This window comes from Mesorhizobium sp. M0991, assembly GCF_040318915.1.
In the GTDB taxonomy this organism is placed as follows: domain Bacteria; phylum Pseudomonadota; class Alphaproteobacteria; order Rhizobiales; family Rhizobiaceae; genus Mesorhizobium.
Window position 1 is genome coordinate 1 of record NZ_JAMYNE010000021.1, and the last position, 110,072, is coordinate 110,072.

Annotated in this window: 84 protein-coding genes and 12 pseudogenes; 34 read left to right on the forward strand and 62 right to left on the reverse strand. The window is 59.5% G+C overall.

The window, feature by feature from the left end; genetic code table 11:
* Positions 1-78 precede the first annotated feature (78 nt).
* Positions 79-693 (reverse strand): DUF1236 domain-containing protein, encoded by a 615-nt coding sequence (locus NKH70_RS25225; RefSeq protein ID WP_353026304.1) that lies wholly within the window; start codon positions 691-693, stop codon positions 79-81.
* A 344-nt stretch (positions 694-1,037) separates the two neighbouring features.
* Between NKH70_RS25225 and NKH70_RS25230 the strand changes: the two genes are divergently transcribed.
* The gene (locus NKH70_RS25230; RefSeq protein WP_352686334.1) at positions 1,038-1,337 is read left to right on the forward strand and encodes a DUF1236 domain-containing protein; all 300 of its coding nucleotides are present in this window, start codon (positions 1,038-1,040) and stop codon (positions 1,335-1,337) included.
* Between the two features lie 398 nt (positions 1,338-1,735).
* On the opposite strand, the pseudogene NKH70_RS25235 reads toward NKH70_RS25230, so the two are convergent.
* Positions 1,736-2,304 (reverse strand): annotated as a pseudogene (locus NKH70_RS25235) (IS110 family transposase); the annotation flags it as partial.
* Positions 2,305-2,608: 304 nt separating this feature from the next.
* Entirely contained in the window at positions 2,609-2,989 is a 381-nt protein-coding gene (locus NKH70_RS25240; RefSeq protein WP_353026306.1) for a hypothetical protein, read from the reverse strand.
* 184 nt (positions 2,990-3,173) lie between these two features.
* On the opposite strand from NKH70_RS25240, the gene NKH70_RS25245 reads away from it, so the two are divergent.
* The 3 genes and pseudogenes from NKH70_RS25245 to NKH70_RS25255 all read left to right on the forward strand — a co-directional run bounded on the left by NKH70_RS25245 (position 3,174) and on the right by NKH70_RS25255 (position 6,478).
* Complete coding sequence (locus NKH70_RS25245; protein ID WP_353026308.1) at positions 3,174-4,616, forward strand: LuxR C-terminal-related transcriptional regulator; 1,443 nt, start codon at positions 3,174-3,176, stop codon at positions 4,614-4,616.
* Between the two features lie 57 nt (positions 4,617-4,673).
* Complete coding sequence (locus NKH70_RS25250) at positions 4,674-5,030, forward strand: hypothetical protein (RefSeq protein WP_353026310.1); 357 nt, start codon at positions 4,674-4,676, stop codon at positions 5,028-5,030.
* Positions 5,031-5,451: 421 nt separating this feature from the next.
* Positions 5,452-6,478: pseudogene (locus NKH70_RS25255) on the forward strand (IS110 family RNA-guided transposase).
* 481 nt (positions 6,479-6,959) lie between these two features.
* Here the strand turns inward: NKH70_RS25255 and NKH70_RS25260 are convergent.
* The 3 genes and pseudogenes from NKH70_RS25260 to NKH70_RS25270 all read right to left on the reverse strand — a co-directional run.
* A pseudogene (locus tag NKH70_RS25260) lies at positions 6,960-7,146 on the reverse strand (thiolase family protein); the annotation flags it as partial.
* Positions 7,143-7,396 (reverse strand): annotated as a pseudogene (locus tag NKH70_RS25265) (3-oxoacid CoA-transferase); the annotation flags it as partial. The pseudogenes NKH70_RS25260 and NKH70_RS25265, both read right to left, overlap by 4 nt.
* A gap of 725 nt (positions 7,397-8,121) precedes the next feature.
* Positions 8,122-9,036 (reverse strand): alpha/beta fold hydrolase, encoded by a 915-nt coding sequence (locus tag NKH70_RS25270; protein ID WP_353026314.1) that lies wholly within the window; start codon positions 9,034-9,036, stop codon positions 8,122-8,124.
* Between the two features lie 204 nt (positions 9,037-9,240).
* Here NKH70_RS25270 and NKH70_RS25275 point away from each other — a divergent pair.
* A pseudogene (locus NKH70_RS25275) lies at positions 9,241-9,604 on the forward strand (SOS response-associated peptidase family protein); the annotation flags it as partial.
* 88 nt (positions 9,605-9,692) lie between these two features.
* Here NKH70_RS25275 and NKH70_RS25280 read toward each other — a convergent pair.
* The 4 genes from NKH70_RS25280 to NKH70_RS25295 all read right to left on the reverse strand — a co-directional run bounded on the left by NKH70_RS25280 (position 9,693) and on the right by NKH70_RS25295 (position 16,102).
* Positions 9,693-10,190 carry an ATP dependent DNA ligase gene (locus NKH70_RS25280; RefSeq protein ID WP_353026315.1) on the reverse strand — a complete coding sequence of 166 codons (498 nt, stop codon included), beginning with the start codon at positions 10,188-10,190 and terminating at the stop codon, positions 9,693-9,695.
* A 280-nt stretch (positions 10,191-10,470) separates the two neighbouring features.
* On the reverse strand, positions 10,471-14,007 hold the full coding sequence (locus NKH70_RS25285) for a caspase family protein (RefSeq protein WP_353026317.1): 3,537 nt from the start codon (positions 14,005-14,007) through the stop codon (positions 10,471-10,473).
* The gene (locus NKH70_RS25290; protein WP_353026318.1) at positions 14,007-14,561 is read right to left on the reverse strand and encodes an OmpA family protein; all 555 of its coding nucleotides are present in this window, start codon (positions 14,559-14,561) and stop codon (positions 14,007-14,009) included. The genes NKH70_RS25285 and NKH70_RS25290 overlap by 1 nt, the downstream gene beginning before the upstream one ends.
* A gap of 14 nt (positions 14,562-14,575) precedes the next feature.
* On the reverse strand, positions 14,576-16,102 hold the full coding sequence (locus NKH70_RS25295; protein WP_353026320.1) for a C1 family peptidase: 1,527 nt from the start codon (positions 16,100-16,102) through the stop codon (positions 14,576-14,578).
* Between the two features lie 851 nt (positions 16,103-16,953).
* Here NKH70_RS25295 and NKH70_RS25300 point away from each other — a divergent pair.
* Positions 16,954-17,532, forward strand: coding sequence for a hypothetical protein (locus NKH70_RS25300; RefSeq protein WP_353026322.1), 579 nt, complete (start codon positions 16,954-16,956; stop codon positions 17,530-17,532).
* Positions 17,533-18,042: 510 nt separating this feature from the next.
* Here the strand turns inward: NKH70_RS25300 and NKH70_RS25305 are convergent.
* Both NKH70_RS25305 and NKH70_RS25310 read right to left on the reverse strand, forming a co-directional pair.
* On the reverse strand, positions 18,043-21,438 hold the full coding sequence (locus NKH70_RS25305; protein WP_353026323.1) for a caspase family protein: 3,396 nt from the start codon (positions 21,436-21,438) through the stop codon (positions 18,043-18,045).
* Positions 21,439-22,057: 619 nt separating this feature from the next.
* Positions 22,058-22,597, reverse strand: coding sequence for a DUF3624 family protein (locus NKH70_RS25310; RefSeq protein ID WP_353026324.1), 540 nt, complete (start codon positions 22,595-22,597; stop codon positions 22,058-22,060).
* Positions 22,598-23,438: 841 nt separating this feature from the next.
* Here NKH70_RS25310 and NKH70_RS25315 point away from each other — a divergent pair.
* From NKH70_RS25315 to tnpC, 4 genes and pseudogenes are all read left to right on the forward strand, one after another.
* Entirely contained in the window at positions 23,439-24,533 is a 1,095-nt protein-coding gene (locus NKH70_RS25315; RefSeq protein WP_353026326.1) for a helix-turn-helix transcriptional regulator, read from the forward strand.
* A 336-nt stretch (positions 24,534-24,869) separates the two neighbouring features.
* Positions 24,870-25,304, forward strand: coding sequence for an IS66-like element accessory protein TnpA (tnpA, locus tag NKH70_RS25320; RefSeq protein WP_352905057.1), 435 nt, complete (start codon positions 24,870-24,872; stop codon positions 25,302-25,304).
* Positions 25,301-25,657 carry an IS66 family insertion sequence element accessory protein TnpB gene (tnpB, locus tag NKH70_RS25325; protein ID WP_023709031.1) on the forward strand — a complete coding sequence of 119 codons (357 nt, stop codon included), beginning with the start codon at positions 25,301-25,303 and terminating at the stop codon, positions 25,655-25,657. Before tnpA ends, tnpB begins: the two co-directional genes overlap by 4 nt.
* Positions 25,658-25,726: 69 nt before the next feature.
* Positions 25,727-27,258 (forward strand): annotated as a pseudogene (tnpC, locus tag NKH70_RS25330) (IS66 family transposase).
* Positions 27,259-27,711: 453 nt separating this feature from the next.
* Here the strand turns inward: tnpC and NKH70_RS25335 are convergent.
* The 6 genes and pseudogenes from NKH70_RS25335 to NKH70_RS25360 all read right to left on the reverse strand — a co-directional run bounded on the left by NKH70_RS25335 (position 27,712) and on the right by NKH70_RS25360 (position 34,165).
* Positions 27,712-28,107 (reverse strand): hypothetical protein, encoded by a 396-nt coding sequence (locus NKH70_RS25335; RefSeq protein WP_353026328.1) that lies wholly within the window; start codon positions 28,105-28,107, stop codon positions 27,712-27,714.
* Positions 28,108-28,163: 56 nt separating this feature from the next.
* A pseudogene (locus NKH70_RS25340) lies at positions 28,164-28,366 on the reverse strand (IS630 family transposase); the annotation flags it as partial.
* Positions 28,367-28,375: 9 nt separating this feature from the next.
* Positions 28,376-28,710, reverse strand: a pseudogene (locus NKH70_RS25345) (Y-family DNA polymerase); the annotation flags it as partial.
* Positions 28,711-28,714: 4 nt separating this feature from the next.
* Positions 28,715-31,972 carry an error-prone DNA polymerase gene (locus NKH70_RS25350; RefSeq protein WP_502908398.1) on the reverse strand — a complete coding sequence of 1,086 codons (3,258 nt, stop codon included), beginning with the start codon at positions 31,970-31,972 and terminating at the stop codon, positions 28,715-28,717.
* The gene (locus tag NKH70_RS25355; RefSeq protein ID WP_353026331.1) at positions 31,972-33,495 is read right to left on the reverse strand and encodes a Y-family DNA polymerase; all 1,524 of its coding nucleotides are present in this window, start codon (positions 33,493-33,495) and stop codon (positions 31,972-31,974) included. Before NKH70_RS25355 ends, NKH70_RS25350 begins: the two co-directional genes overlap by 1 nt.
* A complete protein-coding gene (locus tag NKH70_RS25360; protein WP_353026333.1) occupies positions 33,410-34,165 on the reverse strand; it encodes an ImuA family protein in 756 nt (251 codons plus the stop codon). The genes NKH70_RS25355 and NKH70_RS25360 overlap by 86 nt, the downstream gene beginning before the upstream one ends.
* 261 nt (positions 34,166-34,426) lie before the next feature.
* Between NKH70_RS25360 and NKH70_RS25365 the strand changes: the two genes are divergently transcribed.
* The 5 genes from NKH70_RS25365 (at position 34,427) to NKH70_RS25385 (ending at position 39,093) form a co-directional block, all read left to right on the forward strand.
* Entirely contained in the window at positions 34,427-35,092 is a 666-nt protein-coding gene (locus NKH70_RS25365; protein WP_353026334.1) for a DUF6088 family protein, read from the forward strand.
* On the forward strand, positions 35,089-36,132 hold the full coding sequence (locus NKH70_RS25370; protein WP_353026335.1) for a nucleotidyl transferase AbiEii/AbiGii toxin family protein: 1,044 nt from the start codon (positions 35,089-35,091) through the stop codon (positions 36,130-36,132). The genes NKH70_RS25365 and NKH70_RS25370 overlap by 4 nt, the downstream gene beginning before the upstream one ends.
* Positions 36,133-36,443: 311 nt before the next feature.
* On the forward strand, positions 36,444-36,953 hold the full coding sequence (locus NKH70_RS25375) for a hypothetical protein (RefSeq protein WP_353026336.1): 510 nt from the start codon (positions 36,444-36,446) through the stop codon (positions 36,951-36,953).
* A 130-nt stretch (positions 36,954-37,083) separates the two neighbouring features.
* Complete coding sequence (locus tag NKH70_RS25380) at positions 37,084-38,403, forward strand: DUF2130 domain-containing protein (protein ID WP_353026337.1); 1,320 nt, start codon at positions 37,084-37,086, stop codon at positions 38,401-38,403.
* A 222-nt stretch (positions 38,404-38,625) separates the two neighbouring features.
* Positions 38,626-39,093, forward strand: coding sequence for a Ros/MucR family transcriptional regulator (locus NKH70_RS25385; protein WP_353026339.1), 468 nt, complete (start codon positions 38,626-38,628; stop codon positions 39,091-39,093).
* Positions 39,094-39,194: 101 nt separating this feature from the next.
* Here the strand turns inward: NKH70_RS25385 and NKH70_RS25390 are convergent, their stop codons facing one another.
* Positions 39,195-39,749 (reverse strand): DUF309 domain-containing protein, encoded by a 555-nt coding sequence (locus NKH70_RS25390; RefSeq protein ID WP_353026340.1) that lies wholly within the window; start codon positions 39,747-39,749, stop codon positions 39,195-39,197.
* 634 nt (positions 39,750-40,383) lie between these two features.
* On the opposite strand from NKH70_RS25390, the gene NKH70_RS25395 reads away from it, so the two are divergent.
* Both NKH70_RS25395 and NKH70_RS25400 read left to right on the forward strand, forming a co-directional pair.
* Positions 40,384-40,926, forward strand: a complete 543-nt coding sequence (locus NKH70_RS25395) for a hypothetical protein (protein WP_353026342.1) — start codon at positions 40,384-40,386, stop codon at positions 40,924-40,926.
* Positions 40,923-42,224, forward strand: a complete 1,302-nt coding sequence (locus tag NKH70_RS25400) for a hypothetical protein (protein WP_353026343.1) — start codon at positions 40,923-40,925, stop codon at positions 42,222-42,224. Before NKH70_RS25395 ends, NKH70_RS25400 begins: the two co-directional genes overlap by 4 nt.
* 122 nt (positions 42,225-42,346) lie before the next feature.
* On the opposite strand, the gene NKH70_RS25405 is transcribed toward NKH70_RS25400, so the two are convergent.
* The 5 genes from NKH70_RS25405 to NKH70_RS25425 all read right to left on the reverse strand — a co-directional run bounded on the left by NKH70_RS25405 (position 42,347) and on the right by NKH70_RS25425 (position 52,573).
* A complete protein-coding gene (locus NKH70_RS25405; RefSeq protein ID WP_353026345.1) occupies positions 42,347-47,542 on the reverse strand; it encodes an FtsK/SpoIIIE domain-containing protein in 5,196 nt (1,731 codons plus the stop codon).
* Positions 47,539-49,074 (reverse strand): methylation-associated defense system protein MAD7 family protein, encoded by a 1,536-nt coding sequence (locus NKH70_RS25410; RefSeq protein ID WP_353026347.1) that lies wholly within the window; start codon positions 49,072-49,074, stop codon positions 47,539-47,541. Before NKH70_RS25410 ends, NKH70_RS25405 begins: the two co-directional genes overlap by 4 nt.
* On the reverse strand, positions 49,067-50,845 hold the full coding sequence (locus tag NKH70_RS25415) for a hypothetical protein (protein ID WP_353026348.1): 1,779 nt from the start codon (positions 50,843-50,845) through the stop codon (positions 49,067-49,069). The genes NKH70_RS25410 and NKH70_RS25415 overlap by 8 nt, the downstream gene beginning before the upstream one ends.
* A gap of 279 nt (positions 50,846-51,124) precedes the next feature.
* Positions 51,125-51,937: a hypothetical protein gene (locus tag NKH70_RS25420; RefSeq protein WP_353026349.1), complete on the reverse strand. Its 813-nt coding sequence runs from the start codon at positions 51,935-51,937 to the stop codon at positions 51,125-51,127.
* A gap of 6 nt (positions 51,938-51,943) precedes the next feature.
* A complete protein-coding gene (locus NKH70_RS25425) occupies positions 51,944-52,573 on the reverse strand; it encodes a methyltransferase domain-containing protein (RefSeq protein WP_353026350.1) in 630 nt (209 codons plus the stop codon).
* Between the two features lie 152 nt (positions 52,574-52,725).
* Here NKH70_RS25425 and NKH70_RS25430 point away from each other — a divergent pair, with 152 nt between their 5' ends.
* The 7 genes from NKH70_RS25430 (at position 52,726) to NKH70_RS25460 (ending at position 63,962) form a co-directional block, all read left to right on the forward strand.
* Positions 52,726-53,028, forward strand: coding sequence for an XRE family transcriptional regulator (locus NKH70_RS25430; RefSeq protein WP_353026381.1), 303 nt, complete (start codon positions 52,726-52,728; stop codon positions 53,026-53,028).
* A gap of 46 nt (positions 53,029-53,074) precedes the next feature.
* Positions 53,075-54,220 carry a cysteine desulfurase family protein gene (locus tag NKH70_RS25435; RefSeq protein ID WP_353026352.1) on the forward strand — a complete coding sequence of 382 codons (1,146 nt, stop codon included), beginning with the start codon at positions 53,075-53,077 and terminating at the stop codon, positions 54,218-54,220.
* The gene (locus NKH70_RS25440) at positions 54,213-55,163 is read left to right on the forward strand and encodes a DUF4007 family protein (RefSeq protein ID WP_353026354.1); all 951 of its coding nucleotides are present in this window, start codon (positions 54,213-54,215) and stop codon (positions 55,161-55,163) included. The genes NKH70_RS25435 and NKH70_RS25440 overlap by 8 nt, the downstream gene beginning before the upstream one ends.
* Complete coding sequence (locus tag NKH70_RS25445; RefSeq protein WP_353026356.1) at positions 55,156-58,617, forward strand: ATP-binding protein; 3,462 nt, start codon at positions 55,156-55,158, stop codon at positions 58,615-58,617. The genes NKH70_RS25440 and NKH70_RS25445 overlap by 8 nt, the downstream gene beginning before the upstream one ends.
* Positions 58,614-59,465, forward strand: a complete 852-nt coding sequence (locus NKH70_RS25450; RefSeq protein ID WP_352809350.1) for a phosphoadenosine phosphosulfate reductase family protein — start codon at positions 58,614-58,616, stop codon at positions 59,463-59,465. Before NKH70_RS25445 ends, NKH70_RS25450 begins: the two co-directional genes overlap by 4 nt.
* Before the next feature lie 162 nt (positions 59,466-59,627).
* On the forward strand, positions 59,628-61,979 hold the full coding sequence (locus tag NKH70_RS25455; RefSeq protein ID WP_353026357.1) for a sensor histidine kinase: 2,352 nt from the start codon (positions 59,628-59,630) through the stop codon (positions 61,977-61,979).
* A gap of 9 nt (positions 61,980-61,988) precedes the next feature.
* Positions 61,989-63,962, forward strand: a complete 1,974-nt coding sequence (locus tag NKH70_RS25460; protein WP_353026358.1) for a hypothetical protein — start codon at positions 61,989-61,991, stop codon at positions 63,960-63,962.
* Positions 63,963-64,248: 286 nt separating this feature from the next.
* Here NKH70_RS25460 and NKH70_RS25465 read toward each other — a convergent pair.
* The 12 genes and pseudogenes from NKH70_RS25465 to NKH70_RS25520 all read right to left on the reverse strand — a co-directional run.
* Positions 64,249-64,480, reverse strand: a pseudogene (locus tag NKH70_RS25465) (hypothetical protein); the annotation flags it as partial.
* A gap of 22 nt (positions 64,481-64,502) precedes the next feature.
* Complete coding sequence (locus NKH70_RS25470) at positions 64,503-65,558, reverse strand: ferritin-like domain-containing protein (RefSeq protein WP_353026359.1); 1,056 nt, start codon at positions 65,556-65,558, stop codon at positions 64,503-64,505.
* Positions 65,494-67,161 (reverse strand): GMC oxidoreductase, encoded by a 1,668-nt coding sequence (locus NKH70_RS25475; protein ID WP_353026361.1) that lies wholly within the window; start codon positions 67,159-67,161, stop codon positions 65,494-65,496. The genes NKH70_RS25470 and NKH70_RS25475 overlap by 65 nt, the downstream gene beginning before the upstream one ends.
* Positions 67,162-67,163: 2 nt before the next feature.
* A complete protein-coding gene (locus tag NKH70_RS25480) occupies positions 67,164-67,634 on the reverse strand; it encodes a hypothetical protein (RefSeq protein ID WP_353026363.1) in 471 nt (156 codons plus the stop codon).
* Between the two features lie 49 nt (positions 67,635-67,683).
* Positions 67,684-68,997: a hypothetical protein gene (locus tag NKH70_RS25485; protein WP_353026364.1), complete on the reverse strand. Its 1,314-nt coding sequence runs from the start codon at positions 68,995-68,997 to the stop codon at positions 67,684-67,686.
* Between the two features lie 204 nt (positions 68,998-69,201).
* The gene (locus NKH70_RS25490; protein ID WP_353026366.1) at positions 69,202-70,698 is read right to left on the reverse strand and encodes an amidohydrolase family protein; all 1,497 of its coding nucleotides are present in this window, start codon (positions 70,696-70,698) and stop codon (positions 69,202-69,204) included.
* Between the two features lie 221 nt (positions 70,699-70,919).
* A pseudogene (locus tag NKH70_RS25495) lies at positions 70,920-71,015 on the reverse strand (IS481 family transposase); the annotation flags it as partial.
* 84 nt (positions 71,016-71,099) lie between these two features.
* Positions 71,100-71,396 (reverse strand): hypothetical protein, encoded by a 297-nt coding sequence (locus tag NKH70_RS25500; protein ID WP_353026367.1) that lies wholly within the window; start codon positions 71,394-71,396, stop codon positions 71,100-71,102.
* Positions 71,397-72,008: a GIY-YIG nuclease family protein gene (locus tag NKH70_RS25505; RefSeq protein ID WP_353026368.1), complete on the reverse strand. Its 612-nt coding sequence runs from the start codon at positions 72,006-72,008 to the stop codon at positions 71,397-71,399.
* 234 nt (positions 72,009-72,242) lie between these two features.
* Positions 72,243-72,974, reverse strand: a complete 732-nt coding sequence (gene scpB / locus NKH70_RS25510) for an SMC-Scp complex subunit ScpB (protein ID WP_353026370.1) — start codon at positions 72,972-72,974, stop codon at positions 72,243-72,245.
* A 5-nt stretch (positions 72,975-72,979) separates the two neighbouring features.
* On the reverse strand, positions 72,980-73,930 hold the full coding sequence (locus NKH70_RS25515; RefSeq protein WP_353026382.1) for a DUF1403 family protein: 951 nt from the start codon (positions 73,928-73,930) through the stop codon (positions 72,980-72,982).
* 227 nt (positions 73,931-74,157) lie between these two features.
* The gene (locus NKH70_RS25520) at positions 74,158-75,288 is read right to left on the reverse strand and encodes an RHE_PE00001 family protein (RefSeq protein WP_353026371.1); all 1,131 of its coding nucleotides are present in this window, start codon (positions 75,286-75,288) and stop codon (positions 74,158-74,160) included.
* Positions 75,289-75,572: 284 nt separating this feature from the next.
* Between NKH70_RS25520 and NKH70_RS25525 the strand changes: the two genes are divergently transcribed.
* The gene (locus NKH70_RS25525) at positions 75,573-76,505 is read left to right on the forward strand and encodes a recombinase family protein (RefSeq protein ID WP_352884019.1); all 933 of its coding nucleotides are present in this window, start codon (positions 75,573-75,575) and stop codon (positions 76,503-76,505) included.
* A 25-nt stretch (positions 76,506-76,530) separates the two neighbouring features.
* On the opposite strand, the gene NKH70_RS25530 is transcribed toward NKH70_RS25525, so the two are convergent.
* The 5 genes from NKH70_RS25530 to NKH70_RS25550 all read right to left on the reverse strand — a co-directional run bounded on the left by NKH70_RS25530 (position 76,531) and on the right by NKH70_RS25550 (position 82,641).
* Complete coding sequence (locus NKH70_RS25530; protein ID WP_352671160.1) at positions 76,531-76,716, reverse strand: hypothetical protein; 186 nt, start codon at positions 76,714-76,716, stop codon at positions 76,531-76,533.
* A gap of 77 nt (positions 76,717-76,793) precedes the next feature.
* The gene (repC, locus tag NKH70_RS25535) at positions 76,794-78,137 is read right to left on the reverse strand and encodes a plasmid replication protein RepC (protein ID WP_353026373.1); all 1,344 of its coding nucleotides are present in this window, start codon (positions 78,135-78,137) and stop codon (positions 76,794-76,796) included.
* 154 nt (positions 78,138-78,291) lie between these two features.
* Positions 78,292-79,326, reverse strand: coding sequence for a plasmid partitioning protein RepB (repB, locus tag NKH70_RS25540; protein WP_031195483.1), 1,035 nt, complete (start codon positions 79,324-79,326; stop codon positions 78,292-78,294).
* The gene (gene repA / locus NKH70_RS25545) at positions 79,323-80,504 is read right to left on the reverse strand and encodes a plasmid partitioning protein RepA (RefSeq protein ID WP_352508236.1); all 1,182 of its coding nucleotides are present in this window, start codon (positions 80,502-80,504) and stop codon (positions 79,323-79,325) included. Before repA ends, repB begins: the two co-directional genes overlap by 4 nt.
* 1,006 nt (positions 80,505-81,510) lie before the next feature.
* Positions 81,511-82,641 carry a site-specific integrase gene (locus NKH70_RS25550; RefSeq protein ID WP_352508235.1) on the reverse strand — a complete coding sequence of 377 codons (1,131 nt, stop codon included), beginning with the start codon at positions 82,639-82,641 and terminating at the stop codon, positions 81,511-81,513.
* Between the two features lie 210 nt (positions 82,642-82,851).
* Here NKH70_RS25550 and NKH70_RS25555 point away from each other — a divergent pair, with 210 nt between their 5' ends.
* From NKH70_RS25555 to scpB (NKH70_RS25570), 4 genes are all read left to right on the forward strand, one after another.
* Positions 82,852-83,148, forward strand: coding sequence for a hypothetical protein (locus NKH70_RS25555; protein ID WP_352508233.1), 297 nt, complete (start codon positions 82,852-82,854; stop codon positions 83,146-83,148).
* Positions 83,138-83,728: a type II toxin-antitoxin system VapC family toxin gene (locus NKH70_RS25560; protein WP_352508232.1), complete on the forward strand. Its 591-nt coding sequence runs from the start codon at positions 83,138-83,140 to the stop codon at positions 83,726-83,728. The genes NKH70_RS25555 and NKH70_RS25560 overlap by 11 nt, the downstream gene beginning before the upstream one ends.
* A 242-nt stretch (positions 83,729-83,970) precedes the next feature.
* Entirely contained in the window at positions 83,971-84,927 is a 957-nt protein-coding gene (locus NKH70_RS25565) for a DUF1403 family protein (RefSeq protein ID WP_352517314.1), read from the forward strand.
* Positions 84,928-84,929: 2 nt separating this feature from the next.
* Positions 84,930-85,637, forward strand: coding sequence for an SMC-Scp complex subunit ScpB (gene scpB, locus NKH70_RS25570; protein ID WP_352517315.1), 708 nt, complete (start codon positions 84,930-84,932; stop codon positions 85,635-85,637).
* Between the two features lie 43 nt (positions 85,638-85,680).
* Here the strand turns inward: scpB (NKH70_RS25570) and NKH70_RS25575 are convergent, their stop codons facing one another.
* The 14 genes and pseudogenes from NKH70_RS25575 to NKH70_RS25640 form a co-directional block, all read right to left on the reverse strand.
* On the reverse strand, positions 85,681-86,205 hold the full coding sequence (locus NKH70_RS25575) for an RES family NAD+ phosphorylase (protein WP_352517316.1): 525 nt from the start codon (positions 86,203-86,205) through the stop codon (positions 85,681-85,683).
* Positions 86,202-86,588, reverse strand: coding sequence for a hypothetical protein (locus NKH70_RS25580; protein ID WP_023680933.1), 387 nt, complete (start codon positions 86,586-86,588; stop codon positions 86,202-86,204). The genes NKH70_RS25575 and NKH70_RS25580 overlap by 4 nt, the downstream gene beginning before the upstream one ends.
* 435 nt (positions 86,589-87,023) lie before the next feature.
* Positions 87,024-89,252 (reverse strand): adenylate/guanylate cyclase domain-containing protein, encoded by a 2,229-nt coding sequence (locus tag NKH70_RS25585; protein ID WP_352508227.1) that lies wholly within the window; start codon positions 89,250-89,252, stop codon positions 87,024-87,026.
* A gap of 213 nt (positions 89,253-89,465) precedes the next feature.
* Complete coding sequence (locus NKH70_RS25590; RefSeq protein ID WP_352508226.1) at positions 89,466-89,885, reverse strand: hypothetical protein; 420 nt, start codon at positions 89,883-89,885, stop codon at positions 89,466-89,468.
* A 25-nt stretch (positions 89,886-89,910) separates the two neighbouring features.
* Positions 89,911-90,924 (reverse strand): ABC transporter substrate-binding protein, encoded by a 1,014-nt coding sequence (locus NKH70_RS25595; RefSeq protein ID WP_352508225.1) that lies wholly within the window; start codon positions 90,922-90,924, stop codon positions 89,911-89,913.
* A 683-nt stretch (positions 90,925-91,607) separates the two neighbouring features.
* Positions 91,608-92,735, reverse strand: coding sequence for an adenylate/guanylate cyclase domain-containing protein (locus tag NKH70_RS25600; protein ID WP_352508239.1), 1,128 nt, complete (start codon positions 92,733-92,735; stop codon positions 91,608-91,610).
* Between the two features lie 14 nt (positions 92,736-92,749).
* Positions 92,750-93,115: a response regulator gene (locus NKH70_RS25605; RefSeq protein WP_352508224.1), complete on the reverse strand. Its 366-nt coding sequence runs from the start codon at positions 93,113-93,115 to the stop codon at positions 92,750-92,752.
* Positions 93,112-95,766: a GAF domain-containing protein gene (locus NKH70_RS25610; protein WP_352508223.1), complete on the reverse strand. Its 2,655-nt coding sequence runs from the start codon at positions 95,764-95,766 to the stop codon at positions 93,112-93,114. Before NKH70_RS25610 ends, NKH70_RS25605 begins: the two co-directional genes overlap by 4 nt.
* The gene (locus NKH70_RS25615; protein ID WP_352508238.1) at positions 95,732-96,289 is read right to left on the reverse strand and encodes an SCO family protein; all 558 of its coding nucleotides are present in this window, start codon (positions 96,287-96,289) and stop codon (positions 95,732-95,734) included. Before NKH70_RS25615 ends, NKH70_RS25610 begins: the two co-directional genes overlap by 35 nt.
* A gap of 23 nt (positions 96,290-96,312) precedes the next feature.
* Positions 96,313-97,323, reverse strand: a complete 1,011-nt coding sequence (locus NKH70_RS25620; protein ID WP_352508221.1) for an ABC transporter substrate-binding protein — start codon at positions 97,321-97,323, stop codon at positions 96,313-96,315.
* A 32-nt stretch (positions 97,324-97,355) separates the two neighbouring features.
* On the reverse strand, positions 97,356-98,363 hold the full coding sequence (locus NKH70_RS25625; RefSeq protein ID WP_352508220.1) for an ABC transporter substrate-binding protein: 1,008 nt from the start codon (positions 98,361-98,363) through the stop codon (positions 97,356-97,358).
* Positions 98,364-98,408: 45 nt separating this feature from the next.
* Complete coding sequence (locus NKH70_RS25630; protein WP_352508219.1) at positions 98,409-99,416, reverse strand: ABC transporter substrate-binding protein; 1,008 nt, start codon at positions 99,414-99,416, stop codon at positions 98,409-98,411.
* A 30-nt stretch (positions 99,417-99,446) separates the two neighbouring features.
* On the reverse strand, positions 99,447-100,460 hold the full coding sequence (locus NKH70_RS25635; RefSeq protein ID WP_352508218.1) for an ABC transporter substrate-binding protein: 1,014 nt from the start codon (positions 100,458-100,460) through the stop codon (positions 99,447-99,449).
* A 506-nt stretch (positions 100,461-100,966) separates the two neighbouring features.
* A pseudogene (locus tag NKH70_RS25640) lies at positions 100,967-101,405 on the reverse strand (cupin domain-containing protein).
* Between the two features lie 125 nt (positions 101,406-101,530).
* On the opposite strand from NKH70_RS25640, the gene NKH70_RS25645 reads away from it, so the two are divergent.
* The 4 genes from NKH70_RS25645 (at position 101,531) to NKH70_RS25665 (ending at position 103,954) form a co-directional block, all read left to right on the forward strand.
* Positions 101,531-102,490 (forward strand): winged helix-turn-helix domain-containing protein, encoded by a 960-nt coding sequence (locus tag NKH70_RS25645; RefSeq protein ID WP_352508216.1) that lies wholly within the window; start codon positions 101,531-101,533, stop codon positions 102,488-102,490.
* Positions 102,491-102,961: 471 nt separating this feature from the next.
* Positions 102,962-103,084 (forward strand): hypothetical protein, encoded by a 123-nt coding sequence (locus NKH70_RS25655; protein WP_292654615.1) that lies wholly within the window; start codon positions 102,962-102,964, stop codon positions 103,082-103,084.
* Between the two features lie 138 nt (positions 103,085-103,222).
* The gene (locus NKH70_RS25660; protein WP_352508215.1) at positions 103,223-103,423 is read left to right on the forward strand and encodes a DUF2905 domain-containing protein; all 201 of its coding nucleotides are present in this window, start codon (positions 103,223-103,225) and stop codon (positions 103,421-103,423) included.
* A 405-nt stretch (positions 103,424-103,828) separates the two neighbouring features.
* Entirely contained in the window at positions 103,829-103,954 is a 126-nt protein-coding gene (locus NKH70_RS25665; protein WP_023722793.1) for a hypothetical protein, read from the forward strand.
* Between the two features lie 48 nt (positions 103,955-104,002).
* On the opposite strand, the gene NKH70_RS25670 is transcribed toward NKH70_RS25665, so the two are convergent.
* From NKH70_RS25670 to NKH70_RS25690, 5 genes and pseudogenes are all read right to left on the reverse strand, one after another.
* Positions 104,003-104,194, reverse strand: coding sequence for a hypothetical protein (locus NKH70_RS25670; protein WP_352508214.1), 192 nt, complete (start codon positions 104,192-104,194; stop codon positions 104,003-104,005).
* A gap of 175 nt (positions 104,195-104,369) precedes the next feature.
* A pseudogene (locus tag NKH70_RS25675) lies at positions 104,370-104,666 on the reverse strand (NADH dehydrogenase ubiquinone Fe-S protein 4); the annotation flags it as partial.
* Between the two features lie 72 nt (positions 104,667-104,738).
* The gene (locus NKH70_RS25680; protein ID WP_352517318.1) at positions 104,739-105,233 is read right to left on the reverse strand and encodes an Hsp20/alpha crystallin family protein; all 495 of its coding nucleotides are present in this window, start codon (positions 105,231-105,233) and stop codon (positions 104,739-104,741) included.
* Positions 105,234-105,308: 75 nt separating this feature from the next.
* Positions 105,309-105,779 (reverse strand): Hsp20 family protein, encoded by a 471-nt coding sequence (locus NKH70_RS25685; RefSeq protein WP_352508213.1) that lies wholly within the window; start codon positions 105,777-105,779, stop codon positions 105,309-105,311.
* A 261-nt stretch (positions 105,780-106,040) separates the two neighbouring features.
* Positions 106,041-106,403 carry a hypothetical protein gene (locus tag NKH70_RS25690; protein ID WP_352508211.1) on the reverse strand — a complete coding sequence of 121 codons (363 nt, stop codon included), beginning with the start codon at positions 106,401-106,403 and terminating at the stop codon, positions 106,041-106,043.
* A gap of 277 nt (positions 106,404-106,680) precedes the next feature.
* Between NKH70_RS25690 and NKH70_RS25695 the strand changes: the two genes are divergently transcribed.
* Positions 106,681-108,045: a Do family serine endopeptidase gene (locus NKH70_RS25695; protein WP_352508210.1), complete on the forward strand. Its 1,365-nt coding sequence runs from the start codon at positions 106,681-106,683 to the stop codon at positions 108,043-108,045.
* A gap of 89 nt (positions 108,046-108,134) precedes the next feature.
* Here the strand turns inward: NKH70_RS25695 and NKH70_RS25700 are convergent, their stop codons facing one another.
* Together NKH70_RS25700 and NKH70_RS25705 are read right to left on the reverse strand one after the other, a co-directional pair.
* Positions 108,135-108,485 carry a hypothetical protein gene (locus NKH70_RS25700; RefSeq protein WP_352508209.1) on the reverse strand — a complete coding sequence of 117 codons (351 nt, stop codon included), beginning with the start codon at positions 108,483-108,485 and terminating at the stop codon, positions 108,135-108,137.
* Between the two features lie 336 nt (positions 108,486-108,821).
* A complete protein-coding gene (locus tag NKH70_RS25705; RefSeq protein WP_352508208.1) occupies positions 108,822-109,556 on the reverse strand; it encodes a thermonuclease family protein in 735 nt (244 codons plus the stop codon).
* Positions 109,557-110,072 lie beyond the last annotated feature (516 nt).

The window sequence follows — 110,072 nt, forward strand, 5'->3', positions numbered from 1 at the left end:
CACAAGGTGTCCACCTATTTTGGTGGACACCTCATGCATCAGAGCACTCAACAGCAAAAGGTGCGGGGAAATTCGCGCTTACGGATCGACGATGACGATGCGGCCGTCGGCGAGCACGAAATACTCGTAATTTTCGTAGGCCGGAACGATCTTGACGATGCGCGCCGGCAGACGATGCAGTCGGACCTTCTTTCGCGGGACCTCGACACCGACAGAGATGTCGAAATCGACATTGGAAACCGGTTGGGCGTTCGTCTGCTTGATGACCTGCGTGATCTCTGTCTTCTGTTCAACGGTCACATTGCTGATGGAAGCCGTCGAACTCTGGTCCTGCTGAGTCGGCGTATTACCCTGAGCCTGGTTTGTGGTCGTGGTCCCAGCCTTACCCTGAGCCTGCTGGTCGGTCTGCATCTTGGAGCTGCCCTGAGCCTCCTCGGTGGTGGTGGTTCCAGCCTTGCCCTGGGCTTGCTCCTCGGTCTTCATCTTCGTGTTGCCCGTGGCCTGCTGCTCAGTGGTGGCGCCAGCCTTGCCTTGGGCCTGCTCTTCAGTCTTCATCTTCGTGTTGCCCGTGGCCTGCTGCTCAGTCGTGGCGCCAGCCTTGCCTTGGGCTTGCTCGTCGGTGTTCAGCTTCTTGTTGCCTTGCGCCTGTTGATCAGTTGCAGCGCCGGCCTTGCCCTGAGCCTGCTCGCCCATCTTGACGCCGTTCTGGCAATTGGCAGTGCCGGCTGCACAATTGGCGCCGGACTGGTCGTCGGTCGACTGCTGCGTCTGGGCAAGTGCAGCCCCTCAGCTGACGCTGATTGCTAGCATGCTGGTGATCAGAACGCCCTTCATGAGAGATCTCCTTGGAAAACGCGTCCCTTCACCGCTAAAACTGTGGCTAAAAAACTTTGTTCCAAACTAATGGAGGGAAACGGCAAGCGATCCGAGTGGCGGAACAAGCTCCACCTGATGACGTTACCGGCCTATAGCGACCCCGCTGCGAACAGCATGACGCGGCGCAGCGCAGAGGTGGCTCACGACGAAAGGAGACGATCATGAGAATGCATCTTTCCGCGGCCGCGGCCGGGTTTTTGCTGCTTGCGGGTATCGGCGCCGCTGCCGCTCAGGACGTGGTCATCGAACCGCAGCAGGAGACGATCGTACGCGAGTATGTGAAAAAGCAGCCTCTGGCGTCCGTCCAGCTCCCCGGCGTGGAGCTCAATGTCGGCTCGACCCTGCCCGATACCGTCGAGCTTCATGAAGTCCCCAACGTCAAATACCGCTACGTCGTCGTCGACAACCAGACCGTCCTGGTCGATCCAGGCACACGCAGGATCGTGAAGGTCATCCAGTGAGCAAGCGCGTCGCTTTGAAGGGACATGCGGCGCGTCTAGCATTGTCGACATCCCACACTGCTGCCCGTGTTGGGCATTCGGACGCAGAAAGGCCCGCCGTTTCGAAGCACGGCGGGCCTCATAGCGGAGACGACGTCCGGACACTGGTGGAACGAGAATATCTCTCGATAGTTGTGGGAATGGGTTGCGGAATATGAAATGATAGGTTGCTCCGAAGAGCTACCCTGAAGCTGAAACACGATACCGGCATCTTTATGCCTGTAGTCTGGCTGCTTGGGGTTTACGTGCTGGCCGCAATCGTGCTGTTTTCTCTGCGGTTGATCAACGTGTCTAGGATTCGCCCGCAGGGAACTTGGGCCCTACCTCAACGAGACCGATTGCGAACTGGTGGAGATGATGAGCGCTGGCGGCAGTGGACGCCATCTCCGGTAATGAGCGCGTCGAGGCATTTGCGTCGATCGCCTTTCAACGGTTCGTATCCGGACACACCTTGGCTGAACAAAAGGCCCTTTATCCTGTTGACGTGCCTGATCCGCTCGTTCGTCAGCGCCTTCCGCTCCCGCACCAACCGGCGACGGTCTTCCTCCTCCGGCGTTGGCACTCGCAACATCGCGCAAACCCGAGGCTCGCCGCGGTTGTAGGCCAACAACGCTCCCAGTGCTTCCCCATCAATCCTGTCGGTCTTGGCCCGCCGGCGGCGACGCGATGTGGCAATGGATGCCGGGTCCACGACATAACTCTCGATGCCTTCGCGTTCGAGGACCCGATGTATCCAGAATCCATCCAGACCAGCTTCCTGGATTGATATGACCCGGAAACGCTGCCCTGTCCGCACTTCCGCCTTTCGTTGCAGCTCTGCGAAGTGATCGAGCAAACCCGGAATGTCGCCCCCCGGCACGAGGTGTCTCGACATTCTCTCGCCCCCACCTAGCGAAAGCGAAGTCACGAGCCATTTTGAACGAGACAGCCCTCCAGGTGATGTTTGGCGACTTCACTCTGGCAGAGCGCTGGTCGCCTTCCACCCCCATAGGATCTTCACGCAAGCAGATCGGCAGCTTTCGAGCATCCCGTTGGCAAAGCAGTCATTCAGCTCACGACCCCAGGTGGACGCTCGTTCGCCCTTGGCCGAATTCGCGCCCCTGACTGCTACTCTAGACCGAACATCTAGCTTGGAACTCAATGGGGCCACCGAGCCGAAACGACCAGACTAGGAAGCCAATTGACCACAATACTTGCCTGATATGCTGCCCCGGTTGCGCGCTCCAGAACGGTCACTCGTCGAGCCAGTATTGGCGGGAACAGCCGAACTGGCGCGAGGCGACAGATTGGCGCTTGGCGACAAATGCCATTGCGGAGAGACTCCGGAGCGAGTTGTTCGCTTTCGCACCAGGCACGATCGTGTAACCCTGATCGACCAGTTGCAATTTCAGCTCCCTGAGATGCCGTTTAAAGCCGTTCTCGATTTGGCTCCGAGGGTAGCGCCATCCGTTCCTGCACGCTCGGATGAGAACGTCGGAATACAATTCGGCACTAACGGCTCTCGTGGCATCTTCGGAAATCAGCTTGCCACCAGATTGCGTGCCTTCGGACAAGCATGGTCCAGCCGACAAAGGCAGCACCAGCATTGCGGCAAAGATAGATGACTTTGTCATGGATACCTCCTGTTACAGAATGGATCGGGGGGTCTGCGACCCGACGAAACCCTACCGACAGGAAAGCCTAGAATTGCTGGCGGTCGGATGGGATCGTTCAAATGCAGTGTTTTCGAGATCGCATCTGTAGTATTTTGCCGTGCCGGGTCGGCCACAACTCGTAGCGGATCGGAGATTTGAAGCGATGCTTCGCGCCGTGAGCAATCCTCTGACCAGTCTGTCGGACCGGGAGCGGGTGGTCGCTGCAAAATTCGCCGAGGGGATGACCTATCGGGAAATCGGCGAGACGCTCTTCATAGCGCCGACTACCGTTCGGACCCATCTGTCGGCCATCTATCGGAAACTCGATATTCGCAACAAAGTGGCGCTTGCAACCTTGCTTGCCGACCAACACGAGCAAGACACGGGCCAGGCACCATCCGGGGGCCTTTCGGTAGAGGGCTCAGGGCCAACAGTCGTTGCGGTTCTCCCTTTCGACAATCTGAGTGCGGACGAACCATGGAACCGCCTGGCCGATGGCTTGTCGGCGGACATCATTGTCGATCTCGCTCGCTACCCCGATCTTGCGGTCATCGCCCGCCAGACCATGCTCTCGTACAAGGGACGGCGCGATGACGTGCGATCCATCGGGCGGGAACTGAATGCGGATTATCTACTTGAGGGGACCTTGCAGGCGGCAGCGCAGCAGCTGCGGATCTGCGTCCAACTCGTCGACGCGCGCACTGGAGTCGATTTGTGGACGGTCCGCTATGATCGATCAGCGGAAGATCTGTTTGCGATGCAGGACATGGTCACCGAAAACGTCGTCAATGTCCTTGCTAGCTGTTGCGGCAAGCTCGCAAAACTTCGACGTGATGTTGTCCGTCGAAAACACCCCGCCAGCTTTCGTGCCTATGACTACTATCTGCTCGGCGTCGAGCAGCACAATTTGTACACGCACGCTTCGAATGCGGAAGCGGTGCGGCTTCTGACCCGTGCCATCGAGCTGGACCCGGGTCTTGCCAGAGCCTGGACAGTCTTGGGGCTGGCGCATGCCGTCGCCGCCATCAATGCGTTTACCACTGACCCTTCCGCCGCAAAGGAGCGCTGGAAACTGTGCCTCGAACGAGCTTTGGCGCTCGACGCGGGTGATACCCATGCGCGCATATGTCTAGCCGAGCTTCGAGCCTTGCAGGGCGATCTCGTTGCCACAGCAAGAGAACATGATCTTGCCTTGGCGGCCGCCCCGCACGATGCCGATACCCTTGCCTTGCTTGCCGGAGGAAAGGCATTCGTGACAGGCGACCCGCAGGAAGGATATGAACTGGCGAAGCGCGCGATCCGTCTCAATCCACATGTTTCCTGGTACTATAGCATGCTGGGCCGGTCGAGCTTCGTTGTAGGTCTCCACAGAGAGTGCCTGACCGCGTTCAGCCAAGCTCCGCCGGACTCGCCTGCAACGCTGCTGTTCCAGGCCATGGCGCACGCCATGCTCGGCGAAACACCTCAGGCAATAAAGATTGCCAACCGGTTGGCGAGAGAATTTCCAGACATTTCGGCCGAAGGATTTATCGGCTCCTATCCAGTCACCAATCCTCCTGCAATTGCTGCGATCCGGGAGGGCGCCCGCCGCGCGGGGCTGGCCTAGCTTCAATTGAGATACCATTGCGGAGCCCTCGGCGCGACCAAGCGAATCTTAGCGACAATGTTGATTGCCTATGGCGTCGTAGACGCTGTCGGCTACGCGCAGGCGCAGAATCCGCTCACCATCATTGCACCAGTCTCTGGTCAAACTGTTGATGGGACGCTCTCCTTTTCCGGGACGGCTTCCGTCAACAGCATTACACGGCGCGGAACCATTAGCGGACAGACCAATGCCGGGGTCGAATGCCGAGGGACGGCTACCGTCAATATTACGTTCTCGCATGGAGAAGGAACGATCGTTTGCGGGCAACTCTCGTCCCGGTTCGTGTTCTCGCTGACCAGCAGACGACCCCCGGCTGGCACAGGAACGGGAACCCTTTCCGACGGGCGCAAGGTCATGTTGAGAATAGGACAATGACCACAATCGACAGCCCCTCTGTCGAGAAGTGGCGAGCTGAAAACATTGATGTACGTGGGCTCGACTATTACTCTTGCCAAAGCCGATGGAAGCCGAGTCGGTCGATGACTTCGGACGCGGAAAACGGGAGCCTGCGAGGGCCCCGTCGTAGCGGATTAATGGGTGGGCAACGCCTTCTCACGGCGCACGTTGCTTTCGCCCGTTCGGCCCAGTGGCCGAGCAGCGTTGACTGCGGAAATCGCGCGGATGGATTGGAAAGACTAGAACGGGCCGCAGAACGAACATGACGTAATCGCGGGAGCGGTGGCCACCAAAGCTGTGGCGGCGATGTTCGGAGCTCTAGCCGGCTGGCTGTCCCCCGATAGGATGAAGAACGGGCTCACGATGGACACCGGGCCCAGGCATCGAACGGAGGACAGCCATGGAGCAGTATATCGGTCTCGACGTATCCATGAAAGAGACGGCAATTTCGATCCGGCAGGACGGCAAAAGGATGTGGCGGGGCAAGTGCGCGTCCGACCCGCAACTACTCGCGGCGCTGATCCGCAAGCGCGCCCCGTATCCCGCGGGTCGTGTTCGAGACGGGGCCGCTGTCAGTGTGGTTCTACCATGCGCTGACGGCAGAGGGGCTGCCGGTGATCTGCATCGACGCGCGGCATGCCAAGGCCGCGCTTGACATGGCCGCGAACAAGACCGATGCGAACGATGCCGATGGCCTGGCACATCTAGCCGAGGTCGGCTTCTACCGAGAGGTTCGGGTCAAAGGTTTCGACAGCATGCTGATCCGCACGCTGATCACCGCGCGGCGCCAGCTTCTCAAGATGCGTTTGCAGATATCCAACCAGATCCGCGGATTGATGAAGACGTTCGGCCTTGTCGTGCCCAAGGGCGCCGGCAGCGTGTTCGAGCGCAACGTTCACGACCTTCTGCAAGGCGAAGCAAAGCTGGCGCGCATCGTCGTGCCAATGCTTCGGGCATGGAGTGATATTCGATACCAGATTGCAGAGCTGAGCAAGCAACTAGCCGCGATGGCTCGTGAAGACCAGCACTGCCGTCTGCTCATGTCGGTGCCCGGTGTCGGCATCGTCACAGCCACCGCCTTTGCCGCGGCCGTGGAGGATCCGGCGAACTTCAGAAACTCGCGCGCCGTGGGCGCATGGGTAGGCCTGACCCCGAGACGCTACCAGTCCGGCGAGGTCGATAATGACGGTATCTCGCGCCGTGGCGACAATCAGTTGCGCGGACTGCTATACGAGGCGGCCGCGGTCATCCTGAACCGGTCGACGAATACCAGCACCCTGCGAACCTGGGCGTTGGAGCTGAAAGAACGGCTCGGCTTCAAGCGAGCGGCCGTGGCCCTGGCGCGCAAGCTGGCAGTGATCATGCATGCGATGCTCCGGACGGGCGAGCTGTTCGATCCGCACGGAGGAACGCCCGCCGCTGCCTGATCCTGCAGACGCTCGACTACGACGATTTCTTCAGGCCATTCAACCAATAGCGTTCTTACAGGACGCACCGAGCCGTCCCTGCCGGGACGTGGCTGAGATCATTCCGCGAAGCGGGAAGCAACTGCTTCGTTAGCAGAGTGCGTAACGAACATAGGAAGATCTCACCTGCGAAACTCATCCTGCGGCGATCTTTGCATCGACCGCGTAGACGACCCTGTATCCGGCATACGAACGAACGAGCATGGACAGAAAGGACGACTGCCTTGCACTCACCCCCTTGACGGCCGAGCGATTAGACGACCCGCTGCGCGGGAGGCTGCCCGCGATTGAGGTAGAGATCAAGAACCGGCTGTCGCGCCCGCATTGAGCGGGGTTCGGCAGCGGCAGAGCATCACGGGCTTCTTCAACAAGGAGCCTGACCATGCCCCATCCCATTCTCGATGCCCCCATCAGCCCGCTGCGCCAGCGACTGATCGACGAAGTCTTCGCCCGCCTGATTGGCGCAGCCGAAGATCACGTCGTCCACCGCCTCCCAATCGACGCCGCCGTTGCGCAGGCAACGCCTTGAGCGCAATGGTGGCGAGATCGTCGGCCCGCACCGAAGAGAGCGCCCCGCCAAAACGGCCGATCGGCGTTCGGATATAGTCGCAAATGAAAACCTCCGTCACCTAGAGCTCCGGGGACCGATCAGGTCGGCAACGGTGCCAGTCACCAGCAGTTCGGCGCGCAGTAACGAGCTTGCAGATCATCAAGCGACAATGCGGGGAGCTTCTCACGTAGGACGAAGCGCCCGCCCTCGATGTGGATCACCGCAAGCGAGGTATAGACGCGCGTCACGCACCCGACGCCGGTCAGAGGCAGGGTGCAGCGCCTCAGAAGCTTGGGCTTGCCGTCTTTCGTCACGTGATCGGAGATCACCGGTGTGAATCAGCACCGAAGGTCGACCCCTTCTCAAATAGTAATAAGTGCCTGACTTTGCGTCCAAATTCGCTACGCGTGGGGGTCGCCGTCGGCGCCGATCCTGACCCCGCCTAATCTCCATTTCATGTCAGCAAATCAAGACGTTACCGAATCTTTGCACGGGGTCAACCTTCGACGCCGATTCACAAGCAAAACGGTCACGGGCTCTTCGAACGTGCCGACGGTGTCCAATATCGTTGCTGTGGCGGCGCCGTGCAAGGAAGTCGTCGAGGCTCATTCAGTCGACGGGATTTGTGCCGGCGCCTGGCTGATGAACTCCAAATGGAGATGCAGCTCGAAATCGCGAAACTCTACAGCGCACCCGCTGGTGGAGAGCATCTTTTGGGCCGCAACGGAACGGATGGTTCACCCGTAGAGTCTTGGGGAGGTTGCGAAAGGAGACCAGCATATGACCTGCGAACGAGACGCACTGCCGGCCCTTTTCAGCCTCTGGCGTCCGCCTTGGCCATCCGGGACCGAATAGTCTCCTTGCCGTCAGCGAGCTCTCCCGGAGGCGCCGGAGGAGCACGTAAAGGAATGCCAGCTAGCGCATGCCCCTGATGAACGTGGCCGCGCAGCTCACAATTGCTCGGCGTCAGAAGATGTCCTGGCCAGCATGGGCTGGCCGGTCATGGTCGCTCTCCGTCTGGTTTGCGCGCCGGCGTTAGCGGGCAACGGATACGCTACTTGGCGAGGAAGTCCGTGATGAGCTTGACCGTGGCGTCCGGGTTTTCCTCCATGATCCAGTGACCGGAGCCCGGTACGATCCCAACAGTCACATGGGTCGCGACATAGCGTAGATCGTCTGCCTGGGCGGTGCCGAAAGACTTTTCAGCGCCAACGGCTAGCACCGGCATCGAGACCTTGCCGCCCTTCGCCAACAACTCCTTGTTATCCGCCGCATCCTGGTTAAAGGCGGCGAATTGCTCGAAGGCGTCGTGCATGGCGTGAGGTCGCGCGTAAAGTACGGAGTAGTGCTTGCGCGTTGCTTCGTCGATGGCCTTCGGATTGGCTGACAACTCGTTCCAGAAACGGTCGAGATAGATACGCTCGCGCCCGGCTACCAGCCGCTCCATGTCGGGACCACGAAAGTTGAAATGCCACAGCAACGGCAGACGGATGATGTTGTCCCAATCGCCGATGCCCGGCAGCGGCGCATCGATCACAACCCAGCGGGTGACTCGGTCGCGATACTGGGCGACGAAAGCGTAACCCACCATGTTGCCGATATCGTGGGTGACGAGGTCAGCCTTCTCGATCTTCAGATGGTCGAGGATACCGGCAATGTCGACGGCCTGGTTTTTCTTTGTGTAACCGGTGTCGGGATGGGCGGAAAGTCCCATGCCGCGCAGGTCTGGCACGATTACGGTGTGATCTTGCATCAACTTCGCCGCAACAGGCGCCCACATGTCGCCACTGTCGCCGAAGCCGTGCAGCAGGACGACGGCGGGGCCCTGTCCCCCGATGCGGACATTAAGGCTCGTGCCGTTGGTTTCGATCGATTGCGTCTTGAAGCCTGGCGGGAATGGGACGACCCGCGCCGTGGCCGGCAAGCTAGCGAGCAGCAGAGCTAGCACTGCCATGATCATCCTACACATGTCGTCCTCCGTGAACGTTGTTGCACTGAGCCATGCCGACGTGGCGTGTGGCTCCCGATCCGCTTCGATGAGGAGAATAAGGACTCGCAGACGGCCCTAATAGGGGCTCCGTGGGCATTTCTGCAATAATACCCGCTAAGGGAATTTGAAGTTGTTTGGATTGAAGCGGTTCGCGCGGATCGGCCTGAAGCGTTCGAGGGGTCGGTCTATACTTTCCGCTCAGAGGGCCGAGGTCACCTCCGGTCGCTGCCTGATCGTGGCGGACGGCTTCTACGAGTTCACCGATCCGGAAGACCCCAAGAAGAAGCGCAAGGACAAGTGGCTCTTCACAAAGAAGGAGGAGCCGATCTTTTGCATCGCCGGCATCTGGCGTGTAATGCCTGAGGTCGGCGAGGCATTCACCATACTGACGATGGAGCCAGGACCCGACATCGCGCCCTACCACGACCGGCAGATCGTCATCCTCGATCGCAGCGCGTGGGCGGATTGGCTCGACCCTTGGGTGTCGGCCAAGTCGCTGATCAAGTCCCTTCCACCCGGCACGCTGCAGGTAGAGCAAGTCGGATGAAATGAAGCGAGTCGGCGGCCGATGCCGATCAGGGATGGGGCGCGGAGCGCACCACCTGCCGGGCTGGCTTGTCCTGACGCTCGCCTTGTTACGAGACCTGGCGCAGGAGATTGTCTTCCGTCCAGGTGAGATAGGTGACCTCGACAACCACTTCAGGCCTGACCCAATGTACGCGCGACAGCTCAAGCGGCGAGCCGAACCGGCTCTCACGTGGCGGTGGGGCATCGAGGGGCATTCGAGCTGCCTGAAGTGGTTCAAGCCGGCCAGCCAATCGCTTGAGCTCTGCAACCGTGATGCCCGTGCCGGCGCGGCCCGCGTACATCAGACGACCACCATCGGTATAGTAGCCTAGAAGCAGCGAGCCGATGTGCGGCCGGGTTCCAGTCGGATCGGTCCAGCCGACGACGATGAATTCCTCTCTGTTGAGACACTTTGACTTGACCCATAGCCCGCGATCGCCGGATGTATAGGCGCTGTCGATCCGCTTTGAGATAGCGCCCTCGAGTGCAAGCCGGCAGGCGTGCTTGCGGAACGCAGGCCCGTCGCCGATCACGTGATCGCTGAAGCGGGGTCGGGCGCCTGCCATTCAAAATACTCCCGGACCTCCTCGATCGGGTCCCGCGAGGGGCTCGTCGCACCGCGCTGCACAGGTTTTTCGAAAACCTCAGCAATAGCCCGTTGAGGACGTCGCCAGGGACTCCTGCATCTCCTACGGGACGGCCAGAAACCACCTTAAGAACGTCTTCAGCAAGACGGACGCGCGTTGCCAGTCAGAATTTGTCGCGGTTCTCGCGCAATTTTCCAGGACGCTTTCTGGGGCGGTTAGCGAATGGCCTGGCTGTCACAGCCAGACTATCGGGCTTCCTTCATTGCAATTGGACGAGCGACATCACACTCACATATCCTAGTTTCTTCCCATCCCTTCCGACCAGAGCCCAACCGCCTTGCACAGGCTCCACAACGGACACCTGCGAGCCAGCCGGAAGCGTCATCGTGTTGGGAGAGCTCTCGTTGGCCTCAGCCTTCACTCCCGCCTCGGCGATCACGACGTGTGTCGGCTTCGCGGGAATGCTCGTGCTTTGCTGGTTGGCCGTCAGCACGGTCGTTCTGTTCAGGAGCGGGTAATTCGAACCAACGATTTTCATCTGCGGTATCTGTCGTATCTTGAAGGCGTCGTAGCTGACGTTCGGAACGTTGCTGTCGACGAACCCCGCCAGCTCGGTAACGTCAACCAAACCATCGCTGTTGGCGTCGGCCGCGCCTATGCCGTCCAGCACGACGTAACTGAAGATGCCATGACCTTTATAGCCTTCGAGAGCCGGTGCATCGTCAGTGGAGGCCGATAGGACCGTCCTTCCGATAGAGCGGGTCAATCGGTCTAGGGCGGCAATCCGCTCAATGCCACGGACGGTAGCCTTGTCCGAAGTCAGCGACCCGCTCTCGCACGTATCATAGAGCAGCAGGCTCTTGCGGGCCGGTATCATAGCCAGCCATTTCTGGAACATATCCTGATCGATCCCGCTCTTCACGATGCTTTCCTCGCCCTCGTAACGAAAATCGTACGGGAGGAAGTAATATCGGCCGTTCACCGTCTTCCCGTGGCCGGCCGCGAAAAACATAAAGACGTCTTGCGGGGCAATCTTTTTAGCGAGGTCGGCGAACACCTTGTCGAGGTTGGATGCCGTTACGTCGTTGTCCGCGACGACGGTCACGTCGACGCTGTCGTAGAGCTTTTCACCACCGCGCTTGAAGGCGTCTGCCAGTGCGCGCGCATCGGGTACGGCGTAGGCGAGCCGCAGGCGGCTGTCCCAGTACTCGTTGACGGCGATTGCCATGACGAAAAGCTTGGGAGGAGCAAGGTTCGTGGCTTGCCACAGGATTACCGCCACGGCAGGCTGGGAGGCGAGCATTCCAGCCGCGTTATAGGCCAGCACCTCTATGCGGTTCTCGCCGTCCATGAGAGCGACCTTCTTGCGAATTGAGATCGGGCGCTTCGATCCGGACGGCTGACTTGGCTCATCGATTGCAATGGTTACGCCGTTGACTGACCACTCGACCTTTCCCACCGCTGTACCGGAGACTAGCGCCACCATCTCGACCTCGCCTTTGGGCGAAATCGCCGACTCGGATTGCCTGACCGAGACAGCCGGAGCAGGACCGCTAGCAAGCACCTTCCTGATATCGAGCTTTGCGGCAGCTTGGCGAGCCAAACCCTGTGGGTCTCCGGCCAGTTTCTCCTGAACTAAGTCAGGTCGGTAAAGGACCTGATAGGCTTGGTCTATTGATAATGATTCGATACCTCGAACAACGTTCAATGCTTTTGCTCCGTCGTCCGAGGCGGCGAAGAAACCGTCAGCCACAAGGGTTGCCCATTCGTCAAGCTTTGAAGGAACTGTCATAGTGAGCGCTTCGCCAGCGTTGGAGTCCCAGATGCGCAACGTCTTGTCCCAACTCGTGGAGACGATACGGTCGTTTCGAACGAAATGGATGCTTGTTACCTGATTGAGGTGGCCGATCAGAGTCTTGTCGACCTCTCCGCGCTCGAAGTCCCTGACGATGATGTCAGTTCCGCTGATTGATGCGAGCTTAATACCATCCGGACTTAGAGATATGCCCCAGACTGGAACTCCATCATCCTGTATAGTTCGTATTGGCTTTTCCTCGTCAGGGTTCCAAACTAGGATTTTCCCGTCGTCACCCGCAGTGACAAAGGTGCTGTCCGGGCGAAAGAGAACAGCGTTTATAGCACCACTCTGGCCCTTGAAGGTGCGTATGGAAGCCCCGCTTCTAGCGTCTACGATCCTTAACAGACCCAATTCGCCCACGAGCAATACCCGCATCCCGTCAGGAGTGAAAGACAGTGATCGGACATCTTGAATGGACTTGTATTGGAAGCCTTCAATGGCAGTTCCCGATGTGAAGTCCAGGAGAGATAAATTCTTCTGGTCGTCGGCTGCGATAATTCTCGTGTTGTCAGCGGAGAGGGCGAACTTTGTGAATTTACCTTCTCTGGGCGCAATTTTACGAAGGGTCGTTCCTGTAGATGCGTCTTGAAAGCTGATTGCGCCGCCCCCGTCGATGCTAGAAACCATCGTTTTGCCAGCGACCGAATTCAAGGCGATGTCATGCCCTGCCGGGAAAGTATTAAGCTGTAAAGTACTAAGCTGACTCCCAGTGGCGACGTCCCATTGCCTGAACTTCCCGTCGTTTCCCAATGTCCCGAATTCTCCTCCAGTCGGAACGGCATATATTTTGGAATCAACCCCTTCATATTGGGTTTTTGCTTCTTCACCTGAATTCAGATCGATCACCTTTAGCTGGTTGTCCTTCGTAACTGTCGCGAATGTGGTGAGATCGGGCGTGAAGGAGGAAGAAAGGGTATATCTATTGAAGTTGGTTTCGAAATTATTCGTATCTACATTTGGCATCGTCATGAGCTTAGAACCGGTATCGGTATCCCAGAAAATCCAGTTTCCGTCCCTCCCGAGGGACAGCAACCGCGTTCCATCACTGGAAATAGCTACGATCTGGTTTGCTTTGCCATCGTGGCCTTTGAGCGTTCTTGTCTCCTTCTTCCCCTTGACGTCGACGATGTGAACCGACCCGTCGTCGACGCATCCAAAAGCGAGGGTGTCTGCAGTCGCCGTCAGCGACAGCCCCCGCACCCAACATGGTGCTTGATAGATGAACTTCGATTTTCCGGTTTTCAGGTCGAACAATCCAATGGAATTGTCAGCCGACATCGCTACGAGGTCGCTCGAATCCGGGAAGGCTGAGTTACCAACATGGACCTTCCATTTTCGGATCTGTTTGCCGTCCCCCAACCGATAAAGCCGCGTTGATTCGGTCGACGCTACCAGAATTTTGGATTCATCGGGAGCGATGCCTATCAGCCGCCCGTCAAATGTCGCCTTGATCGATCTCTCTTCGAAGTTAGCAATAAATACTTGGTAGCCATCGGAAATGATCGATAAACCCTCATTGAGTAGGTCTAAGGTAGTCGGAGGCTTTGGAAAGTTGATCTCCCCCAACTCTCGGCCGGAATTCGCGTCGACTTCAACGATCTTGTTTTGTCCGCTCTGTGATCGCCGTATCAGCAATCGATCCCCTCTCTGATTGATTGCAATGTTCTGCCAGGGACCTTTTGTTCCTGGGAACCGCCTAAGATGCAGGCCCGTACGTCCATCCCGCAGATCAACACTCCCGTCCCAACGTGCCGTAACGAGCAGTTTCCCGTCATTCGTCAACTGAACGGACTGGGTTCCCGCGGCGTCCTGCTGCGGCTTAATTTCGATTGGCAGCTCCTCCTGTGCTACAGCGGCTGCAAGGCTGAGACATAGCCAAGCGGCCATTGCGGCGATCGTGGCTGAGAATATTTTCGGGGGGGTCCTGTTGGCGAACATCACTGCGTCTCCCCGAGATTCACGATCTGAACTCTGCGATTGATACCGTCTTCGGGATTGGCGGCGTCGAACAATTGGCTCTCGCCATATCCGCGGGCGACCAGGCGTCGTTCGTCGACATTCATCTGGCTCACCAGGTAGCTGACGATCGACTGAGCTCTGCGTTCCGAAAGGTCCTGGTTGTATTCGTCCGTACCCTTGGCGTCAGTGTGACCGCCGATCATGAAGGTGTAGTTTGCGAGGCGTGGGTCGCTGAGGGCCGTGCCAAGTCGGCGCAGGGTGATCGTGGCGTTGTCGTCAAGTTGCGCGGAGTCGAATGCGAACGTTACCCGAATGTCTATCGAGGGCGGCTTGGCGGGGTCGGCCTTGGGTTCGCTGACTTCGAGACCGCGCAGGCCGCGAACGCCGGGCTTCGGAGTTGTTCCGTTGTCGGCCGGTTTCGGAACGAGAGCCTCAATGATTGTCTGGGAATCCGGCTCTTCTTGCGCGCTGACGGTGGCCGCCGGAAGAATTGCCGACCATGCGAGAACCGTGGATATGTACAGGCCTTTCATCGTTCCTCCTCGCCTCATCGGTCGGCCGCCTTGTGGGTCTCGATTATCTGAAATGACGCCCCTATATCCCGACCGCCTTCGCCGTCCTTGCCATAAAGGACAGCGCGGCGAAGGGCCGTCAGGAATTCTCTTTCGGTTTCGACGCGGGGACGGTTTTCGGCAAACAGCGGACTTTTCGACGATACTACGACCAGAAGCTCCTGTCCGAGCGGCTCCTTCACGCGATAGGTCGGACTGCCATCGCTTCCATCGCCCATGACGATCTCGGTCCTTGGCCTGAACTGACGGAGCGCCAGATCGGCGGACATCATGTTGACTGCGCTGCCGTCCGCCTGGATGTATGTCATTTGCAGGTAGCTGTCCCGGCCGGGGGTGCGCAGCGCAATCTTGAGGATATCGGCTTCGTAAAGGTTTTTCTTGCGCCCGCCGTCGATCCTTGGAACGTCGCCAACGCTCACCTCGACAAGCGTGGTTGCGACTTCGCACTGAGGCCAGGGATAAAGGTCCACATCCAGCTTGGCTCCGGATGCCTGCGCGTACGAGGATAGCCGATCAAGTTCCGCTTTCTCCCCGACGAAACCCGTGAGCGTTTTCTCATCGCCCGCCTCGACGAGCTTTACGCGACCGCACGAAACCTGCGGCATGTCTAACTGCGGCTTCGGCTGCGGCTGCGGCTGCGGAACCGGACCGACTTCGACCGGTGAAATCGGAGGGGTGTCGAGCCGCATGGCATATGCCTGCAGGACGTCGCGCTTCACCGCATCATAGCTGATCCAGAAATATCCCTTGTCGCCCCAATCGGGACCCCATGAGTTTATCACCCTGAACGCCTGCTTGCGCTCGTCATAGCCGACGGCCGTTACCGCATGGAATTCGACCATGTCCATTTCCGATCCGGCGTAGACATCTTTGCCGTTATAGGTCTCCAACGCCGCGGGGGCTTTCATCCCGAATATTACCGGGTGGCCGTTGGCCAGTTCCCCTTTCACCTGATCGGCCCTCTCGGGATCGACGCGAACCCAGCCGTTGATCTTGAAATCGGTCGCCTTCGATTTCACGCCCTCGGGTGTCTTCTGACATCTGTTCACGTCGTACCGGTAGTCGCTCTGGGACACTGCACCGCCGGTCAGCAACTTCAGGGCATCGGATATTTTGCTCCCCTCTTTGCAGTCCATGGGGTTGTCGCGTATCGAGTCATAGATGAAAGCCGGGCTGACCCGGTTTGACTGGCGCTGGATATCGCGATGCTCGGACGCACTTGCGTAGTAGGAGCGTGCCGCGTATCCGACTGCCCAACCCACGCACGATCCCTGGCTGCCCTGGTCACCTACTGGTGGCATGCGCTTCGACAGATCGATCCTTTCAGGGAGGAAGGCGCGGAAGTTCGGGGACTCGGGAAAGGAGCCGTAGACATCGCCGTCTTCAAGCGTGAGTCCCCTTGATTTCGTCGTGTCGTCCGGGGGAAGGGTCTGCCCGTGTGCGGCTTGCGTTATCCATGCTAGCCCTTGCGTCAGTGTCACTGCAATCGAGACCGCGGCCACTCTCCCAATTGATAGCGACCGATGGCTCGCCATTGACCCCTCCGCCCTTGCAGACCCAGATTCTCCCAAACCGATCGGAGTTTAATGACGTCGATAAATATCCGCATGACCCGTTTGGGTCATGCGGATAAGGCTAGAAGCTTTCAAATCAGCTTCGCAAACCATGCGCCTTTGATAAGGGGCAATTGCGTTGGCCGATGTCGCTTTGTAGTTAATCATGAGAATCGCTTGCCAACAATTTCAGTTGGTTAGCTGTGCACTTAATTGAGGACGTGCACATAATTTGATAATCAAACAAATCAAACTGGGCCATGGGCATTTAATGTGAGAAGCAGTGTTGGCAACGCAGCGGCATCGAATTTGCCCAAGACGGCGTATCAAATGGCCGGCTTCGTCGGTATCCGCCGACACGACGTGGCGGTTAGGGTCACGCTGACGCGCGGATCCACGATGCCCCCCAATGAGAGCACTCGCTCTGCTCGGCTAATTGATTCTGATGCCGACCAAGCGCAAGATTGCAAGTTACTGCCCTGACATTACGATCAAAGCCAAATTGTGCTGAACGCCGGAAATGGACAGTTCACATGTGAAGTGATGCCCTCGCACTTGGTTGGCGCCAACCTGCTTGAGCGAGGCGATCTTTGGATCGCAAGTCGAGGACGAGGAGGGAATAAGTGCGATTATTGCTAGCAACTGCCGCACTCGCTTTATGTTCGCTAATCCAGGCTAAGCCAACCTGGGCTGCGTGCGTTGAACCTTCGCCGCCCTCATGCGTGTGGGAACCTGAAAGATTTAAGAACAACGCGCAATATAAACGCTGCGTGGTAGATCTCGCGCGTTACCACGCTGAAATGACACTCTATGCCAAATGCAATGTAGCCGAGATCTCTGCCATACAGCGAACGCTAGATCAAGATAGAGAGACTGCCTACGAACCGTATTTTCTTGCAAGTACCCTCTATGAGTACCGCTCCAAGGCGGGGATACAGAACGACGTTAAAATGTGCCGATCGGCGATTCCTTATGCGTCAGGTAGCAAAGCAAGTGACATTGTACAGATTAGCGTCGTTATAGATGCCAGCCGAATGGCCGCAGTATTCCAGGTTTCTAACGGACAAATTACTCTGACCTTAGCGAATGTGGAGTTTTCTGAGCATGTAGTGAGGCCACGGCTGAGGGCTGACTCCATTATCACCGACGCCAACGCCGGTGAGGAGTTAATAGTACACGCTATGGCGCTAGAAGCTGACCCAGAATTCAAAGGTGCTTTCCGGTCTGGGATTGACCTAATGAAAATAAGATCCGTTAAGATGTACAAAATTCTGCAATCCACTCAGGTTGGCCATCCGTACCTGATTGATGCTGCCGATGAGAACGGGAACAAGCTCGGCGCATTCTTAGGTGGTCTAATGATAGGCACTTGCAAATGACTGATGGGCCGGTGTCGATAAAACAATGCTGGGTGTGAAATGCGACTAACATCTACACTTCCTTTGATGATTATATTTTCAACACTCCATTCGGGGCCCGCGGCGGCTGTTTGTATCCGGCCCTCTTCCGTTCCGATCTGCGTTACGGTGGAGGGGAAGTTTGCGGATGAGGCTGACAAACGTGGATGTAAAGAGGAATTGGACAGCTACTTGCTGGAAATTGATAGTTTTCTATCATGCAGATCTGAGGAAGTTGCAGAGCGCACACATAAAACCGCACTATCTAGTCAACGCGCATTGGATCGGTATTCAAATGCTCTTGATCTAGTTAAGCGCCGTACAAAACCATAAAATCTGGGCGAGCAAAGGACGTTGTAAATTCTACCGTAGAACTCCATGAAAAACGGGGAGTTGCCAGCACAGGAAAGCTTATCACGGAACAGCTTGGTCTGCATTGAGAGTCGCTCCCGGGTCCCGAAGCAGCCAAGCCGATAACGGCGTTCGGCGACATCACCCCCAATGCAGTCGCGCCAGCGCCTTTTCGTTGACGTAGCCAAGCATTTTGCCGTCGCGGGCGACGAGCGCCCAGCCGTCGCTGCTCTCTATCAAGACGACCAGGGTGCCGACGGGGAGTTCAGTCTGGCCGGGGGCATCTCCGCGAGCGAGATCCCGCACCGGGGCGGCGGCAATCACCACATGGGTCGGTTTGGTCGGGATCGGCGGCGTGGTCGGATCGAGGTCCACCAGGGCGGCTATGCTCGCGCCAAGCGGGAAATCAGAGCCGACAATGCTCATCTGCGGGATCTGCCGCTGCTTGAACGCCTCGAAGCTGTATTCCGGCACCTTGCGGTCGACATAGCCAGCAAGCTCGGTCACCTGGATCATGCCGTCGGCATTGCCGTCGGCCGCTCCCAGCGCCTGCAGGACCGCATAGGTGAACACGCCATGGCCGCGATAGCCCTCGATCGCCGGCTGGTCGTCGGTCGCGGCGGAGAGGATGGTGCGGCCCATCGCCCGCGTCATCTTCTCCAGCGCCACCACGCGCTCCATGCCGCGCTGGGCGATCCGCCCGCCGGTCAGCGAGCCGCTCTCGCAGGTGTCGTAGAGCAGGATGCTCTTCTTCGCCGGGATGCGCGCCAGCCAAGTCTGAAACAGGTCCTGGCCGATCCCCTGCTGCGGGACCGACTGCTCGCTCTCGTAGCGGAAGTCGTGCGGGATGAAGAAGTAGCGGCCGGCGACTGTCTTTGCATGGCCGGCGACGAATAGCACAAACACGTCGCGCGCCCGGACCCGCGCACCCATCGCCGCGAACGCTCTGTCGAGGCCATCTTTGGTGACGGCGGCGTCTTCGACCGTCATCACGTCGACGCTCTCGTAGAGATCGCTGTTGCCGGCCTGGCGCAGCGCCTCGCCGACCGCGCGGGCGTCCGGCACCGCGAAGGCCAACTGCAGCCGGCTGTCCCAGTAGTCGTTGACCCCGATCGCCAGCACATGCAGCCGCGGCATGGCGTTAGCCGGAGCGTCCGAGTGGACCTTCAGGCTCGCCGGCGTCGACGCGACCAGGTTCTTGGCGTTGTAGGCTACCACCTCGATCAGGTTGTCGCCGGGCTCGAGCGGCAGCACCTGCCTCATTTCGCCTCCCGCCTCGACCACGCGGGCGGTGACGCCATTGACGCGCCATTCCACCCGGCCGACCCCGCCGCCCTTATCCTCGAGCGAAATCTCGGCCGTCACGCTGTCTTGGAACACCGCATCTGCGCCGGGCGAGACGACGTCGACCACCGGCGGCGCGCCGCTCCCGATCGCAGCCGTCAGATCGAGCCTGGCCGCTGCCTCGCGGACAATGCCATTCGGGTCCCCCGCGAGCTTCTCCCGCACCAGATCGGGCCGATAGAGAACCTGATAAACCTGGTCGACCGAAAAGACATCCAAACCGCGAACCACGGACAGGTTGTTTGCGCCATTCGGCGATGCCGTGAAGAACCCCTCAGGCGTGATCGTTATCCATTCGCCGTCAGTAGAGAGAAAATGACTGGCAAGCAGTTCACCGGTCGTAGGATCCCAGAGCCGGATGCCCTCCGCATTTGCGCTTATAAGACGCTTGCCATCTGCGCTGTAGATTAACCGCCAAGCCGATTCGCGACTACCAGAAAGGCTATGGCTGAGCTTCCTTTCTCTCAGATCCCAAATGTGAATGATGCCATCGTCGGCAGACAAAGCTACAGTCGAACCATCTGGAGAAAGCGCCGCGTTGTAAATGTGATTAAAGTGATGACGCCCTGGAATAACAAACTGATCAACAATCTTCAGTTCAGGAGCTGAATAAATACGTGCCGCGTAATTCTTACCTTGATCGGTGTTCACAACCAAAATCGAGCGTTCGTCCGTAAATAGATAAACATCGCCAGAGGTTACAGGAACGTCCGCTTGTGCGACCATCTTTTTGTTTATAATATCCCAAGACGTAACGTTAAAAGTACCGTTCGTGTACAAATATCGTCCATCGGACGAAATGTCTACTGAAGCATTACTGTGCTCGTTATGAAAGGACCAGACTTTCATATTTCTTGTCAGGTCGAAAATCGACGCAGTGTCGATGCTAAAGTGGAGCCCAAACTTTCCGTTTCGTGCTATGAATAACGTTTCGCCTCCGTCCCCCTCGACTTCGAGGGGAGTCACTGCTCCGGCAGGGGAACGGTGAAACGGCTTCCAATCCTGATCACTATAAAGCATGTCGCCGCTTGGCGACGCGGTGAACCGCGCTGGGGCAGGAATATTCTCACCCGTTTCCGAAGTTTCGCCTGTGAGAATGTCGAAGTGATAAAGCCGTCCATCGTGCTCGATCAAGACTGTCTTGCTGCCCGGATCCAGGAAGGTGGCGGCTTCATGCGCCGCACTCGGTCCCAAATGGTCGACAATTACATTGCCATCGATATCCACGATTTTGCTGCTATCTAATAGATTATACTCGTCGCCGATGAATTCCACTTCGTTGAACTGGCCTTCTAAATTTTTGATTCGTTTCCAGCTACTTGCATCAAATATACTTAGACCAAAGCCCGAAGTGACAGCTAGGAACTTGCCATCTGCGGACCAACTAGCGGAATCGAGGTCGTCGGCAAAGCTCAGAGTAGCGATTTTCTTCCAGGATGCTGTATCCCAAATATACGCGTTGTGATCTTGATAACCACCCGAAATCAGAAACCGGCCGTCAGCAGAAAAAGATAATTCGTTAACGGCGCGGGTGGAATGTAACCGAAAAGCCTTTATCGGCCTTCCATCGGAGGAGAATATCCTAACATAACTATCCCAATCTCCTACGGCGAACATATTCCCGCGCGGAGATGCCGCGATTGCTGCGACCCAACCGCTGGCAAAGTTTTTTAAGACAGCCTGAGTACTTATGTCCGCGATATGGATGTTTTTGCTTTTGCCGTCCCCCCCATACACGATTCTCCCTCCGGGCAGAAAGGCTATTGCGTTCACGGATACTGATCCTTTTGACCTGAATTTCGCGAGCTCTTTTCCAGAAGTCGCGTCCCAGACCGTCGCGCTGCCGTTGGAGTCTCCAGCGGCGACAAATTTATGATCGCCAGATATTGCGACCGAGACTACAGATCCCCCGAACCTTCTGACTAAACGGCGCCGACTAATATCCCACAGCTCGGCACCATCCCCGGCGATTACGGCATATTGCCCGTCAGCAGCCACGTCGAATCTGGAGCCATTAGTAAACGCAGGCGTCAGTTCGATAGGCAGGGTCTGCGCAAGCAGCAGTTGCGGCCAAATTAGGTTCAGCCCCCCGAGTAGGGCAGCCCACGCCATCGAGCGAACGATTTGGCACCGCGATGCCTTCGGTCGGATGGCTGCGTTGCCACAGCGCAGATGTGAGACGGATCTTGCCAAAACGACGCTCCTTTATCACTCGGGCGCCACCCCAATCGGTGCTCTCGGCACTGACCTCAGGCTGCCCAAAAGGTCAGAGCGGGAGCTGCGCTAGCAGGTCTGCCCGCCACAGTCGTTGCCACAGCTATGGCAACGCCAACAAACTCGACCGCCTCCATCCGATCCCCAAAATGGCCGGAAACATGGTTCGCAGTCGTCGTTGCCACATCCCCCATACGATTGCGCGCGGGCCTGGTACGGGAAAAAGGAAATCATTGCCGCTGCGGACAAACCTCTCCCTATCAACACAAAACCAGAGCGTCGACTAACGTTGACCTGTTCATCGCGCGGGAGCCGAATGCGAAACAGAAACGCGATCATGTGTCCGGCCCAAAGGAGAGTCAGCATAAAGGCTGCCGCGGCCATGTAGATTGCCGCGCTTCGCTGTCCAAACGATATCGCAATTAATACAAACGCCCAAAGGGTCGCGGCACCTAAAAAAGCCTGTCTGATGCAAATGTGGCAATTCCCAAGACGGCCAAAAAGAAAGCTTCGCATCTCGTCCTCCGAGGTTCGCCAGAGCTGCGGCATGGAAGATCAGGACCGCAATTCTTCCTGACTACCTACCGTTTTGCAGGTATCAAAAACACGCGTGGTTGCTGCTGTCACAAGATGTGCCGTCCTGGCAGCACCATGAGCTGTTCCCCCATTGGCAACAGAAAGTACCTGGGCCACATTGGCCATCGTAGCAATTCATCGCCAGTTGCGTACCAGCACCCTTCTTGTGCGAATCAAACTCCACTGTCCTCGGCATAGTCGTCATAATCGCCATGCTCGCGAAGGCAGTTGAGAAATTTGCGATGAAAGACCTTCGAAGAGGGGAATGCTCGCCAGCCTTCACGTCCGACGGGGACTGCAACTTCGTTCGCCGCAGGGAGTAGCGGATTGCATATATAACCAGGTGCAGCAGCCAAAGACCTGACAGAAGTAATGCAAGCGCGACTGAATAATGCAAGATAGGGCCAGCACTTGTTATGAACCCCGATCCAATAATCACCCAAACTGCTAACCAACCAATGCAGGATGCGATAAATGACTGACGCATGCACTTTGGGCATCTTCCTATATCGTATAGAAACCTGAGGGATCCGTGGCCAGGCTGCAATCGTTGTTCGCCCATAGCTTCTACTCCCAGTCGCTGATGTTGTATCGTGATGCGTCAAGTCCAATCGGGTTTTACGGGTCCTCGCACAAACCGGAGCATATTGCCGCGCACGCTTGTCCGGCGAGATCGCAGCCCTAATGGTCATACGCGCAGGCCGCGAAACTTCTCTTGTTTCGGCAACCGGGGGGATACCACCGCTGGTCCGACACGGTTAAAGTCCGATGCCGATCCCAAGCACTTCGTGGATTTTGCCAAGGAATTGATCCAACCATCGCGACGCTTGTCGCGTGGTCAGTTTCGCTCTGTTGGGCTAATGCCGCGAATGGCAAGGATGCCGCCCCAAACACGCAGTTCAAAGCTACGGCCCACTGGAAAATTCGCAGTTTCATGCCAGCCCTCCGTTCTGATAGGATCGTGATAAGATGAGACTGTTTGCTCTCCGTCGCATAAGCGCTCCTGACCACTGACCCATCTCATGGTGTCGTAGTAAGCCCACATTTGTTCCAGACAGCGGTTCAATCGTCCCTGCTGCCGCGCCGGCGTTGCGAGTAACCTTGCTGCCCGCGATCGCGACCAACCCAGCTCACCTCCTCAGGCCCCTTGCATCTTGGCGATGACACCGAAATCTCCTGACACGGCAAAACATATTAGCCGCTTACCAACGACCGCGCCTGACCCATTTGGGTTATGAGCAAGTCCAATCGTCGGACTCGCAACCGGCGTGGAAGAGCGTATGGTTATAGGGGTGAGGCGACGTGTACCCACGGGTGTCATTTACGCCTACGCCCTGGGGCATTGCGTGTTGGCTCTGTGAAGCATTGCCAAGCTCTGTTTCGCAGGTTCAAGGGGGACAGCAATGGGCGCAGCTTTCGATTTTGACGCGATCGGTAATGTCTTTGCCGAGGCAGCCGTCGATCCCTCGCGCTGGGATGCCGCGATGGACGTGGCAGAAAAGGCCACCGGAAGCGCCGGAGCGCTGCTCTTCGATATGAGGGGGCATCTGCCACTCGTACCATGCAGCCGCTCGATGGCCCCCGTTTTGGAGACCTACGTCCGCGATGGCTGGATTAATCGCGACGAGCGGTATCGCGGCCTCAACATCCTCGATCGGCAAGGGGTCACCTCGGAGTTCGACCTCTTCACGACCGACGAGATCGCCAAGCATCCATACTACCAGGAATTCCTCGCCCCCTTCGGCCTGCAGCGTTATGCGGCCGTCAAGGTCGCCGCAGCGGACGAGTTCTGGGTGCTGTCGTTGCAACGGTCGATCCAACAGGGTCCGTTCACGCCAGACGAAATGAGACAGCTGGCGGAACTTTCGAAACAGCTGGGCTCTGCGGCCGCAGTTGCGCGAGCGATCGGCTTCGCGAGGGTCGACGCGGCACTGGATGCATTTAGCGCCACCGAAACGCCCGCCATAATGTTGGACAGGAGTGGCAATGTCCTCACGTCAAACCCTTCGGCGGAAAGGCTTCTAGGACGAGACCTTCAGATCACGCGCCGACGTTTGGTCTCCTTTGAGCGGACCGCGACAGATGCTCTCGACCGATCCCTGAGAGCGCTCCTGTGTTCGCCGGACACAGCCGCATCGATGCCTCCCGTGCCGCTGCCCAGACTCGAAGGGAGGCCGCTCCTCGCCTATCCGTTGCGACTTCCGAAAGTCTCCTACAACGCGCTCGCGCCGTGCCAAGCTGTCGTCGTCCCTGTTGATCCTGACGCGAGACCACCTCCGCCTGAAGCCGTGCTGCAGTCCTGCTTCAGCCTGACAATGTCCGAAGCGAGGCTGGCGAGAAAGATTTGCTCAGGACAGGGCGTTGAAGCGGCTGCGGACGAACTTGGCGTTTCCTATGAGACCGCGCGTAACCAGCTGAAATCCGTCTTCGCAAAGACGCAAACGCATCGGCAGTCTGAGCTAGCAACGCTTCTCACTAGGCTCTCGAACGGTCGATAGTTCTCCCAGGGTCATGGCCTTTGCCGAAGGCGTATTTCGAGCAACTGGCCGAAGAGGATGAGGCCGCCGCTCCTCAGGCTACTGTGCTGAGACTGCTACACAGTCACCCCAAGATGTTCTTCCCGCGGGACAGTCCTGCTGCGAGGTGTATGTGGGTGCCTGCCTGCGCGGCGGCGGCGCGGACTGCCGTTGTCTGGGAGGATTGTACCTACGGTAATTTGTGTTTGTGACGGCCGGGACGGTTGACGAACGGTAAGCGCTGTTGTGGGACCACCTTTCGGGAGTGGTCGCGATCTGTGAGGTTGCCGATCCAGTATTGGGATCGGAGATCGGCTTGTGTCTGGACTTGACCTTACGCTTGACCCGGATCGGCAGCCTCGGCGTTTCGAGGTGATCAACGGTGCCGGCGGTCGGCGTCATTGGTCGGTGGATGACAAGGCGCGGATCATCGCGGAGACGCTGGAGCCGAACGCAGTCGTTTCCGAGGTCGCCCGCCGGTATGGCCTCAGGCCGCAGCAGGTCTTCGCCTGGCGCCGCGAAGCGCGCAAACAGGTCGCTTCGGTGCAGCAAGATTCTCCTGCCTTTGTGCCGGCGGTTGTGACGGCGCCGGAGCCTGTAGCCAGGCATCCACCGAAGCAGCGGAAACGGCAAGCCACCCGAGATGCCGGCATGATCGAGCTTGAGATCGACGGCGTCGCGATGCGCGTCGGCCGGGGCGCCGATACCAAGACGGTGGCCGCAGTGATCCGCGCGCTGAAGGCGACGTCGTGATCGGGCCGACGGGTGCGGTCAAGGTCATGGTGGCGACGAAGCCGGTCGACTTCCGCAAGGGTGCGGAGGGATTGGCGGCGCTGGTGCGAGAGACGATGGGAGCCGATCCGTTCAGCGGGGCCGTGTACGTCTTCCGGGCGAAGCGGACAGACCGGATCAAGCTGATCTTCTGGGACGGCACCGGCGTCTGCCTCTATGCCAAGCGTTTGGAGGATGGGGAGTTCCGCTGGCCGAAAGTGCATGACGGCATGATGCGGCTGACGGCCGCGCAGCTCTCGGCGCTACTCGAAGGTCTCGACTGGCGGCGCGTCCATGAGGCGCGCCGGACCCGCGTTCCAGCCCAGGCCGGCTGACCCGCGACGAAGTGAATCAGTCTGGATTCCGCTGTCGCGGGCTGTCGGCGAATATGGTCTGATCCGGTCATGGCGATGACTGCTGACCAGCTTCCCGACGATCCGGACGCGCTGAAGGCGATGGTCCTGGCGCGCGACGTCGAGAACGCCCGGCTGATCCAAATCATCAAGGAATTGCAGCGCCACCGCTTCGGCCGGCGTGCCGAGACGCTGCCCGAAGACCAGCTTCTGCTGGGGCTTGAGGAAGCCGAACAGATCGAGGCCGCGGGTGACGAAGAGCAGGCACAGACCACTCTTGGAGAACGTCAGGCGCGTGTCGCAAAGCGCCGAGCGAACCGGGGCGCGCTGCCACCCCATCTGCCGCGCGTCGAGATGGTCATCGACATCGAGGATCAAGCCTGCCCGTGCTGCCGCAATGGTCTGCATCGCATCGGCGAGGACATGAGCGAGCGGCTCGACATCGTGCCGTCGCAGCTGCGTGTGATCGTCGTGCGCCGGCCCAAATATGCCTGCCGCGCCTGCGAGGACGTTGTCGTTCAGGCTCCGGCGCCCGCCCGGCTGATCGAAGGTGGTCTTCCGACCGAAGCGACGGTCGCCCAGGTGCTGGTCTCCAAATATGCCGATCACTTGCCGCTCTATCGTCAGGCGCAGATCTACGCCCGGCAGGGCATCAATCTCGATCGCTCCACGCTCGCCGACTGGGTCGGCCGCGCCGCCTGGCACCTGCGTCCGGTGCATGAGCGGCTACTTGGCAAATTGAAGACTTCACCAAAACTCTTTGCCGACGAGACGACCGCGCCGGTGCTCGATCCCGGCCGCGGCAAGACCAAGACCGGGCAGCTCTGGGCCTATGCCCGCGATGACCGACCATGGGAGGGGAGCGACCCGCCGGGCGTCGCCTATGTCTATGCACCCGATCGGAAGGCCGAGCGTCCGATCGCTCATCTCGCAGGCTTCACTGGAATCCTGCAGGTCGACGGCTATGGCGGCTATCGTGTGCTGGCCGACAAGAGCGGCGTGACGCTCGCCTTCTGCTGGGCGCACGTTCGCCGACGCTTCTATGAACTGGCGGCAGCGGGTCCCGCGCCGATCGCCAGCGAGGCGCTGAGACGGATCGCCGAGCTCTACAGAATAGAGGACGATATCCGCGGCCGATCGGCCGATGAACGCCGTGCGATGCGTCAGGAAAATAGCCGCGCTATTGTCGCCGATCTCGAACCCTGGCTGCGCGAGAAGCTCGGCCTGATTAGCCAGAAGACAAAGCTCGCCGAGGCGATCCGCTACACGCTCTCGCGCTGGCAAGGCCTCTCGCGCTTCCTTGACGACGGCCGCATCGAGATCGACAGCAACACCGTCGAGCGCTCAATCCGTCCAATCGCGCTCAACCGCAAGAACGCGCTCTTCGCGGGCTCGGACGGCGGTGCCGAACACTGGGCAGTCATCGCATCGCTCATCGAAACCTGCAAACTCAACGGTGTCGAGCCGCTCGGCTATCTCGCCAACGTCCTCACCAGGATCGTCAACGGCCATCCGAACAGCCAGATGACGACTTGCTGCCCTAGGCCTACATCCGGGCGCCTGAGCTCAAGGCCGTGGCCTGAGAACAGCGCTTACCCTGAGCTCAAGGCCGTGGCCTGAGAACAGCGCTTACGACGAACGATTGGACGTCCGAGTTTGATACTCCCCCTGTGGCGCACCCCGAGGTCAATATCAAGCAACTGAGCACGCATGTTCTGATCCTCATAACGTTCCTCCCCTGTAAGCTCGCATTGGCTCCGCTCACCTCTTGTTGTGCGGTCAGTAGGTTTCTGCAGAGCAGGCGACGAAGTTGCCGCTTGATGTGTCCGTATCGTCTGTGTAACAGCGGCAGTCGTTGGTGTTTAGCAGTGGGTAACCGAGTGGGCAGCACGTGTAATTTGCCTCACAGGTTGTGGCGCCACATAGATGCTGGTTAGGACAGGCGTCATAGATTGTCTCGGCGCGGATCGGCAGGATTCCTGCAACAAGCGCAGTGATGAAGACTGTGGCGATCACCAGTCGTCGCGCCTCCTGCACTAGCACTGATCGCCACCCTTGAGGTAATGCTCTAGCCCACAGACTTCCCAACATCCTTCGATGGTACCAGCATCGCAACCTTTTTGCTGGAAGACACAGGCTTCTACTTCCACGATCCCCCTCGGACAGAATTGCTCTTTCCAAGAGTCATCTTGGGCGACGCGGATAATAGGGGTCATATTGACCGACTGAATCGTCAGGGAGTCGGCGGAAACAGAGAGCGGGGACAGCCACAGTGCGAGTGCGTAGATAAGCTTGCGCGACATTTCACCCTCCTTAGCCAAACGCGAAACTGCGGGCGCGCTGAGATTCATTGCCGATCGGAAACTACTTACCAGCGCCGAAGCGGGCATGACCCAATTGAGTAATACGATCGCGAAGAAATGTTCTTCCATGGGAACCGGCTGCCGGACGCTCGTAGCTCTCCTCCTAGACTTAGGGCGGGATGAATTTAGGTTGGGGCATAGCCGACCTCTATGACATAATTTCTGCACTCGGTTGAAGTGACGGTGCCGAGGATTTGGCCGATGGCGTAACAGACGGCCTCAACTGTTCGCCTGGCAGCCTTGCGCAGCCAATGCTTGAGCTTGGCGAAGAGCTTCTCGATGGGTTGAGGTCGGGCGAGTATTTGGACAGCAAGAACAGCCTGGCGCCGGCCGAGGGATGCGTCCAGCCTGCGACATCGGCAAAGGCCTCGTCGATCGAGATGCGCTCGACGAGCGGCGTGTAGTCGCCGAGGATCGCGATCGCGGCGTCGTCGAGGCGCTGGTATTCTGCGAAGTTGCCGCCGACGAAAATCAGGTGTGGACAGAGCTCGCGCACCCGCCGTCCCAGCATGCCGCCGCGAACGCCAAAGGCTTTCGCCTCGTAGGAGGAGGCGAGTACGACACCGCCACCGACGGCGATCGGCTTGCCGCGCAGGGATGGGTTCAGCATTGCTCGACCGACGCATAGAAGGCATCGAGATCCGCATGGAGAATTGTCGCCAGCGTTTCCATGTCTCTACCGGAAATCCCGCGTCTTCACCTTGATGCGGTCGATGTTCTCGTAGGGATCGACGATATCGCGCGTTTTCGGCATGCCGCGCGGATCAACGCCCGATCCGCCATGATGGGCCTCGTCACCGCGGCCGTGTGGCAGTGGAAATGGCGTGTCGCGGTTTCCGACGCTGGCGAGTTCGGCCGATAGATCGGTCAACTCGTGGGCAACGAGATGCACCACCTCCCCTTCCCGCTGGATGCGGCCGCGCACGCCGAGCATGGCCGACGAAAGAAGCAGGCGCCGGAATTTCTCGAACACCTTGACCCAGACAACGACGTTGGCGGCGCCGGTCTCATCCTCCATGGTGAGGAACATGACGCCTTTGGCCGAGCCCGGCCTTTGCCGCACTAGCACCAGGCCCGCGGCCTGGACCCAGCTTCTGTCTCGCGCCTGCATGGCCTCCTGACAGGTCACGATGCGGCGCCGGCGTAGATCGGCGCGTAGAAACGACACCGGATGGCTGCGCAAGGTCAGCCCGACATGGCCATAATCCTCGACAACCTCGCGCCCGGCCGTCATCGGCCTGAGCGTGATGACAGGCTCGTGGATCTCAGGCACCGTTTTCTGTTCACGGGACGTGGCGGCCGCGAACAGCGGCAAAGGTTCATCGCGCAGAGCCTTGATCGCCCAGAGCGCATCACGGCGGGCAAGGTTCATATCCGGCAGAAAGGCGTCGGCCTCGGCGAGCTGCACAAGCGACGCCGCCGGCACGCCGGCGCGGCGCCAGAGATCGTCAACCGAGAGGAAGGGTTCGTCGGCCCGCGCCGCGACGATTGCGGCCGCGTCATCATTGGCGAGCCCCTTCACCATGCGCAGGCCGAGCCGGACAGCGAAGCGGTCTTCGCCATCGGTCGGCTCCAGCGTGCAATCCCAGCGGCTGGCATTGACGCAGACCGGACGCACCTCGACGCCATGATCGCGAGCGTCGCGCACGATCTGGGCCGGCAGATAAAAACCCATTGGCTGCGAATTCAGCAACGCGGCACAGAAGACATCCGGATGCCAGCACTTCATCCAGGATGAGGCGTAGGCAATCAGCGCGAAGGAGGCGGCGTGGCTTTCGGGGAAGCCGTAGCTGCCGAACCCTTCGAGTTGCGAGAAGGTCTTTTCGGCAAACTCCGGGGTGTAGCCGTTGGCGATCATCCCGTTGATCAGCTTGTCGCGGAATTTCGAGACGCCGCCAGTGTGCTTGAAGGTGGCCATGGCGCGGCGCAGCTGATCGGCCTCGCCGGCGGAAAAGCCGGCGCAGACCATCGAGACCTGCATTGCCTGCTCCTGAAACAGCGGGACGCCGAGCGTCTTGCCGAGCACGCGCTCGAGCTCCGGCGTCGGAAACGTCACCTCTTCCGTCCCGTCCCGCCGGCGAAGATAGGGATGGACCATGTCGCCCTGGATCGGACCAGGTCGAACGATCGCAACCTCGATGACAAGGTCGTAAAATGTCCTGGGCTTCATGCGCGGCAGCATCGACATCTGCGCGCGGGATTCGATCTGAAACACGCCAAGCGTGTCGGCCTTGCGGATCATCGCATAGGTACGCGGATCCTCGGCCGGGATCGTCGCCAGATCGAGGACAATGCCCTTGTGCTCGGACAGGAGATCGAATGACCGCTTCATACAGGTGAGCATGCCCAGGGCCAGGACATCCACCTTCATGAATTTCAGCGCGTCGATATCGTCCTTGTCCCATTCCACGACCTGGCGATCCTTCATCGCCGCCGGCTCGATCGGCACGAGGTCGTCAAGGCGATCATGGGTCAGGACAAAGCCGCCCGGATGCTGCGATAGATGACGCGGCGTGCCGGCAAGTTGCTCGGCGAGTTCAAGGGTCAGCCGCAGCCGGCGATCGCCGAGATTGAGATTGAGCTCGCCGGCGCGCTGCTCATCGACCGCTTTGCCATGGCCCCAGACCTGCGAGGACAGAAGTTTGGTCATGTCCTCGGGCAGGCCGAGCGCCTTGCCGACATCGCGGACAGCACCTTTGGTGCGATAGCGAATAACCGTGGAGCACAATGCTGCGCGATCGCGACCGTAGGTCTCGTAAACCCACTGCATGACGATCTCGCGCCGTTCATGCTCGAAATCGACATCAATGTCGGGCGGCTCGCGCCGTTCCTGCGAAACGAACCTCTCGAAAAGGAGGTTGTTGCGTTCGGGATCGATGGAGGTGATGCCCAGCACATAGCAGACGGCCGAATTGGCGGCCGAGCCGCGGCCCTGGCAAAGGATGTCCTGGCTGCGCGCGAAGCGGACGATCGAGTTGACGGTCAGGAAGTACGGCGCATATTCGAGCGTCTCGATCAGCCGCAGCTCGTGCTTCAGGATGCCGACCACCTTGTCGGGCAAGCCCTCGGGATAGCGGCGGGCCGCACCTTCCCAGGTCAGTTTTTCCAGCGCCTGCTGCGCCGTGAGGCCCGGCATCGTTTTTTCCTCGGGGTATTGATAGGCGAGCTCGTCGAGCGAGAACCGGCAGCGGCCGGCGATTTCGACCGTGCGCGCCAGGGCCTCGGGATAACGGCTGAACAGACGCGCCATCTCGTCGGCTGGTTTGAGGTAGCGATCGGCATGACGTTCGCGCCGGAAGCCGGCGTCATCGATGGTGACGTTATGGCGAATGCAGGTGACGACATCCTGCATCATGCGGCGGGCCGGCTCGTGGAACAGCACGTCATTGGTGACGACGGTTGGCACCCCCATCGCGGCCGCCAGGTTAGCCAGCTCGTAAAGCCGGAGCTGGTCGTTCGGACGTCTGCGCAAGGTGAGCGCCAGATAGGCGCGATCGCCGTAGGCGTCGCGCAGCCGCCGCAGACGAACGGCGCAAAGATCATCCGCTTCGTCCGGCACCAGGACCGCGATCAGTCCTTCGCCATAGGCGACGACATCATCCCATTCGAGATGACACTTGGCTTTGCCGGCCCTGCCCTTGCCGAGCGACAGCAGACGGCAGAGGCGCGAATAGGCCGGTCGGTCGGTCGGATAGATCAGGATCGACACGCCATCGGCGAGATCGAGACGGCAGCCGACGATCAGCCGGACGCCTGTCGCCTTCGCCGCTTCGTGGGCGCGCACGATGCCGGCAAGCGAATTGCGATCGACGACAGCGAGCGCTTCGATGCCGAGCAGTGCGGCTTGCGCAAACAGCTCCTCGCAGGATGATGCTCCACGCAGGAACGAGAAATGCGACGTCACCTGCAGCTCGGCATATCGAATTCCGCCGATCATCCGAAGATCCCGTGCATGAACCATTTATGCGATCCGGTCGCGGCGTCTTCGCCGTCGCCGGCGCGATAGACCCAGTAGCGCTCGCCGTTCTCATCCTCGACATGAAAATAGTCCCTCACCGCCGCGAGCTCGGCGTCGCGCTTCCACCATTCCCCGAACACGCGTTCCGGACCGTCCGCCCGCTTCACGCGCCGGCGGACGCCGCGCCAGGTAAAGGTCACGGGCGGATGGTCGGGAAGAAGTGCTACCGTCTCGATCGGCTCGGGCCGCGGCAGCAGCCGCGACGGTCGCGGCCAATGGCCGGGCCAGCCCTCGCCGGTATCAGGCGCCATCGGCGCAATACGTTGAACCGACCGTTCGGGAACGTCGCTCTGCACCGGGGCGAAGCGATAGAGCCGGTCCTCGCCGACACGGTTGGCGAGGATGTCGAGCACATCCGAGACGTCCGGCTCTGGCGCCTCGGCAAGTGAAGAGATCGTCTGTTTCGCCCGCAGCGGCTCGGCGGCCGTCGCGGCAAGCCGCATCAGCTCGATGCCAAATCCGGGATCGATGGTGTCGATCTTGTCGGTGAGCAGCCGGGTCAGGCGCTTCATATCGCGAACCGGCGTTGCCGTGCCGACACGGATCGCCTCGATGCGATTGTCGACGCGGAAGAACAGAAGATCGAGCCGGCGTGCGCCAAGACCCCGCGTCTCGAGTGAGGCGGACAGTTCAGCGACCAGCTTGCCGGTATAGCGCGCGATTGTTTCTGCCGCGCCGATAGGCTCGGCAAAATTGCGGCGCACTTCGACGATTTCCTCCGGCCGGATCGGCTCGATCGGTTCGCTCACCCGCCCAAACGCCTGGTCGAGGCGGCGACCGGGTTCCGGTCCGAAACGCAAGGCGAGCGACGCGCGTGGCGTAGCGGCGAGGTCCGCAATTGTCTCGAAGCCGAGCCGACGCAGACCATCGATCGTCACGGCGGGCAGGCGAAGGGCTGCGATCGGCAATGATAGGATCGCCTTCGCTGTCTTGCCGGCTGGCGCGACGATCGTGGCCCGGGTGCCGAAGCGCGCTAGCGCATGGGCGGCACCCCAGCTGTCAGCGACCGCGGCACGCGCGGCGAAGCCGGACGCGCCAAGTCGCTCCACTATATCGGTAAGCATCGCCGCCTCGCCGCCATGCAGATGATCGGCGCCGGTCGTGTCGATCACGATGCCATCCGGCGGATCGGCAGCGACGATCGGCGCGTAGCGGCGCAGCGCCCACAGCGCCAATCGCTCGAGCGCCACCTCATCTGCTTCGGGCTCGGCATCATGAACGACAAGACCCGGAACGAGCGCCTGCGCCTTACTCGCCGGCATGCCGATGCGCAGGCCGGCTGCGCGCGCTGCAGCGTCAGTGGCGAGCACCACACGGCGACGTCCATCGCGGCCGACAAGGACGAGCGGCGTCTCAGGCGGAGGCGCGGCGTCGCCCGATTTCCTTCTGAAGCGGTCTGTCGGCCACATCGGAAGGAAGAGCGATACGACCCTTGGCATCGCAAGCCTCCACTGTGAAATCCGCACTTTCTCCTGCACGGCATCGGATCAGTTCAAGCTGCCAGCGCGCCCGTCCAATCCCCGGCACCGGCAATGGTGTCGACGGCAGGACCGACACCCGCCAGCGTGTCTCGGCGGCGGTTGGCTGGCCAAAATCGGTTGCCTCCTGGCGCCGCCAGCGGCGAATGGCGATGCCGATGGCGCCGGAGCTTTCGGCGGCAAGCTGAAGCCGCCGTGAGGCCGTCATCGAAAGCCGGGCAATCTCGGCAACGACAGCGCCAAAACCTCCGCGAAGACCCTCTTCGAAACAGGCGAGAATGGATTTTTCGTCGCCGGCTTCGACATAGATTACCCGCCCCGGAGGAAGACCGGCCTGTTCGATTGCCGGCGCGAAAAGATCGGGCCGGGTAACGCACCACAGCACCTTGCCGACAGTGCGCGCGGCAATGCCGGCCGCAAACAGTGCCGCGGCCGCGCCGTCGACGGCGCCATTCCCTCCGCCCGCGACCTCATGCAGACCGCCAAAAGCCAATCCCCCTCCCGGCAGGACCCTGTCAATCGCGGCCACTCCGAACGGCAAAACCGTACGCTCGCGTGCATTTCCACCTTCGAGACGCGCGATGCGTTCTCGAAGCTCGGAAATGGCAGCAGGGGGCGCCGATACACTCATCTGACCCTTGAAACGCGGAAAACCTGTGATAGGTTCTACATTTGTTCTCGCTTGGGCTAAGAGTCAACCGGGATGATGTCGTGCCCCTGCGGAAGGAGGGGCATTCGATGCTCTCTGATAGTCCAGAGCGCGGGCCATATCCTTCAATACGAGAATGTGAGTTCATTTTTGGAGTTTTGGGCGCCACGGGGTGTCCGAAAATTGTAGCATATTTCGGACTCATACCTTGTCTCTGTCCGAAACTTGTAGCATATTTCGGACATGCCCATAGTTGAGCCCGATACCGATCTTCGCTCGCGCCTGCTTGCCCGCATTGAGTCCAAACCCGACGAGGTCTGGACCCCCGGCGACTTCGTCGATCTCGGCGCGCGCGCCGCCGTGGACAAAACCCTGCAGCGCCTGGCGGCCGCCCGGGAGCTGCGCCGGATCGACCGAGGCCTCTATGACCGGCCGCGCACGAACAACCTGACTGGCCGCGCCACCGTGCCGGATTATCGCGCTGTGATCCGCGCCGTCACGCGCCGCGATCGGGCGCGCGCCGTCATCGATGGTATGACGGCCGCCAACGACCTCGGCCTGACGACCGCCGTCCCCGCCCGGATAGAAGTGCTGGTCGATGCGCGGTTGAAGCCAATCAAGCTCGGCACGCAGGAAATCCACTTCAAATACGCTGCCCCTAGCCGCCTCTATTGGGCGGATCGGCCGGGGATGCGGGTCGTCCAGGCCTTGCATTGGATGCAGGACATGCTGACCCAGAAGGGCGAACGGAAGCGTATCCAGGCGACGTTGCGCCGCCTGTTTGCCGACCCCAAGCACGGCGAGGCCATTCGAGAGGATCTGCGCGCCGGTCTCTCCGCCGTGCCGATCTGGATGCAGGAGTTCCTCCGCGAAATCCTGAGGGCGGACCCGCACGAGGCGAAGCCATGAGTACCGATGCTTACCGCCAGATCATCGCGGCATCCCCACGTGACCGGCTCGACCTGTTTCTCGCCACGGCCAATCGGATCGGAGCTCCGGTGGGCAATGTCGAAAAGGATTTCTGGGTCTGCTGGACCCTCAATTCGCTTTACCACGAACGGCCTGCGGGGGAGCCACGGCTGCTTTTCAAGGGCGGGACGTCGCTGTCAAAAGGCTATGGCCTAATCCAGCGTTTTTCCGAGGACATCGACGTTACCGTGTTCCGCGACGATCTCGACGAGGCTGCCTCCGTCGAAGAGCTTGAGGAACTGTCGAACAAGAAGCGCCGCGCCAAGCTCGACGCCATCCGGGACGCCTGCCGTGCGTATATCACCGGCCCGCTGCGAGCCTTCCTCACCGCTCAACTTGCCGACATCACCAACGGCGCCGGCCGGGTGGAAGTCGACGAAGCCGATGCCGATGGTCAGACCCTGCTGCTCTGGTATCCCGAGGTCGAGCCGCGTGATGGCGCCTATGTGCGACCGGTCATACGCCTCGAGTCCGGGGCGAAATCGGCGCTCGATCCCGATCGCCCCATCACGATCACGCCCTATGTCGCGGAGGAAGCGGCAGGCATTGATCTCACCGTCGCCGACGTGACCACGATCGAGGCGACCCGCACCTTTTGGGACAAGGTAGTGATCGCCCATGGATTGCGCCGCTGGTATGAGCGGCGCGGCGAACTGCGGCAGGAAGGCCAACGGGTGTCTCGGCACTATTATGACCTGCACTGTCTTCTCGGATCCGAGACCGGAAAGGCCGCGCTCGGCGATCTCGATCTTGGCGCCGATTGTGTGCGGCACGCACGAATGTTTTTCGATCGTCCCGACTATGACCTCGCCTCGGCAGTCCCGGGCAGCTTCGCGATCGCACCCGCTCCCAAGATGGTGGACGCGCTCACGCGCGACTATGCCAATACGGCGGCCATGATCTTCGGCACTCCGCCGAGCTTCGACGACATTCTGGAATCAGCACGGCACATTGAGCAGGACATCAACACCCACTCCTAGTCGCCTGGCCACGTCGCCGGGGCATCATCAAGGCCTTGTCGAGCAAATGGTCTGCTACTTCAAACCCGAGGACATCGAAAAACTTCGCGCTGGCCGAGAGGACATGCATCGGCAGTTCGCTGAACTGCGGGATCGCTTTCTTGGTCGCAAGTATCAAACCGAGCGTGGCCACGAGTTCGCATATCATGGGTTCTCGCGGCGCCTTGGTACCATGGTCAGGGCTGTTGACGTCGTGTTCGAGAAGCTCCCCCCAGAGCTGGACGAAATCCCCGAAAGGTCGTCGACGCGACGCTGACTATCCAGGCATTCGTATGAACGCGTTCGGGTGTCTCGGTAATTTGGCCTGGATCTGGGTCTGCGAGAAGGCGGTCCTCAACGCCGAGGGCAAGGAGCTCGAGTCTCTCCGAGTGGGCCTCGGCCCGAAAAGCAAGGAAGTCCGCGCTTCCTTTAGCAACGAGTTCCTCGCCTATTTAGGCAAGCGTCAAGGCTGGATAGACGAGCATCTCAAAGGGTTCCGCGACAGCCTCGCTCACCGGATACCTCTGTACATCCCGCCCTTCATCGTCACGCCCGAGACAGTCGACAGGTACAACGAACTCGAGAAGGCGAGTGGCGATGCCATCCAGAAGCGGGATTTCGAGCTCTACGACAAGCTGCAGGCGGAGCAGAGGGTCCTGGGCATTTGGCGACCGTGGATGACCCACTCGGTCACGGAGAAGTCTCCCCGCGCCGTGTTCCACGCCCAGCTTCTGCAGGACTATGTGACGATCGACGAGTTTGCCCGTGAGATGTTGGCGGAGATGGAGCGCCAGAAAATCTAGTCATGAGCGGGGGGACAGCGGGGAGAGGCGGGGATAACTCATCCGTTCACTCTTTGTTCTTTTCCGAAACCGCCTAGGGAGATATAGTCTGGCGTGTCCTAAAACAGATTCCTCAAGGAGCAGCGCGCAGATGACCATCCAGCCCACCAATACCATGCTGCAGGGGGACAGGATTCTCAATGAACCGACGATCAGCTGCCCAAGCTGCAAGACGGAAATCAAGCTCAATGAGTCGCTCGCGGCTCCATTGATCGCCGCCACGCGCGAAGAATACGAAATGCGCTTGGCGCAGAGCAACGCATCGATGGCTGCCAGAGAAGAGGAGCTCAAGCGCCAGCAGGCCGAGATCGTCGCCGCCAAAGAGGACATCGCCAACCAGGTGGCTGAGCAAATCAAGTTTGAGCGTGCCGGAATCGCGGTCGAGGAAGCCCGCAAGGCAAAATTGCTGCTTTCGGTAGACCTGGAGGACAAGGATAAGAAGCTTGCCGAGCTGGAGGCGACGTTGAAGGCGCGCGACGAAAAGCTCACCGAGGCCCAGCAGCAACAGGCGGAATTCCTGAAAAAGCAGCGTGCGCTTGACGACGAAAGGCGGGAGATGGCGCTGACCATCGAAAGGAAGATCCAGGAGGGGCTGAACGCCGTTCGCGTCAAGGCGAGGTCGGAAGCGGAAGACGGCCTCAAAATGAAGGTCGCGGAAAAGGAAGAGCAGATCGCCGGCATGCAGCGTCAGATTGAGGAGCTGAAGCGCCGTGCGGAACAGGGTTCCCAGCAGCTGCAGGGTGAAGTTCTGGAGCTTGAGCTGGAAGCCCTCATTGCCGGCCGGTTCCCGATGGACGTCATTGAACCGGTTGCCAAGGGTGAGTTCGGCGGAGATGTCCTGCACCGTGTGGTCGGACCGGCCGGCCAGCCGTGCGGCGCCATTTTATGGGAGTCGAAACGCACCAAGAACTGGAGCCAGGGTTGGCTGGGAAAGCTCAGGGCCGATCAGCGGGCGGCGAAGGCGGATATCGCGCTGATGATCTCTGAAGCTCTGCCTCCCGGCGTGGAAACCTTCGATCTTCTGGACGGGGTCTATGTCGCCCATCCCAAATGCGCGATGCCGATCGCAATCATCCTGCGGCAATCCCTCATCGAATTGGCGAACTCCCGCCTCGCTCAGGACGGTCAAGCCACCAAAATGGAGCAAGTCTATGGCTATCTGACCGGCCCCCGGTTCCGCCACCGCGTCGAGGCCATCGTCGAAAAGTTCTCTGATATGCAGGAGGACCTGGCCAAGGAACGCAAGGCCACAACACGCCTGTGGGCCAAACGGGAGGCTCAAATACAAGTCGTAATCGAATCGACCGTCGGGATGTACGGCGATTTGCAAGGTATCGCCGGAAAGGTGATGCAGGAGATTGAGGCCTTGGATGTGCTGGCAATAGAAGCATCCCGGCCCGATACCGAATAGGCCGGTATGCAGCTCAGCAGGAAAACGATTGGCAATCTGGAACGGCTTGCCCAGACGAACAGGGGACGGACCAACAGGCGCACGACGCGGGATGCGTTGCCATGACCGCTGTGCAGAACAGGCATCGCAATAGTGCCCAATGCATTCGTTGCGTTTGGGGCCAACCGCCACTATGAAACGGACAATTTCGCCGACTGTCTTTCAAGCCGCCAGGAGAGTTTCGTGACAGAAGAAGCTGAAAGCAATGCCGACAACCTGATCGAACTCACTGCCGACGTCGTCTCGGCCTATGTCTCGAACAATCCGGTTCCGGTCGGTGACTTGCCGGCCCTCATCAGTCAGATCCACGCCGCATTGAAGGGCACCGCCGGCGGCGGTGCTGCGGCGGATAAGTCCGGCGCTCTCAAGCCTGCCGTGCCGATCAAGAAATCGGTCACTCCGGACTACATTGTCAGCCTTGAGGACGGGAAGAAGTTCAAGTCGTTGAAACGCCATCTCGCGACCCACCACAACCTGACGCCCGACGAATATCGCACCAAATGGGGCCTGCCAGCGGACTACCCGATGGTCGCGCCGAACTATGCCGCAGCGCGCTCGGCATTGGCCAAGACGATGGGGCTCGGCCGAAAGCCGAAAGAACCGGAAAAGCCGGCGCCGGTGAAGCGGACGCGCAAGAAGACCGCGGCCTGATTGCTGCAGATCCATCGGCCTATGTAGTCCGGACACAAAAAAGCGGGAGTAACCCGCCTTCCACAGGCGAAGCTGGGTTGAACGGTACCAAGGGTTGCCGATCAGACACTCTCCAATTTTGGTGCGAGAACAAAATCGAACACGGGCTCGGGCTGGTCAGGCTTTGGCTCTGGCAAAATGACCCGGGAAGTTACGGCCGCTTCGGCATATTCTGCAAGCGCGGCAGGTGTCATCCCGAGTGCAGTCTCAAAGACCCGGCTCGGCACCGTCACCACCTGACGAAAAAGCGCGGCAGCTCTTGTCGCGTGGCGCACGGCAGCGACCCGCTTTCCCTCGCGTATTTTTACCCCGGCCGCCGCCAATAGGATCAGTCCCTTGAAGAACAGGCGGTGCTGGGTGCTTCGTTTCGCAGCGTGCCAAAGAGGCTCCCAAGCCTCATGGGCTTCCCAGTAATAGCCGAGGTTGAAAAGGTCGATTCCCCATCGAAAGACATCCGAGCCTAACGCTTCCCCAAGGGCGACGGTCACGGGAACGTTTCGGTAGCTATGGCCCAAGGGATCACGTACCGGATGCGGATGTTTGCCAGGCAGGTACGCATAGGTCGGAAGATTCTTTTCGGGCAGCAAGCGAGGACGAGACATCGGACTAGCAAGCATGAAAAGCGCGTTGATGGCAATTCATGTCACATGGGAACTGGCATTCTTCAGAGCTGAGGCTTGAATGCGATAAGTTCCGGTTTCTGGAGATTTCCCTCCCAATTCCACACTGCCATTTATGCGACTTTCGAGGTACAAGCCGTGAACACTGCGGGCGCGGTGGTATTGAGTTCTAATCGCCACTTAGACGGATTCGCATTTCTCGAACTGACCGCACTGGGGCCGATGAACGTCTGGTTTCGGGGTGACTTGCAGGAAAGCCACCGATCAACTCCCCTTCTTCAAGGATGGAGAAAGGGTGTATAGATAACGTCCGACTGAGGGACGAATCCTTGATGTCGTGGCCAGCGCGGTTTGACGACATTGGTGAACCGGAACGTTGCGACAGGGTCGAGCAGCGCAGCTACGTCTATTGTACGTCGCCATGACGCGCGTCCCGAGCGTCTTCGAGATACCGGAGTCGGTGGCGGACCCAAACCTGCTCTTTAAGCAGCCCGGAGCCAAGCCGGAGTTGAGTTCGAAATTGCGGAGCCGGAGAAGCGCTGCTTCTTAGCCAGACTGTTCGGTCTGCGAAAACGGGCGTAATGCCCATGATGCACACGCGATTGCCGCCAAAAGCATGAAGAGAGTTTGAATGCCCAGAAAGAAGCCAGCACGCCGCATCGTGACACAACGCTCGCGAAACAACGCGAACCGACGCCTGAGCGCCACCCTGCCCACCGCAGAGTCCAGGGCGGGGTTGTCGGCGCGCGTGACCTACGGCGCTTACTCAAAGCACAAATTCAATCCGACGGCCTACAAGCTCACGCCTTATGCCGGCCCGGATGTCGAACGGACGTACTGCGACGCACATGCCGATTTTGGTAAGGACGACTTCACCCGAATTCCCGATCTTCTTAAGCGGGGAGTGATGCTCGGACTCTGGTCGGATCAGACCGACGGTGATGTCCCGAGTTTGCTCTGGACGATCGATGAGAGCGGCTGGATCTTTGAGCTCCGAATTACTAATTCTGGTTTAGCCCAGTATCACGGCTACCCCATTCTTCCTGGAGACGCGTACGCGAGACACGTGTTGGTCAGAGCTAGGGAGGTCGCTTTCGTGGACGGCGAATTTCCGGTAGATCAAGATCCGAACGCACAGGCAGCTATCGCGGCGGCGGAGATCTTCTACAGATGACTTCTTCGAGCTACTTCAAATTCTCTGCCGCCTGGCCGAAGGGCAGCGACGACGTGGCTGCGATTTCTCTTCGTGTGGGAGACCGAGTCATCTCAAGAATTGCGGATACCGAAAAGCAGACGGTAAGGGACTATTTCCGAGCCTCTTCCACGGGCCTCGCGCTGTGGTTGGCAGATAATTGGTGGCGTCTGCGCTGGGAGACAATCAGGGATTTCAGGTTCCCCTCGGTGGACTGGCGCCTGCGCCATGAGTTGAACTCGGCGAGCGGCGGTGCACTCTGGCCTCCTGTGATGATCTTCAGTGTCGGAGACCGCATCGCCTTCGCCCCAAGCGTCGGCAAGAATGTTGTCAATGGCCCCCAGTCCTATTTTGAGTTCAAGGTAGGCATGGTCGCCGCTGACGAATACGAGGCGGAATTGGACCGCCTTTTTGAAGCCGTTCTTGGACACTGCGCCAAGACGGTGGACGGCAAAGCACTGGAAACGTCACTCGGCCAAATCGCTAACGAGCGCCGGGATCCAGAGTTGGCCGCCTGGCGACGATTGGAAGCTTGTCTAGGGTTCGATCCAGATGCCGCACCAGAGGAAGTCATCGACGCATTGATCAAGATGGAGGACGTTGCTGGCGAGGACGGCGTCGAGGAAGCGGCACATGCACAGCCCGGAGCAAGTTCGGCTCAATCCTTGAGCCTAGCGATCGAGGCCACACGCGATTCGGAAGTGGAAGTCGATCTGAGTTTGGCAGATAGCCTCGAGCGTGAATGGAGTCTGCCGGGCTATGCAAGTCCATGGCAAATGGCGGAAGCTGCGGCCGCAGAACTCAGGGCCATCATTGGTGTCCCGAGGGGCCTGCTGAGGCACGAAGTCTTCGAAGATGTTTTCAAGGCGCGGTGGGACGATTTGAAGTCGGCTACCGCGACTGCGCGAAAGCTGCCCTACGGCGCCCGCATTGGCGATAGGAAGAAGTCCCGCGTGGCCCTGCAGACTCAGAAGCCACACGATCGCCGCTTTGAACTCGCTAGACAGTTCGGGGATGCTGTATGGCAGACGGAAGCCGACTTCGGTATCATCAGTCGCTCGAAGACCGACCGCCAGAAGTTCCAGCGCGCGTTCGCGCATAGCCTACTGTGCCCCTTCGATGACCTACAACTAGTTCTCGACGTAAACGATGCTACGCCCGAAGCTATGCAGGCAGCTGCAAGGAGGTTCGGTGTGCACCAGTCCGTAATCCGCAATCAGTTGGTTTATAAAGGCTATCTTCCGTTCGAGAACACGAACGAGGAAACCGAGGCCGCTTAGTCTGCTCACGTCAGCGTCTAGTGAGTGCGACACGGACGGAGCCGGAGTCAGTATGGCATGGGCTTCGCATCGCTTGGCGTCGTTCAGTGCCACGATAGACATGTTGCGCCAGAATCTGCCCACTACGCTCGATACTTAACGGCCAGATGATCCACAACCGATTGGATGAAATCAGAGGAGGCAAATGGAACTTGGGAGTATATAAGGCCTGGCTCGCCCTCCAGTCGAGCAAGCAGGTGTCCCCGACCGAGCAGTCTCTCGGCGCCCTTTTCACCGAGTGCGATTTCGGACGTTCCTTCGGAGTCTACCCTAAGGATGAGTCTGTTACCGAGTTGCGACCTCAGTTGCATCGGCATGACACTGGCTTCCGGACGCTGCGCGGCGAAGATTAGATAGATGCCCGCAGCGCGGGCCATCACCCCGAGCCGACCAACCGTCGCAGTTACCGAGTTTCGATATTCCTCAGTGAGCATCCATTCCGCAAATTCGTCGTGAACGACCCAATAGGTCGAAAGGCGTTCGGCTTCGGTGACCTTGGCATTATATACGGTGATGTTCGCTGCTCGAACGCTCCTGAAAAGCTTGTAGCGACGCTCCATCTCACCGACGAGCGCTTCCAGGCGCTCAATGGCACCGTCTTGTGTGTCAATCACGCCACCGTCCAGGTGCGGGAGCGTGTCGAAGGCGAAATAGTCCACGCCCTGTTTGGGATCGATCAGAACGATTCGTGCCTGTCGCGGTGTATTCGTGACGGCGAGCCCAAGAAGTATCGCCTGCATGAGCACAGATTTTCCCGAGCCTGTGCTTCCCGCAATTAACGTATGCGGGGCATGGAGTGCGCCTGGTGAGAAGGTCAGAAGCGAATTGTCTTCTTCCTTCAATCCTATGACGATGTCCTGATTGCCTTGGTCCCCCTGCTGCGGTTTCCAGAGATTCCACACCTGTTCGATTGTCACGATACGCCTTTTTTGCCTCGCGACAGCGATTGCGACGGTGCCGGGTTCCGGCCGGACCGAAATGACATTCAATCCAAATGTCGTGAGAAGCTCCGAGCGTTTACGCATCACTTGCTCAACCGTAAGGTTGGCGCTTCCGGCAAAACGAAGAATGGCCGAATTCGGCGTCAGCGTCTGGCCAACCGACTTGGCCTGCAGCGAGAGTTGCTGAAGAGCTGCCCGCGTCGATGCGGCCACGGTTGTAAGCCATGCGACGTCCTCTTCCTCCTCGCGCAGATTCGCCAGGACAATCGCACGAATGGCATCCAGTTCAGCCTGATCGCCGACTCCGGTAGGCATCTCCGATATGGCGCCGATTGAATTGTCTTCGATGGCGGCCGCAGTCGCAAAAGGCGGCTCTGGCGACTCTACTTCGGGGACAGTCTCCGCCGAGGACTTCGGCATCATCCAGTAATTCGTTGTTGCGGGCGGCACTCCAGCGGCGTGACGAATATCGGTCGGATCGCGGTCCACCGCGAACGCCAAAAGCAAGGTCTTGAGCTCAGCACGGCCATAGACTTCCTGCTGGCAGTTTTCCACGCCGGGGATCGCCGAGATGTAGGTGGGATTGGGACCGTCGCCAGGCGTTGGGACGAATATATGGCTATAGCCCTTGATCCGTACGTCGCATTGACCTTCGCGGATCGCGCGACGCCACTCGGACAGGTTGACCGGGCTCGCTGCTGGGATCTGAATGCCGTCTAGGACGAGATCGCCCAAGCGTGACAGCCAAGAATCCCGATCAAGACGGTTACCCTCTCCGAGCAGCGCCTCCCTGATCCGCTTGACGGTGTCCCGCAGCTGCTTTTCGGACTCCTTCCGCTTGGCCGGCAAGATCGTGGATCCGACATATTTCGCCTCAGTGACTACTATCGTCAGCTCCAAGCGTCCGTCAGATCGCTCTCGAGGTGACAGCGCAAGTATATCGGCCTGTGTTTCCTCGCGTGCGCCAAGCCATGCCGCGTAATCATCCAGAAAATACCATCCCACAAGGGCCGACGGCTCCATTTCATGTCGTGCCAAGTAGCGGCTCAGCACGACGCCTATGAGCTCGCTTGCCGCTTCGCCTCTCTTAGCGGCTCTGAGAACGATATCGCCCGACACGTCGTTCGCAGCTTCGATGAGCTTGTGCGCCAGCCGAGACATACCCGCCTCGTCAAGACCGAGGTTCATATCGTCCAGTCGTGAGCGCACCATCGCGCGCAGCAGCCCGAGTGGCGCGAGCGAAGAGATCACGACGTTGCGGCCCTGGGTAGCGGACTGCTTGTACCGGATGACACGAACCTTCTGGTTCTGAAGCTGTCGACGATCCAGCAACTCGTCGTAGTTCACCACCCATGCACCCAAATCATGCGTTTCGGAGAAGATCCTAGCCGTTTGTGGATCATGGAAATCCAATTGGCGCGTCGGGAGCAGACGTCGATCGCCATCCTCGCGGAAGTCGCCTTTCAGGAAGGTCGTTCCCGCCGACAGAAAAGCCCATCCTTCATGACACTGGACGGGGCAGCACAGATAGACAACGGACTTCAGATCGTCGGCGGAAGCGGGACGACGCCGGGACCAACGGGCCGGCAGCAAATCCTCCAGCTCCGCCGGCCGGGCCGATTCCGCATGCCACTCCAGGATCGCATGCCGGGAAATCACGTCTTGGCTAAAGACGATGTCATAGGGCCGCCCGTCCCGCGGATCAGGTGGTGGAGCCTCGTCCGCGATCACGCTGATTCTCAGCCGTGCCATGAAGTCCTGGGTCGCTTCAGAAGCGGAATAGGTGTTTGCCCCGGCATCTTCCTCTGCTGTCAAGATTGACCGGTAGAGTTCTCGGAGGCGGGTTGAATCAATATGCCGCAACAACACTTGGCATCGTACGTCCTCAGCATCATCGTGAATTCCGCCCAAGCCCTGCACCACGTGCTGGGGTAGCCGTGCGGAATCGCAATTGAATAGGACCACCGACATGTTCGCACGTTCGTGCGGGTGGAGCGCCAAATACCGACGGACGAGGTCCAGAACGCACTCTGAGCCTGCGGTCGGATCGTCATTGACATCAGCCGAAATAGCGCCAGTCGCGACTGGAGCTTCATGAAGCGAATAGTCGCCCTTAGTATCAACCAGCGACAGTAGCTCGGCCTTCCGACCGATCCACGAAATAATCACTTCAGGGTAGAGGGGATGCTCGAGATCTGAGGCCAGATCGCGAAAAAACAGTCTGGTGTCCCCAACCTGATCGTCGCCTCCACTGAGCGCGATGCGGATAGTTGACGATACAAGATGGGCTTTGCGCCACATCGCTGCCAGCCTGAGCGGGTGCCAGGGCGCTACGATCGCAGCTGGATCCCCATCATCGACTGCCGTCGTGCCGAGTTCTAGCAGCGGGCGAAGGAGCGCTTCGCGGTTCCGGTCGCCGGGAGCAAGGCGCACGATAATGTTCAGCAGGTCACCATAGGTCTTCGCTTGGGTGCGATTTGCCTGGCTGCCAGGACCGCTCGTCCGAAACCCCTGAACTGCATCGACATAGGCCTTGGAAAATGTTTCGAATGCAGTGGCGATTTCTTCTGCAGCGCCAGCCGCGACAAGGCCGGCTAGAACATTTTCCCGCAGGCGTATGGGCCAGAACAACGCGAGGTCGCGTTCCTTGCGATAGGCCGGCAGAAGTGAACCACGATCGCGATCATAGGCGGGGACGAGTGTCCGAACGTCCCGCAGGTCTATCGCCCCAGCGCGACGTCCAGCGACCGCAGGCTCACGCGATGTTCGCCCGATCGTCATTGGATGAGCTTCCAACCTCGTCCAATCATCAACGAACTGGGAGGATATGACATTTGGTTCGTAACGCCACACGAGCTGCGTGGACGAGGTCTGGGCCGAGCCGGAGGCGCTTTCCGTCTCGAAATCGAGTTGGAATTTAAGCTGGAGTGCCGCTTTTGCCGTTGACCGGTTTGGCACACCCTTGGTCTTGGCCTGCTTCCACGATTCCACCAATTGGGGAAATTCGATAAGGGGACCGAGATCCAGCGCGACATTGGCGCCAAGCAAACGTTGGAGACCAGCATAACGCAGCGCGAAATACTCGCCAGCATCAACATTGAGGCCCTTGAGATCGCGTTTGGTTGCACGATCGCATCGGATGCGGAGCGTTCGTCTCGTGCCAGGTTGATTGAGGAACGTTTCCATAGCGGCGGCAATGCCAGCCAGGAAATCGGTCGTTTCTCGAGCCCGCCCGTAGATCAGCTTATCCCATGCCGATTTTAGCTTGCGGTCGGCCCGTAGCTCATCGCGATGATCATCATAAAATTCGACGTCTTCGGGCCTGGATTCGGTGGGGTTTCGAATTAGCAGGTGGCGCAGATATTCATCGTCGTCTGCGGAGAGTAGCCCCGGCTCGCCTTCGTCGTAAAACTTGCGAGTCTCGTTTCCAATATTGAATTTCTCGCGGGCAAGGCCTTCGAATAGCGGCTTGATCTGTTCCCATTCGCATTCCGCCAGCTCAGCAGCAGCTTCATTCCAACCGGGATGGGTGCCAATGAACCGCTCGATCGTGGCGTGATTGCTCTCGGGGATGACTTCGCGCGTTTTTGCAAAAGCTGCGCGTAGATCATCCTCATTTAGAACGATCTGCGTCGGCGTCTCTTTGAGTAGCAGCCCCCGACGGCGTCGCATAAGGCCGTTGAACTCGCGCTGCCAAGCCGAGACGTGGCGAACGGCTTTGTCCTTGATGCTTCTGAACGCCGTTCGGTCGTTCGGCAAGTGTAAGGCGGGGAGTGCCGCTCCGAACGCTTCGATAAGAGGATGGCCGTCCACCTCAATGGCGTGCCGAACGCGCAGCACGTAACCGGCGAAGCGGTCGAGCGATGTAGAACGCAGCTGGGCCAATCCGCCCAGCGCTCGTTCGAAGATGACCCGCCCTTCCGCGTCCAGGCCCAAACCGTCGTCGACCGCATCGACCCAGGCAGCCAAGCGCTCAAGCAGCTCGGCCCCTCCAAGCCTGCTCATGTCTTGGAGCGACTGGTCCTCGCCGCCCTCCCCGACATTGGTGACGAGGAATGCTGCCTTGTCGCATTCCGCGTCACGAAACCACGTCGCCGGGCTCCTGGTTAATGCCTCGGGCGGCAGCCCCATGTCAGCGAATAGGCTCTCGGGCAACTTGACTGAGACCCGTCGATCAAGCGCGGGATTCGCCAAAACCGCGCCCGCCACCGCGGCGGTCTGAGGAATGCTGAGACCATCGATAAGGAAGCGCGCTACTCCAGAACTATCGCTATCATCGCCCAACTCGTCGCGCAAATAGGCGGCGGCAACGCAGCCAATGAGTTCGTGACGGTTCATCGAACGATCCTCGCCAGTGGGTTTTCCACATATGCACAGGCATCGGAGAGTCGACGCAGCATGCCGAGAGTTCGTAGCCGTCGTTCGAGCCGGCCGGAATTTGCTTGAAATGCCTTCTTATCGAATTCGTCCGGATCCAACGCGCGTTCCGCCTCTCGCTCGCCCAAAACGAGTCCATATCTATCGTAGAGCAGGGCCAGGAATTCCATGAAGTCCATTCGCGTCGAAACGTTAGCGAGGATCAACGCCTTCAGCATCGAGTCAGTTGGGGCGTAGCGAAGGCGGGTCGTTCCCCGCCTGGAGACGAGACCCGCGCCGATGCCGTATGAACGATGCACATTGGCCACATGGTTGCGGTGTCGATTGACAGCAGCGCGGCGAAACTCGGCGAGCAACATCTCGGGATCGTGAGGGCCATCATAGTCGTCATCGGATGCGGGCCATCGCACTCGTTCGACGAGTATGCGCCGGCAATCGGTAAAAGGCGCCTCGCCTTTGAGCGCCGCCACCCATTCGGGACCGCTACCGATCGCGGACACGTAGGCCTCCACCGAACGCTCCGGCAAAGTGTTGTTGCGCTGATAGCTGGCGACCGACAATTCGCGCACAAGCGTTTTTCGGGGAGCGACGACCTCACTTACGAACGTTGGGGCCTCGCGGCCACAGGCCGAAGATGCGACCACGAGCTGGTAGCGTAGGAGATGGAACGCGGCGAGGGTGGCTAAGTGCGGATATGCGTCGAACCGCGGCAACCCGAGTTCAAAAACTGCTAGCCAGTCGCGGCCCAGATCGTCGAAACATTGATGCCGGGCATAGGGAAGGTAACTGTTCCCGCGCGTTTGCCTGTCTTCCTCATACTTCGGTTCTATCAGCTCCAGGAGGCGATCGCACGGATCCCCGTCAAACGCCTTTGCAAGATGTGGCCGAAGTGCCTCGGCAGCGGATGACCGGCACAGCATTTGATAGACCAGTTCGCCGGGCAGCCCGAAGTTGATATACTCACGTGAGGCATTGCCCTTGACGAGATTAAGATCCTCATAGAGCGCATGGCGACCGAAGGGGAAAACAAAGCGGGAGCTCCAGCGCTTGTTCGACCCTGACTCGATCGTCGAAGACCTAAGCATCGTAATCAGGCTGGCAAAGTCCCTGAACGAGCTAAATCGCTTCCGCAGGTAGCTGAAGTCGCGGGTCGGCACCCCCTGCGCCCGTTCGTTCATCGTGGCGATCCACTCGTCCCAGGCGGCTGTGTCGTTTGCACCTCTCGTGGCGATGCGTCCGAGAGACTCGCCATTGTAGAGGATGTTTCGCGCATACATACGCCGGGCAGGCTTATATCGCAGAGGATATGGTACCCCCGCGTCGTCGAGCAGCCGCCCTTCTCGCTCGCACGCTTCGGCGACACCCAGGAACTCCAGGAAAATCAACCACGGACTGGTCGAATCCCATAGTCGGTGACCCCAGATCTGCTCGTCGACCCACATGTCGTTCCGAGGATGATCGCTGACGGGCGGCGGGCTTAGGGTCTCAAGCATGAGCGACTTCGATCACTTCATCAGCAGGCTCTCCCGCTGCGTTAAGTGTAAGCAGCTTGAATATCAGGTCACCACGCTCATCAGGAGGCCGTAAGCTGCCGAGTGCTACCAAGATCGAACTCTTGAAGGCCAGGATATCCTCGTGGCATTCGCGCGAGAAACTTCCAGGTAACGCACCCGACGCGACCCGCATCAAGAATTCGTAGCGAACAAGATTGAGCGATAGCCGGCAGCGTATCGTGTCGTCGAGGTGAACGATGAGCGAAGGCATGCGGCCCTCCAACGCGATCTCGACACGTTCCTGCCGCTTCGGCGCGACCGAGATCCGCTCCTCAAGCAACTGGCTTACGCCCGAACCGGAATAGGACAGGTTCGTCGCAAGGAGCAATTCTCGCTCCGTGGAAACGAGCATGCCCGTGAAAACACGGTTCAGCCCGTTTACGAGGCGCGAGAGAATGCGCCTGTTCACCCTGACGCCTTGGGCGAGTGGCTGCACGACGTCGACAAGATACTCTCCTGCCCGGGAGAAAACACTCAAGTCCCACAGGCGCAGATCCTCGGCCAACTCTTCCGGAATACGGAAGAACATCGCGCGCCGCTGTGCAACGAGAGAAGCAAGGAAGGGATGGCCACCGTCCAGATCGGACTCCGGACATTCGAGATAGCTTGCGCGAGTGGTCCGAAGTTCTGCCAGTTTGCGCGGTGGCGTTCCCTCCTCAACCAGCATCGTAAAATAGCCCCGCAAGACCTCTTCTTCGGCGCCGAACAGCAGGATATTGTCGATCCTGTTGGTCGTTTCGTGTCCAATGCCAAAGCGCGACAAGAACTCCATGATCTCAAGGCTTTCGCGGCGCGCCGGCGAGAGATTCTGCCCAAAGACGTTGTCGTGAATGTCCGACAGATGGAGCGTATTCGAAGCTTGGAGTTCATCGATATCGGACGGCATCATAAGACGGTCTTTGACGCTGGGATGTCCAAGCAAAGCGTTGGCAAGGAGCAGGAGCACGCGACGTATCGGGGTGTGAAGTCCGCTATGATCGAGAAGTTCGAAAAGCGCCCGCAGCCGACTCTGGAACAGAGGCTGGCGAAGTATCTCGTAGTTACGCCTGATTGGGCAGTATAGACTGAAGAACCCAATATCCGTCGCCTCATTGTAAGCGGCCTGCCAACCCTCATGACTCAGTAGCGCGTCCAAACTTAGGTCGAGAAGTGTTGCGCATGGGATCGCACTCAGATTGAAAAAGGCGACCCCATCCGACTCAGGATCCGGCTCTTCCACCAACAGATTCTCCAGCAGCACGTAGGCGCGAGCTGATTCGGCGGAAGCTGGTAGCTTGCGCCATGTTTCCATCAATTGACCGTCGTTCGCTGCCACGATGAAAACGCGGTCTGGATCCTCTTCAAACATCGCTTTGTTAACGGCAGCTAGAAGGCTGTGCTTCTCCGGATAGGTTCCGAACGGGCCGTCCTTGGACAGCTTAGTGAGATCGCGAATGATGCCTACGATCCGCACCCGGCCGGCTATCACAGCGCTCATTTCGTAATAGACTTCGTCGGTGCTCCAGATCTGCTCGTCGCCACCTAGCGCTGCCCACGCGTGGCCGCAAAGGCGGCTCTTTCCGTCCCCGGCTGTCCCGGTGAGAATGATGCTGCGCGCGCGTTCGGTTCCAGGCCGTAGCAGTTCAAGAATCTGGGTCTCGACTGGGTGCTCGAACGCAATAGGCCGCACACCCAGCCGCTTCGCCGAACGCTGGATGTGCTCGTCATACATATTCTCGTTTCGAGGGGTCGGCCCGTACAATCGGAGGAACCGTACCCAACGCTCACCTAGTCCTGCCATGCGCCCCCCTGCGCTCCCTGCTTGGTTAGGCCAAGTTACTTGGCATGTGTCGAGAAGAATTTACTGACTAGCATCTAATTGCACCAAACTTCCAAATCTTGCCGGTCTGCAGCGGCACCTCGCTGAGAATTATGCCGCGTGAATTCGTAGGTGTTTGTGTAGGGCGGAAACGGCGTCCGGCATTCTTCGTAGTGAATTGGCCGGTTTGGTTTAGAGCTGTAGCTTGTTTGGAATCATAAGAGGAGAGATGGCTTTGTGGCGTTTACCACTTTTCGCGAGAAGTAGCGCAATGCGGCCTGCCAGCCTTTTCATCTCAATATCCAAAACCCCATCCAGTTTTTCTGGATAGACATATTGCTTGAACCTTTCTGGGTCATTTTCAAGTTCTCCACTATAGGCTAGTTCGAGCATTGAAAAATGCGCTGAAACTTTCGCCAAATAGGGTGATATGGCCGGCTCTACGAGACCCGCCTTATCGCGGACCAATGTTCTCAATATGAGGCCGTTCTCTACCATTCTCGCGACGATGGTCTTGTCTGCCGGCGACAGGCCCTTTAGCCACTTCGGGTCAAGAAGGGCGAGAAGGGTCCGGAAGCTGTCACCTCCGTGACGCGTCTTAAATTCCATCGAAACAAGTTTGTTTTCTTCTGAAACTAGGCGGAAGCGCCCATAGAAGTCGTTTAGCTTGCTTTGGATTTGCGCGATCTCGATCTCGTTCGCCCGTTGGTTGTTGGCGGCCGATGCATTCCACTTGGCGATGAGTCCGCCGACTGCCGCGCCAAGCAGCGCGGCGAAACCTGAGATTGCTGGCTGAGCGTATGGTTCCCACCAGCTTTTTGGTGGGCTCGCCATTTCAAAAGGGGCAGCTTGTTCGACACGAACAACGATCGGAGGTTTATTCATCAGGTTAACCTCTTCCTGTTTCGTGCCAGGCTGAACAGCAGGCGGGCTATTGGCAGGCTGCGCACCGGCAGCGGAAAGCCACATCGATGGCAGCAACACGGCAGCTATCAATAACCGCATGGGGCTCTAAGCTCGCTTCGCGATGATGTTGAACCATCGATTGCCGGATGTCTGGGGATCGGCGGCAGTGCTGGCCCCGTCGACGATCAAGAAGCCGGATGCCTCTAGCATTGCACTCCACTCAGCTGACGAAAAATACGTGAAAAGCCTTCCATCCGCTTCACGCCTTTGGCCAGCGCCTTGCTTGATCGAACTGAAAAAATGCCCCCTGGGCGTTAACACACGCCTGATTTCTTCAAGTGCGGTTGGGACATCCTCGGGACCGAAATGGAGAAGTGAGGCCGCTGCCCATGCCGCCTCAAAGCTGGCCGCCGCGAACGGCATCACCCTCATATCGGCAATGACAACGGGGCACCCGGAAAATTCGGTCGCTATCGCCCCCAATTCGGCAGATGCGTCCAGACCAACTGCATTGAACCCCTGCTGGCGGAGAACTCTTAGGTCTCGCCCTCCTCCGCAGCCGATGTCGACAACACTGGCCTTCGATCTCAGAAAGGCCGAGAATCGATCGATTGCCGCGGCCATCGAACGTTCGGAGGTCTCAGCTGCGTAGCTTGCAGCGTTGCGGCGGTAGAATTGCAAGGTTTGCGCATCAGTCACTTCGCGGCCCTGCCAAACAATGGTGATCGTATCCAAGCGTCATCGATGGGCCAGACTTCATCATAAAACGGTTCAAAACGGCTTCAAATAGTGACCGGGTCTATCTCTATGGGAAATTTTCCATAAAGTCCGCCTTGACGATTCGAAATGTGGGGACAAATCGCGTGGCGGCTACGCATCCGCGTCGGATGAACCGAGAGCGCAAAAGGGACATCATCAATTTGCGTGGCTCAAGCAAAGCGGCGCGCGACGAACTTCGTAGTGCTCTAGCTTCCACCGTCGCCCGACGAGAACTCAGTCAGACAGACGCCGCGAAGTTATGCCGTACAGACCAACCAACAATGTCGAAGGTGATGGCCGGCAGGGTCGATAGCATCAGCATCGACCAATTGGCACGTTGGCTTACAGCGCTGGGCTGTACAGTCGAAATTCACTTGTACGGACCCGTGGTTGATCAGGACGGCGCTCTGAGAGTGGTAATCCATGAATAGGCCCGAGCCACAATTGCACACCGCACAAGCTCCGAAGGTTCGATCGGTGATCTACCTTGACCATCACGCCACTACGCCGATCGACCCCCGCGTAGCGCAGCTGGTTATGCAGGTAATGTCAGAGGTCTATGGCAACGCCAACAGCGTCGAACATACCATTGGCAACGCCGCCGCGTTGGTTGTCGAGCAGGCTCGTACCGCTGTTGCCCATCTGGTAGATGCCGAGCCCCAGCATGTCCATTTCACATCGGGCTCGACCGAGGCAATTCATCTAGCGATTTCGCACGCAATCGGGGTGAACAGGAAAGCACCTCTCAGCGTCGCACTCAGCCGTGTAGAACATCGTGCGGTCATAGACACTCTGATCCACGCAGAGCGCCTGCAGCTGGTGGAAATCACCTGGATCGACGTCGATGAAGCTGCCCAGATCGTCTTGCCAAGCCTGGAAAGTGCGCTTCATGCTGGTGTTGAATTGGTCTGTGTTATGGCCGCCAACAATGAGGTCGGTACGCTTTACCCAATACCCGCGATTTCCAAATTGGTGCATGACGCCGGAGCCACCATACTGGTCGACGCCACACAGGGTGCGGGTCGCATGGGTCTCAGCTGTTTGGATAGCGAAATCGACTATCTGGCGTTGAGCGGACATAAGCTCAATGGACCGAAGGGCGTTGGAGCCCTGATTTCGCCGATTTACAATCCCAGCGAGGCTTATGGCCTGGCGACGTCACATAGGGCCACTCCGAACGTACCCGGGATAGCCGGACTGGGCGAGGCGTGCAGGCTAATGAGCTTGGAGGGAGAAGCCGAGAACCGCAGGCAGTCCCTGCTACGAGATCGACTGGAGACAGAACTTCTTCTGAGGCTCCCCGGCGTAGTCGTCAATGGCGAGATAGGAAATCGCCTGCCCAACAATCTGAACTTTTCAGCCCTTGGTGCACCCAATGATGTCGTTATCGCCAGACTCAGGGATACTGTGGCGCTCTCCACCGGATCTGCTTGCAACTCGGGTGCCCAAAGCCCTTCGCATGTGTTGAATGCTATGGGCCTAGCGGAGGAATTGCTGGATAGTTGCCTGCGCATTGGACTGGGACGACAGACCACAGAAGCTGACATTGATCAGGCCGTTGAGACGATCGCGACGGCAATCGCTGAGGTCCGCAACTTGCTGTCAGGAGCGCAGAATGACTGAATCTCAGGCAATATCGCAGCAAGTCCAGACTTTCCGCTTTTCTGGCCACGAGTCATTCGCCTGCCGTTACGCCTGGCTGCCAAAAGCGTATCGGGCGATATCGAAGAACCCTGCCATCTTCTTCGACGAAGAGCAGGCCATGGTCGAGCTAGGGGTCGGCAAAAACATGGTTCGGTCGCTTCGCTTTTGGGTCGACGTGATGGGTGTGGCCTCTCCGACCGGCGACAAGCAGCATCAACTCACAGACTTTGGTCACGCTGTCTTTGCCGCTGATGGCCTCGATCCCTATCTTGAGGATGCCCGTACGCTGTGGCTGCTTCATTGGAACACTTCGTCCAAGAGCAGTCCGGCACTCTTTGCTTGGCACTATCTAATAGGACAATGGCCTTATCCTGAATTCACGCGCACCGAGGCGCTCCAGGCATTTAAGCGGCAGTCGGCAAAGCTAGGCCATAAACATTCGGACGTGACGCTGTCCCAGCATCTGGACGTCTTCATCCATACTTATCATGCGACCACGGGCGGCAAAATTTCGGTCGAGGATTCACTCGATGGCCCGTTGGTCCCACTCAATTTGCTGATGCCGACGGGCGAACGCCGTGTAGAGGGGGGGCGGTGGGAAACGGTCTTTTCGTTCCGCCGCGAAGCCAAACCTGAGATCACCCAGGGCCTCTTTGAATATTGCGTGCTCGATTTCTGGGAGCGATCGAGCCCGGACGAGAATACCCTTGGATTGCGGAGCGTGGCTTCGGCACCCGGCTCGCCTGGTCAGGTGTTCAAGCTGAATGAAGAGGACGTGCGCGGCCGCCTGGAGGACTTGTCTTCCAATGGCCGGGGCATCGCCTATCAGCCCTCAGCTATCCAGGGTTTGATCACACGTCGGGAAATCGGGGCAAAGCGCACCAAGCTCGCCACCATTTATGGGAAAACGGCCGATGCGTAACTCCGGGCAAATGGTTTCCGATCTCCTGAACGTGCCGTCGCGGTTCCTGCGGTCCGCACAACTGGAAAAGGACTTCACAGATCCCAAGGCGCTCGACAACTATGTGGTGACGCCGGCAATGGCCGCAGCATTGCTTCGTGTTGTCGATGGCCTGCGGCGCGAGTCTAACCGTCGCGCATGGCGTGTCACGGGCGACTACGGAGTAGGCAAGTCCTCCTTCGCGCTCGTGCTGGCTCATCTGCTGGCACAGGACGCATCCGAAGGGATCGCCCGCATTGCAGGTTCGATTGGTCTGGATGACGTCCAGCCAGATCTCGCGCCTTTATGGCCAATCCTGGTCACAGGCAGCCGTGAAGGCTTAGTGGAGGCAATTGCACGCGGCGTACGTGAGAGCCTGGAGCACCAACGGCCGGCCCGCTCTGCCGGCTGGGAAACGATCGATGGTGCAATTGCGGCCTGCCTTGCGACCGGCACTTCCCGGTCGCTGGAGACTCTGCTCGAAGCTGTAAGGGCAAAGGCCTCCAAGGCTGGCCGAGGCATGGTGCTCATCATTGATGAGCTCGGCAAAATCCTGGAATTTGCGGCCCATAGCCATGACCGACAGGATGTCTTTGCTTTGCAGCGCCTGGCAGAAATGGCTGCCAGGAGCGGCGATCGACCATTCGTTTTGCTGGGCATTTTGCATCAGGGGTTCCAGGCCTACGCAGAGCGGTTGCCGGCCGCAGTTCGGCATGAATGGGACAAGGTGGCCGGACGGTTCGAAGAAATCGTATTCGACCAGCCGCTCGCTCACACAGCGGCGTTGATAGCGGGGGCGCTCGGGATTTCCGAGAGCCCACTGCCCACGACTGTCACAAGGGAAGCAAAGCGGGCCGCTAGTGCAACCGCCTCAATGGGCTGGCTTGGCGGGGAGACCAGCGGCATTGCCAGCATTGATGCGACCCGGTTGTATCCTCTGCACCCAACCCTGTTGCCACCCTTAGTGAGATTTTTCGCGCGGTTCGGACAGCACGAGCGATCGCTCTTTGGGTTCCTGCTCTCGTCCGAACCATTCGGACTCCAGTCATTTGCCGAAAAGACCAGCTTGGGGGACGGCTGGTATGATCTCGCTGCCTTCTACGACTACGCTCGGGCATCGTTCGGACATCGATTGAGCGGGGCGAGCTATCAGAGTCACTGGTTGCGGATTGTCGCGACGATCGAGGTTGCCACGGATATCGGCGCGCTTGACGCCCGACTGATGAAGGCGGTTGGCCTGCTCAACCTACTGGATTCTGACGACCTGATAGCCAATGAAAGAACGCTTGGAGCTTGTTTCTCCGCAGAAGATCCCAACGAAATCGAGGCTTCGATTTCACGACTGAAGCAGCGCGGCCTGTTGTTCCAGCGCGGTGATCGCGGGAGCCTGCGATTGTGGCCTAATTCGAGCGTCAACCTTCATGCGGCCCTTCAGAACGCTACACGCGCTGTTGTCGAGCACAGTGAGGTGAGCGCGCACATCGGACAATACCTCGAGAAAATGCCGATACTGGCTCGCCGTCACTACCTTGAGACCGGAACGATGCGGTACTTTGAGGTTCGGCACATTCGCGGCGAGGCTTTGGCTGAGGCCATCCGTAAGGAACCTGCCGGCGACGGTTATGTCCTTTTTGTTATGGTGGACACCGAGGCTGAGCGAGAGGCCGCATGGGAGGTGATCGAAGCGCAGGTTGAGATTATACCGAGCACCATCTTGATCGGGTTACTGCAGCCTCTCTCCGTGCTGTCGCATGAGCTTGCCGAAGTGCAACGGTGGCGTTGGATCGAGGACAACACGCCCGAGCTAGCCCATGATGGTTTCGCGGCTGCTGAGGTATCGCGCCAGCTCCACAACGCGAAACGGTCGTTGGCCGAACGCTTCAAGACGGTATCCGGGGTTTCGACTGCGAGCGGGAATTCGGTAAATTGGTGGTACGCGGGGAAGCCGCGGGATATGAAAGGCACCGTCTCCAACGCCTTGTCCGAGATTTGCGACTTGGTCTTCTCGTCGGCGCCGAAGGTGGCCAACGAACTTATCAACCGAGGGGCTCTCAGCAGTGCCGCCGCCTCCGCCAGGATGCGGCTAATCGAAGGGATTTTCACTTCGGTCGACAAGAGCTTGCTGGGAATTGACCCAGACAGGGCTCCGCCGGAAAAATCGATGTATCTCTCGGTTCTGCAGGCCGGACGCTTGCACATTGAGAGAGACGGTCGAATGGCGCTTGAGATTCCTTCGCCCGCCGAAGACCCATTGAAGCTGCACCCTGCTCTTAGCAAGATCATCACGGCAATAAAGAGCGGCCGAGGGCATCGCGTCTCGGTCGTATCGATCCTGGATGAGCTGAGAGCCGCTCCCTTCGGGGTCCGAGACGGTTTGTCTCCTCTTCTGTTGGCCCTAATCCTCAAAATTCACGGCCACGAGCTGGCCGTTTATGAGGACGGCACGTTCCTAGCGACGTTTGGCGCCAATGAGTTTCTCAGGCTGTCGAAAGCACCTGCCTCCTTCGACATTCAGTACTGCAGCGTCGAAGGCGTACGATCAGAGGTGTTTGCGCGCCTGGCCGAGGTCTTCGCTAAGGGCGTCCAAGCCCGGCGCCCGGTCCTGTTGGACGTGGTTCAGGAGCTATGCCAATTCGCGGCGAAGCTCCCTGACTATACGAGGAAGTCGCGTACTCTGTCGTCCATGTCGATGGCGGTTCGAGATGCGCTTCTCAGCGCGCGAGAACCTGCTACGCTCCTCTTCAAGGATTTGCCAATCGCCTGTGAGTTGGCCCCCTTCGACGTTGACGGCGATGAGGTTTATTCCGATGCCGAGCGGTTTGTGATCAACCTAAGCTCTGCAGTGAACGACCTTCAGGGGGCGTATTCGCAGCTGCTCGAGCGTATTGTCCTGCGGGTTGCGGAAGCCGCCGGCACCCAGGACCAGGTGTTCGATCGTGCGGCCCTGGCCTCCCGTGCGTCACGCGTCAGTCTTGCAGCTCGCGAGCCTCGGCTTCGGGCCTTTGCATTGCGTCTTCGGGACCCAGGCCTGTCTGATGAAGCGTGGGCCGAAGCGCTTTCAAGTTTCGTGGTTGCCCGTCCTCCCAGCCGCTGGTTGCCTGGCGACGAGGCTCGTTTCGGCGAAGAAATCGGCGCGCTGGCGGAACTCTTCGCTAAGGTTGAAGCGGCAGCATTTAGCATGGGTGGAGATCGGCCTAACTCCGACGCCGTTCGGCTTAATCTCACGCTTCCAGACGGGACTGATTTGGTGAAAGTGGTTCAGGACGTCCGCTTGTCCGATAAGGATGAGGTCAGCCTTGATGCCTTGGCCGGCCATCTGCCCCGAGGGGATGCTAAACGCATTCAGTTTCTGGCCAACCTCCTTTTGCGAGAGCTCAAGAAGGGAAAGCAAGAGCCTGCTCAAATGGCCGAGCGCTTAGACGGATCGCTGAAATGAAATCATACGAAGCTGACATTGCCGTTGCGTTCAACGACGTAGCGCCACGCCACATCCTCAGCTTGAGCGGAGGAAAGGACAGCGCGGCCCTTGCGATTTACCTTCGGGACCGGGCCCCGAATATCGAGTACATTTTCCATGACACCGACAAGGAATTGCCGGAGACCTACGACTACATCGCCAGGCTTGAGGCGATCCTCGGGAAGCCCATTGTCAGAACCACGCCGGTCGATAGTTTTGACCATTGGTTGACCGTCTACCGGGGCATGCTTCCTTCGAACCACCGGCGTTGGTGCACGAAGATGCTGAAGCTAAAGCCCTTCGAGGCCTACGTTGGCGATGGTCCAGTGATCAACTACGTCGGCCTTCGTGCCGACGAAAATCGCACTGGCTACATCAGCACCAAACCAAACATTCTGGCGGTATACCCATTCCAAGATGACGGCCTAGTACGGGCCGACATCATCCGGATCCTGGAGGATTCTGGCTTGGGTTTGCCACCCTACATGGATTGGGGCCGGTCTAGGTCTGGGTGCTACTTCTGTTTTTATCAGCAGAAGATCGAGTGGGTGCGTTTACTCGAGAAACATCCAGAGTACTTTGCGCTCGCCCAAGGATACGAAGAGAAGGCCGTACAGGTCGGAGAGCAGTTTTACTGGTGCCAGAACGAACCGCTGGCCGAGCTGGCAAAGCCGGAGCGCGTTGCCAAGATCAAGGCTGACTGGGAAGTGTCCCAAGCCCGCAAGAAAGCCCGACGGAAGAACCTTTCGCTGGTTGAAACACTGGGAGGCCTTGACGTTGAAGACGACAGCCACCTTAGGGATGGATGTCTTGTCTGCTCGATTTAGGTGCAAAAAGTCGCGCAGAGGCGCTGAAAAACAAGCGCTAGCCTTTGCGTCGGCTTCTTTACAGATGAACTCGTTCCTAACTTTGTGCAATTACGAAGACATGCGAACATCCGTGCATTGGGGGGCAGAACGCATGATGCAGTTCCAGAACATGTTGGCGACGTGAGCTTCACGTTCGAGGCGAGAACTCTGCTTGAACTCGGGAAAGAGCTTATAAGCTCCGACGAGGTAGCACTGTATGAACTGATCAAGAATGCAGTCGACGCAGGATCCACCCGCGTCGAGATACTTGTCACTGTTGAGATCACGCACACCGACTTCAAGGAAATCGTCGCTCGTGTGGAAGAGGAAGGGCACGATCTTCCCGAAGTGACAGACTATCTCCAGAGCTGCCTGATCGATGCTTCGAGCGTCGACGCCAACAGACTGGTTGCAGCCCTGAGGGACGCAACTGATCGCGCGCAATACTTGGGTATCATTCGATCGTGGTATGCCACAGCCAACACGATAGAGGTTCGAGACTCCGGTCACGGAATGTCGTTGGACGATCTGGAGAATATCTTCCTGCGCGTCGGTACACGCTCGCGTCGCACCGAGAACCAGCAAGGTGCTCGAAATCTCGGCGATAAGGGAATTGGGCGGCTGTCCGCCATGCGGCTGGGTGACGGCCTGCAGGTCAAAACCACGAAAGCAGGGGAAACGCATTGGAACCTGCTCGATATTGACTGGACACTGTTCTCGCACGACAGCAAGCGGTCTATCGAAGAGATCAAAATCGAGCCTTTCGTGGGAGAGGAAAAGAGTTCGGCAGAAGAGTCCGGGACGCGGATACTTATCTCCGACCTGCAGAGCGACTGGACTGACGTCCGGTTCACCGACATCCTGCAGGGCAGAATAGCAAGGATGGTAGATCCGTTCGTGGCCGGCGCTGCCAACAGGTTATTGGTTGCGCGACACAACGGTCAAAGGGTGAGCATACCGTCAATCCCCCAAGCGCTTCTGGATTCGGCTCATGCGTACTGTCATATCAATTTCGACCTGATCGACGGCGAACCAGTTTTAACCGGTTTGGTAGACTACCGTTTCCGGCACCGAAGCGTGCGGATCGACGAGAGAGGCGCAGCTGTTCACTCTTTGGCGCAGCAAGCGGTGAAGCGACGCGCCAAGCGGGGACATGCCGCCTTCCGCCTTGTTCCCGTCCGACCCTCGGCATTCACCTCATTAGGCAAGTTCTCCGCCGACATCTATTGGTTCAATCGGCGGGTGGTCGAGGCTGTTGCGGGCCTCACCGAAAAGATGGCCGACACGCGGCGGGAGATTTCCCACTGGAGCGGCGGGCCGATGCTCTACCGCTATGGGTTCCGCATTCTGCCGTACGGCGATCCATCAAATGATTGGCTTGATCTCGATGAAAACGCGTTCGGCGTGTCCGGTTTTAAGCTCAACCGGCAACAGGTTGTCGGAAGAGTGCTTCTGGAGACTCCACACACTGCACTGAGTGAGCAGACGAACCGAGAGGGCCTGATCCAGTCGGACGCTGCTGATGCATTGAGAAAAATTCTGATGTGGGTCGTCCACACCGAACTGCGAGGGTTGATCAACGAAGCAGATGAGATCGAGTTTATCGAGCGGCGCGCCGCTGACGAGGACACCAGGCTGGCAACTGATACCCGGAAACGGGTTGATGATGCATTGGAGCGTATCCGAAGGATAATGGGTCCGGCTGCAGCTGCAGATCTGGCGGACTTAACCAAGAGCGTGGCGCAACTGACCACTCAATCAGCATCTCTGGCAGAACGCATCGAAAAGGTCGTGTCCGAGGCGGAGGAAGAGAGGGAGAAGTTCGTCTACCTCGCGGGCATCGGCCTCATGACCGAATTCATTTTCCATGAGCTGGATCGAGCGGTCGGGCACACCATGGAATTACTCTCCGAAGGAAGTCTGCGGCAGTCAACCATCAATTCCCTACGGGAACAACTGAAGACTTTGCACAAGAGAATCTCGGCGTTTGACGAACTAACTGGCGAGAAGCGGCAGTCGAAGAGCAAATTCGACATAGCGGACCTCGTAGACCAGGTACTTTCCAATCACGAGAGGGAATTCGCTCGCCACGGAATCGTCGTCTCCTTCGAACGCCCGGATCGACCGATGATCGTCAACGCCGTGCGCGGAATGCTTATTCAGATCCTCGAAAACCTTATCGTCAACGCTGCCTACTGGCTCAAGCAGCAAAAGCGCTACGAAAATGGGTTCGCTCCGAGAATCAGTGTTGTGTTGGATGGGGACGACAAGACCCTGACGGTCGAGGACAACGGGCCAGGTGTCACTGAGGATCGAAAAGAGCGGATTTTTCAGCCGTTCATCACGTCGAAGCCGACAGGGCAAGGGCGTGGCCTTGGCCTCTACATCTCGCGTGAACTCGCGGAGTATCACAAGTGGCGACTGCATATGGACGCTGAAGTCGGGCGTATTCGAAAGGGACGGTTGAACATGTTCGTCTTGGACATGGGCTAGGGGACAACGATGGGGCACGAGAAGCGAATTCTGGAGGCGTTTTCCCAGAACAAGATCGAACGCATATTGCTGATCGACGATGTCTATGACGTTCCTTCACTAACGGAGATCGACGGTTCGCTTCTAGATTTCATGAGCGACATCGAGGGTATTGATGCATGCAAAGCAGCAAATTTGAACGACGGTGACATCAGCGATGCCCTTGCCGCGGTGGAGAACAACAACCTCGAGTCTGACGCGTTGCTTAACGTAAGAAAGGCACTCTACGCCGAATTCGTGGGCACTCGAGAGGATCGATTCGATCCGGGTGGTCACTTCAAGACCGTGAAAGGCTTGACGCTCGCCATCCTCGACCCGCTCATCGCATTGCTGCAGAAATGCGGCCAGAAGGTAGAGGTTCGACTATCGGGATTGTTGGATGGCGAGTTGCAGTTCAAGGAGTTCGGGCCGCAGATTGTATTCCTCGACTACTACCTAAGTCCGGAGGCCACGGGCGAAGGCCTCACCGCCGCTGTCAAGACCAAGGCGCGTCTCGCCTCGGTGCAACTTTTGGACAGGCTGTTGAAGACGAAGCCAGCGGACGATCCAGCGATCGTGCTGATGTCTTCGGAACCGGTCAAAGACAAGGCGCAGGCGTTCCGGCAAGACGTTGAGGACCTGGGAGAAAACGTTCTCGCACTGCGTTTTCGTTTCTTGCAGAAGGGTTGGGTCAGCACCAATGGCGCGGATCTGAAGATAGAAAACGAGGCCGCTGATACTCTGCTCGATACTAGCCAGGGCTACGTTTTCGGCCAGGTCCTCCACCGCGCTCTGAAGGAATGGCGATCAGGGGCCGAGAGCGCGTTAAAGGAAGTCCTGAAACAAATCGGCAGTTTGGAGCCGAAGGACTTGGCTTATCTCTTCCGTTTTCGCCTCGCTAGTGAAGGCGAGAAGATGGGCTCTTATCTCGAGTGGTTGTTCGGTGAAAACCTTCGCGCCTTGGTAGCAGAGAAGGTCGATTGGTCCAGCGAAGCGTTCACCAAAATAGACGACAAGGAACTCAGCAAGGGAATTGAAGGCGCATTCGACGGGCCTTCAGTGCCAATTGCACGTTTTTTCCACCGTGTCCGGGTTGATGAGCTGGTCGGCGATCACACCAATCGACGGCGTTTGGGGGACATCTTCGTTCAGCCCACCAAGAAGCGAGTCATGGTGGTGATCACGCCGGACTGCGACCTCGTACCCCGAGGATCGGGGCCGAAAGTAACTCGGTTGCTGGCCATGGAGGGGCAATTGCGCTCTTTCGATGAGGACAGCGCATCGGCCGATCAATTCATCATCTACAAGAAAAAGCCTTACAGTCTGAAGTGGGATCCCAAATCCCTCCATACATTCCCCGTCTCGGGCTCCGGCTCCTTAGGCGAGGTAAAAGGAATGGATTTTTTGGGCACACTCCGCCCGTTGTACGCTCAAGAGGTCCAACACCTCGCCCTCACCGACTTAGGTCGCATCGGACTAAGCGTCGCCCCAACTATGGGAGTGGACGCATCAGTGAAGGTCCATCTTCGCGTGAAAAGCGGAAAAGGAACGACCTTCGAAGTGTTGGAGATCCCCGGAACATCGACCGCAACGGTGTTGCCCGAACGTAGCGGCGCTGCTTCGGGCCACCGCATCCTATTGCGCCGGTCCTATGTCCACGCCCTGGTCGATAAGCTCCGCGGCATCGATATCGCCACGCTTGACGCCGAGGATGCGCCGAAGCTGACAGAGTTCTTGCAAGAGAAGAACGAGGACAGGTTGATCGGCGGTTTCCTCGTCAAAGGCTCCGCCGTCAAGGAAAAGGGCCCACTGTCCACGAGCATTCAGATTGCGGCCAAACCCGATACGGGCAAAGGAAGCGCATGGCTGCAGTTCACGCTCAAGCTGTCGGATGAAGCTATGGAGGACCTGCTGAGTCTAGATCCTACTCTCATCGCTGGAGACGAGGCACGAGCGACCCGGTGAGTTTCAAGCCTTGGGATCGTACCTACGCGATGTTCTTTGACCGGTCGGATTATGATCTGGCGTCGGAGGAGCCAGCCGGGATCTCGAACACAGCGCAGACCAAGAGCTCCTGGGCGCGCGATCCAAAGCGCGATCGTAACATTGACGAATGCGAGCATGCACAACGGCCAACCGCTGTGGCGCCGACACCGGGCAGTTAATCCTCGATCTCGACGTCGTCGTTCAACTAGCGGGAGAGAAAGTTGGGCACTGTGTTGTTCGCAAGCAACTTGGGGTCCGCGCCCGGCTGTGGCATCAGGTGCTCATCGATCGGCCGATACCGCGACTGCCCTCGACCCACACGTCGCCGGAACGCAACGATCGCGCAGCGTCGCCAGGGTCGCTATTTCATAGAGGCGCCGCCGATCCGGCTTGCCTTCTCTGAAGATCTAGCTTGCGGGTCTGCTCACCCAAGTGGCCCACCGGCAGGGCAGCATTCGCCGGCCGTCTTTATGCAGCGATTTCAGGATCGCGATCGCGGGTCCAACCTCCCAGACCTGACTAGTCGATCCACTCGAAGGTGGGGCAGGCCGTCTCGGACGTCGGCGATCCCGGTATGGGGGTTGCCATCAGTTCCTTTGCGGTGGATGAGAGCCCGTGCATGCCGTTCATGATTGCCGTGTAGAGCGCCGTCGGCACTCCATTCACCGCTTCGTCGAGTTGGCGGATCATCATCGTATACTGGCGATTGAAAGCATCGTTGAGCTTAGCCGCCGCCGAACCGGGCTCGTAGTCAGTCGATTTCGCGTTCTCTCGGATCGGAAATACTGCGTCGTAATCGATCGCCATCGTCGGACCACTGGGGGGCCCGAGCGGATCATCGCTCGATAGGAACTGCCGTTCGTAGAAAATCTCGCTGAAGCGATAGTAGTGCCCCATGGACAAGCGCTCACCTGCGACCTCAGCGAACCTTTTCTGCGAGAAGGGCCATGCGCCCTCACCTTGCTCGATCACCGTCTCCAGCGCTTTTTTGGCGGTCGTTAGATCAGAAACGACGATGATCTTCCCTCCCCCTCCCCAGAAGTAGTCTCCTTCCAGCTGGCGATCGGGGTCACCATTGAAAAGCGAGCCCGGCAGGGCGGTGTCGAGCTCATCCAACGTCGTTAGAATACCCTCGTAGAATTCTCCGATCGTCGGAGCCGGTACATCGAGCTTGTCCTTCAGGGCCAGCGTCTTGAATTTCGGCTCTTGCGGCTTTTCGATCTTCATGAAGGTGGCGATCGAGCTGTTCGAAAACCGCGTCAAAGCGATCGGGAAACTCCGGTCAGCGAACGGCCGCCCTTCAAATGTCATCGTCAGCGGATAGGATGGAGAATTATCTTTTGCGACTTTTGGGTACCCACCGAGCGCGTTGATGACGTTGGCCACGAGCGCGAAGTGAAGCATTTCCTCCATGGCGACGCCGCGAATGAGATCTGCCGCTTCACGGTTCTGCGGTCGCTTTATGCTGAGTAGCGCAACCAGGTACGGCGGCAATGTCGACCATTCGAGCTCAAGGGCTAACTGAAGTCGCGACAGCAGGTCGACTTTTTTTGCTTCGAGTTTGGGATCGGTCATTAGTGCTCCCCAAAGTGTTCAAGTGGTCGCCTAATTTCAGCGCCAAGGCCGTGAGTGTAAGGGTCGGGTTGATGGCACCCAGATTCGGGAACACTGCATTCGAGACGACATAGAGATTGTCTGTACCGTGAACGCGTAGGTCCTCGTTCACGACACCAGCAGCTTCGTTAGAACTCATGCGGCAGACAGAGGCCGCATGATCCGCACGCCAGGAAGGTGCCTGCTTGTTGGGCGGGGGCGCTCCCATTGCTCTAAAGATAGCGGCGACCTTTTCCTGGATAACTGCCATTCGGTGATCGAAACATTTATCCTTCGTGTACTCGACATGGGTCATTGGAAGGCCGATGCGGTTGACGTCCTCAACGCCCTTCACGAAGTTCTCCGGCCGGCCGAACACCTCGAGCATGCCATGAATCTGGATACGCGTAGGCCCGAGAAGGATCTTATCGATTTCGCCGCGCGACAGTCCGCGTTGCATCTGCTGCGCCAAGCTTTGGGTACCGGTCTCAGGTGGAGCAACGAGGACAAATTTGCCGTCCTTTTGCTCTGCCTGACTATCAAAGTGCCGCGTAACAAGGGTGGGGAAATTCATCTCCGTCTGAAGCCCGTCCGGATTGGCCGGCAGCGTCGAGGTGAAGATGAAATAGGGATGAGTGATCAGATATCGCCCAACCAGATCATGGTCGTTCCCTATGCCCTTGGGCCAATCGCTCGAAGTTGAACGCTGCAAAAGCTTGGCGGATTCGATAGCACCGGCGGCCACCACAACACGATCGGCCTCGACTTTATGCGTCTCACCGCTTTCTCTGTCCCAAAAGACGGCGCCCGTCGCTCGTCGCTTCCCGTCCATCAGGATTTCGAGAACGACCGCTCCGAGCTTGACGGACAAACCTGGGTAGTCGTTCCACTCTCGCAATTCGTCAAGGTAGTTGCACGCCGCGTAGCGCGCGCCGAACGGACAGTACTTGCAGGTGCCCGTCGTTTGGCAGGGGGCGTGGCGTGAAGGAATATCGGAAACGCCCCGGCGGGCGATCGGCATATGTCCATGCGACATGCCGATCTCGTCCATCGCGTCCGCCATGGGCTTGTCTTGGAGGGTAAGGGGGAAGTGGGGGAACGGATAGGGATGAAGCGGATTTCGCGGAGGCGAGGTGTCTGAAGAGTCGCCGGAAACGGCAAGGTGGTTCTCAGCCCGCCAGTAATAGGGTTCAAGCACGTCGTAATCGTATGGCCAATCGATCCCTTCACCGGTGTTCGATTTCAGATGAAAATCCTCGGGCTTCAGCCGGAAGGCCCAACCGCCCCAATGAAGCGTCGAGCCACCATAGGCAAAGACCCTGGCTCCCATGAGCGGCATGTCGGTGCCGCCTGCACTCTCATTCTCGCCTGAAAAATCGCGTTGGGGATAGGGTAGATCTCTGTACGGGTCATAGGGCAGCTTGCCGGTGATCAGATAGTGCTCCCAAAGTCCAAAGTCCTTGGTCTTCACGCGAACCCCCGCCTCCAGGATCAAGATCGAGGCTTGGGGATCATGCTCAAGAATGGTTTGGGCCAGAGCTGTCGCGGCAACGCCCGACCCGATAATCAGGGTACCGACCGTCATCGTCAGCTCCGTTCACGATAAGGGGTCGGCTCACCGTCAATGTTCGCCCCGCCAAAGTATCCGCAATAGTTGACGGCGCCGAAAGACTTGAACCCACCCAGCGCAAGCCTGAGGGCTATGAACTCGTTCGCGACGAAGCGTTGCAACGCCTCGAGCATTGTCGCAGGCACACCCGACGGTGCGATCCTTGGCTTGTTGGCAAAGATGCGATTGAACGCGGCGGCGGCTCCGATCTTATCTCTGAGCTCATCGATGAAGGCCGCTCCATCGCGATAGTAACCTTGATAGAGCGGATCGAGCTCGATCCTGTTTTCAATGAAAGTCAGAAAGCGCAGCCGGTAGGCTTCAGCATCATCTTCGAGGGACCAGTGAGCGCCGATCTCGCGGAAAAGCGACCAGAGCGTGTCGATGACGTCCTGCGACAACGGTTCCTTGCCACGGCTCAGCGCATGTATTGCCTTCGACTGATACATTCCCTCTCCCCCGCTCCTCGTGGCCGAGTTTTGTTTGATCAGCGCATGGTTATTGTCTTGGTGGTGGTACGGACTGAAGCACTTGTTTTCGTACGATGTCGGTGGTCGGCGCGCTGCAGACGGGCCGATTGTAGAAGCCACTCGCGCGACAGACATCTGGCGTCTGGCCTTGCAGATCACCTGCCGCGCATGCGAGGCAAATCCGAAACATGCCAGTCTCGAGCTGAAGTGAGTAATCCAACGACGAGACGGCAGGATCGGAAGGCTGAAACAACTGCCCTCCCTTGACGTTCTGGAACCAGGTATCGACGTGGGATTTCACGAGCGCAGGATCGTATAACTTCGTCATATCGAAACGGTTGTCGAGGAGCCCGATGAGGGCCCGCGGGGTTCTGGCAGCCGCGTGGCAAGATAGGCAGGAAGATCGGATGTTGTCCGCGGGGCCATTGGCCCGCCCCATGAAGCCTAGGGTTGGCCGGCTGCGCCAACCATAAGTTACCCCGCGAAGGTCCGGGCTGATCCAACTTTGCCGGATCGAAGCATCATAGACACCCGGATCATTGCCCCATTGCAATGAGACCGGAACAAGATTGTCGAAGAACTGGTCTCCTTTGGGCGGGCCCTTCCAGACGAAAGTGCCGAAAACCCAGCCGGTCTCTCGCGACCTGGCGTCCTTGATGGCGATGTCGACTTGAAGGAGCCGTACCTGTGAGAGTTTCCGCTCACTGGCCGCATGACCCGAACTGCCTGATCCCGGGGGATCAATATAGGCGTCGTATTCGGGCCCGTCCTTGAGGTAGGTCAGTTCGTCAGTGGAGGCATCAGTGAAAAGGAACTTGATCGAAGCGGTATCCGCCGGAAACTTGACTGCAACCGGCAAGGACGGATTGCAGGGCTGAGCAAAGATTTCCCCTAGAACGGCCGCGCCCGGTCGATTGTAGAAGCCGACTGCCCAAACCTGATACCCGTCGGGGCTCGTTTCGGACAGGTCGCCAGGATCAGGACCGCGCTCCTTGGTCAATCCCATCAGCGGTTCGCGGCCAGCGTTGGAATAATCTAGCCATTGCGAGATCCACCAGTCCCCCTGGCCGGATGCCGTCAGTTTTCGATCTTTGATCTGGAAGGAGGTTTTGGCGGTCCCCAGGACGGCATTCATGTACTCGACTGGTGCAGTCCGAAAATTGAACGCCTCCCAAGGCTGGCGATCATCGGGATCAGGATAGACGGAGGGGTAATCCTGCCGCCAGGTTGCGGGACTTGCGCCGTTTGCGTCCATGGTGCTGGCGTGAAAATCAGGACAGCTTGCCGCTTGAACCTGCCAAGTAAGCATTGCCAGAGCAAACGAAAGCACAGCACGTTTCATGAGACGCCCAGCCTTTCTCGCAAACCACTGCACCGGCTGAGACCCGCACTCACGGCAGATCTAGAGCAGGTACATACAAAATTATCAAGAATGTTACGATCGACTGTAGATCATGTTCGGCATTCGTCTTTGTTGTCTTTGCCGAACGTCTGATACCATAGAGTGAATTTCTGGTTCGTTCAAGTGCACTTCGCCGATGAACCACTATAGAGCTTCGCGAAGCCACGCCGGAACATTCGTGTTTTTCTTGATACGAGTTCGAAATTGGCCATCGTCGATCTCGGTTATCGGATCAAGCTCCATCGGATCGACATCGCCGCGACCTATTTTAACGTCGCCCGCCATCAGACCCATCGCGTAGTCTTCATCCATGTCGAGATGGATGACGTACCGATCCGAAGCCGCCGACATAAGCTCATGCTGGGGAAGAAACTGCTCGGCGAGGTCGGGGAGATGTTCAAGGGCATGGCTCAGCGTGGATATGGCGGTGCCAAGGGGCATCCCATCGAGGGGATGGCCCCGGTCGCAAATGTCGAGAACCATGTCCTGGCCTCCTACCCGCAGCAATTCGACGCCGAGGGTTGCCGGGTCAAGCAGAATGGCGCGGCCCGCGCGAGGCCTTCCATCGATAAGGACTGCCACCACGTCGCGTTCCGTTGCCTCCACCAGTTGCGTGTACGGGTCCTTTGACGTCCCATCCAATACTAACAGGTCGGCGAGCTTTCCTGGTTGGACGGTTCCCAGAAAATCGCCCCAGCCCATCATCGTCGCAGGCGTGCTTGTGACCATGCGGGCAAGTTCGCGATCGGGGAAGAGGTTGCCATGGTTGTCACTAAACATCTTGGCGATCTTCAGTTCGCCTAGCAGGTTTTTTGTCCCACTGGGACCCCAATCCGAACCTAGTGCGATCTGCACGCCAGATTGGACGGCGGTCCCGACATCGGTGGTCGCACCGTAGAGGAGCAAGTTGCTCAGTGGCGACCAAACAATACCAGCGCTCTGGCGGAGACGCCCTATCTGATCAGGGTTGAGAGCGGTCGCATGAATGCCGATCAGGTTGGCTCCGATCAGATATTCCCCTTTTGGACTCCTGAGAGACTCGAAGAACGCGCGAGAGTAGTCGTCGGTGCCTTCCGACAGGTGCAGCAGGAAGGGCTTTGTCCGGTCGCCAACAATCGGTCCGTATGCCTGCTCCGCCTGGGCGTAAGTTTTGAAATCGCCGATCTTGTCTTGCGCCGCCGGCCAGGAGTTGTCATCCGGAAGCTCGACGTTCCTGACCAAGCCTGCGTAGGCGGCCTTTTCGTTCCCGTCCATTTTGGAGAGGGAGAGGCCTTGTGTCGTGGTTACTCCACCGAGCAACGCGCGGCCTTCCACAAAGCGGACGACAGCGCGCGCATTATTCGACAATGGGTCGTGGGTCAGCAGCGCGGCGGGGTTGGTAACGAACCGACGATAGGACGCTGCAGCCTGCCACCCTTGTCGATTAGTGTGGTGAGCCGGAACCCGCCAGAGTGGGATGGCGTTGTAGGCCGGGTGATTGTGTAGCTCAAATAGTCCGGGGTAGATCGTGCCCTGAACATCGATTGGTCTGTCTTGCGAGAACGGCGCCGGCAGCGGCTGATCATCCGGGGCACAATGGACAATGCGCTTTCCTTCAATCGCAAGGACACAGTTGTCAATGACGGTGAAGTTGCCGTCCATTGTGACGACCCGGCCACGAAGGACAAGACGGTCGGGAGGCGGGCTTTTCTTGAGACTGGCCGTCCTCCAGCTGGATTCACTCGTCTCCTCCCTAAACCAAGCCATGATCCCCCCAAGTGCTAGCCCGATAGACACTGTACCAGGACATTATCATAACGTCGTTTGACGATTGGTTTTGAATTTTTCTTTAGCCAACTGAGCGGCCCGTATGGAACGCTCAACGCCGCATGGGCTTTGGAAAAAGCCCCTTCTATCACCGACAGCGCCATCTCCTCTCGACGCAGCGGCGTGAGACGGGCATTCTTATGGATGTTCATTCGGACCCTCCGGTGAGTACTGAAGTCTGGTAACTCCAGTCATCTCGGTCCGGTCCGAATGGACAACCTCCCGAAAGCTCACAGCTAGCGATGCTCGCTGGCCAATTCTCCCCAGGCCGCGTCCCACAAGTCCTCGCTCTCGACCGCAACCACAGCCGTCGTTTTTCGATATTCGGCGAGCACCTCCGCTGCCGGCCGTCGCCGGTCCGTCACCGCATCCGCGTAACCTGTGTGTTCATGGCCGTCAGGTTCGAACCATTCCATGCGTTCGACGCTCGCCATGGGATCGCCCTTCGTCCCGCGCGAAATCCTGATGATAGCCGAGCCGCCGAAATCGATAATGTCCGCATCCATAGCGGCGCGTCGCCACCGCCTAGCCATCTAACTCTCCACACCCATCTTGTTCCACGGTGGCTGGATCATTTTGATCAGCCCGGCTTCTAGCCCAGCGGCCGTGATCACCGGCAAGCCGTTCCACTCGAGCGCAGGGGGCATCGCGATGTAGATCTCGACGACTGTGCCTGCTGTTACGTGTTCGTTGATGATCTGGTTCACGCGGGCGCTGGTTTTTTGTCCGGCCTGGCCGAGCCGGTAGTTTGACATGCGGCTGCGAATGCCAGCCCGACTCACGCCGATGTACTTGATGAGACCGTCGACCACGAACACGTAGACGCCGGCGTCACGCGGTGCGGAGGTGTCAAGCCCGATGCCGCCTGCGCCGTCGGCCACCCACGTACCCAGACGCTCGAATCCGGCGTCCGCGAGCACGTCGATCGCGACATCGGCGCGAACCTTCGGGATCGGCTTTGACTTGGGAACAACGACGAGGCCGCGCTGGAGGCCGCCTTCGATGCCGGCGTCGACGGCCACCTTGCGGACGTGTTGGTACCGGATGTTGAGGAAGTCCGCGACCTCCGTCCGCATGTACCCTTCGTGCAACAGCGCGCGAATCTTCTCGCTCTTGGTCTCCAGCCCTGCGATGACGACAGTCATTTCACGCTTCATTGGCGAAGAAGCTGCGAGATCAGCTGATCTATGTCAACTGCTTCCACGGATGGCGTTGGCGGCAGCTTGTTCCCAGACATGCCCACTTTGGCTTCGCGCGCACCCGCGCATTCGTTCTCCCTGCGAGCCATTGGCCGGCGGCGCTACCCCGCAGCTAGCCCTAGCGTAGCGCCGACACGACGTGTTCGTGCACAGCGTGAGGTCGCTTCCGTGACGTGTCGGTTATGCTGACAGAGCCTCATCATCATGGCCTTCTTCATCCTCGTCGGTCGTCGCGCCGATCGGCATCGCACCCGCAGTGGGGCTGTGTCGGTTCAACAAGCCAGCGTCTTCGAGGGATTCCAGTTCGGGCAGGTCGCGCAGCGTATCGAGCCCGAACTGCAGCAGGAACTCTTTGGTCGTGACATAGGTATAGGGAGCGCCGGGTGTCGGACTGCGCGGACCGGAGGTTATCATGCCGGAACCGCGGAGATGGCCGATCAGGTCGCGAGAAATCTCCTTGCCGAAGAACGACGACAGTTCTCCACGCGTGATCGGCTGGAAATAGGCGATGTACATCAACACGAGCACTTCGGATTGTGTCAGGTCAACGGCTCGCTCGTTACCGCCGACCGCGGTCTGGATGGCGTCGGAATAGGCGGGCCGCGTCAGATGCTTCCAGCCGCCGGCGACGGCGACCAAGTCGTAGGGTCGGCCGCGCAGTTCCTCGCGGATGTCGTCGATCAAAAGGTCGATGCTGCAGCTCTTGCCGACGATGCGTGCCAACGTTTCGCGGCCGACCGGCTCACTAGCGGCGAAGATCGTTGCTTCGACGCGCTGCATCCATTCGCGCCAACGCGCCTCCGGCGGCAGGTGATCCAGCTCCCGATCAAACAGCTGGTCAGCTGATCGCCGTTCGCCCGATCGACGGTCATCTGACTGGCTCCCCCCTCGCCTGCGCACCGCTTCCACCATTGTCGTCAGAGCCCGTAGATGCGGAAGGTCGAGCGGCCAGACAGCTCGCGGACGGCGCCGAGCTCGACCAGACGGTCGAACAGGCGGCGCAGCCCACGGTCGCTCATGCCGGCGATTTGTTCCGAGGCGACGATCGCGTCGTCAGAGAGCAGCTTTTCCACGACGACGTCCGCCGCCTTGGCCCTGAGTTTCGGCGCAACCGCAAGCAGCCGGTCCGCGCGGCGCTCGAGTTCGGCGAAAAGATCAATGGCGCGCAGCGCAGCGCGCGCCTGCGCGGCCAGCAGGCTTTTGGCCCAATCGGCTTCCGTTTCGGCACCGGCAGCCAGAGCGGCAGTCGCTGGTCGACGCGGCCGGCCCGTACCCACAGCTAAGGCCGTCTCGCCGCCCAGCAAAGGGATTGCATGCGTCCAACCTAGCCCCTGCGCCAGCAAGGCATCGGCAAGCCAGGCTCCGAGCACGCGCCCGAAGCCGTAACGCTCCGCGGCCGCGAAGGCCCCGACCAGCATTTCGGCCGACGCGGTGTTGGCGGCAAGCTGTCGGAGATCGTCCGTCAGATCGCTAACCGCCTCGTCGTCTTGGGCCTGGCCAAGATCCTCCAGAACCCTGGCGATGCTAGCCTCGGTCAGCAACTCCTCCGCGGGCCGGGATGCCAGCCGACGCCAGGCGAGGAGCAAATGACCGGCGGGTCCGACATTGTCCCCTGGTCGTGTGAGCAGCACGGCGTCGCGAAGTGCTGCTTCATCCTCGACGCGGCCGGCCCGCTTCGCCGTTGCCGCGGCGGCGACAAGCGCCAGGCGCTGCCGCCAGGCGCCGGCCCACCGCTCCTGCCGGCGGACCACCGCATCGAGCGCGCCGATGGCGGCGCCGGCAGTGATGGCAATGTCCTCAACCTGTTTCGCCGCAAGGCTGTGCGGATCGAGAACGGCCCGGCGCAGCCAGGCCGGCACCGTTGCCATCGGCGCCGTCGAAGGGGCACCGGCAAGCGTGGCGTGGTGGCGCTGAGAGGGTTTGGGGCGCAGAATCGTCGAAGACACGATGAATCATGGCGGCGCTTTTGGCAACGAAAATAGGCAAAAAGCGCTGTACCTGTCGTTCACACAAAACGAATGATAATGTTGCATTATCAGTAGCTTAGTTTCTTATCATTGCCCACAACAAGGGCGGCCACCTCTCGATGCTCGTTTCAGATCACTCCCCACGCCCGAAACCTCCCCCTGCCCGTCATCTCGCGCAGGCCAAGCTCGCCGACCAGGTTGAGCGCCCCCTGTTTTGTCACCTTTAGCCGCTCCTGGATCATGCCGGTGGAGACGAGCGGCCGCGAGAGTACCAGCTCGACCAGGTCGGGCAGTTTCGAGCTGGCGCGCCGTTGTTTGAGCCGCCGCTCCATCTGGCTTTTTGCCAGCACCAGCCGATCGTGTTCCTTCAGGCCAGCCACTGCTGCGTCGTGAATGGCATCGAGCAAGGCGAGCAGCCGATCGCCGCGATTGCGCGCCCGCCGCCGCTCGCGCGGAATGTTTTTCGCGCCGAGATGCAGGCAAGCGAGATGGTGGGCGGCAAGACCTTCCTGTCGCAGCAGTGCAGCCACGAGCAGCGGCCCGAGCCATGTGGCGTGCTGCAGCACCTCGATGTCCGACCAGGCTTCGAGCAGGACCGCAGCGCGCAGGATGACTGGTTGCGCCCGCGTTTCCGCGAGCACAGCGTGCCATTCGGCCAGCCGTTCTTCCTCATTCCAGTCGAGGTCGTAGATCAGGCCGTTTTGCGGCTCCGGCCGGTCGTCCGGGCGCGCCGCTTTCACCCGCACGTCGGCGCCGCTCAGAAGCTTTGACGAGCGCGCCAGGACGGCATCGATCTCGGCAAATTCTTCGCCCAGCAGATCGGCCTCAGCGTCATCGCGATCGTCGGTTTCCACAGAGGCGGTTCCAGCCCCCTCCCCGTCCCGGCTTTTTTGCCCCGCCGCCGGCATGGCGCCGCCGCGACCGGTCAGCGCCAAAAAACCATCGCGGCTGAGCGCCCAGTCCGGCTTTTGCGCAAAAATCCGCCGGCGGGTTCGCAGCACCGCGTGCGCCCGGGTGAGTTCGTGGGTCGGGGTGCGGATGTCCATGTGGGCGTCGTGCAGCACGAGGTCCTCGAGGTGGACGAGTTCGCCCTCGAGCCAGAGCGCGGACGTCGCGTCGGCAAAATGCTGGCGCTCGACAAGGCCGTCGCGGACCGGCGAACGGGCGACCCGCTCGTCGAGGCGGACCAAAACCTCGGTCGCGCGGGCAACCGGCCCGATCAGGGTTTCCAGGGGCAGTTTGTCGAGCGTGTAAGCCATTGATTTCATGATGGCTGATTCGCGTTGGTCAAGCTAGTGAGGGTATCACTGGACTTACGTCGTGTTTCTTCAGGGACAAATATCACTATCGATAATGACCGCATATCGGGACTGTACAGCACCACGCCCTGGGCGGTCAGGAGACTAGAAAACGTTGATTTTCAGGCCCATCGAAGCCGTTGGAGCTACGCAAAGGGCCGCTAGAGACGTTTACAAACGATCGTTTGTTGATATCTTCGGTGTTTGTACAAACGCCCCTTTCCCGATGCTGAGAGACGCCGCAAATGGCCCGTGAGGCGCAAGATCGACGCTCCGGTCGACCACAGGGTCGGCGAATCGGCTACGCGCGCGTATCGACGGACGAACAAGCGACGGAAGCGCAGGAGATTGAGCTGCGATCGGCCGGTTGTGACGTCGTCGTTCAGGAATATGGATCCGGTGCGTCGAGAGCTCGCCCTGCCCTACTGCGGTTGATGAGCGACATCGGCGCCGGCGATATCCTGGTCGTCGTGCGTCTCGATCGCCTTGCGCGCTCAGTCAGCCACCTTCTTCAGGTGATCGAGGATCTGACTGAGAAGGGCGCGCATTTCCGATCTCTGCGAGATCCAATCGACACGTCGACGCCACAGGGCATGTTTTCGCTACAGGTACTCGGTGCCGTTGCCCAGCTCGAGCGTGCGCTGATCTCGGAACGGACCAAGGCCGGAATCATCGCTGCAAGATCGAAGGGGCGACTGCCAGGCAATCCTGGTATCCGGGAGCGCAAGCCCGAAGCCCTGGCGAAAATGACCGCGATACAAAAGGCGGCTTATGGCCGACGGCTACAATCAACGATGAACCAGTGGCTTCCGACGGTCCGTCGGATGCGACCAGACCATAACTGGGACGACATCGCTCGGGTCCTGAAGCAGCGCGGCCTCGACTGGACGCCTGAACGACTGCGGCGGGCAGTGAGGTGGCTCGTCACCGAGCACCTGGCCGAAGCCACACTGCTAAAGCGGGCGTCTCCTCTGCCTCCCGAAGATCGCCTGATGACTCTTGTGGCAGGGATTTCGCAGTCCAACCCGGACCTGTCGCTACGCGACATCGCTGGCCAGCTCGAGCGCCTGCATGAGCGTACCCCACGAGGGAGCGCAAAATGGTCTGCCTCCTCAGTCAAGAACCTGCTCGATCGAGCCCGCCGGCTTGGACTCGTCGCCGAACTACCCGCGAGCTGACCGTCATCCCGCTGCAGAACAGTCTTCAGTTTACGGTCCGTGGCTGACGCTCAACATTCCCGAGCCGCTTGTACGCGGCCCAGGCATCAGCTGGAACAGCGCTGCCGGCCCGCGCCAGCCAAGCCGCACGATCGGATTCGGCAAGTGAGTTCCACCACACCATTCCGGCGGTTTCATCGGGCGTCGGTTCCCGGTCGTGTTCGTTTTTCATGCCTCAACGCTCTCATAAGACGCTCGTCCCGACAAGCGCTGCAGCCATCGTCCACGGATCGAAACCCGCCCGGCTGATCATGATCCGCGCCCTGGCTTGTCGAGGCTGCGGCGCAACGCATCGCTGATTTCCAGCCGGGATTCGGTGCGCAAAACCTTGCCTGCCGCCTCCAGATCGACGGCAGCGGCTTCAGCTCCGGTTCCGGTCGTCTTCGACGCGTCAAGCTTGGCCCGCAACAAAGCCATCACCATCGGCCAGACCGAGAACTTTCCGACCTTTGCTCGATCTGTCAGGCTGCGCAAATAGCCGCCGGCGCTGTTGATCTGGTCCTGCCGCTGGTAGATCGCGGCAATGGTAATCGCCGCCTGCTGCTCACCCATTGCCGTTCGCGCTTCCTCCCAGGCGCTCGGGCTGACGCCCATGGACGGTCGGGCAACCTCGGCCGCGGCCAGAAATTCACGCCAGTTGCGGATTCCGCCGCCGCCCTTCACCAGCCAAAGCATGTTCGGGCAGGCATCCAGCACGATCCCTAGCGGCAGTTCGCGTTTCGGCAGGCTGCGTACGTTGTCGGTATCCGCAACGTTGCCGCCCGCTTCATCTTCATCTCCTGAGCCGTTTTCAGATTCAAATTGAGAGTCTGGTTTTGAATTCTGTATGTGGCGCCCATTTTGGGACTCATTGGCGTCCACTTTCTGTGTTTTTACAAATGATTCCAATGCTTCACGCACTTCAGCCCAAAGGCCTTCAAGTTCTTCGGCAATCACCTCGAGAGTCTGCCTAGGTGCAGTGCGTGGTATCTGACCAACAATCGCCTGGTAGGCCTGCTGAACCCTGCCCCAGTTTGCCGGCACGCCCTCCTCAATCCCGGCGTCGATCATCTTGACGATGTCGCGCCGGCATATGGTTAGCCGCTCCTTAAGGAGACGAAATGCCTTCTTCTCAGATCTGACCGCATCCGCAAGATCCTTGAACTCCTCAGCGCGCGCCACGATCGGCGAGATGTCAAAGCCATAGGCTTGCTCGATCTCGCCCGCCTGCCCTTTCCGGGCGAAGCGCTTGCCGTTTGGGCTGTCGCGACGGATGATCAATCCACACTCGACCAGAACGGCCAGGTGGCGCCGTAAGGTCGTTGGGGGCATGCCATTGGCGCGGCGGATAAGCTGCTCGTTGGATGGCCATACAACCAGTTCGCTGTCGCCATAAAGCGCTGTGTCCGGATGGAACGACAACAGCGCGTCGAGAATAGCCAAGGCGCGATCGGTGGCGCCCAGAGCGATCCTGGCGTCCTTGATATCTTGGAAGACATGCCATTTGTGGACGATCGCGTCCTTCGGCACGGCCCTTGCGGTGACTTGGCTTGAAATCATGCCAAGCGTCATCGGCCGCCGCCCAAAGGGCGTCGTCGCAATATTCGTCTCCATTTTCTTTCACCCTCGATTAGGCAAAAGAAACCTGCTCGCCAAAACGACGCCAATGACTCTTGACAGTGATTCGTGGAGATGCGATTCTCAGAGTGCTTAGTTCAGAGAGAGGCTTCCACGGCTTGCCGTTCGGGGGCCTTTTTCTTTTGCGGTTTCAGACTCCTTGTTTCGTGATGGACTTCCGAAAGGCCTCAAACAGGTCGTCCAGTTGTCCGGCGATAAACGCTGCGAAACGCGATCCTTCAGCCTCTCCCACGGCAATCATGGTAGTTTTTCCGTTGTCTTTGAGGCTGACGCTGACTGTTTTGTCTGGAGCAGCCCAGGATTTCATAGCAATCTTGGGCTTTGATGGCTTGGCCGGACCCGCAGGTTCTTTGATCGCATTATGATCCGATGGAAGCGTCTCAAGCAGAATAATGAATCTGTCGTCGGACGTTGCCTCGCGGAATTTGTTTTTGCGAATAAGATCGAAAGCTTTTGCGGGTGAGCCGTCTATGGAATAGCGGTTCGAGAATTCCTGCCATCGTCCTCGACCAATCCCGGGAGCTTTACCAATCGATTGCAGTATCTCCTTGTCGACCGATGAGGCGATTTTGATCATCTCGGAGACATGCGATTTTCCTGTCGACAGCGAAGCGCAGATGGTGTCCCGTTTGTATCCCGCTTCCTGCTGCGCAAGCGCAAAAGCGCACTTCTCAATGTATGAAAGATCCTCTCGAGCGGTGTTTTCTTCGCCTTGGAAAATGACTGCTTGTTCATCAGTTAACTCGCGGACGGCCGCTTTGAATCCGATCCCAAGCTGCTTAGCTGCCGCTAATCTTCTGCGACCATAGACGATTTGAAACTCGCCATCCTTGCCTTGTACTGGCCGAACCAATCCAGGCACAATTTGACCGCGCTCCCGCATGGATTCAGTGATCTCAGCAATGGCGGAAATCTCGTAGGCGTCATCATATCGATCGGTGATGGACGACGGCCGTATTTTGTCGGGATCGAGTTCAATGATCTGTTCGCCTGACTTCAGTAACTTGTCGGCGATATCGCTACGCTCTTGCATTTGGCGAACACCAGCCGCCACCTTCATCAGGTGCGGCGATGACGTGCGGCGGCTGACGCCCTCCTCCGAATTGTCCTCCCCGAGTTGCCCCAAAACAGCAGCAAACATGCCCTTAGAATCTTTACGGCTCACTGTTCACGCCTCCATGCCATTGTGATGAGGCTTTCTATTTCCGCGTTCGCGGCATTGATCGATTCGATTGCACGATCATAAGTTTTAGGTGCCGAAAACCTCGATCGTTGCACTTCATAGAGGCTCTGCTTCCAAGTGAGAGCGTCCGCAACCGCAGTGGATTTGGAGACTGAATTCAGAAGTAAATCCTCGCCAAACACTTGGCGCATTAGGGCCTGCATGTTGGCTTGCGGGTGGTCGTTGGCCTCAAACTTTGTGATGAGGAATTTGGCGAAATCCCAACGTGCGCCTGCACCAGCCTCATCCAGGATTTGCATATAAGATGCGGCCAGCTCCAAAAACTTCCCTGTGGAGTCGACATCGAGCATGTGCGCTGGAACTGGGATTAGGACTCCGGTAGCGGCAGTGAGCGACGAAAGTGTCAGGAAATTGAGTGACGGCGCACAGTCGAGAAGAACGATGTCGTAGCTATCGACGACCTGTTCGAGGGCCTGTGACACTCGAAGCAGAAAACTGGTTCCACCGCTCTTGCGCATCTCAAGGGTAACGGCCGTTTCGAATTCTGTCAGCTCAAGACCGGCGCAGATGACGTCGAATCCGATGATATGCGTCTGATGGATAATCTTTTCCGTTGGCACCGGATCATCAAACCGAATCGCTGAGTAAAGGGTGTCACCTTCTCGGTAGTCAAATCCGGGTAACGCTCCTTGCAGACTTGTTAACGACGCCTGGGGATCCATGTCGACTGCGAGAACGCGATATCCACGTAGTGCCAACCAATGACCCAAGTGAATAGTGGTCGCTGTCTTGGACGATCCACCTTTGAAGTTCGTGATCGCGATGATCTGGCAATCCTCGCCTTTAACACGACGAGGATTGATCCATTTCTTCCGTGCCTTTTCCGCCAGGTGCATCCGAAGGTCCAGCACCTGCTCCACAGAATATAGGCGCTTTCCGGTGGTCGTTGTCTCTGGCTCAGGTCCCTGCCCTTTTAAGGAGACCTGCCGTATGTAAGCTTCAGTCACTCCTAGCAATGCTGCCACTTCCGTCGAAGTGAATTTGCGCATCGTACGAATCGCATCAGGAGGATACTGAGCCAGCGAAAGATTGTTGAGTGCCTTCTCGAGTTTCGTCGAAAAGGTATTCATGAACTGAAGGCTACTTAGATGCCGCGTCACCCAGATTCTCCTCTTGCACCCAGCGCCTATTGATAGCGACTGTGGTTAACAAGCTGTTAACGCCACGCCAACTACGCCAACTTTTCGAATTACGCGGTTTTTCCGTTACTGGAGGTATGCCCGATTCGGAGAATTCGAGCAAATGGACACAGGGCAGTTCCCAGCTGGGAACTTTTCTTTATCGCTGGCTTCTCTGTGCCGTCAAAGTTGCGCATCAGGCATTGAAAAAGACCGCTATGAAGTTGGTTACGCAGCATGGGGGCACGGGCGAGCCCCTTGCCCGTTTTGTTCTCGTAGATAGTCGACGTTGGTGTACCCGGTTGGCCTCTGGCTTCCGCGTACGGCGGCGAGCGACCTACAGAAGCGCAGGTAGGTTTCGGCGCATGGAGAGATACCCCCTCCCCCCACTTTGGCGCGGCGGCGAAATTCCCGTTGTGACGGAGGCACTGAGTTCGCGCAGTCCTATGGGAGTCACCATCCTGTGCGTCGGAGACGATGGGTTGTGTTTGTGATGCAGCCATGCCGCGCCGCTTCCGATGTCACTTCGGTGATCGCCCCAGGCTGACAAGTTAGACGCCCCACTGCCCCTACCCTGCAACGAGGCATTCCTTCCGGGCCGAGCGACCCTCGCGAATGGCAACTCAGCGGCTCGGACCTGTCGCCAAGCGTCCCACGCGATTTGACAGCAATCAGCACCGTTTGGCACGTAGGCGTCCTGTCCACGCGCACTTTCCTCCAGCGTCGGGCAAGAGGCTCCTGCAGTCGCCAGGCAACTTCCCTCGGGGCCAGTCCACGTGTCGGCGAAGGATCCTGGAGAACTCATCGAGAAGCAAACTTCTCCCACAACCCGTACTTTGAGTTCCCAGCTGGGAACAGCTCTTCAAGTTGGAGGCTTGCGACCGCACCAATAAACCTTGGAAACCCATCAACATGATGGTTGGATCTGTGGCGCCGGGGTGGATTGGCGCATCCAGAGTCACCTGCGGCTGGGGGGGCGTACCGCACTCTACAATCCTGACGCCTTAGTTAGATTGACGCGGAAGCGATCGCGCCGGCGCTGGTATTTGCGTGTCATCTCTGCCGAGGCGTGACCAAGCTGCTTCTGCACGTAGCGCTCGTCAACCTCGGCAGAGGACGCGAGGCCGGCACGCAGCGAGTGGCCCGAAAACTTTTGGCCGCGCTCGCCCTCGGAAAGATCACCGCGCACGCCGGCGGCCAAGGCCGCGCGTTTGACCAGCCGCGCCACCTCCTGATCGTTGAGCCGCTCGGCGCCCACAGCTTTGCCCTGCCCCGTGACGCGGCGGAAGAGGGGGCCATGCGCGATGCGGGCCAGCTTCAGCCAGGTCTGCAGGGCGACGACCGGGCAGGTGGCATCGGACGAGCCGCGGCCAATCTCGACCTCGCGCCAGCCGGTCTTGCCTCGCAGCGTAACCAGCACGCCCTTGTTCGGGAAAAATTCAATCCAGCCGCACCCGTCCTCGGTTTGATCGCGCGCAACATCGAGGCCCACGATTTCGGAGCGGCGCAAGCCGCCGGCGAAGCCCAAAAGCAACATGGCGCGGCCGCGCAGACCGCGCAGCGTGCCACGATCGAGCGTTTCCAGCATGGCGACAAGATCGTCGCGCAGGATGGCTTCCTTTTGACGGGGAGGGGAGGCGTGTTTATTGCGGATACCGGCGAGCACGGTGGCGATATGCCGGTCCTTCCGGTCGAGCGGTTGACCGCGTTGCGTATAGTTCCAGGTCAGCGACGACAGGCGGCGCTCAATGGTCGACACAGACTTTTTGTCCCGTTCCGATCCTGAGGCCTGGGCCGTGATGTAGAGGCCGACGACTTGTGGATCTGGCGGCAGCGGATCAAACGCCTGGCGCCGGCACCAGGCGCAAAAATGCTTCCAGTCGGCGGCATAGGCGCGACGGGTGTTTGCCGAACTCGCCGCCTCGACGTAATCGCGCGCGCGGTCGGCCAGCTTTTCGAGATGCGCAGGCAGTGATGCTTGTCGCGAGTCGAGGACCTGCGTGGAAGGGGAGGGAGCCTCATCCGGGTGCCCCATTTTCATGACGACGTCGACAATGTCAGGCAGGTCGCTGGTGTCGACCGCGTCGATGGGCGTCATGAAATTACGGGGACTGCCCATCGAAACTCTCGATCATTTGAATGTCACAGTGGTGCGATTCTGAGAGCCCCAACGTGCGACCAAAGCGCCCAATTGTCCACCGCGAGGTGCTTGACCAATAGCTCCCGAGATTTGCGCCGGTCGCGTACCTCCTAGGGCCCTCTTTCTCAGTGCCGATCCTTGCCTTCATGTTCAACATCCCTTATGTTTCGTTCAACAGGAGAATCCAGGATGAGCGTACGTGGCGCAACGGCAGCCGAAAGCGAGGAGCGGATCGCCCACACCCGGAACCGTCTGGTGCTTGAGCAGGCGAGGGCGGTCGGCCTTCTCGGCGCGGCCAAGAACACACGTCTTTCCGGCAGGGTGCCGTCGGAATTGATCGAGGCGGCAAAGAAGCGCGCTCATGTGACCTCCGACACTGAGCTGCTGGAGCTCGCCTTGTCGCGGCTGGCCCTCGAGGACGATTTTGGCGCCCGGCTCGTCCGCCGCAAGGGCAGCATCACCGCAGACATTGATCTTGGCGTTTGATCTCGGGAGCGCACTGCGTTCCCTCAAACCACAGCGGCGTGCCGGGCTGGAACGGCGGCCGGATTCCGCTCTGTCCTGGGCAGGGGACCAGCCGCCTGTCGGCGGTGCATTGCTTCTCGACACGAGCGTCTATCTGGATGTCCTTCAGGGGCGCACGCCCAAAGTGGTCGATGACCTTCTGACCTATCGGCTCTGTCAGCACTCGGCCGTCTGCCTTGCCGAGCTCAGCCACCTGTTCGGCCGGCTCGACCCAGCGCACCCCACGACGAAGTCGGTCCTGAAAGTGGTTGCAGGCACGATTGAAGACATTCCAGTGCACCGGCTGCATGCACCCGACGCCACCGCCTGGGGACGCGCCGGCATGCTTGCCGGCCTGCTGTTCCGGCTGAGCCGTCTGCCGAAAGGGGAGGGGCATGAACGCCGCTTCCTCAACGATGCGCTGATCTTTCACCAGGCCGGTCTGCTGGGGGCGACGGTCCTGACCGGCAATGTTCGGGATTTCGATTACCTCAACCAGCTTGTTCCGTCGGTGCGTGTGATCTTCTACCGGCCGGTGACAGACTTGCGCCCGCAGGGTTGAAAGCGTCTGTGGCAGATATGCCCGTGCACCGTGTTCGTCCAACCTCCTTTAATGACCACCAGTCTTGGTCGCTGACACTCTCCTGCGACCGTTGAAACGCGGGCGACAACGGCCATTTCTAACGTAAGGACAAAAACGAACGATACGGCAACATTATCATTCGTTATGCACGCACGACAGCCTGTGCGTTTTGGTGCAAAGCTTGTCGCAAAAAGCGCACGGCTGCTTTACCCTCCAGAAGCATGATTCGCCTCGACCCCGCCGCCGCCGTTCCCGTTCTCGAGCCGGTCGTCCCGGCCTGGGCGCTGGCCAACGGCGCTGTCGTCACCGACGCAGACGCCGCCTTCTGTGCCGGCGCCGCCTTGAGCGCGCTCGAGACGCTCGCGCGCACGCAAGCCGGCTGGGCCGGCGCCTGGCGCCAGCGGCTGGCGCTGAAATGCGCTGCCGCCAGCATGCGGCTGGCCGGGCGCGCGGAGGACGAGGCCGCCTTGCGCGACGCATGGCACCTGCGCACGCCAGGTGCCGCACCCGGACCCGCTGGCGCCATCCTTGGCGCCTGGCGGCAGTTGGCCGGGCAGCCGCCCGCCGCCAGCGCCGATCAGCTCGAAAAGGTCGTCGACCAGATGGGTCTCCATTGGGACGTCGAGGCGCTGGCCGCGGTTTGTGAACACATCGACGACCTGGCGCGCTCGGGGCGGCCGGCGCCGTTCGCCGCGGCGGCAATCGCCGCTCGCGTCGTCGCCATGCAGTCCGACTCCGAGCTTTTTGCCTGGTGGCTCGCCGACCTGGTGCTAGCGCAAAACCTGCGCTGGCCGCGCCCGCTGCCGCTGCTGATGGCACACGCTTTTGGCCCGGCGTTTCGGTCCAAGCCTGGCGGCGGCAAGCGGATCCGGCCAGGCGAAAAAGGGTTCGAGCGGGCAGTGTGCCTGGCGCTGGCGCAGGCGGCGGCGGACGCCTGCCGGTTGGCCGCCGAGCTGTCGCGGCGCGCGGAGCGGCTCATCGCCGTCGCACCGAAGCTCAGGGCAAAGGGGGCGGGCGATGTGATCCAAAGACTGCTCGACGACGACGCCCTCTCCGGATCGCTGACGACCAAAAGCCTGTCGCGGTTTGCGGCGCGGCGCCTGTTCGAGCGGCTGCAAAAGCTCGAGGCGGTGCGCGAGCTCACCGGCCGCGCCTCGTTCCGACTGTTTGGACTCTAGCGATGGCCGAAGCCTCCGCCCGCCGCAAGCCGAACGAACAGCCGGCCTTGCTCGACACCGAGCTCGAACATCTACCGGCCGAACTGCGCTGGCGCGAGTGGATGGGCCGCGTCGAAGCGGTTGTCTTTGCGGCCAGCGAACCAGTGCCGCGCGAGGTGCTGGCGCGGGTCGTCGGCAAGAACTGCAATCTTGAGCTGATCATCGACGACGTCCGCGCCGAGCTCGCCGGCCGCCCCTATGAGCTGGTCTCGGTCGCCGGCGGCTGGCAGCACCGGACCAGAAAGGTTTTTGGCGATGCCATTCGCGCAGCCTTCGGCAAGGCAGCGGGCGAGGAGACAAAAGAACTGCCGCAGGCGGAGGCGCTCGTGCTGATGTGCATTGCATACTTCCAGCCGATCACGCGTGGCGAGCTGTCTTCTTTCTTCGGCAAGGAGGTGTCGCGCGACCTGATCGGCGTGCTGCGCGCGCAGGATCTTATCGCTTCGGGTCCGCGCTCGCCGCAACCTGGCGCGCCCTATACTTATGTGACGACGAAAACTTTTCTGTCGCAGCTCGGGCTCGACACGCTGCGCCAGCTGCCGGATTTCGAGGCGCTTGAGGACGCAGGGCTGCTGTCGAAGGAGAAGCTGCTGGCCGGCGATATTCCAGCCGGGCTGGCGAGCGGGGAGGGCGACGGCGAGGACGATGTCGTTGGGGAGCAAGCGCCGTGACGGGGGGCGTGGTCGCGTTGCGATCCCAGAGACAGTCGATAGCTCAGGACCAGGACGACTGGTCGTGCGGCAACCGTTGATCGGGATCGTGAACCGCGACATGGTCGCCGTCGACAAGATTGGCCGGAAAGATCACGAGATTGGTGCCGCCGGCGTGACGCAGCGACGGAAACAGGATGCCGCGAAGTCCGGCGGTGATGACCAGATCCGCGAGCTTCCACGATGGCGGGATCTTCTTGTCGATGCGAGCGACCTGGCGCCAGGCACAATCCCACTCCTTCCACGGGCCATCCCAGATGTCCGGGTCGAAACCCTGCGAAAGGTCGGCTACCTCGGCGAGCGTGATCTTGTAAGCGGCAAGGGTGGCGGGCGGGGTGATGCTGGCTCCCTGCTTGTATTCATCAAGCGCCGTCTGGGTCGCACGCGACAGATAAAGTGCTTCGATGCCTGGCCGGTTGAAACGACCGCCGTCGATCGCTGCGCCTGCACCGCTGGTGGGCAGGAAAGCCCATTTGGGAGTCAGATAGCGATGGAAGATTTCGTCTGGACCGATGCGGGTGATCCTCACCCGCGCGCACCATTCTCGAGATCCCGGATAAAGGCCAGAACCGCCTCGACCTGGCCGCCCGCGACGAGCTCGGCTGCGGTACGATGGCCATAGTCGGCGATCGGTTCATTGCGGTACCAAAAGATCGCCTTGTTGACGTCGCCGGTGAGTTCCGTCGCCGCCGAGATCACTTTTACCATCTCGCGCATCCGGCCCTGCAGGCGCTCCGATGAGGGGTTGCGGAGCGTGTTGCGGTGGACACCGGTCAGCTGGGCCAAGTTGGCCACCTTCACGCCGAGCGCCTGCGACAGGCGCTTCGGCGAGATATAAGGCGTGCGCGGCTCCTGCAGGCTATCGACAAAGCCTGAAATCACCGTGGAATGTGCGAGCTGTGCGTGGGCCATGACAAATCTCCGACCTCTCATATGCTCAATATATGCACATTCCGATGCATAGCAAGTGGACGGAGGCCCTACTCCTTCCCAGACTCCTTCCCAGACTACTTGCCCTTCTTCATTCCGTAGCGTTTGTTCGCTAGCGGCGGCAATGCGCCGCATAGCGGCTGTAGAACCCCGTCCTGCCAACTACGAAAAGCATACGTTGCCGGCGACCACGCTTGAGGTTGCGAGCGCCTCATGTCAGCCGAACGTGACTGCACTGAAAGTCGCGGTTGCGCCCAATGTCGGCCGTAGAGATTGGCTTAGCCGCTGCCTGAAAGCAGACGTGGTCAGCGACAGGGCCGGACGTCTTGATAGCGCCAATTGTCGACGTTTGCAGTTATGCCAACAACGTCGCGTCTACTCGGCAAGCAGACTTACGGCCTTGCGGCATTTGGGAGTTCACTTGACGACCGAAAACTCGAACTGGTCCCCGCGGTAAACGGCCTTGTATTCGTCGTCGCGCCCCGGCGTCCTGAACACATTGCGAAAAATCGCCCCACAGCTTGTCAGTTCTATGGGAAAGGCGTTGCACAAGAAATCGCCTTGCACCCACGAGGTTCCTACGCGGCTCCTCTGGCCAACGGTCTCGCTGACGGCGCCGTCGACCGAGGTTGTGCGCTGCATCGGCAGGAACGTGGGCATTACCAATTTTCCGCGCGTTTCGTGCCCGAACATGAGAGACTTTATTTCCGCCCCTGTGAGCCGGTCCTTCGGATTCATGCCTGCCTTTGCCAATGCCGACAGCTCTGGCACACCTGCCTTGGTCAGCCCGGCCAAAAGGCGTTCGATATCGGCCGTATTCTTGAACACCATGTAATCCTGGGTCATCAACTGGCTCGGCCCCCTGTCCACCCGCCCAACAACCTTCCTAAGCGTTTCCAAAGCCGCCGCGGCCTGGTCTGTGCGCCCAAGATGCCCATAAGCCGAAATAAGGACCTGCAGGGCATAAAATTTCGCCCGTGGATCGGCCGATATAAGGTCCATCTTCTCGATAGAGCGAACCGCGTCCTCAAACTTCTCCTGGCCGAACTCGGCCAGTCCGGCTTGGTAGCGCCTGTAGTCCATCCACGAGTTTGGGTCGACGCGCGCAGCCGCATCGAGATAGCTAAGCACTTCCTTCGGCCTGCCGTTGAAATTCAGAGCATTGGCCAGCGAGAGATAATTCCAAGTATCGCTGGGATCGAGCGCCACCGACTTCAGAAGAACGGTAACTGCGTCGTCCGAGTCGTGCTCGCGGACCATCAACTCGGCGACGAGCTGATAGTAGCCCGGCGAAGGATCCCTGGCCGCCGCTTCCAGGGTTTCATAGATCTTGCCCTGGGCCACGTCCGTCGTAAGTCCCATTACTACGACCCGACCGACATCCGCGTCCCAGTAGGCCCAGGCGAGCTGGGCGTACGCCGCGCCGAAATCGGGGTCGAGTTGCACGGCTTGCTGGAAATACTTCACAGCCTGCGCAAACTCCTCGGGCGTGTTGATACGGTTGTAGATGTCCATCCCCTTGAGATAGGCCTCATAGGCCTCGGGATTACTGGTGCCTCCGGCCCGGGTAGCCGGCGCGCCGCTCACCAGGCGGAGCTGGAGCGCACCCGCGATGCTGCTGACAACGCTGTCCTGCAGCGCGAATACGTCTGCCCACCGGCCGTCGAAACGCTCCGCCCAGAGATGTCTGGAAGTCGAGCCATCGATCAGCTGCGCATTGATGCGCATGTCGTCGCCGACGCGGCGAATCGAGCCTTTCAGCAGGTACCGGACGCCCAATGCCGCCGCAATCTCCTTCGGGTCCTTGTCCTTGTAAGCGGAGGCCGCGTTGGGGGAGAAGACGAAAAGACCCGGCACACGCGCCAGTGCGGTCGTCAGATCCTCGGTGAAGCCGTTGGCGAGATATTCTTGTTCCTTGTCGTCGCTGAGATTGTCGAAGGGCAGGACGACTAGCGAGGGCCGGGTGTCGGCTGCCTCGCTGACGGTCGGAACGGCAAGCGGTGCAGGCCTCTCCCACGGCTGCCACCATGCTACTGCAAGGCCGAGAGCCAGGACGAGAATTCCCGCCGCGGCCGGAAAACGCCAGGCGCGCGGCTGGCGGCGAGCATGGAGGGTCTTGCCCGCTGCCGCGGAATCAAGCAACACGCGATACGCCTGAACGGGTTCGGCTATGTTTTTGACCCTCTGTTCGCCCATTGGCTCAAAGGCGAACGCCAGCTTCCTATCAACCTCCTTGGCCACTTTTCCCGAGATGCAGATGCCGCCCGATTCCGCCAACTGCTGAAGTCTGGCCGCGATGTTGACCCCATCGCCATACCGGTCGTCGCCGTCGACGATCACCTCGCCGAGGTTGATGCCGATCCGCACCACGATCTGTTCCACTGCGGGAAGCGAGGCGTTGCGCTCGGACAGTCCCCGCTGCAACGACACTGCACATTCGACGGCATCGACGACACTACCGAATTCGGCCAGCATCCCATCGCCCATCAGCTTGAAGATATGGCCGTGGTGGCGGGCAATTTCGGGCTCGAACAGTTCCTTGCGTCCGGCACGTAGTCGCTCAAATGTACCGGCCTCGTCGCGCTCCATCAGAGTCGAATAGCCTACTACATCTGCGGCTAGAATCGCGGCAAGCTTGCGGTCCATCGGTGGCCTGGCCCCAGCGGATCATAGTATTGGTTGTTCTGAAAGGAAACCGACCTCACCAGCAAATCCCTTCTCCCGCACGTTTGATGGACCGCTGATACGGCGAGGTGTAACCAATGTCGTAGTCACCACATTCGAGACATTAGCGCTTGCCTGCCGGAATGGCTCGTTTGGGTCAGGGCTTGCCGTTGAGCCGGCCGCCGGAACGGGCAACTAGCGCCAGAAGCGACCGTCTATGGGTTCGCCGCCAAATGGGGGCTTTGGGGTCAAAAGTTCGCGTTCGCGACAGGCCGGATCGCGCCCAATGTCGGCCGTTGAGCAGCCCAAAGCCGTAACCCAAAAGCGGACATTCGAGCGAACAGACGACATAACACGTTTGCGACATTTGTTGCCGTGTGGTTGCTGTTGATGGAAACGGCTGCTCCCACGAAACAGCAGTCCTCCAGAGACAACGAATATCTGGAGGCTGGTTGCTGCCACCATCCGGCGGCGTTGGTCGCCGCGAAAATCGCGCAGCGACACGCGCGCCCCGTCCTGCGATGTCAACGTGATGTCCTGAGCCAGTCCGATTGTCGGCAGGCGCTCGTCGTTCGGCGCGTCGTGCTCACTCGTCCGCGCTATGTTCAGCGCCAAGGCGAGAACTGCGTCTGCTAGGGTCTCAGGCCTTCAACTCGCGTTTGAGCTCGTTGAGGAAACGCCAGTCCGTTCCGTTGGCCAGGACTTGTTGCGGACTCGACTTGATCATGCCGGTCTCCTGCATGCGCAGTGCATAGAACCGCACGCTGTCCTCGGCGTCGAACACGCGCCACTTGTCATGCTGAGCACCGTTCAGCGTCCCAAGCGCTTCGTCATAGTTGGGCAGAAAGCCTCGATCGACGAGCTGCTGTGCCGCCAACGACGGATCAGAAGCGCACAGGTCGGCGGATTTGAGAATGGCGCGCAACACTCGCTTCGTCGCGACCGGGTATCTGCTCACATAGTCCGCATTACCGGCCACCATACAGCAAAAATATTGCGACCACGGGCGGTCGGTCCCGTTGTTGACGATCGTATGGCCGATCTTCCGGGCGTGCAGGATCTGCGGTTCGGGCGGACCAGCCATGTAGGCATCGACCTTGCCGTCGATGAACATTTGCATCGGGGCCTGTTCTCCCTCCACCCACTCGATATCGTGCACCGGATCAAGCCCGACATAGTTGGCCATGAGGGCCGTCAGGATGTGAGGATGCGACTCCACCGACCCTCCCCCGACGCGCTTGCCCCGCAGATCCCTGATGCTGCGGACGCTGTCGTTGCCGATCAGTTCGAAGCAGCCGGAATGCACGCCGATCAGCACTTTGACCGGCACGCCGGCGTCGATGGACCTAATGTGCATCGACGGCATGTTCATGTCGAAATCGATCAGGCCGGCGGAGAGCCACTTGGAATTGTCGACGTGGGTGTCGCCTTCGACATATTGGATATCGGTGAAACCGTCGGCGCGCAGAAGTTCTCCGGCGAGGTAGATGGACGCCCAACAGTAAGCGCCTCCGACCCACTGCCCCAAGCGGACGGTTGTCGTTTCCAAAGCAGGCTCCCCGGCCGCACTGGATGGGCGAACATTGAGGAGCCCGGCACCGCCGATCGCCGACAGGCCGGCCAGGAATGCGCGACGATTCTGAATTAGCTTCATCGGGACGCTCCTTTGGCAAACTGATCGCCCCTAGGAATCAAGCAAATGACCCCAGTAGAGGACGGACAATGCGTGAGCGCGCCGAGTAATCGCGAGTTGGAGCACGCCCTGTAAAGGCGGGAGTCTTGTCGTTCTTCAGTCGCTGGCCAAGAACGCTTTCAGCCAACGATTAACGACCATACGCCTTGTCAACGTTCGTGGCGAGGGCAATGCTCTCAGCCAGGGCCAAGCCCTTTACGGAACCCTCGTACCTTCCAGGGCGCTGACAAAACGGATCGTCGGGTAGTTGCCAAAAGGCGCCTTCTCGAACCAATTCGAGACGTTCGAGTTCATCCCACGTGACGACTGGATCGGGTCCAAAGTTCGCGTTCACAGAAGTCTAGCTTGCGCCATGAACGGACGCTGCACATCCGCTACGGCCATCTTGTCCAGGCGCTGTTCACAGGTTGGGCTGGACTTCCGGAAACTCCTGTCGCGCCTTGTGGCGACCGGGCTTGAAAGAAGCCAACCAGGTATCTGTAACGTGCCTTGCGAGCTGACGGAAGTTTCCCCGAGCGAGGCGAATAGGGAGCAACGGCCATGGAGCTCAAAGGCCGTCCGATCGCTGATCGGTCTAGCTGCCCGCATCATTGTATGGCCCATTCAGCGCAGGAGGCGATCTATCTCATTAGGCACAGTGATCCCTAGCTTGGCCGACCGATCCACCGCACAATTTCATAGGCAGGCATCGGTCGGCGAAAGCCCTTCAGCGTCAGTTCGCCAACGGCGACGGACTCAACCAGGGATTCGACGGCACCAACGACCCGCTGGCTGACGAGAATCTGGCGTGGCCTGGCTTCCTCGCATAATCGGGCGGCGTGGTTCGACACTGTGCCTATCACTGCATAATCGGCGCGCTGATCGAAACCGATCCGCCCGATGGTTGCATGGCCTCGGGCGATGCCGATTCCGAAGCCGAGCAAGTGATCGCGCTTGCGCCATTGCTCTGAATGCTCGTCAATCGCATCACGCATCGCCGCAGCCATGCGGACGGCTCTCTCCGTATGGTCGGCGCAGGGCAGTGGATCGTTGAAAACGACGACGATGCCGTCGCCCACGAATCGCTCAAGAGTTCCCTCGTAGCGGACGATTTGTTCACCAAGACAGGCGTGGTATTCGCCAAGAACCGCCATCACCTCCTCAGGTTCGGCAGTCTCGGCGAAGGCTGTAAAGCCGCGTAGATCGCAGAAAACGACGGTCACCTCGCGACGGTGACTTTGCAGAAGCGTGTCGCCATTTCCCGCCGCAAGGATGAGGTCGGCGACCTGCGCGGGCAGGAAACGCCGGAGCCGGCCCATTCGCTCGATCTCGATCACCTGCTCCGCCAGGGTCTGCTCGAGCGAGCGGTTCCAATCGGAAAGCTGCACGGCTTGGCTTGCGACGGTATCGTGAAGCGCCTTCTGGCGCAGCATCGAGCGCACCCGCGCCAACAGCGCCTGGTGCTCGAAGGGCTTTGTCAAATAGTCATCGCCCCCGGCGTCCAGCCCCTCGACCACATCGCGCGTGTCGGCTTTTGCGGTGACAAGAATGACCGGGATCGATCGCAGCGAGAGATCCTGCTTGAGCAGGCGAACCACGCTGATACCGTCCAGCTTCGGCATCATGATGTCGAGCAGGATCAGATCCGGCGTGAGTTCGCGAGCTTTTGCCAACCCCTCTTCACCATCGGCGGCGGTCGCCACTTCGTAGCCATTCGCCTCGAGCCGCATACGCAGAATCTCAAGGTTCTCCGGGGTATCGTCGACCGCGAGAATGCGAGGCGGATCGTGCAAGGCACTGTCTCCCCTCAGGAAAAGAACTGACGAATCTCGGCGAGCAGCTGGCGCGGACTGAATGGCTTGGCAATGTAGCCATCGCACCCAGCAGCAAGGGCTTTCGCCTCGTCGCCCGACAGCGCGTAGGAGGTGACCGCGATAATCGGAATGTGCCGCAGCGCCGGGTCGGCCTTGATGCGGCGGGTCGCTTCATACCCGTCGATCACCGGCAGCTGAATGTCCATAAGGATCAGGTCTGGCCTGTGCGCTCCCGCTGCAGCGATGCCGGCGGCGCCGTCCGCCGCCTCGATCAGTTCGTATTCGGTGGTGGCAATGAGATCGCGGATGATCTGGCGGTTGTCCTCGGTGTCTTCCACCATAAGGATTCGTTTGCTCATGCCGCCCTCACGTCCTCATTCACCCAGATTGGTACCTTGAGACGGAATGTCGACCCTGACCCGATCACGGACTCGACGTCTATGGTTCCGCCATGCATTTCGACGATGCGCTTCGAGATCGCCAGGCCAAGACCTGTGCCACCCTTCTGCCTGGTGCTGCTGTTGTCGACCTGCTGGAATTCTTCGAAGATGAGAGCCTGGTCCTTGGACGCGATGCCGGGACCGGTGTCTCGGACGGTGATCTCGAAGTGCCCGTCGACCGCATCGGCAAGAATGTCGACCGCACCCGTTTCGGTGAACTTGACGGCATTGCCTGCAAGATTGAGCAGGACCTGCATCAAACGGCGTTCGTCCCCGCGGCCGATTGGAAGGTTCTCGGCAACAGTCGTTGAAAGCTCAAGACCCTTCGCTCGTGCCAGCGGCTCGACAGCCGTAACGGTCGATCGAACAATCTGCGCGACGGAGTAGTCCTCGATCGCCAGCGTGAGCTGGCCGGCTTCGATCTTGGAAAGGTCGAGTACGTCGTTGATGAGCTCAAGGAGGTGACGGCCGTTTGCCTGCACGCGCGCGACGGTCGTCTTCGCCTTGTCCGGGAGTTCGCCGTAGATGCCATCGACCAGCAGTTCTGTGAAGCCCAAGACTGAATTGAGCGGTGTCCTGAGCTCGTGGCTCATATTCGCGAGGAACTGGGACTTGTGGCGGCTAGCTGCCTCCAGCTCCCGGCCTTTCTCCTCGATCTCGCGGAACAGCTTGGCATTCTGGATCGCGAGCACCGATTGGGCTGCGAAGGTCTCCAGCAGATGGACAACTTGCTCATGGAAGACCCCTGGCTTGTGGCGCCTGACGACCAGTGCACCGACGATCTTGTTGGGCCTCAGCAGCGGAACGATCAGGATACCGCGATATCCGGCTTCGACGATCGTCTTTCTTACAAGGAAGGATGAGGTCTCCTCGCTAAGGTCGGGAAACTGCACCGGCATGCAGCGCTCGGGTGCGTCGCCGATCCCCATGTCGGCCAGCCCGATCGTCTGGTGTGAGACTGCAGCGATAAGCTCATCACTCATACCGAAGTTCGCGCGCGGACGGAATTGCTGCCGCGTGCTGCTGAACACGTAGATGGTGCCAGCATCCGTCTCCGACAACTGGACCGCCTTGGCGACGATCGTTTTCAGCACGGTGTCGAGATCCAGCGTCGAATTGACCGCCTTGCTCACCTCACCAAGCGCCTCGAGCTCACCAACAGACGCGGCAAGCTCGCGCGTCCGTGACTGCACCGCCTCGAAGAGCCGCGCATTCTCGATGGCGATCACGGCTTGGTCGGCGAATGTCTCGACGAGCGCGATCTCCTTGGGATTGAAAGGTTGCGGCTCAACCCTCGTCATGACGAATACGCCAACGAGATCACCTTCCCGCAACAGCGGGGCAGCGAGGACGGTGCGGAATCCCCCTGCCTCAGCGATCAAGACAACGCGGTAGTCCGGATCAGCGGTCACGTCTTCGATTTGCACGATCCGCCGTTCTTCGATTACGCGCCCTACGGCGGAGCCTCGGCCTGCGGCAAGCTCTGGAAGTGGATTGGCGTCGACATAAGCACGGAAGCTGGGCGGGTAGCCATGCGTCGACACATAGCGGAATACGCCATCAAGCAACTGCACGATACCACCCTTGTCGGCACGGCAGAGCCTGACAGCCGATTCCACCAACGTATCGAGCACGACCTGCAGATCGAAGGTAGAGCGGCTGATGACCTTCAGAACGTCTGCAGTGGCTGTCTGCTGCTGAAGGGCCTCGTCGAGCTGCTGGGTGCGCGTCTCAATCTCCTGATACAGGCGCCCCAGCTGGTCGGAGGTCTGGTTGACGTTAGTGGCGAGCACTCCAAGTTCGTCGCGATTGGCGACGGCAACCTGTTGGGCGAAGTCGCCGGCCGCTATCTGACTGAGACGCGTCTCGATCTTCTTGACCGGTTCGATCAACGACCAGGAGATGATGTAGCCAAGCGCAAGCGCGAGCAGGATGCTGCCCACAGCAAAAGCGACCACGATCAGTCGAGAGGTGCCGTACGCCCCCTCGCTCGCTTCGATGGCCGCCACCATGTCGGCTTCGGCCATGTTGACCAGCTGGTTCGTCAGTCGCTCGAGGCGGTCGGCCGACGGCATGATCTCATCCAGCTGAACCTTGCGCGCCTCCGCCGTGCGACCGGCGCGGAAGAGCTCCGCGACATGCGTCACGCCGGCCGCAAGCCGTTCGTACTCCTGTCGGACCTGGCCCAGCACCTCCGCCTCAGTTTCAGCGACGAACTCCATGCGGTCGAGGTCATAGCCAAACTGGTTGAGCTGGCGCAGCGCCCCATCCAGCATCCGGTTGTCCTGAAGCAACAGGGCGGTGGAGATGCCGTAGAGCTGGGTGGTCGTATCGTGCTGCACCTGGCGATAGGCCGCGATCCTGCGCTGCAGCTTGATCAGCTCGTTTGTTTGATCATTGACCCCACTCAGCACCTGCAACCCGACGGCCCCGAGCACGATCAACAGGCCGACGATCGACAGGAACGCGATCAAGAGCTTGGTCTGGACGCGCGCCGGCAGCCGGGCAACCCAGCCGACGAGCCAGTTCGTTATGTTACTTGGATTCGTCCAAGAGGCTGACAAGGTCATCCCGGAACTCCTCTAGGTCGAACCGGACGCCGAGATACTGTACGCGCAAGATGCCGTCCGGGTCCACGAGCGACGTCAGCAAGGTATGGTCGACATCTCCGTTCGCCGCCTTCTTCGCGATGACCCCGTATTTCCGTCCAACCTCATGGACAACCGCCGGATCACCGGTAAGAAACGACCAGCCTCTCAGATCGGCGCCAAAATTCTGCGCATATGCCTTCAAAACATCGGGCGTATCGCGCTCCGGGTCGACGGTGATCGAAACGAAGACAATCTTCGATCCGAACGTCGAGCCCAGCTTCTCCTGCACGCTGGCCATATGAGCGGTCAGCATCGGGCAGACGTCGGTACAGTACGTATAGATGAATGCAACGGCGACCACCTTGCCACGAAAGTCGTGCAGCGACACAGGTTCGCCATCCTGCGATACCAGGCTGAAGTCGGGCGCCGGTCCAATCGTCGGCAGGCGCTCGTCGTGCGGCGCGTCGTGCGCGTGTGCCGGCCCGGCCATCAGCGCCAGCACCAAGATGCGCGCCGGCCACTCGCTCACGTTTTCATCTCGCGCTTGATCTCGTTGAAGAGACGCCAATCCGTGCCGTTGGCGATAATCTTGTTAGGGCCGGCCTCGATGAAGCCGACTTCGTTCATCCGCAGCGCGTAGAAGCGCATTGTGTCTTCGGGATCGAACTCCCGCCACACGTCGTAGCGCGCTTCGCGCAAGCCCTCCAATGCATAGTCGTATTGATCGGTGAACTTGCCCTCGACCGATAGTTGCGCAGCCAGTTGCGGATCCGACACGCAGATGTCGGCGCCCTTGAGGATCGCTCGCAGCACGCGTTTGGTCGCCACGGGGTGTCTGTCGACATAGTCCGCGCGGCCGGCAAGCATGCAGCAGTAGTGTTGCGACCATGGCCGGTCGACGGTCGTATTAAGGATTGTGTGGCCGACGTTCCGGGCGCGCTGCTCCTGCGGCTCGGGTGGCACCGCCAGAAAGGCATCGACCTTTCCTTCGTTAAATAGTTGCATCGAGCTGACGTCCGGGTTCGCGACCCACTTGAGATCGGTGGCGGGATCGAGACCGACATAGGCGGCCATGAGGGTTACGAGCATGTGCGGAGCTGAGGTCAGCGCGAACACGCCCACCCTCTTGCCCTTGAGGTCGGAGATGCTGTTAATGCTTTCGTTGACGATCAGTTCGAGGCAGCCGGAGTGCAGGCCGGTGACCACCTTTATCGGCATGCCGGCCTCGATCGCCATGATGTGCGGTGGCGGAAAGTCGGTGGCGAAATCCAGTTCGCCGTTTGCGAGCATCGCGAACGGATCGGAGTCGGCGGCCAAGTCTATGTAGCGTACATCGGTGAACCCTTCGGCCCGCAATAACTCCCCGGCGATATTCTTGGGTGCTTCGCAAAGGGCGCGGAACGTCCTTGGCAAACGCACTGTCGTGGTCTCTGGCGCCGGCTCGGCATGAGCCGATGTCGGCACTTTGACGAGACCCGCGGCGCCGACCGCCGACAGGCCCATCATGAAGTGGCGGCGGCTCTGGACAATCTCCATGTCACGTCTCCTCTCCCTCGGCACGAGCAGACTCAGCCTTTCATCTCGCGCTTGACCTCGTTGAAAAAGCGCCAATCCGTGCCGTTCGCGATGATCTCGTTTGGGCTCGACTTGACAATCCCGGCTTCATGCAGCCGCAGCGAGAAGAACCTCATCGTGTCCTCGGGATCGAAGTCGCGCCAGTTAGAGTATGGGAGCTCGCGGAGCGACTGCAAAGCGTAGTCGTATTGTTCGGTGTGTCCGCGATCCACCAGAAGGCGTGCCACCCGTTCCGGTTCAGCCGCGCAGATGTCGGCCGATTTGATGATCGCCCGGATGACCCGCTTGGTGGCGGCTGGATTTTTCTCGGCATACGCGGCGTTGACCGCTAGCATGCAGCAGTAATATTGCGACCACGGCCGGTCCTTGGAACTGTCGAGGATGACGTGGCCGACTTTGCGGGCGCGGAGGTCTTGAGCCTCAGGCGGAAAGGCCAGGAAGGCGTCGACCTTGCCATCGGCGAAGAGCTCCGCCGGCTTTGCCTCGCCGACGATCCATTCGATGTCGCGTTGCGGATCGAGGCCGACATAGGTCGCCATGGCGCTGACGAAGATATGTGGATCCGACGATAGATTGCCGCCGACGCCGACCTTGCGGCCCTTGAGATCCGCGATGCTCTTGATGTCCTCGCGTCCGAACAACTCGTAGCAGCCGACATGCACTCCGGAGATCACCTTGATCGGGGCGCCAGTGTCGACCGGAATGATTAGGGCCGTGGCAAAGTCAATGCCGAAGTCGATGTCGCCGCGCGCCAGCATCTCGGTCTGGGCGATACCGGCCTCGGCGGCCACGAAGCCGAAATCTGAGAACCCCTCTGCGCGGATCAGATCCTCGGCGACGTACTGCGGAGCGATGCAGATACCAGGCGCCGCCGCAAAGCGGGCGGTCGTGGTTTCAGGTGCCGCTTCGGCGGCGGCCGCGTTGCGGCCGTTGGCAAGGCCTGCTGCAGCGAGCGCAGACAAGCCTGTGAGGAAACGGCGACGGTTCTGGACAATCTGCACGAGTCTCTCCTTCCCTTGAAAAGGCAACGCGTATCGGCGATAGGTCTACGTCTTCAGCTCTCGCTTTAGCTCGTTGAGGAAGCGCCAGTCTGTTCCGTTGGCGATGATCCTGTCGGGTGTGGACCCGATCAAACCGATTTCCTTCAGCCGCAGCGCATAGAAGCGGACGGTGTCAGTTGAATCGTAGTCCCGCCATTTCCGGTAGGGCAACTCGCTGATCGCTGCGAACGCGTCATCGTAGCGGCTGGCGAATCCGCCCGCGACCAAGCGCTCGGCAACCAAGGCCGGCGCGGCGGTGCATAGATCCGCGGCCTTGAGGATGGCGCGCAGCACCCGCTTGGTAGCAACCGGATGCGCGGCCACAAAATCGCTGTTGCCGGACAGCATGCAGCAAAAATATTGCGACCAAGGTCGGTCCACTGTGCTGTTGACGATCACGTGCCCGACCTTGCTGCGCCGCAATTCCTGCGGGTCCGGCGGAAAGCCCAGGAATGCATCGATTTCGCCCCGCGCGAACAGCTCCTTGGGCTTGACCGCCGGGTCCACCACCCAGTTGATGTCGCGCGCCGGATCGAGCCCGACATAGGCGGCGATGCTGGCGAGGAACAGATGCGGCCCCGAACCGAGCCCCTGGACGCCGACGTTCCGGCCTTTCAGATCGACGACGCTGTCGATCCCGTGCTTGGCAAACAGCTCGAAGCAACCGGGATGGACGCCGCCGAGCAGAGTGAGCCGCGCACCGGAGTCCAAGGCGACGATCGAATTTGTCACGAAGTTGAGGCTAAAGTCGATCTCGCCATTCGCCACCGCGGAGGCCGTGGCCGCACCGGGGCCTGCCGCGACATAGGCAACCTCGGTGAAGCCCTCAGCGCGCAGCAGGTCCTCTACAACATACTGTGGCGCCACGCAGATGCTAGGGATCTTGGCCAAGCGAATGCGTGTGGTCTCCGGCCCTGGCTCGGCAAGAACTCGAGTTGGAGTGCCGACGAGGCTTGCGGTGCCGGCAGCCGTCAGGCCGGCCAGGAAGCGCCTGCGGCTCTGAATGATTTGCATGTCTACGTCTCCCCTCGAGACCAGATGGGATCAGGTTTTCAGCTCACGCTTCAACTCGTCGAGGAAGCGCCAGTCCGTTCCGTTGGCGATAATTTGTTGCGGGCTCGACTTGATCATGCCCGTCTCCTGCATGCGCAGTGTGTAGAACCGCAGGGAGTCTTCGGGATCGAATTCCCGCCAGCGGTCGTACCGAATGTCCTTCAGAGTTTGGAGCGCGTAGTCATAGCTGGTCTCGAAATCGCGATCGACCATCTGCTGGGCCACACTTTCGGGATCCGACACGCAGAGGTCGGCGGCCTTGAGGATGGATCGCAAGACCCGCTTGGTCGCCACCGGGTATCTTGTCACATAGTCCGTCGTGGCCGAAATCATGCAGCAGAAATACTGTGACCACGGGCGGTCGACGGCATTGTTGAGGATCGTGTGGCCGATCTTCTTGGCGCGCAGCTCCTGCGGCTGGGGCGGCGTCCCCAGGAATGCGTCGATCTTCCCTTCGACGAAGAGTTCCGTCGGCTTGACGTCGTTAGTCAAGACCCATTGGATATCGTTCACTGGATCGAGTCCGACATAGGCGGACATGAGGGACAGCCACACGTGCCGCGAGTTGTTGAAACCGTTCACGCCCACTCTCTTGCCCCGCAGATCCGTGACGCTGCGAATGCTCTCCTTGGCGATCAGTTCGAGGCATCCCGAGTGCAACCCGGTCAGCACCTTGATCGGCACGCCGGCGGCGATCGACGCGACCTGGTTCGGCGCAAAGTTCACGGAGAAATCGGTCTCACCGCGTGCGATCCATACCGATTGGTTGACGCTTCTGTCGCCTTCTATGTAGCGGACATCGGTAAGACCCTCGGCGCGCATCAGTTCTCCGGCGATGTACGCACCTGCCCAACAGTAGGAACTACCGACCCACAGCGGCAGACGAACCGTGGTCGTTTCCAACGGCGGTTCCGCGTGGAGTGACCCTGGAACACCGACGATACCGGCAGCGCCTGCCATTGCAGCGCCGGCTAGGAACCGGCGGCGGGTTTGGATGATCTGCATCAGAACGCTCCTCTTCCGATTGGCAAAAGCAATACTGGCCGGAACCGAGGAAAAGAGGTTTCAGCAGAGGCAGATGGTCTGGTGAGCGCGACGAGTAGTTGTGGAACCTAGCGCGCCTAGTCCGATGCGAGAGTCTTGCGCTCTCAGTCGCCGGCTCATTTATTAGCAACAGACGATATGCCACGATACGCCCAATTTGCGTAGGTAGCGAGCGCAAAACTTGCTACGCCGAACGTCCCGCCAGCGCCTCGCTGTCATGGAGACTGTTTACGGGGTTGCGAATGGCCAGTTCAAGTTTGCTGCGGCCGGACCCACCCGCTGAACGTCCGCTATCGTTCTTCGGACGCCAAAAGCCGCCATTCCGCTGTTCGGCCCAAAATCTGCCTAACCGCAAAGCGCCCAACCTCGGTCGTTTGTTGCGGCCCTGCACGCCCCCTGAAAGCGGACATCGCTGGTGCCGACGCCATGAGCGGTGCTGCGCCATGACCCGATATTGCAAATCGAGCTTAGGCTCTTGTCGTCAGGGTAGAAAGCTGGTCAGTGTCGTAACGGTTCCGCAAGTCTGCAAGCGCTTTCGGATCCGGAGAGCCGTGCGCAGCGAGCCTGGCAAGCTCTTCAAAATAGTGCTCGTGTCCGGGCGGCCGGCTCTTCGCCGACATTGGTGATGTTGTGCGGAACGCCCGGTGGAATGAACAGGCAGGTGCCCGGGGTCGCGCGGATCGTCTTGTCCCCAACATGCCAGACGCATTCGCCCTCAAGCACGTAGAAGGTTTCCTCCTGTACGCGATGAACATGGAACCCGGTTGCGAAGCCAGCAGGGATCGTCCAGTCGAACATGCTCGTGTGTTTCGTATCGTTGCCGGTGACAAGGAACGCCATCGGAGAGCCACGCAACCTGACTCCATTGTTCTCGCCGGGCATGCGAATGACGGGAGCGACGCTCATCTGATCCTCCATTGGCTGGGTGCTACTCCGCTAGCACGTGGACAAGATGCGCTCCCCGTTTCCGCGAGTCGTGAAGCCGTTCCGAAATCGTTGCGAAAAATTCACAGACGATATCTTCTTTGGGAATGGCGACAATCCTCGCGTTTGGTCCATTTCGCCTCGACACCGATGCTGGAATTCTATTCCACGGCGTAGAGCCGACGTCGCTCGGACAGCGGGCGCTCGCGCTGCTTGCGCTGCTTGTGGAACGGGCGGGCGCACCGGTTCCGAAGGCAGTTCTGATCGAGGCGGCGTGGCCCGGACATGCCATTGAGGACAGCAACCTGACGGTCCAGATCGCGGCAGTTCGGCGGCTCTTTGAGGAACTGGCGGCTGGCGCATGCTGGATCGAAACGCTGCCGCGACGCGGCTATCGCTATGTGGGGCCGGCGGTCACAGCCGGTAACCGTGATCCGACACCCGGGGGCGCAGCAACGGCAACGCTGACATTGCCGGACAAACCGTCTGTCGCGGTTTTGCCATTTTCGAACCTAAGCGGCGATCCGGAGCAGGACTATTTCGCCGACGGGATGGTTGACGATATCATCACCGGCCTGGCGCGCATCAAGTGGCTGCTCGTCATCGCGCGAAATTCGACGTTTACCTACAAGGGTCGTGCCGTGGACGTGAAGCAGATCGGCCGCGAGCTTGGCGTACGATATGTGCTCGAAGGCAGCGTGCGGAGAGCCTGCGGCCACGTGCGCATGTCCGGCCAGATGATCGATGCATCGACCGGCGCTCATGTGTGGGCCGAGCGGTATGACCGCAGCTCTGACGATATCTTCGGGCTTCAGGATGCGATCGCCATGTCGGCTATCGGCGCAATCGCACCGAGTCTGCGGCGTGCAGAAATCGAGAGGGTCAAGCGCAGGCGCTCCGACAATCTCGATGCTTACGACCTTGTGCTGCGGGCCCAACTCGACGTTGATTCCGGCATGCCTGAGCGAGTGAGGCGAGCGCTCGTGCTGCTCGAACGTGCCATCGAACTCGATCCGGCTTACGCGCAAGGCATGCCGTCCCTTGCTGTCATCATGTGCTACTCGTAGATCCGCCTCTTGCGCCTGCCAGCGCTGGATGCGCCGCGCGGCAGTCTTTCCCGGCATGAACCAGCTTTTGCGCTCGTAACTCCACCTGGCGCGCGGAAATGCCTGTCGAAACCGCTCAACCGCCGCGCGATCGTACGGAAAGCGCGCTTCGGCTCAAGGAGCTGGCTGCGGTGCAGCAGGGGCGTCGGATTTTTCCATCAGATTGCGAAGCACAGCACTGCTCGCAAACAACGCGGTGCAGCTCATTCGGGTCCAAGAACACCAGAACGTATGGTCAGAGCCGCAAGGGGCAGCCAAGGAGGCGATCGGTGAAACTGCTCAACGAGCTAGCGTGGCGAAACCTTCGCCGCGCCAGACCGTTTATTCTGCTCCAGGAGAGGTCCATTCATGCCCAGACGAGATGCAAAAAACCCAGCGGCCAGACGGCCAACGAGCCCTCGTTCGCGTCCCCTGAAAGGCGAGGAGACGGAAGTGAACCACATCGTCGAAACGCAAAGTGTATCGCCAGCCCAGGCGCGAGAGCTTGTGCGGCGCCACGGAAACGATTGGCGTAAGATCGATGAAGCCGCCAAGTCTTATAAGGACGACAGCTAAGCACTTCCAAGCCGGGGGAAAGGGAGCTTTGTCACGGCAATCCGCGGAGTTGCAAATTGAGCGGATCGGCTTGAGGCGACGAATGACCACTATCGCAACGTTCATGGTCAGCCACTATATTCCCGGCCGGATGCCGCCATGTCCAGAACTCTGATTGTCAATGGTCTGATTATAGTTGCCATAGGCCTATTGTGGTCCTGGTTGTCGCGGGTCGGTCCGGGCAGATTGCCCGGTGACATCGTGATCCAACGTGAGAACTTCACGTTTTACGCTCCGATCGGCACTGGGATTCTGATCAGCATCGTGCTTTCGTTTGTTCTATGGCTACTCAACCGATAGCGAGGACGGCGAGCCCACGTCGCCGGAGGAAAGAACGACGTGGGCCGATCGGAGCTATCCGATCTGGCAGCAAAAATATGAGGGAAAGAGTTTGCTGCGTGGCAGAACTTTCCCTACGCGCCGGTGTTCCATCGCGTGAGTGAAAAAGCCCGCCGCACAGTTTGATGCGGCGGGCCGATCAAGCGCTGTTGCACCCGGCGGGGGCTCGGGTCGGGCATGCCCGGTGCGCGCGGATCACAGGGATTTAGATGCATCAGCTGCAATACGTCCACCAACCGACGGTTGGACAACACGAGGCTTGATTCCGAGCTCTTTCTCTCAGTGCCGAAGGGACAAGATAGTTGCAGGAACTCAGCCTTGGCGCGGCACGTTGCAAGTCGTTGATCATCGCAAAGGATGTATCCAATGGCGAAAGACATATCTCGCGAGGAAGAGCAACGCGGCACCGAAAAAGTTCTCTTCTGGGGCGCTGCGATCGCTCTTGTCCTTTTTGTGTCTCTGCTGACCATCGCCCTCGTCGGGACGTCCTGATCTTTTTAGACAGCAGGATTGGACCGGCGGGCGCGAGGTCTTGTGAGCTTAGGGGCGGATGCCGCGCTGCTGCACCAGCGCGAGCAGGGCCAATTCCACTTCGTCGAGCCGCGTCGGACGCGCGTTTTCCGGCATCCCCTCGGCCGTCGCGAGATCGACCAGATACTCGTTCCACGCCCAGTTTCGCACGATGGCGCGTTTCTCGTCGGCTGCCAGACGAGGATCGACGACCACGTCCATCGGCGATGCATAAAACGCCTCCTCGTCCGTCAGCGCCGGTCCATAATGTGGCGCCTGCGAAACCCCGCCGTACGCCGGCCTGCAGCCGCTTGTCCGCATCGGAAGATTCGACACTGAACTTTTTGGCCGCCGGGCTTCCTTGAACCGCGTAGGCAAGCCCCTGCCGTTCGGCATAGTCGATGGCCGCCTGAGCCGTCGGAAAATCGAGCTCCACCTGGGTCAGCGTGTCACCACTTCCGGTGTAGCCCATCAGCGGTTCAATGACCGGCGCAGTACGCCGCTCGAGCACCAGCCGCCAGACCTTCGGCCGCGCACGGCCGGAGGTCATGACTGAGCGGCAAGGCTTGTAGATCCGTGCGACCGCATCACTCGGGAACTCGGATCTGCCGAACAGCGGCGCTCGCCCGCGGTTGTCGTTTGCCAGTTCGAGATTTTCTACGACTGGTGTGACTTCTCTTTCTTGCTTCTGCATCACTCATCCCTCCCATTTTGGCGAAGGATGCGCCGGAGGCAGCGGCCTGCCGCCTCCGACTTGCTCCATGCGTCAGTGGGTGATCGGGATGCGCTTCACCTTCGACTGCGCGTTCGGGTTCTTCGGCAGCGTCAGGGTCAGGACGCCATTGGCAAAGGACGCCTTGACCTTGTCGTCCTCGACCTCGTAGCCAAGGGGTATGCGCCGCTCGAAGCGACCATAGAAGCGCTCGGAGTAGTCCTTCTCGTCGGTCTCCGACTGCTTTTCGCCACGCAGGGTCAGCACGTCTTCGTCGAGCAGAACTTCGATGTCCTTCTCTTCCATGCCGGGGACCTCGGCGGTGACGCGAAGCTCATTATCCGACTCCGAGATCTCCACCTTCGGCCAGCCGCTATCGAAAGGCGAAAGCTGCCCCGCAGCAGGCAAGCGCGTCTCGAAGCTCCTCAACATATCGTCAAAGAGCCGGTTTACCTCGCGGTGAAGCGAAAGGAACGGGTCGCCACCGCTATAGATGCTCGGGGCCTGGTTGTTGTTGCGGCCCCACGGGATAAGGTCACGCATGTTCATTGTCATTCACCTCCACGTTCAACCGCGCGGCACCGGACGATTGCCGGTGCCTGTCGCTTCTGGTTCACGCTGACTTCAGGCTGCGTTCTTTTCGGCCTCGATCTGCCGCGGTGCTGCCTTTGCCGTGCTGCCGGCGATGGCGATCCGGCGCGGCTTCATCTCTTCGGGAAGCTCGCGCTTGAGATCGATGTTCAGCAGCCCATTGTCCAGGCTGGCGCCAACGACCTTCACATGGTCGGCCAGTTCGAACCGACGCTCGAAGCCGAGCCCGGCTATGCCGCGATAGAGATACTGGCCGTCATCGTCGCCAGATTGCGACCCGCTCACAACCAGCAGGTTAGGTTGATGAGTGATGGTTAGCTGATCCTGCGAGAAGCCGGCGACCGCCATGGTGATGCGATAGGCGTCCTCACCAGCCTTGGCGATGTCATAGGGCGGCCAATTGTCTATCGCAGTGACACGGCTCGCATTTTCCAGCATGTTGAAAATGCGGTCGAAGCCGATGCTGGACCGGAACAGAGGGGTAAAATCGAGGTTTGTCCTCATAGCCACATCCTCCTTTGAGCAACATGGATACAAGGAGACGCCAAGAGAGCCTTGACGCCTCCTGGACCTGCGCCGGCCCCATCTGGCGACCGGCGATTAGTTATTTAGAACAGTGCCTTACGCGTTCAAGGGGCTATAGGAAAATTTTCAGCCAGACGAATGGTCGCGACGAATGGTCGCTAAGAACACGTCTATCCCGCCCGCCGGCCAATCCTCGCCGGCGGGCGGATGCCTCGGATGCAGAGAGTGGCCGCGTTCAACTCAAAGTCGATCGACGGATGCTGTAAAACCGGTGACCGCGATACTTTCGATTTCACGACCGCGACCGGCGCCGGGAAGCTTCTCCAATTGATCCAATTGGCGCAACGCGTCCATGATGGCATCGAAGCTGACCGGTTCGGTTGCGCCCGGCGGCATGCGCAGCGCCGGCACCGATTCCACTGCACAGGCATCCGATGCCCAGGACGAAAGGATTGCACGCTTCTCCTGGAAGTCCAGCATCACGTCGGTCAGCACGTTCTCAGGTCGCTCGAAATGCCGTGCCGGATGGAGCAACCGGTCAAGGAAAACATCAGGGCCCTCGGGCCCGATTGGGGGAAAACTCGTCGAAATGGCTCCTTCCATCGATGGTCCTCCGCTTTGAATAGTCTCCTTTGTTGATGTCATCTTTGGTGGCTCTCGCGATTTCCACCAGCTGAAAATTTTGGAGAGTTTCGACCAAATTTCAATGGCCCGACAAGGCCAAATCCTCGCAGTTCAGCCCACCATCAACATTTTTTCGAACCGGTGAAACAATCGGCGTGAATGTCAGTTCTTGCGTCTGGGAAAAGTCGCGCGGCAGCGCCAGGGCGGTCGGGCAGGAGAATCAGTCATGTCTTACATTTCCAGGAAGCGACTGAGCATGGGCCTCGTCGCAGGAATCTTGATGCTCTCGGCTGGCGGCTTTGCTCCGGTTTCAGCACAGGAAATCCCGAACGACTTCAGCGCAATCGTGCGTCAGAAGCTGCCGGCCGTGGTCGCGATCACGACGAGGCAGATCATCCAGGACCAAACGATGCTCGACGATTTTCTCAACCCCTTCGACAGCCGCGGGCCTGCCCAGCCGCAGGTGCGAGAAGCTCTTGGCTCCGGCTTCGTGGTCAGTCCGGAGGGCTACATCGTCACCAACAATCATGTCGTGGCCGACTCCACCGAAATCCACGTCGTATTCTCCGATAAGGAGACTTCGCCCGCGCGACTTGTGGGCCGCGATCCAGCAACCGACATCGCGGTGCTGAAGGTCGATCCACGCCCCAACATGACGACCACCGCCTGGGGTGACTCTGACGCAATGCAGCCGGGTGCCTGGACGATCGCGATTGGCAGTCCCTTCGGGCTCGGGGGAACCGTGACCGTCGGCGTTCTTTCCGCCCGCTCGCGCGACATCCAAGCCGGCCCTTACGACGATTTCCTCCAGACAGACGCCTCGATCAATAGAGGCAATTCGGGCGGCCCCCTGTTTAACGCGCGCGGCGAAGTGATCGGGGTCAATACGGCCATCGTCTCTCCGTTTGGCGGCAGCATAGGCATCGGTTTCGCCGTGCCGTCCCGAACCGCACGGAGCGTCGCCGATCAGCTGATCCGCACCGGCCGGATCGAGCGCGGGTTCATCGGAGTGCGTCTCCAGGAGGTGACGCCGTCGCTTGCCCAGGCGCTTGGCATATCGAGCACCAAGGGAGCGCTGGTCGCCTCGGTCGAGCCCGGCAGTCCGGCAGACAAGGCCGGCTTGCAATCGGGGGATGTGATCACCCGGTTCAACGGCAAGGAGGTTCAGGGCGTCCATGACTTGACGCTGGCGGCAGCTAACGAAAAGCCGGGGTCGAAAGCCACGCTGACAAGGAACCGCGGCGGCTCCCAGCAGGAGGTGGAACTGACCCTCGGTCAACGCAAGGACGAGGAGGTACAGACCGGTGCCGTTCCGAGTCCGGAAGCGGCGGACCAACGCCTCGGGCTGTCGCTCAGCCCCATTCCGGACGAAGCGCGCCAGCAACTGGGTCTGCAGCCGGGTACCACCGGCGTGTTTATCCAGGAAGTGGCGCCGAATAGCCCCGCCGCCGAGAACGGCCTTCGACCTGGCGACGTGATTGTCTCGGCCAACAACCGGGATGTGGCACAGCCGTCAGATATCCAGGAGGAGTGGGCAAGATCCCGGCAGCAGCACAAGCCCATTCTGTTGCGCATAAACAGGCAAGGACAATCGCTCTTCATTGCCCTAGCTGCTTCCTGACGTAGCGTGCGTCGAAACCAAAAATGTGACAAAGTTTCCGTTCCGTATCCGAAAGAACGGAATCAGGTCGCCGGGGCCCAAACATCACTTCAGCCGCCTCCTCCCATCTCGCGCGCGGCAAAAAGCAGCCAGCCGGCCGTGGCTCCCATCACCGTCCGCACTTGAGCAGCTCGTGCCGAGCCCGTGTCAATTTTGACGCACTCCGTTCCTGCATAGCGTGACAGAAGACCTTCGCCGCGTTGGCGATGATGAAGACCGGCCTTGCCGGAACCGCGCAGCGAGCGCCCTTCCCGAAGACGCCATATGACCACATCTCGCACGGTCATTGTTGAGACGGCAGCGTCAAAGTTCGCCGCATCAGTTGCAACGAGTTCTGGAAAATCAGGCCGGACTTGAGGCCAGCGAATGATAACGTCAGGTCGGCTCGCCGTGTTCTGCATCGCTCGTTGTCGATGGGTGGCGATCATAATCGACGGGCGGTGACAACATAACTTCGGCCTCGGCTCTGCCGAATTCCCTGCCGATTTGGAATGCCGCTGAAAGCTGTCTCATGAACCGGAGGGCGGCACGTATTTTGGAGGCATCGTTGGATCTTCCCGCTTTCATTTAGTCGACAATAGCTGGTCCGCTTGGAACGGCAGTCCGTCACCGTTCAAAAGCCACCCGTCGAGGCGGCCTTTTCATTAGGAGCCCCTCCACATGACCAAACCCACCCCAACGCGCCGCGGCGCCAACACCGACGTGCGTGCGACCGTGAAGCGGCAGCACCTGCAGGTTCAACACTGGCTTTCGCAGGCGATGCCGTCTTTGTCGCGGTCTAGCTTGCGGCCCCAAGAGCAGTTGGCTAGGTACCAACTTGCTTCATCGCACGAGCTGATTTGGGAACAGGTGCGCCGCGGCTCGCATGAATAGCCGCTTTGTGCGACCTGATGGCGGTTGATTAAGCCAAGCGGCTGGTTAGAAAGCGGCCGGTTGTCGGCATGCGCTAGACGCCACACCCAAGGCGCCTGAAAAGTTCCGGCCCACAGACCGAGCTTTGCCGCCTCTGCCTTCGCCTGCTGCCCCGCATAGGCGCCGTGGCTGTAGAGGGGCCAGTCCAGTGCCAAGCCCTGCTCGACAAGCCAGCGCTGAACGCTACGACCGTCCGCCCGATCGCAGTTCCCGACAAGACGCCCGTACCGATCACGATCGACAAAACTGCAATGCAGCGGTCGCGAAGCTGCCAGGAACTTGTCCAAGGCTTGGGCAGTGCGGCGCCCGCATGGGTAGTCAAAGCCCTTGGCGTCGTCGCAGTGCTGACGGCTCTCGGGCGCGTCGATGCCATTGAAACGAATCCTTTGGCCTGCAATCTCTACTGTGTCGCCATCGATCACCGAGGCGCGGCCTTCCATGTGGCCAGGCAATGGTTCTGTCCAGTTTGTTATCGTGCTCTGTTGGCCGGCGGTGCTCTGGATCGCGAATTGGGTGACTGCGGCGGCAAGCGTGCCGGCGCCGAGGAAGATCAGTCCCAAGAGGGGTCGCGGCAGCCGCCGTGACGGCATTCTTCTGCCGGCGCGCCTTCGCCAGCGGTCAGCCTGATTGGCGCCTTGATAACGGTGGCCTTTGCCCACGCCCGCTCTCCCGGAAGAGGAATGCCGCCATTCCGGGCAAGAGTCGAGAAGCTGCACTAGCCGGTCGGCAACTGGTCAACGCGGGGGCACCGGCTCAGCCTTTCAACCGTCTCAACTATGGCCTTCGCAAGCGGGCATCAAGGTCCGCGTGAAGCACCTCCGGGGCGAGGAAGACCATCGGCACGCCTCGCTGCAGGATTTTTGGGATGAAGACTAGAACGCCGTTTGTGTCTCCAAGACGCGACAACGCAAAGTTCACCGGCCCGGCCAAGCGCCGACTATTTGACAAGCGCGCAAATGGCGTATGCTGTCAGCGTCCAAGCTGTTGGGGACGTAGCGGCTACATGCGCTTGTGCTACCCACCCTGGAGCTGGGGAAGTAACCGGCAAGCTCCTAGAAATTAGAGCATTTGAATTT

What these genes read in the sequence shown, in the direction of transcription:
- NKH70_RS25225 (WP_353026304.1), bottom strand. Translation starts at nt 693, where the DNA reads ATGGGCGAGCAGGCTCAGGGCAAGGCCGGCGCTGCAACTGATCAACAG.
- NKH70_RS25230 (WP_352686334.1), top strand. Translation starts at nt 1,038, where the DNA reads ATGAGAATGCATCTTTCCGCGGCCGCGGCCGGGTTTTTGCTGCTTGCG.
- NKH70_RS25240 (WP_353026306.1), bottom strand. Translation starts at nt 2,989, where the DNA reads ATGACAAAGTCATCTATCTTTGCCGCAATGCTGGTGCTGCCTTTGTCG.
- NKH70_RS25245 (WP_353026308.1), top strand. Translation starts at nt 3,174, where the DNA reads ATGCTTCGCGCCGTGAGCAATCCTCTGACCAGTCTGTCGGACCGGGAG.
- NKH70_RS25250 (WP_353026310.1), top strand. Translation starts at nt 4,674, where the DNA reads ATGTTGATTGCCTATGGCGTCGTAGACGCTGTCGGCTACGCGCAGGCG.
- NKH70_RS25270 (WP_353026314.1), bottom strand. Translation starts at nt 9,036, where the DNA reads ATGTGTAGGATGATCATGGCAGTGCTAGCTCTGCTGCTCGCTAGCTTG.
- NKH70_RS25280 (WP_353026315.1), bottom strand. Translation starts at nt 10,190, where the DNA reads ATGGCAGGCGCCCGACCCCGCTTCAGCGATCACGTGATCGGCGACGGG.
- NKH70_RS25285 (WP_353026317.1), bottom strand. Translation starts at nt 14,007, where the DNA reads ATGTTCGCCAACAGGACCCCCCCGAAAATATTCTCAGCCACGATCGCC.
- NKH70_RS25290 (WP_353026318.1), bottom strand. Translation starts at nt 14,561, where the DNA reads ATGAAAGGCCTGTACATATCCACGGTTCTCGCATGGTCGGCAATTCTT.
- NKH70_RS25300 (WP_353026322.1), top strand. Translation starts at nt 16,954, where the DNA reads ATGACACTCTATGCCAAATGCAATGTAGCCGAGATCTCTGCCATACAG.
- NKH70_RS25310 (WP_353026324.1), bottom strand. Translation starts at nt 22,597, where the DNA reads ATGGGCGAACAACGATTGCAGCCTGGCCACGGATCCCTCAGGTTTCTA.
- NKH70_RS25315 (WP_353026326.1), top strand. Translation starts at nt 23,439, where the DNA reads ATGGGCGCAGCTTTCGATTTTGACGCGATCGGTAATGTCTTTGCCGAG.
- NKH70_RS25335 (WP_353026328.1), bottom strand. Translation starts at nt 28,107, where the DNA reads ATGGAAGAACATTTCTTCGCGATCGTATTACTCAATTGGGTCATGCCC.
- NKH70_RS25355 (WP_353026331.1), bottom strand. Translation starts at nt 33,495, where the DNA reads ATGCCAAGGGTCGTATCGCTCTTCCTTCCGATGTGGCCGACAGACCGC.
- NKH70_RS25360 (WP_353026333.1), bottom strand. Translation starts at nt 34,165, where the DNA reads ATGAGTGTATCGGCGCCCCCTGCTGCCATTTCCGAGCTTCGAGAACGC.
- NKH70_RS25365 (WP_353026334.1), top strand. Translation starts at nt 34,427, where the DNA reads ATGCCCATAGTTGAGCCCGATACCGATCTTCGCTCGCGCCTGCTTGCC.
- NKH70_RS25370 (WP_353026335.1), top strand. Translation starts at nt 35,089, where the DNA reads ATGAGTACCGATGCTTACCGCCAGATCATCGCGGCATCCCCACGTGAC.
- NKH70_RS25375 (WP_353026336.1), top strand. Translation starts at nt 36,444, where the DNA reads ATGAACGCGTTCGGGTGTCTCGGTAATTTGGCCTGGATCTGGGTCTGC.
- NKH70_RS25380 (WP_353026337.1), top strand. Translation starts at nt 37,084, where the DNA reads ATGACCATCCAGCCCACCAATACCATGCTGCAGGGGGACAGGATTCTC.
- NKH70_RS25390 (WP_353026340.1), bottom strand. Translation starts at nt 39,749, where the DNA reads ATGCTTGCTAGTCCGATGTCTCGTCCTCGCTTGCTGCCCGAAAAGAAT.
- NKH70_RS25395 (WP_353026342.1), top strand. Translation starts at nt 40,384, where the DNA reads ATGCCCAGAAAGAAGCCAGCACGCCGCATCGTGACACAACGCTCGCGA.
- NKH70_RS25400 (WP_353026343.1), top strand. Translation starts at nt 40,923, where the DNA reads ATGACTTCTTCGAGCTACTTCAAATTCTCTGCCGCCTGGCCGAAGGGC.
- NKH70_RS25405 (WP_353026345.1), bottom strand. Translation starts at nt 47,542, where the DNA reads ATGAACCGTCACGAACTCATTGGCTGCGTTGCCGCCGCCTATTTGCGC.
- NKH70_RS25410 (WP_353026347.1), bottom strand. Translation starts at nt 49,074, where the DNA reads ATGCTTGAGACCCTAAGCCCGCCGCCCGTCAGCGATCATCCTCGGAAC.
- NKH70_RS25415 (WP_353026348.1), bottom strand. Translation starts at nt 50,845, where the DNA reads ATGTATGACGAGCACATCCAGCGTTCGGCGAAGCGGCTGGGTGTGCGG.
- NKH70_RS25420 (WP_353026349.1), bottom strand. Translation starts at nt 51,937, where the DNA reads ATGCGGTTATTGATAGCTGCCGTGTTGCTGCCATCGATGTGGCTTTCC.
- NKH70_RS25430 (WP_353026381.1), top strand. Translation starts at nt 52,726, where the DNA reads ATGAACCGAGAGCGCAAAAGGGACATCATCAATTTGCGTGGCTCAAGC.
- NKH70_RS25440 (WP_353026354.1), top strand. Translation starts at nt 54,213, where the DNA reads ATGACTGAATCTCAGGCAATATCGCAGCAAGTCCAGACTTTCCGCTTT.
- NKH70_RS25445 (WP_353026356.1), top strand. Translation starts at nt 55,156, where the DNA reads ATGCGTAACTCCGGGCAAATGGTTTCCGATCTCCTGAACGTGCCGTCG.
- NKH70_RS25450 (WP_352809350.1), top strand. Translation starts at nt 58,614, where the DNA reads ATGAAATCATACGAAGCTGACATTGCCGTTGCGTTCAACGACGTAGCG.
- NKH70_RS25460 (WP_353026358.1), top strand. Translation starts at nt 61,989, where the DNA reads ATGGGGCACGAGAAGCGAATTCTGGAGGCGTTTTCCCAGAACAAGATC.
- NKH70_RS25470 (WP_353026359.1), bottom strand. Translation starts at nt 65,558, where the DNA reads ATGACCGATCCCAAACTCGAAGCAAAAAAAGTCGACCTGCTGTCGCGA.
- NKH70_RS25475 (WP_353026361.1), bottom strand. Translation starts at nt 67,161, where the DNA reads ATGACGGTCGGTACCCTGATTATCGGGTCGGGCGTTGCCGCGACAGCT.
- NKH70_RS25480 (WP_353026363.1), bottom strand. Translation starts at nt 67,634, where the DNA reads ATGTATCAGTCGAAGGCAATACATGCGCTGAGCCGTGGCAAGGAACCG.
- NKH70_RS25485 (WP_353026364.1), bottom strand. Translation starts at nt 68,997, where the DNA reads ATGAAACGTGCTGTGCTTTCGTTTGCTCTGGCAATGCTTACTTGGCAG.
- NKH70_RS25490 (WP_353026366.1), bottom strand. Translation starts at nt 70,698, where the DNA reads ATGGACGGCAACTTCACCGTCATTGACAACTGTGTCCTTGCGATTGAA.
- NKH70_RS25500 (WP_353026367.1), bottom strand. Translation starts at nt 71,396, where the DNA reads ATGGCTAGGCGGTGGCGACGCGCCGCTATGGATGCGGACATTATCGAT.
- NKH70_RS25505 (WP_353026368.1), bottom strand. Translation starts at nt 72,008, where the DNA reads ATGACTGTCGTCATCGCAGGGCTGGAGACCAAGAGCGAGAAGATTCGC.
- scpB (WP_353026370.1), bottom strand. Translation starts at nt 72,974, where the DNA reads ATGGTGGAAGCGGTGCGCAGGCGAGGGGGGAGCCAGTCAGATGACCGT.
- NKH70_RS25515 (WP_353026382.1), bottom strand. Translation starts at nt 73,930, where the DNA reads ATGGCAACGGTGCCGGCCTGGCTGCGCCGGGCCGTTCTCGATCCGCAC.
- NKH70_RS25520 (WP_353026371.1), bottom strand. Translation starts at nt 75,288, where the DNA reads ATGGCTTACACGCTCGACAAACTGCCCCTGGAAACCCTGATCGGGCCG.
- NKH70_RS25525 (WP_352884019.1), top strand. Translation starts at nt 75,573, where the DNA reads ATGGCCCGTGAGGCGCAAGATCGACGCTCCGGTCGACCACAGGGTCGG.
- NKH70_RS25530 (WP_352671160.1), bottom strand. Translation starts at nt 76,716, where the DNA reads ATGAAAAACGAACACGACCGGGAACCGACGCCCGATGAAACCGCCGGA.
- repC (WP_353026373.1), bottom strand. Translation starts at nt 78,137, where the DNA reads ATGGAGACGAATATTGCGACGACGCCCTTTGGGCGGCGGCCGATGACG.
- NKH70_RS25550 (WP_352508235.1), bottom strand. Translation starts at nt 82,641, where the DNA reads ATGGGCAGTCCCCGTAATTTCATGACGCCCATCGACGCGGTCGACACC.
- NKH70_RS25555 (WP_352508233.1), top strand. Translation starts at nt 82,852, where the DNA reads ATGAGCGTACGTGGCGCAACGGCAGCCGAAAGCGAGGAGCGGATCGCC.
- NKH70_RS25565 (WP_352517314.1), top strand. Translation starts at nt 83,971, where the DNA reads ATGATTCGCCTCGACCCCGCCGCCGCCGTTCCCGTTCTCGAGCCGGTC.
- scpB (WP_352517315.1), top strand. Translation starts at nt 84,930, where the DNA reads ATGGCCGAAGCCTCCGCCCGCCGCAAGCCGAACGAACAGCCGGCCTTG.
- NKH70_RS25580 (WP_023680933.1), bottom strand. Translation starts at nt 86,588, where the DNA reads ATGGCCCACGCACAGCTCGCACATTCCACGGTGATTTCAGGCTTTGTC.
- NKH70_RS25585 (WP_352508227.1), bottom strand. Translation starts at nt 89,252, where the DNA reads ATGGACCGCAAGCTTGCCGCGATTCTAGCCGCAGATGTAGTAGGCTAT.
- NKH70_RS25595 (WP_352508225.1), bottom strand. Translation starts at nt 90,924, where the DNA reads ATGAAGCTAATTCAGAATCGTCGCGCATTCCTGGCCGGCCTGTCGGCG.
- NKH70_RS25605 (WP_352508224.1), bottom strand. Translation starts at nt 93,115, where the DNA reads ATGAGCAAACGAATCCTTATGGTGGAAGACACCGAGGACAACCGCCAG.
- NKH70_RS25610 (WP_352508223.1), bottom strand. Translation starts at nt 95,766, where the DNA reads ATGACCTTGTCAGCCTCTTGGACGAATCCAAGTAACATAACGAACTGG.
- NKH70_RS25620 (WP_352508221.1), bottom strand. Translation starts at nt 97,323, where the DNA reads ATGGAGATTGTCCAGAGCCGCCGCCACTTCATGATGGGCCTGTCGGCG.
- NKH70_RS25630 (WP_352508219.1), bottom strand. Translation starts at nt 99,416, where the DNA reads ATGCAAATCATTCAGAGCCGCAGGCGCTTCCTGGCCGGCCTGACGGCT.
- NKH70_RS25635 (WP_352508218.1), bottom strand. Translation starts at nt 100,460, where the DNA reads ATGCAGATCATCCAAACCCGCCGCCGGTTCCTAGCCGGCGCTGCAATG.
- NKH70_RS25645 (WP_352508216.1), top strand. Translation starts at nt 101,531, where the DNA reads ATGGCGACAATCCTCGCGTTTGGTCCATTTCGCCTCGACACCGATGCT.
- NKH70_RS25660 (WP_352508215.1), top strand. Translation starts at nt 103,223, where the DNA reads ATGTCCAGAACTCTGATTGTCAATGGTCTGATTATAGTTGCCATAGGC.
- NKH70_RS25665 (WP_023722793.1), top strand. Translation starts at nt 103,829, where the DNA reads ATGGCGAAAGACATATCTCGCGAGGAAGAGCAACGCGGCACCGAAAAA.
- NKH70_RS25670 (WP_352508214.1), bottom strand. Translation starts at nt 104,194, where the DNA reads ATGGACGTGGTCGTCGATCCTCGTCTGGCAGCCGACGAGAAACGCGCC.
- NKH70_RS25680 (WP_352517318.1), bottom strand. Translation starts at nt 105,233, where the DNA reads ATGAACATGCGTGACCTTATCCCGTGGGGCCGCAACAACAACCAGGCC.
- NKH70_RS25685 (WP_352508213.1), bottom strand. Translation starts at nt 105,779, where the DNA reads ATGAGGACAAACCTCGATTTTACCCCTCTGTTCCGGTCCAGCATCGGC.
- NKH70_RS25690 (WP_352508211.1), bottom strand. Translation starts at nt 106,403, where the DNA reads ATGGAAGGAGCCATTTCGACGAGTTTTCCCCCAATCGGGCCCGAGGGC.
- NKH70_RS25695 (WP_352508210.1), top strand. Translation starts at nt 106,681, where the DNA reads ATGGGCCTCGTCGCAGGAATCTTGATGCTCTCGGCTGGCGGCTTTGCT.
- NKH70_RS25700 (WP_352508209.1), bottom strand. Translation starts at nt 108,485, where the DNA reads ATGCAGAACACGGCGAGCCGACCTGACGTTATCATTCGCTGGCCTCAA.